This is a genomic window from Geosporobacter ferrireducens (genome assembly GCF_001750685.1).
Taxonomy (GTDB): Bacteria; Bacillota; Clostridia; order Peptostreptococcales; family Thermotaleaceae; genus Geosporobacter; species Geosporobacter ferrireducens.
Genome location: NZ_CP017269.1, coordinates 5,650,448 through 5,765,790, shown reverse-complemented (window position 1 = coordinate 5,765,790; position 115,343 = coordinate 5,650,448). Strand labels below are relative to the sequence as shown.

120 protein-coding genes, 1 tRNA gene, 1 riboswitch and 2 other annotated features (2 of these 124 running past the window's edge) are annotated in these 115,343 nt (G+C 36.9%); of the genes, 14 read left to right on the top strand and 107 right to left on the bottom strand.

Annotated elements, in window-relative coordinates; all coding sequences use genetic code 11:
* Window positions 1-388, top strand: partial view of an HD-GYP domain-containing protein gene (locus tag Gferi_RS27125; RefSeq protein WP_069981214.1) — the 3' portion only. 575 nt of this gene lie to the left of the window's left edge; 388 of the gene's 963 nt are visible here — the last part of the coding sequence; the start codon falls outside the window, past its left edge; it ends in the stop codon at window positions 386-388.
* Window positions 389-1,468: 1,080 nt separating this feature from the next.
* Here Gferi_RS27125 and Gferi_RS27120 read toward each other — a convergent pair.
* The 12 genes from Gferi_RS27120 to Gferi_RS27065 form a co-directional block, all read right to left on the bottom strand.
* The gene (locus tag Gferi_RS27120) at window positions 1,469-1,978 is read right to left on the bottom strand and encodes a YqeG family HAD IIIA-type phosphatase (RefSeq protein WP_069981213.1); all 510 of its coding nucleotides are present in this window, start codon (window positions 1,976-1,978) and stop codon (window positions 1,469-1,471) included.
* A 193-nt stretch (window positions 1,979-2,171) separates the two neighbouring features.
* Window positions 2,172-2,456 (bottom strand): hypothetical protein, encoded by a 285-nt coding sequence (locus Gferi_RS27115; RefSeq protein ID WP_069981212.1) that lies wholly within the window; start codon window positions 2,454-2,456, stop codon window positions 2,172-2,174.
* 120 nt (window positions 2,457-2,576) lie between these two features.
* Window positions 2,577-2,993, bottom strand: coding sequence for a bacteriohemerythrin (locus tag Gferi_RS27110; RefSeq protein ID WP_069981211.1), 417 nt, complete (start codon window positions 2,991-2,993; stop codon window positions 2,577-2,579).
* 123 nt (window positions 2,994-3,116) lie between these two features.
* The gene (locus Gferi_RS27105) at window positions 3,117-3,350 is read right to left on the bottom strand and encodes a sigma-70 family RNA polymerase sigma factor (protein WP_236932777.1); all 234 of its coding nucleotides are present in this window, start codon (window positions 3,348-3,350) and stop codon (window positions 3,117-3,119) included.
* A 443-nt stretch (window positions 3,351-3,793) separates the two neighbouring features.
* Window positions 3,794-4,060, bottom strand: coding sequence for a hypothetical protein (locus tag Gferi_RS27100; protein ID WP_069981210.1), 267 nt, complete (start codon window positions 4,058-4,060; stop codon window positions 3,794-3,796).
* Window positions 4,061-4,155: 95 nt separating this feature from the next.
* Window positions 4,156-5,184, bottom strand: a complete 1,029-nt coding sequence (locus tag Gferi_RS27095) for a Na+-transporting methylmalonyl-CoA/oxaloacetate decarboxylase subunit beta (protein WP_069981209.1) — start codon at window positions 5,182-5,184, stop codon at window positions 4,156-4,158.
* A gap of 137 nt (window positions 5,185-5,321) precedes the next feature.
* Window positions 5,322-5,798 carry an SAM-dependent methyltransferase gene (locus Gferi_RS27090; protein WP_069981208.1) on the bottom strand — a complete coding sequence of 159 codons (477 nt, stop codon included), beginning with the start codon at window positions 5,796-5,798 and terminating at the stop codon, window positions 5,322-5,324.
* Window positions 5,799-5,978: 180 nt separating this feature from the next.
* Window positions 5,979-7,019 (bottom strand): NAD(P)/FAD-dependent oxidoreductase, encoded by a 1,041-nt coding sequence (locus Gferi_RS27085; protein ID WP_069981207.1) that lies wholly within the window; start codon window positions 7,017-7,019, stop codon window positions 5,979-5,981.
* 358 nt (window positions 7,020-7,377) lie between these two features.
* The gene (locus Gferi_RS27080; RefSeq protein ID WP_069981206.1) at window positions 7,378-7,827 is read right to left on the bottom strand and encodes a hypothetical protein; all 450 of its coding nucleotides are present in this window, start codon (window positions 7,825-7,827) and stop codon (window positions 7,378-7,380) included.
* Window positions 7,828-7,869: 42 nt separating this feature from the next.
* Window positions 7,870-8,058, bottom strand: a complete 189-nt coding sequence (locus Gferi_RS27075; RefSeq protein ID WP_069981205.1) for a hypothetical protein — start codon at window positions 8,056-8,058, stop codon at window positions 7,870-7,872.
* Between the two features lie 220 nt (window positions 8,059-8,278).
* Entirely contained in the window at window positions 8,279-9,310 is a 1,032-nt protein-coding gene (locus Gferi_RS27070; protein WP_069981204.1) for an HD-GYP domain-containing protein, read from the bottom strand.
* A gap of 129 nt (window positions 9,311-9,439) precedes the next feature.
* Window positions 9,440-9,526: riboswitch (cyclic di-GMP riboswitch) on the bottom strand.
* A 194-nt stretch (window positions 9,527-9,720) separates the two neighbouring features.
* Window positions 9,721-10,407, bottom strand: a complete 687-nt coding sequence (locus Gferi_RS27065) for an RDD family protein (protein WP_069981203.1) — start codon at window positions 10,405-10,407, stop codon at window positions 9,721-9,723.
* A 59-nt stretch (window positions 10,408-10,466) separates the two neighbouring features.
* Between Gferi_RS27065 and Gferi_RS27060 the strand changes: the two genes are divergently transcribed.
* Window positions 10,467-11,402 carry a stage II sporulation protein M gene (locus Gferi_RS27060; protein ID WP_069981202.1) on the top strand — a complete coding sequence of 312 codons (936 nt, stop codon included), beginning with the start codon at window positions 10,467-10,469 and terminating at the stop codon, window positions 11,400-11,402.
* Between the two features lie 2 nt (window positions 11,403-11,404).
* Here Gferi_RS27060 and Gferi_RS27055 read toward each other — a convergent pair whose 3' ends face one another.
* The 14 genes from Gferi_RS27055 to Gferi_RS26985 form a co-directional block, all read right to left on the bottom strand.
* Entirely contained in the window at window positions 11,405-12,715 is a 1,311-nt protein-coding gene (locus tag Gferi_RS27055) for a DUF58 domain-containing protein (RefSeq protein WP_069981201.1), read from the bottom strand.
* A 13-nt stretch (window positions 12,716-12,728) separates the two neighbouring features.
* Complete coding sequence (locus Gferi_RS27050; RefSeq protein WP_069981200.1) at window positions 12,729-13,682, bottom strand: AAA family ATPase; 954 nt, start codon at window positions 13,680-13,682, stop codon at window positions 12,729-12,731.
* Window positions 13,652-14,665 (bottom strand): hypothetical protein, encoded by a 1,014-nt coding sequence (locus Gferi_RS27045; RefSeq protein WP_069981199.1) that lies wholly within the window; start codon window positions 14,663-14,665, stop codon window positions 13,652-13,654. The genes Gferi_RS27050 and Gferi_RS27045 overlap by 31 nt, the downstream gene beginning before the upstream one ends.
* On the bottom strand, window positions 14,652-15,296 hold the full coding sequence (locus tag Gferi_RS27040) for a hypothetical protein (protein ID WP_069981198.1): 645 nt from the start codon (window positions 15,294-15,296) through the stop codon (window positions 14,652-14,654). The genes Gferi_RS27045 and Gferi_RS27040 overlap by 14 nt, the downstream gene beginning before the upstream one ends.
* 12 nt (window positions 15,297-15,308) lie before the next feature.
* Window positions 15,309-16,280: a hypothetical protein gene (locus Gferi_RS27035; RefSeq protein WP_069981197.1), complete on the bottom strand. Its 972-nt coding sequence runs from the start codon at window positions 16,278-16,280 to the stop codon at window positions 15,309-15,311.
* Window positions 16,281-16,633: 353 nt separating this feature from the next.
* The gene (gene galU, locus Gferi_RS27025) at window positions 16,634-17,548 is read right to left on the bottom strand and encodes a UTP--glucose-1-phosphate uridylyltransferase GalU (protein ID WP_069981195.1); all 915 of its coding nucleotides are present in this window, start codon (window positions 17,546-17,548) and stop codon (window positions 16,634-16,636) included.
* Between the two features lie 152 nt (window positions 17,549-17,700).
* On the bottom strand, window positions 17,701-18,249 hold the full coding sequence (locus Gferi_RS27020; protein WP_069981194.1) for an HD domain-containing protein: 549 nt from the start codon (window positions 18,247-18,249) through the stop codon (window positions 17,701-17,703).
* A gap of 65 nt (window positions 18,250-18,314) precedes the next feature.
* On the bottom strand, window positions 18,315-19,409 hold the full coding sequence (gene glf / locus Gferi_RS27015) for a UDP-galactopyranose mutase (protein ID WP_069981193.1): 1,095 nt from the start codon (window positions 19,407-19,409) through the stop codon (window positions 18,315-18,317).
* Between the two features lie 16 nt (window positions 19,410-19,425).
* The gene (locus tag Gferi_RS27010; protein ID WP_069981192.1) at window positions 19,426-20,460 is read right to left on the bottom strand and encodes a lysylphosphatidylglycerol synthase transmembrane domain-containing protein; all 1,035 of its coding nucleotides are present in this window, start codon (window positions 20,458-20,460) and stop codon (window positions 19,426-19,428) included.
* A gap of 11 nt (window positions 20,461-20,471) precedes the next feature.
* Window positions 20,472-21,494 carry a glycosyltransferase gene (locus tag Gferi_RS27005; RefSeq protein WP_069981191.1) on the bottom strand — a complete coding sequence of 341 codons (1,023 nt, stop codon included), beginning with the start codon at window positions 21,492-21,494 and terminating at the stop codon, window positions 20,472-20,474.
* Between the two features lie 193 nt (window positions 21,495-21,687).
* Window positions 21,688-22,986: a HAMP domain-containing sensor histidine kinase gene (locus tag Gferi_RS27000; protein ID WP_169833042.1), complete on the bottom strand. Its 1,299-nt coding sequence runs from the start codon at window positions 22,984-22,986 to the stop codon at window positions 21,688-21,690.
* A gap of 26 nt (window positions 22,987-23,012) precedes the next feature.
* On the bottom strand, window positions 23,013-23,702 hold the full coding sequence (locus Gferi_RS26995) for a response regulator transcription factor (protein ID WP_069981189.1): 690 nt from the start codon (window positions 23,700-23,702) through the stop codon (window positions 23,013-23,015).
* A gap of 74 nt (window positions 23,703-23,776) precedes the next feature.
* Window positions 23,777-24,352 (bottom strand): hypothetical protein, encoded by a 576-nt coding sequence (locus Gferi_RS26990; RefSeq protein WP_069981188.1) that lies wholly within the window; start codon window positions 24,350-24,352, stop codon window positions 23,777-23,779.
* Between the two features lie 118 nt (window positions 24,353-24,470).
* Entirely contained in the window at window positions 24,471-24,656 is a 186-nt protein-coding gene (locus tag Gferi_RS26985; protein ID WP_069981187.1) for a hypothetical protein, read from the bottom strand.
* Between the two features lie 197 nt (window positions 24,657-24,853).
* Between Gferi_RS26985 and Gferi_RS29075 the strand changes: the two genes are divergently transcribed.
* Window positions 24,854-24,979 carry a hypothetical protein gene (locus Gferi_RS29075; protein WP_257785963.1) on the top strand — a complete coding sequence of 42 codons (126 nt, stop codon included), beginning with the start codon at window positions 24,854-24,856 and terminating at the stop codon, window positions 24,977-24,979.
* Between the two features lie 65 nt (window positions 24,980-25,044).
* On the opposite strand, the gene Gferi_RS26980 is transcribed toward Gferi_RS29075, so the two are convergent.
* The gene (locus Gferi_RS26980) at window positions 25,045-25,422 is read right to left on the bottom strand and encodes a sigma-70 family RNA polymerase sigma factor (RefSeq protein WP_083273796.1); all 378 of its coding nucleotides are present in this window, start codon (window positions 25,420-25,422) and stop codon (window positions 25,045-25,047) included.
* A 162-nt stretch (window positions 25,423-25,584) separates the two neighbouring features.
* Between Gferi_RS26980 and Gferi_RS26975 the strand changes: the two genes are divergently transcribed.
* Window positions 25,585-26,691: a metallophosphoesterase gene (locus Gferi_RS26975; RefSeq protein WP_069981186.1), complete on the top strand. Its 1,107-nt coding sequence runs from the start codon at window positions 25,585-25,587 to the stop codon at window positions 26,689-26,691.
* On the opposite strand, the gene Gferi_RS26970 is transcribed toward Gferi_RS26975, so the two are convergent.
* Together Gferi_RS26970 and rodA are read right to left on the bottom strand one after the other, a co-directional pair.
* Window positions 26,688-27,986: a CapA family protein gene (locus Gferi_RS26970; RefSeq protein WP_069981185.1), complete on the bottom strand. Its 1,299-nt coding sequence runs from the start codon at window positions 27,984-27,986 to the stop codon at window positions 26,688-26,690. The two genes, Gferi_RS26975 and Gferi_RS26970, sit on opposite strands and share 4 nt — an antisense overlap.
* A gap of 132 nt (window positions 27,987-28,118) precedes the next feature.
* Window positions 28,119-29,225, bottom strand: coding sequence for a rod shape-determining protein RodA (gene rodA, locus Gferi_RS26965; protein WP_069981184.1), 1,107 nt, complete (start codon window positions 29,223-29,225; stop codon window positions 28,119-28,121).
* A gap of 236 nt (window positions 29,226-29,461) precedes the next feature.
* Between rodA and Gferi_RS26960 the strand changes: the two genes are divergently transcribed.
* The gene (locus Gferi_RS26960; protein WP_069981183.1) at window positions 29,462-30,136 is read left to right on the top strand and encodes a hydrolase; all 675 of its coding nucleotides are present in this window, start codon (window positions 29,462-29,464) and stop codon (window positions 30,134-30,136) included.
* A 47-nt stretch (window positions 30,137-30,183) separates the two neighbouring features.
* Window positions 30,184-30,576 (top strand): DUF2500 domain-containing protein, encoded by a 393-nt coding sequence (locus tag Gferi_RS26955; RefSeq protein WP_330389529.1) that lies wholly within the window; start codon window positions 30,184-30,186, stop codon window positions 30,574-30,576.
* Between the two features lie 11 nt (window positions 30,577-30,587).
* Here the strand turns inward: Gferi_RS26955 and Gferi_RS26950 are convergent, their stop codons facing one another.
* Entirely contained in the window at window positions 30,588-30,821 is a 234-nt protein-coding gene (locus Gferi_RS26950) for a hypothetical protein (RefSeq protein ID WP_069981181.1), read from the bottom strand.
* 119 nt (window positions 30,822-30,940) lie between these two features.
* On the opposite strand from Gferi_RS26950, the gene Gferi_RS26945 reads away from it, so the two are divergent.
* Window positions 30,941-32,563, top strand: a complete 1,623-nt coding sequence (locus tag Gferi_RS26945; protein WP_169833041.1) for a recombinase family protein — start codon at window positions 30,941-30,943, stop codon at window positions 32,561-32,563.
* On the opposite strand, the gene Gferi_RS26940 is transcribed toward Gferi_RS26945, so the two are convergent.
* The 29 genes from Gferi_RS26940 to Gferi_RS26800 all read right to left on the bottom strand — a co-directional run bounded on the left by Gferi_RS26940 (window position 32,452) and on the right by Gferi_RS26800 (window position 60,120).
* The gene (locus tag Gferi_RS26940; RefSeq protein ID WP_069981179.1) at window positions 32,452-32,928 is read right to left on the bottom strand and encodes a sigma factor; all 477 of its coding nucleotides are present in this window, start codon (window positions 32,926-32,928) and stop codon (window positions 32,452-32,454) included. The two genes, Gferi_RS26945 and Gferi_RS26940, sit on opposite strands and share 112 nt — an antisense overlap.
* Before the next feature lie 78 nt (window positions 32,929-33,006).
* Window positions 33,007-34,725 carry a peptidoglycan D,D-transpeptidase FtsI family protein gene (locus tag Gferi_RS26935; protein ID WP_083273795.1) on the bottom strand — a complete coding sequence of 573 codons (1,719 nt, stop codon included), beginning with the start codon at window positions 34,723-34,725 and terminating at the stop codon, window positions 33,007-33,009.
* Window positions 34,726-34,787: 62 nt separating this feature from the next.
* Window positions 34,788-35,438 carry a uridine kinase gene (gene udk / locus Gferi_RS26930; RefSeq protein WP_236932668.1) on the bottom strand — a complete coding sequence of 217 codons (651 nt, stop codon included), beginning with the start codon at window positions 35,436-35,438 and terminating at the stop codon, window positions 34,788-34,790.
* The gene (locus tag Gferi_RS26925) at window positions 35,431-36,672 is read right to left on the bottom strand and encodes a peptidase U32 family protein (RefSeq protein ID WP_069981177.1); all 1,242 of its coding nucleotides are present in this window, start codon (window positions 36,670-36,672) and stop codon (window positions 35,431-35,433) included. Before Gferi_RS26925 ends, udk begins: the two co-directional genes overlap by 8 nt.
* Window positions 36,673-36,674: 2 nt before the next feature.
* Window positions 36,675-37,325, bottom strand: a complete 651-nt coding sequence (locus Gferi_RS26920; RefSeq protein WP_069981176.1) for an O-methyltransferase — start codon at window positions 37,323-37,325, stop codon at window positions 36,675-36,677.
* An 80-nt stretch (window positions 37,326-37,405) separates the two neighbouring features.
* Window positions 37,406-38,443, bottom strand: a complete 1,038-nt coding sequence (mltG, locus tag Gferi_RS26915) for an endolytic transglycosylase MltG (RefSeq protein ID WP_069981175.1) — start codon at window positions 38,441-38,443, stop codon at window positions 37,406-37,408.
* Between the two features lie 220 nt (window positions 38,444-38,663).
* A complete protein-coding gene (locus tag Gferi_RS26910) occupies window positions 38,664-39,005 on the bottom strand; it encodes a YlbF family regulator (RefSeq protein ID WP_069981174.1) in 342 nt (113 codons plus the stop codon).
* Between the two features lie 21 nt (window positions 39,006-39,026).
* Window positions 39,027-39,623, bottom strand: a complete 597-nt coding sequence (locus Gferi_RS26905) for a lysine exporter LysO family protein (RefSeq protein WP_069981173.1) — start codon at window positions 39,621-39,623, stop codon at window positions 39,027-39,029.
* Entirely contained in the window at window positions 39,613-39,915 is a 303-nt protein-coding gene (locus Gferi_RS26900; RefSeq protein ID WP_069981172.1) for a LysO family transporter, read from the bottom strand. Before Gferi_RS26900 ends, Gferi_RS26905 begins: the two co-directional genes overlap by 11 nt.
* A gap of 95 nt (window positions 39,916-40,010) precedes the next feature.
* Entirely contained in the window at window positions 40,011-41,678 is a 1,668-nt protein-coding gene (locus Gferi_RS26895; RefSeq protein WP_069981171.1) for a ribonuclease J, read from the bottom strand.
* A gap of 256 nt (window positions 41,679-41,934) precedes the next feature.
* The gene (locus Gferi_RS26890) at window positions 41,935-42,369 is read right to left on the bottom strand and encodes a Fur family transcriptional regulator (protein ID WP_069981170.1); all 435 of its coding nucleotides are present in this window, start codon (window positions 42,367-42,369) and stop codon (window positions 41,935-41,937) included.
* Window positions 42,370-42,729: 360 nt separating this feature from the next.
* Window positions 42,730-43,431 carry a DNA/RNA nuclease SfsA gene (gene sfsA / locus Gferi_RS26885; RefSeq protein ID WP_083273793.1) on the bottom strand — a complete coding sequence of 234 codons (702 nt, stop codon included), beginning with the start codon at window positions 43,429-43,431 and terminating at the stop codon, window positions 42,730-42,732.
* 73 nt (window positions 43,432-43,504) lie between these two features.
* Complete coding sequence (locus Gferi_RS26880) at window positions 43,505-43,771, bottom strand: DUF1292 domain-containing protein (protein WP_069981169.1); 267 nt, start codon at window positions 43,769-43,771, stop codon at window positions 43,505-43,507.
* A gap of 4 nt (window positions 43,772-43,775) precedes the next feature.
* Window positions 43,776-44,195, bottom strand: a complete 420-nt coding sequence (gene ruvX / locus Gferi_RS26875) for a Holliday junction resolvase RuvX (RefSeq protein ID WP_069981168.1) — start codon at window positions 44,193-44,195, stop codon at window positions 43,776-43,778.
* 15 nt (window positions 44,196-44,210) lie between these two features.
* On the bottom strand, window positions 44,211-45,170 hold the full coding sequence (locus Gferi_RS26870) for an aldo/keto reductase (RefSeq protein ID WP_069981167.1): 960 nt from the start codon (window positions 45,168-45,170) through the stop codon (window positions 44,211-44,213).
* A complete protein-coding gene (locus Gferi_RS26865; RefSeq protein ID WP_083273792.1) occupies window positions 45,163-47,331 on the bottom strand; it encodes a hypothetical protein in 2,169 nt (722 codons plus the stop codon). The genes Gferi_RS26870 and Gferi_RS26865 overlap by 8 nt, the downstream gene beginning before the upstream one ends.
* 12 nt (window positions 47,332-47,343) lie before the next feature.
* Window positions 47,344-47,577 carry an IreB family regulatory phosphoprotein gene (locus Gferi_RS26860; RefSeq protein WP_069981631.1) on the bottom strand — a complete coding sequence of 78 codons (234 nt, stop codon included), beginning with the start codon at window positions 47,575-47,577 and terminating at the stop codon, window positions 47,344-47,346.
* Between the two features lie 95 nt (window positions 47,578-47,672).
* Complete coding sequence (alaS, locus tag Gferi_RS26855) at window positions 47,673-50,312, bottom strand: alanine--tRNA ligase (protein ID WP_069981166.1); 2,640 nt, start codon at window positions 50,310-50,312, stop codon at window positions 47,673-47,675.
* Between the two features lie 66 nt (window positions 50,313-50,378).
* Window positions 50,379-50,605: a binding site (T-box leader), on the bottom strand.
* 90 nt (window positions 50,606-50,695) lie between these two features.
* The gene (locus Gferi_RS26850) at window positions 50,696-51,919 is read right to left on the bottom strand and encodes an AI-2E family transporter (RefSeq protein ID WP_083273791.1); all 1,224 of its coding nucleotides are present in this window, start codon (window positions 51,917-51,919) and stop codon (window positions 50,696-50,698) included.
* 61 nt (window positions 51,920-51,980) lie between these two features.
* The gene (locus Gferi_RS26845) at window positions 51,981-52,163 is read right to left on the bottom strand and encodes a YtxH domain-containing protein (RefSeq protein WP_069981165.1); all 183 of its coding nucleotides are present in this window, start codon (window positions 52,161-52,163) and stop codon (window positions 51,981-51,983) included.
* A 40-nt stretch (window positions 52,164-52,203) separates the two neighbouring features.
* Window positions 52,204-52,743, bottom strand: a complete 540-nt coding sequence (locus Gferi_RS26840) for a PRC-barrel domain-containing protein (RefSeq protein ID WP_069981164.1) — start codon at window positions 52,741-52,743, stop codon at window positions 52,204-52,206.
* Between the two features lie 99 nt (window positions 52,744-52,842).
* Window positions 52,843-53,940: a tRNA 2-thiouridine(34) synthase MnmA gene (gene mnmA, locus Gferi_RS26835; protein ID WP_069981163.1), complete on the bottom strand. Its 1,098-nt coding sequence runs from the start codon at window positions 53,938-53,940 to the stop codon at window positions 52,843-52,845.
* An 85-nt stretch (window positions 53,941-54,025) separates the two neighbouring features.
* Complete coding sequence (gene nifU / locus Gferi_RS26830; RefSeq protein WP_069981162.1) at window positions 54,026-54,469, bottom strand: Fe-S cluster assembly scaffold protein NifU; 444 nt, start codon at window positions 54,467-54,469, stop codon at window positions 54,026-54,028.
* The gene (gene nifS / locus Gferi_RS26825) at window positions 54,466-55,647 is read right to left on the bottom strand and encodes a cysteine desulfurase NifS (RefSeq protein WP_069981161.1); all 1,182 of its coding nucleotides are present in this window, start codon (window positions 55,645-55,647) and stop codon (window positions 54,466-54,468) included. The genes nifU and nifS overlap by 4 nt, the downstream gene beginning before the upstream one ends.
* Window positions 55,648-55,667: 20 nt before the next feature.
* Window positions 55,668-56,117 carry an RrF2 family transcriptional regulator gene (locus tag Gferi_RS26820; protein ID WP_069981160.1) on the bottom strand — a complete coding sequence of 150 codons (450 nt, stop codon included), beginning with the start codon at window positions 56,115-56,117 and terminating at the stop codon, window positions 55,668-55,670.
* Between the two features lie 197 nt (window positions 56,118-56,314).
* Window positions 56,315-57,292 (bottom strand): GDP-mannose 4,6-dehydratase, encoded by a 978-nt coding sequence (locus Gferi_RS26815; protein ID WP_069981159.1) that lies wholly within the window; start codon window positions 57,290-57,292, stop codon window positions 56,315-56,317.
* A gap of 1 nt (window position 57,293) precedes the next feature.
* Complete coding sequence (locus tag Gferi_RS26810; RefSeq protein WP_069981158.1) at window positions 57,294-58,064, bottom strand: glucose-1-phosphate cytidylyltransferase; 771 nt, start codon at window positions 58,062-58,064, stop codon at window positions 57,294-57,296.
* 187 nt (window positions 58,065-58,251) lie between these two features.
* Window positions 58,252-59,268, bottom strand: coding sequence for a glycosyltransferase family 4 protein (locus Gferi_RS26805; protein ID WP_069981157.1), 1,017 nt, complete (start codon window positions 59,266-59,268; stop codon window positions 58,252-58,254).
* Window positions 59,269-59,373: 105 nt separating this feature from the next.
* A complete protein-coding gene (locus Gferi_RS26800; RefSeq protein ID WP_083273789.1) occupies window positions 59,374-60,120 on the bottom strand; it encodes a hypothetical protein in 747 nt (248 codons plus the stop codon).
* A 189-nt stretch (window positions 60,121-60,309) separates the two neighbouring features.
* Here Gferi_RS26800 and Gferi_RS26795 point away from each other — a divergent pair, with 189 nt between their 5' ends.
* Window positions 60,310-61,689 carry a hypothetical protein gene (locus Gferi_RS26795; protein ID WP_069981156.1) on the top strand — a complete coding sequence of 460 codons (1,380 nt, stop codon included), beginning with the start codon at window positions 60,310-60,312 and terminating at the stop codon, window positions 61,687-61,689.
* A gap of 10 nt (window positions 61,690-61,699) precedes the next feature.
* On the opposite strand, the gene Gferi_RS26790 is transcribed toward Gferi_RS26795, so the two are convergent.
* Both Gferi_RS26790 and Gferi_RS26785 read right to left on the bottom strand, forming a co-directional pair.
* Window positions 61,700-62,968, bottom strand: a complete 1,269-nt coding sequence (locus Gferi_RS26790) for a replication-associated recombination protein A (RefSeq protein WP_083273893.1) — start codon at window positions 62,966-62,968, stop codon at window positions 61,700-61,702.
* Window positions 62,969-63,112: 144 nt separating this feature from the next.
* Complete coding sequence (locus tag Gferi_RS26785; protein WP_069981155.1) at window positions 63,113-63,970, bottom strand: hypothetical protein; 858 nt, start codon at window positions 63,968-63,970, stop codon at window positions 63,113-63,115.
* Window positions 63,971-64,163: 193 nt separating this feature from the next.
* Between Gferi_RS26785 and Gferi_RS26780 the strand changes: the two genes are divergently transcribed.
* Window positions 64,164-65,741, top strand: a complete 1,578-nt coding sequence (locus tag Gferi_RS26780; RefSeq protein WP_069981154.1) for a hypothetical protein — start codon at window positions 64,164-64,166, stop codon at window positions 65,739-65,741.
* A gap of 12 nt (window positions 65,742-65,753) precedes the next feature.
* Here the strand turns inward: Gferi_RS26780 and Gferi_RS26775 are convergent, their stop codons facing one another.
* The 10 genes from Gferi_RS26775 to Gferi_RS26730 all read right to left on the bottom strand — a co-directional run bounded on the left by Gferi_RS26775 (window position 65,754) and on the right by Gferi_RS26730 (window position 76,996).
* The gene (locus Gferi_RS26775) at window positions 65,754-66,029 is read right to left on the bottom strand and encodes a DUF3343 domain-containing protein (protein WP_069981153.1); all 276 of its coding nucleotides are present in this window, start codon (window positions 66,027-66,029) and stop codon (window positions 65,754-65,756) included.
* Between the two features lie 86 nt (window positions 66,030-66,115).
* Window positions 66,116-67,180 (bottom strand): ornithine racemase Orr, encoded by a 1,065-nt coding sequence (orr, locus tag Gferi_RS26770; RefSeq protein ID WP_069981152.1) that lies wholly within the window; start codon window positions 67,178-67,180, stop codon window positions 66,116-66,118.
* A gap of 58 nt (window positions 67,181-67,238) precedes the next feature.
* Window positions 67,239-68,603 (bottom strand): GlmL-related ornithine degradation protein, encoded by a 1,365-nt coding sequence (locus tag Gferi_RS26765; protein WP_069981151.1) that lies wholly within the window; start codon window positions 68,601-68,603, stop codon window positions 67,239-67,241.
* Window positions 68,593-70,803, bottom strand: a complete 2,211-nt coding sequence (gene oraE / locus Gferi_RS26760; RefSeq protein ID WP_069981150.1) for a D-ornithine 4,5-aminomutase subunit OraE — start codon at window positions 70,801-70,803, stop codon at window positions 68,593-68,595. Before oraE ends, Gferi_RS26765 begins: the two co-directional genes overlap by 11 nt.
* Window positions 70,803-71,168: an ornithine aminomutase subunit alpha gene (locus Gferi_RS26755; RefSeq protein WP_069981149.1), complete on the bottom strand. Its 366-nt coding sequence runs from the start codon at window positions 71,166-71,168 to the stop codon at window positions 70,803-70,805. The genes oraE and Gferi_RS26755 overlap by 1 nt, the downstream gene beginning before the upstream one ends.
* A 76-nt stretch (window positions 71,169-71,244) precedes the next feature.
* Entirely contained in the window at window positions 71,245-72,669 is a 1,425-nt protein-coding gene (ortB, locus tag Gferi_RS26750) for a 2-amino-4-oxopentanoate thiolase subunit OrtB (protein ID WP_069981148.1), read from the bottom strand.
* Window positions 72,662-72,970 (bottom strand): 2-amino-4-oxopentanoate thiolase subunit OrtA, encoded by a 309-nt coding sequence (gene ortA / locus Gferi_RS26745; protein WP_069981147.1) that lies wholly within the window; start codon window positions 72,968-72,970, stop codon window positions 72,662-72,664. The genes ortB and ortA overlap by 8 nt, the downstream gene beginning before the upstream one ends.
* A 9-nt stretch (window positions 72,971-72,979) precedes the next feature.
* Window positions 72,980-74,026, bottom strand: a complete 1,047-nt coding sequence (gene ord / locus Gferi_RS26740; RefSeq protein WP_069981146.1) for a 2,4-diaminopentanoate dehydrogenase — start codon at window positions 74,024-74,026, stop codon at window positions 72,980-72,982.
* A gap of 240 nt (window positions 74,027-74,266) precedes the next feature.
* Entirely contained in the window at window positions 74,267-75,664 is a 1,398-nt protein-coding gene (locus Gferi_RS26735; RefSeq protein ID WP_069981145.1) for a sigma-54 interaction domain-containing protein, read from the bottom strand.
* A gap of 99 nt (window positions 75,665-75,763) precedes the next feature.
* Complete coding sequence (locus Gferi_RS26730; RefSeq protein WP_069981144.1) at window positions 75,764-76,996, bottom strand: serine hydroxymethyltransferase; 1,233 nt, start codon at window positions 76,994-76,996, stop codon at window positions 75,764-75,766.
* A 219-nt stretch (window positions 76,997-77,215) separates the two neighbouring features.
* On the opposite strand from Gferi_RS26730, the gene Gferi_RS26725 reads away from it, so the two are divergent.
* Both Gferi_RS26725 and Gferi_RS26720 read left to right on the top strand, forming a co-directional pair.
* Window positions 77,216-78,001: a threonine/serine exporter family protein gene (locus tag Gferi_RS26725; protein ID WP_236932667.1), complete on the top strand. Its 786-nt coding sequence runs from the start codon at window positions 77,216-77,218 to the stop codon at window positions 77,999-78,001.
* Window positions 77,998-78,426, top strand: a complete 429-nt coding sequence (locus Gferi_RS26720; RefSeq protein ID WP_069981143.1) for a threonine/serine exporter family protein — start codon at window positions 77,998-78,000, stop codon at window positions 78,424-78,426. Before Gferi_RS26725 ends, Gferi_RS26720 begins: the two co-directional genes overlap by 4 nt.
* 77 nt (window positions 78,427-78,503) lie before the next feature.
* On the opposite strand, the gene Gferi_RS26715 is transcribed toward Gferi_RS26720, so the two are convergent.
* From Gferi_RS26715 to Gferi_RS26585, 27 genes are all read right to left on the bottom strand, one after another.
* Window positions 78,504-78,938: a SoxR reducing system RseC family protein gene (locus Gferi_RS26715; RefSeq protein WP_069981142.1), complete on the bottom strand. Its 435-nt coding sequence runs from the start codon at window positions 78,936-78,938 to the stop codon at window positions 78,504-78,506.
* A 115-nt stretch (window positions 78,939-79,053) separates the two neighbouring features.
* Window positions 79,054-79,356 carry a DUF2325 domain-containing protein gene (locus Gferi_RS26710; RefSeq protein ID WP_069981141.1) on the bottom strand — a complete coding sequence of 101 codons (303 nt, stop codon included), beginning with the start codon at window positions 79,354-79,356 and terminating at the stop codon, window positions 79,054-79,056.
* A 108-nt stretch (window positions 79,357-79,464) separates the two neighbouring features.
* On the bottom strand, window positions 79,465-81,246 hold the full coding sequence (gene aspS, locus Gferi_RS26705) for an aspartate--tRNA ligase (protein ID WP_069981140.1): 1,782 nt from the start codon (window positions 81,244-81,246) through the stop codon (window positions 79,465-79,467).
* 13 nt (window positions 81,247-81,259) lie between these two features.
* Window positions 81,260-82,522 (bottom strand): histidine--tRNA ligase, encoded by a 1,263-nt coding sequence (hisS, locus tag Gferi_RS26700; protein ID WP_069981139.1) that lies wholly within the window; start codon window positions 82,520-82,522, stop codon window positions 81,260-81,262.
* Window positions 82,523-82,580: 58 nt separating this feature from the next.
* Window positions 82,581-82,790, bottom strand: a binding site (T-box leader).
* Between the two features lie 54 nt (window positions 82,791-82,844).
* The gene (hemZ, locus tag Gferi_RS26695) at window positions 82,845-84,329 is read right to left on the bottom strand and encodes a coproporphyrinogen dehydrogenase HemZ (RefSeq protein ID WP_069981138.1); all 1,485 of its coding nucleotides are present in this window, start codon (window positions 84,327-84,329) and stop codon (window positions 82,845-82,847) included.
* 15 nt (window positions 84,330-84,344) lie between these two features.
* Window positions 84,345-84,527, bottom strand: coding sequence for a hypothetical protein (locus Gferi_RS26690; protein WP_069981137.1), 183 nt, complete (start codon window positions 84,525-84,527; stop codon window positions 84,345-84,347).
* 71 nt (window positions 84,528-84,598) lie between these two features.
* Window positions 84,599-85,222: an MBL fold metallo-hydrolase gene (locus Gferi_RS26685; RefSeq protein WP_069981136.1), complete on the bottom strand. Its 624-nt coding sequence runs from the start codon at window positions 85,220-85,222 to the stop codon at window positions 84,599-84,601.
* A gap of 12 nt (window positions 85,223-85,234) precedes the next feature.
* On the bottom strand, window positions 85,235-85,684 hold the full coding sequence (dtd, locus tag Gferi_RS26680; protein WP_069981135.1) for a D-aminoacyl-tRNA deacylase: 450 nt from the start codon (window positions 85,682-85,684) through the stop codon (window positions 85,235-85,237).
* 21 nt (window positions 85,685-85,705) lie between these two features.
* Window positions 85,706-87,874: a RelA/SpoT family protein gene (locus Gferi_RS26675; RefSeq protein ID WP_069981134.1), complete on the bottom strand. Its 2,169-nt coding sequence runs from the start codon at window positions 87,872-87,874 to the stop codon at window positions 85,706-85,708.
* A 148-nt stretch (window positions 87,875-88,022) separates the two neighbouring features.
* Window positions 88,023-88,535, bottom strand: coding sequence for an adenine phosphoribosyltransferase (locus Gferi_RS26670; RefSeq protein WP_069981133.1), 513 nt, complete (start codon window positions 88,533-88,535; stop codon window positions 88,023-88,025).
* A gap of 221 nt (window positions 88,536-88,756) precedes the next feature.
* Window positions 88,757-90,439, bottom strand: a complete 1,683-nt coding sequence (locus tag Gferi_RS26665) for an ABC1 kinase family protein (RefSeq protein ID WP_083273786.1) — start codon at window positions 90,437-90,439, stop codon at window positions 88,757-88,759.
* A gap of 100 nt (window positions 90,440-90,539) precedes the next feature.
* Window positions 90,540-91,421: a protein translocase subunit SecF gene (gene secF, locus Gferi_RS28575; RefSeq protein WP_069981132.1), complete on the bottom strand. Its 882-nt coding sequence runs from the start codon at window positions 91,419-91,421 to the stop codon at window positions 90,540-90,542.
* Between the two features lie 16 nt (window positions 91,422-91,437).
* The gene (gene secD / locus Gferi_RS28570; RefSeq protein ID WP_069981131.1) at window positions 91,438-92,697 is read right to left on the bottom strand and encodes a protein translocase subunit SecD; all 1,260 of its coding nucleotides are present in this window, start codon (window positions 92,695-92,697) and stop codon (window positions 91,438-91,440) included.
* Between the two features lie 114 nt (window positions 92,698-92,811).
* On the bottom strand, window positions 92,812-93,315 hold the full coding sequence (locus Gferi_RS26650; RefSeq protein WP_069981130.1) for a gamma carbonic anhydrase family protein: 504 nt from the start codon (window positions 93,313-93,315) through the stop codon (window positions 92,812-92,814).
* Window positions 93,316-94,677, bottom strand: coding sequence for a thioether cross-link-forming SCIFF peptide maturase (scfB, locus tag Gferi_RS26645; RefSeq protein WP_069981129.1), 1,362 nt, complete (start codon window positions 94,675-94,677; stop codon window positions 93,316-93,318).
* A gap of 100 nt (window positions 94,678-94,777) precedes the next feature.
* Complete coding sequence (scfA, locus tag Gferi_RS26640; protein WP_069981128.1) at window positions 94,778-94,918, bottom strand: six-cysteine ranthipeptide SCIFF; 141 nt, start codon at window positions 94,916-94,918, stop codon at window positions 94,778-94,780.
* Between the two features lie 67 nt (window positions 94,919-94,985).
* Window positions 94,986-95,381, bottom strand: coding sequence for a TIGR04086 family membrane protein (locus tag Gferi_RS26635; protein ID WP_069981127.1), 396 nt, complete (start codon window positions 95,379-95,381; stop codon window positions 94,986-94,988).
* 138 nt (window positions 95,382-95,519) lie between these two features.
* Window positions 95,520-95,801: a preprotein translocase subunit YajC gene (gene yajC / locus Gferi_RS26630; protein ID WP_069981126.1), complete on the bottom strand. Its 282-nt coding sequence runs from the start codon at window positions 95,799-95,801 to the stop codon at window positions 95,520-95,522.
* Between the two features lie 91 nt (window positions 95,802-95,892).
* The gene (gene tgt / locus Gferi_RS26625; RefSeq protein ID WP_069981125.1) at window positions 95,893-97,011 is read right to left on the bottom strand and encodes a tRNA guanosine(34) transglycosylase Tgt; all 1,119 of its coding nucleotides are present in this window, start codon (window positions 97,009-97,011) and stop codon (window positions 95,893-95,895) included.
* A gap of 22 nt (window positions 97,012-97,033) precedes the next feature.
* Entirely contained in the window at window positions 97,034-98,059 is a 1,026-nt protein-coding gene (queA, locus tag Gferi_RS26620; protein WP_069981124.1) for a tRNA preQ1(34) S-adenosylmethionine ribosyltransferase-isomerase QueA, read from the bottom strand.
* A gap of 12 nt (window positions 98,060-98,071) precedes the next feature.
* Complete coding sequence (locus Gferi_RS26615) at window positions 98,072-99,733, bottom strand: SpoIID/LytB domain-containing protein (protein ID WP_069981123.1); 1,662 nt, start codon at window positions 99,731-99,733, stop codon at window positions 98,072-98,074.
* Window positions 99,734-99,885: 152 nt separating this feature from the next.
* Window positions 99,886-100,098 (bottom strand): DUF2905 domain-containing protein, encoded by a 213-nt coding sequence (locus tag Gferi_RS26610; protein ID WP_069981122.1) that lies wholly within the window; start codon window positions 100,096-100,098, stop codon window positions 99,886-99,888.
* A gap of 15 nt (window positions 100,099-100,113) precedes the next feature.
* Entirely contained in the window at window positions 100,114-101,127 is a 1,014-nt protein-coding gene (gene ruvB / locus Gferi_RS26605) for a Holliday junction branch migration DNA helicase RuvB (protein ID WP_156782499.1), read from the bottom strand.
* Window positions 101,128-101,147: 20 nt separating this feature from the next.
* Entirely contained in the window at window positions 101,148-101,744 is a 597-nt protein-coding gene (gene ruvA, locus Gferi_RS26600; RefSeq protein WP_069981121.1) for a Holliday junction branch migration protein RuvA, read from the bottom strand.
* A 17-nt stretch (window positions 101,745-101,761) separates the two neighbouring features.
* Window positions 101,762-102,256, bottom strand: coding sequence for a crossover junction endodeoxyribonuclease RuvC (gene ruvC, locus Gferi_RS26595; RefSeq protein WP_069981625.1), 495 nt, complete (start codon window positions 102,254-102,256; stop codon window positions 101,762-101,764).
* 127 nt (window positions 102,257-102,383) lie between these two features.
* The gene (locus tag Gferi_RS26590) at window positions 102,384-103,055 is read right to left on the bottom strand and encodes a BofC C-terminal domain-containing protein (protein WP_069981120.1); all 672 of its coding nucleotides are present in this window, start codon (window positions 103,053-103,055) and stop codon (window positions 102,384-102,386) included.
* Window positions 103,056-103,150: 95 nt separating this feature from the next.
* Window positions 103,151-103,726, bottom strand: a complete 576-nt coding sequence (locus Gferi_RS26585) for a hypothetical protein (RefSeq protein ID WP_069981119.1) — start codon at window positions 103,724-103,726, stop codon at window positions 103,151-103,153.
* A 644-nt stretch (window positions 103,727-104,370) separates the two neighbouring features.
* Between Gferi_RS26585 and Gferi_RS26580 the strand changes: the two genes are divergently transcribed.
* Window positions 104,371-105,291: a DUF2935 domain-containing protein gene (locus Gferi_RS26580; protein ID WP_069981118.1), complete on the top strand. Its 921-nt coding sequence runs from the start codon at window positions 104,371-104,373 to the stop codon at window positions 105,289-105,291.
* 111 nt (window positions 105,292-105,402) lie between these two features.
* On the opposite strand, the gene Gferi_RS28395 is transcribed toward Gferi_RS26580, so the two are convergent.
* From Gferi_RS28395 to Gferi_RS26560, 5 genes are all read right to left on the bottom strand, one after another.
* Window positions 105,403-105,499: transfer RNA gene (locus tag Gferi_RS28395), tRNA-Sec, on the bottom strand.
* A gap of 255 nt (window positions 105,500-105,754) precedes the next feature.
* Window positions 105,755-106,912 carry a tyrosine-type recombinase/integrase gene (locus tag Gferi_RS26575; protein WP_069981117.1) on the bottom strand — a complete coding sequence of 386 codons (1,158 nt, stop codon included), beginning with the start codon at window positions 106,910-106,912 and terminating at the stop codon, window positions 105,755-105,757.
* Between the two features lie 115 nt (window positions 106,913-107,027).
* A complete protein-coding gene (locus Gferi_RS26570) occupies window positions 107,028-107,249 on the bottom strand; it encodes a MerR family transcriptional regulator (protein WP_069981116.1) in 222 nt (73 codons plus the stop codon).
* 120 nt (window positions 107,250-107,369) lie between these two features.
* Window positions 107,370-108,371 (bottom strand): hypothetical protein, encoded by a 1,002-nt coding sequence (locus tag Gferi_RS26565; protein ID WP_069981115.1) that lies wholly within the window; start codon window positions 108,369-108,371, stop codon window positions 107,370-107,372.
* A 126-nt stretch (window positions 108,372-108,497) separates the two neighbouring features.
* Window positions 108,498-110,195 carry a DUF927 domain-containing protein gene (locus Gferi_RS26560; RefSeq protein ID WP_069981114.1) on the bottom strand — a complete coding sequence of 566 codons (1,698 nt, stop codon included), beginning with the start codon at window positions 110,193-110,195 and terminating at the stop codon, window positions 108,498-108,500.
* Between the two features lie 426 nt (window positions 110,196-110,621).
* Here Gferi_RS26560 and Gferi_RS26555 point away from each other — a divergent pair, with 426 nt between their 5' ends.
* Complete coding sequence (locus tag Gferi_RS26555; RefSeq protein WP_069981113.1) at window positions 110,622-111,059, top strand: hypothetical protein; 438 nt, start codon at window positions 110,622-110,624, stop codon at window positions 111,057-111,059.
* A gap of 74 nt (window positions 111,060-111,133) precedes the next feature.
* Here the strand turns inward: Gferi_RS26555 and Gferi_RS26550 are convergent, their stop codons facing one another.
* Window positions 111,134-112,354 (bottom strand): hypothetical protein, encoded by a 1,221-nt coding sequence (locus tag Gferi_RS26550; RefSeq protein WP_069981112.1) that lies wholly within the window; start codon window positions 112,352-112,354, stop codon window positions 111,134-111,136.
* 233 nt (window positions 112,355-112,587) lie between these two features.
* Between Gferi_RS26550 and Gferi_RS26545 the strand changes: the two genes are divergently transcribed.
* On the top strand, window positions 112,588-113,070 hold the full coding sequence (locus tag Gferi_RS26545) for a hypothetical protein (protein ID WP_069981111.1): 483 nt from the start codon (window positions 112,588-112,590) through the stop codon (window positions 113,068-113,070).
* A 638-nt stretch (window positions 113,071-113,708) separates the two neighbouring features.
* Here the strand turns inward: Gferi_RS26545 and Gferi_RS26535 are convergent.
* The 3 genes from Gferi_RS26535 to Gferi_RS26525 form a co-directional block, all read right to left on the bottom strand.
* A complete protein-coding gene (locus tag Gferi_RS26535) occupies window positions 113,709-114,155 on the bottom strand; it encodes a JAB domain-containing protein (RefSeq protein WP_236932666.1) in 447 nt (148 codons plus the stop codon).
* A 35-nt stretch (window positions 114,156-114,190) separates the two neighbouring features.
* Window positions 114,191-114,415, bottom strand: coding sequence for a hypothetical protein (locus tag Gferi_RS26530; RefSeq protein ID WP_156782498.1), 225 nt, complete (start codon window positions 114,413-114,415; stop codon window positions 114,191-114,193).
* 171 nt (window positions 114,416-114,586) lie between these two features.
* Window positions 114,587-115,343, bottom strand: partial view of a hypothetical protein gene (locus Gferi_RS26525; RefSeq protein WP_069981107.1) — the 3' portion only. The gene runs 167 nt beyond the window's last position; only the last 757 of its 924 coding nucleotides appear in the window; its start codon lies beyond the right edge, outside the window; it ends in the stop codon at window positions 114,587-114,589.

The window sequence follows — 115,343 nt, the reverse complement described above, 5'->3', positions numbered from 1 at the left end:
TAGTCTGGTGCGTTTCCATCATGAAACTATAGATGGAGGTGGCCCCCAAAAACTGCGGAATGAACATCAAACGGATTTAATTAAAATCTTAAGTTTGTGTGACTATTATGAAAGTCTGGTAAGTATAGATGGTCTGGTACCCTCAGAGTGCTATGAAAATATCCAGGCATTAGTAAATATAAAATTTGATCATCAGGTATATGAAGCATTTAGAAAATCAGTATACCTATATCCGGTAGGACTGCCTATAAAGCTCAATAATGGAGAAGAAGGGGTCGTGATTCGGCAAAATACAGCTTTTCCTCTAAGACCATTTGTGAGAACTGATTACAAAGAATATAATTTAATCGAACATCTTTCTTTATTTATCGATAAAGTGATCTTATAATGTAAATATTTACTAAGAAGATAAGGGATATAAACTCAAGATATAATCCTAAAATAGAATATTTTATATTGATACATATAAACGATATGTATTATCATTTAAGACGATTATGAAAAAACAGTTGAAAATACAGTAATGATAACAATTATAGATAGTTGAAAAATCTTATCAATGAATTCAAAAATGAATTGACGACAAAATTTATAGCACAAATCTTTATTAATCTGTTATTAATTCATGTATCAATAATTTTATTAAATATCTAAATTCCATTTATTAGAGTATATCAAAGTAATAGTTAATCATAGTAATAAAGGCTGGAATATAGGCAGGAATTTGGTTGTTCGAGAGCCCTTTAAGTAAAAAGCAACTAGTTTTTAAATGTGTATTTAGGGAATAGTTGATTTTATTGATATTTATTCTCATTTGTTTTACCATTTAATTGTCCAAGGACATCTACTTCTGTTGTTTTGCGACACAACTATGTTTTTTGAGGATATTATTTCTGAATTTGGGGCCCAAAGTAAAGTTATGTAGTTTGATTCATAAATTTCTATTTTATGGACACAAAGTTATGTTGATTCATACATATATTTACATTTTATAGACACAAAGTTACTTCTTTTCTTGCAAATTTTCAAATGCTTTTCTGAATATAGTACTACAAAACAAAAATTTATATCATAATAATTTTTTTATGAAAACCTTAAGGTTTTATTAATATAGGCTATTATCTATTTCCCATACTAATATAAAGGACTGCCATATGAAATACAATTCTTTCATAGAAAAAGTCCGTTATCCGGCTTTCCTTAGCTCATATCAAGCAGCATGTCCAGCATGTACTTTTTCAGCACCGGGTATACATAAAAGTTGGTAATCAAGCCTATTAGCTCATTGTTATGAACAGGAACATCAAAATTCCCACCGCAGGGAGCAGTAACAGCGGCAATAGAGCCAATACGCTATATTTGTTTTTATGCTTTAAAATGAAAAAACTGTGAAATACTACAGTGTAAAATCACAAATTTGCATATTCATTCTAAATTATAGGAACGATCACTGATCGTTCCTATAATTCTATTTATTGCTATGATAATTTTCTAGAACTGCTTTTAAGACGTGGCGTTCTACCTTGCGCACCAGGGTAGTCCACCAAAATTCTCTGCCTTCAAGTGGGACGACCAGTACAGTAAAAAGTCCTAATCGATTTCCACCCAGTACATCTGTGAAAAGCTGATCTCCAATGACCGCTGTGGTTTCAGGAGTGGTGCCCATTATTTTCATAGCTTTTCGAAAGGGATCCCTGCGCGGTTTTCTTGCTCTGTGGATGGCTGGCAGTTTTAACGCTTCATTAAAAACAACCACACGATCTTCTGTGTTATTTGATACAAGACAAATGGAGAAGCCTATTTCCTGAAGTTTCTGCAGCCAAGCCTTTACAGCATCACTGGCGTATTTTTTGTCCCATTCTACAAGGGTATTGTCAATGTCGATAATTAAGCCTTGTATTTGCTTTGCTTGCAACAGCTTTACATCCACTTGGAATACGGATTCTGCATAATGTTTTGGGGTTAACCGTGACAGCATTTTTTCACCTCAATATTTTTACGATTCTATTTACCATTATAACCCAGAATCAGCATGGGAAGTATATATTTTTAAATCCTTTTAGATATTGCCGTGGAAATAGTGTTATTTCAACATCTTACGGCAATATCCAAAAAGATTTGTCGAATAATAAAGCAGGCAAACACAAGGTCTGCCCATAAAACATATATTTTTAGCTAAGTTGTTTTAGTATCTTGTCTTCTATATGATGCTCATTTACATATTCATTAATCTGCTTGATTTCTTCTTCGCTCAATTCGAAGCTATGTACGATCAGTCCTTGGTCTATCAATTCCATATAATCCATTTCGATTTGTCCCTGGGTTGTATATACGATCTGTACCGTTGGATCTACCAGGTTCCACCGGATCATGGTTTCATCATCAAAAGCAACCCCCAGGTTTACATCTATGGATTTGCCTTGATAGGATATTTCTCTGATTCCATTGATTTTCAATTGACTTACCTCCTTTTTGGGATCATTAATTGAGAATGATATCTATAGTATACCCCAATTGGAGATAGAAAAAAGCAGCAAATGAGATGTACGCCCTTCTTCATTTGCTGCTTTTTAGGCTTAGTGAACTCCTTTGTCATTTAAAAATGCTTTATACTGCATATCACTTTTTAGAATATGTTGTTCAATCCAGTTAGATATAAAAATGATGATATCCATTGTAATTTTACTCTGTTTTTCATCAATATCCTCATTTTCCAGCTCTACGATTTTGTCTATGAAGCTGTTGTGTTCCTTAAGATGATCTTGCAGGCCTTGGAATCCATGCTTTTCTAAAAGTGCTTCCTCATAGTCGAAATGATAGATGGTGTAATCTTTTAACTCTACAAGTACGTCCATGATTTCGTCATAGTGATCTGCTCCGTCCTTTAAAGATACAATACTATATAGTTTTGATCCTAATTCAAACAGTTTTTTGTGCTGTTGGTCGATTGCCTCCACATTACAGCTGTAGGCATCTTTCCATTTGAATAACATCTTTGCTTCCCCCTTTTTGAAGTATACAGCTAAATTATATCATAGTTTTGAAGGAGAAAGATATGTAAAAATCAATCTCTTTATTAGGTAAGGAGGACATCTTAGAAGATTTTTAATAAGGCTTTATTCATCATCCTCTATAATGGGTTCTGTATTGCAGTTGAAAGCTTTACTCAATTTTTTGATGGCTCTTTTTTCGATTCGGGATACGTAGGAACGCGAAATTCCCAATAGCTTTGCAATCTCTCTTTGTGTCTTACTGGCTCCGTTTGCTAAACCGTATCGTAGTTCGATAACCGTTCGCTCTCTGCTTCTCAGTACTTTAGCCATTTTTTGATAGAGCTTCTTTACTTGAATCTTTAGTTCTACTTCTTCAAGAACCTCATCTGTTTCTGTACCAAGTATATCTATTAAAGAGATTTCATTCCCTTCAATAGGTTATCAACTTATTGATTGCCTTTTTATAAAAGAATATCCCTAGCATTAGGGATATTGAGGAGGGGAATCTTTATCTATTAAAGGAAGTTCTTCTAATATTGCCGGCTAGTAGATATAAAGAAAGCTTCTCTATCGGAACTACCTTTTCAAATAACCATTTATTGAGGTATGTTTTGATTAATCTCATCTTATGACAACCTCCCAAGTTTGAGTTAAATTTATATTAGCAAATATTGTCGTTTTATGTAAAGAGAGAATCTCGCCAAATAGTGTAATTAGTTCTATCTACCTATTAATAATAGAATTATAAACAGGAAAAAAGTACCCCTTTCGAAAAATAGGGTACTTTTCTATTACGGTTATCAATGATTGGTCTTATTAATCCATTTCATAAATAAAACTGTGGAAAATAAAATTGATAATAATATTAAAGATGCTCCCATTATTACCGGAATATAGGTACAACTAAAAATAAGTTCCTGTGATGTTGTCCATCCCGTTGCACCAGCCGGCCTCGATAAACTTACTGCTATATCATGTCCTTTATAAAATCCAACAAACATGATTGTGCTGCCGCCTAAAAACAAAGAAACAATAAAGATAATTGCTTTTCCCAGTTTTTGTACCATATACTTATCCTCCCATTTGTTTATATTATAAAACAGCTTTCCAATCGCTTTTTGATAAATGATGAAAACGAGTTGAACCAAGGGCTGGCAACCGGCTACTGAAAGCTATACTCCTTGCTGTCACAGTCTTTTATATTGATACCTTCAAGAATAAAATGCAAGGTTTCTTTCTTATGAAAACCTGGAACAGAGAAACAGCTATATAAGGGTAATCCATGTAAACCCTGGGGAACCGTTGCTTCTTTATTCTTTGCTGTAGCAAAAATGGCTGTGGCGCCGCATGCTCCGCCAATGATACCAATTGAAGAGGCTTCTGTAAGGCTAAACCTATCTTCTGAAGACGCTGTGTATTGAATGCTGCTATTAAACTGCAAGGAGTCTCCCTGAGGTAAAGCAGGCTCTATTTCATACATGGCCTGCATCGTGTAAAGGCTGTGTTTTCCGTCCCTGTCCATTGACATTTCTACAAGCTCTGCATTTTGGAAGTACAATGTATGCGTAACTCCGGTTTTAGGGTGTACAAAGCAAACCTCTTTTCGCTCTCCCTTGCCGGACATTTCAAAATGAATATCTAAAGGAGAAAACCATTGTACAGGACACGTAGACAGTTTTACACTGTTTATTCTGTTAAGCCGGAAAAAACGCAGTAATTTTTGCATTTTGGAGTCTGTTTCAGAATACGGCACGCAAAAACGCTGGCAAGCAAAACAGGCCGTATCCTTTAGAATGGAGGAATATGCGTTTTGCACAAGGGCCAGCCTATCGTCCTGCCGTGCCCAGGGTATGCTGACAGCACTGCTGGAAGAATATCCGCCTTCTGTTCGTTTCCCATTTATCCATATTTCTTTGATTGACATAGCCCGATAAGGATGTTCCTGCTCTGCACAACGCTGCTGCAATGGAGTCAGTGTTTCCCCGATGGCTTCATACTTTTCAAAAAATTCACGGAGCTTTACTTCATCCAAAAAGGTGATGACATCGAAAACGATGCCCTTTGAAAAGCGATAGATCACAGGAATGCAGTGCCTGGTCCCTGCGTATTTAAATTGCCAGTTTACTCTTTGGGGTACTCCGCAAAGGCCTTTTTCTTTGGCCCATAGACTGGCATTATAGTATATTTTCATCTATATCCCTACCTCCGATTTCGCTAATATAAGTAATTGAATTGCGGATACAAACCTATGCAACGCATCAGAAAGTCCGGTTTTGGAAAATCAAACCGGACTTTTTAAATAAATTTAAGCGGATTTTACACTAAGCACTAGAAGTTAAAGACTGCACTCCAGTCAAAGTCTCCAGAATCCTCCACATTTTTAGGCCAATGGGAACACCATTCCGGTACGGATGGATGCTCTACCCTATCAAGGCTGGGTGTGTAAGGTTTGATGTCTAGAACAGGGGTTCCGTTCTCGGCATCAATATAGGCTAAGCCAATGATGCCGTTTTGAGAATCGATATAAGTGACATAGCTGCAGCTTAGAGCGATAGGGTTTGGGCGCTCAGGAGAACGTGTTGCAAAAGTTCCTAACATCTCCGGGGAATTTTTATACGGGCTTTTTTCAATTAGTTTTGAGCGAGCGTCTGATTGGTCGCATTGGTCAAACCACCAGAGAACATTGATATAGCCGAACCCTTCAAGATTAGTAAGAGCAGGGATATACTCTTTGTCTAATTCCAGGCGTGTGCCATTGTCATCTACACAGACTTTTCCGATTGGTTTTACAGTAAATTGTTCCATAAATAAATCTCCTTTTTCGTTTTATTTACGGCGCCGTTATATTCAGTATACCAATGTGTTTTTATACTACAACCCTTTTTTAAAAAAATTTCCGGAGATAATATACTCATATACAAAGTGTTGTCTTACCATTACCGCAAGGGAGAACAGTGTTCTCCCGATATATAACACTAAAGAGCGCTATTTCATATGCGAAAAAGTAGAGGCAATGCTTGCAACGAAGCGCCATTGCCTTAACATATAAGTTCTCAATTCTGCCGTATTCTCTCGATAAGCGCTGAGCAGGGCGTGTTCATCCGGCATATGACTTTTTCTAGAAGTTTGCATAATGGCCTGAGCTGCGGCATGTCCACTTTCTAGTCCACTGGAAATGCCCTCGCCCATGGGATTCAGAAAACCTGCCGTTTCACCAGCGAATAAAACTCTGCCCTTGCAAAAATCAACCGGGCATCCGGGCATGATGTGCGGCATAATCCATTGTTCGGATTTTACCTGCTTCTCAATTTTCACATTGTGCTGTGTGTACATATAGGATATAAATTCAGAATGATAGTGTTCAAGGCGGCTTGTATCCTTCACTGCAACACCGAAGATTAAATCATCGTCTTTTACGTTGAACCATGCGTCATATTCAGAAAGCCGGGGCTGTAAATACGCATAAAAGTAGTGGGGATCCAAATCTATTGTGCCCTTGTTGAATGTCTGATAGGTAGTAATATAATTTCCCGGTGTACCCAATAATTTGCGCTTGATTGTACTGACTGCTCCGTCGCAGGCAATAACAAACTTTGCGGTTTCATAATATATTTTATCATTTTTAAATTGCACTACTATGCAATCATCCTTTTCTTCGCAGGAAATTGCAGTTGTCGATTGACGTACTTCCGCACCTGCTTCCTGTGCTTTTTCAGCAAGCCAATGGTCAAAGGAACTTCTCCAGATATTTAAACCCTCTTGCTCGAAGCGAAATTCTTCGCCCTTGTCATTTATAAATATCATGCCTCTATTGTCGGTCGGTGTGCATTGAACAAATTTAGGCGTTTCTTCTCCAAAATAATGCTGCACTAAATCCATTGATTTTTTTATTAAAATTCCTGAACAAGATTTTTCTCTTGGCATTTTCATCTTTTCAACTAATAAGACAGCATATCCATTACTGGCTAATTCTTTAGCAGCACTACTTCCTGCAGGACCGGCACCTATTACAATAACATCATACATATTATTCTCTCTCCTCTTTAGGTAAACGAATATACAAATTACCTATTTATTTTCAATTGAATTGATTAAAGCCTCAATAAAATTAAACTCAACTTTCATTCTCAATCTCCTAGTATATATAAAGATATAATATCAATTATCAGCTTTTTACAAATAAGTTATATTAAGCCATAATCCAATGGTACCACAATGGAAATTTTTATACAATAATAGGAAGATAAAGAAAAAGATCTAATAGTTCACGGCTATAGATCTTTTTCTTTATTGCAATTTGTAGTATTTATCTGACTTCGCTTAGAAATTCTTTTCTAAGTAAGCTGATAACAATTCTTATTAAACATTATGGATATCTTAATCTCTATATCAGATGTTCTAAAATCTTTTGTATCTGTTTATTGTTCGTATAACCCTTCATATTCCCCATTTTCAAATCTCTTTCTGCCCTTGTTGTATATTCTGTAATCCAATCTCTCTTTTCCTCAGAATTTGCTTTTGTTAAGCAAAGATTCGGCTTAATTGATTGAAGAGATTTACTAGGATCAAAAGTTAATAGCGCATGCTCAAACAAAGATATCTCACCGGATTGGTAGAGTGTAGTAGAAATTTCACTAAGTTCATCAAATGAAGCATTCCTTATATTATACTTTTCCGCTAGTTCTTTCCAGGCATCTCTGTTCATATTGTCTGGTTGCTTTTTAGTCTTCTCATCTTCTGTTAAAGAAAATTCTTTTACATTATTATGCTTGTTCAGTGCAATTTTTCTTCCAGTATAGGTTGTCTGTATACCATATTGTGCAGTAATATCCATAAATACTCTCCTTTCCCAATATATACAATATTGTTTTCGGAATTATTTCATGAATGCTTTAGAAAAATTGCATGATTTTTTGGATTTCTCCATTAATTCCATGATAATCTCCCACCCGGCCTGATGATAATCTTTTAAAATTCTGTCAATTTCCTCTTTGGATTTAGGAGCCGGTGCCACGATATGAACTGTGGTTCCCTCGATTTTATATGTTCTTGCGTACTCTTGCATCAGACCCCCCTCCTTCTGATACAATGTATGAAATATTCGGTTTGTACTATGCCCTATTGTTATAAATCACATATCCAATATGGATAGCTGATTATCAAGCAAATATAAGTTGAATGCGTAAAACAGCACCCATATAAAAACCGCCGTTACAACGGTACGTTGAATCGTACCAAAGGCAATGGCGGTTTAAATGCATAAACCTTAAGTAAATTATTTTGATCTAAATCATCAAGTCTACAATTTCATAGTTGCTGTTTTTAGATAGATCAATAAACTTATCATCTACCTTCACTAAGGGTTTGGTTGGTAGATACTTATTGATTGTTACAATCTTTCCGACTTCATTTGAGTTTAATTTGACAGAATTACCTATATACAGTGGAAAAATATTATCTAAGAAAACATTGCAAATATGAGAATCTAGTGCATGAAAAAGGCTATTATGCAGAATCTCTATTGCTTCAAAGGGAGATTTTCTAGATTTATAAGGTCTCTTAGAGATTATGGCATCAAAGGTGTCTACAACAGCAATAACTCTCGCATATTTGTGAATTTCAAAACCTTTTAAATTCAAAGGGTACCCGCTTCCATCCATACGTTCATGATGCTGGCGAATACCATCAAGTATATCCACGGATATACCTGGAGTCTTTTTTAAATAATTGTATCCATGGATCACATGAGCTTTAACCATTTTGAATTCTTCATCTGTCAGCTTATCTGGTTTGTTTAATATTTCAAAGGGTATCATAGATTTGCCAATATCATGCAAAATTCCTGCTAATGTTAGTTCTTTTAATTCATTTAAGGGAAAACCTAACCATTTTCCAGTGATTATAGCCAATACACCTACATTTATAGAATGGCTGTAGGTATACTGATCCAAAATATTTATTTTTCTTATTTTAGATAAAATATTATTATCTTTTATGAGTTCTTTAATAAAGGGTTCTATAGCCTGTTGGATTTTATCTAATTCTAACTTATTTCCGAGGCGAGCATTATGAAATACCGACTGAACAGCTAAAAGAGCTTTATGGTATTCTTTTTCCCATTGAAAATCTTTGCTTCGAATTTGCTCTTCCCTATCCTCCTCCAAAACACAAACATAAGGAATTTTTAGTTTTCTTATATTTTTGATATGTTTTTCTGTTAAAATTGCTTTACGGGCAATAAGCAGTATTCCATTTTTTCCTAATATGTCATTTTTTAGTATCATCCCCTCTTTAAGATCGCTACTTCTTATTATCATCCCCTTAAATCTCCCTCCTCTGTCCTTATCATTAAGCAATATTAAAAAAAGTATCTATGTTGCCATAGATACTTGAGAGCTTAAAAGATAAGGTACTCTAAACAATAACCTTTTTCTTAGACAAAATGCTTCGGTAGCCTGGCAACCATAGGAGAGTTCTCCCGTAGGCCCATAGCTTTGTGTCCTTATCTTTCGATAAGTTTACTAGTATCGGCAATTTGATTTTAAATCGATATAATCTTAAATATGTAGTTCTTAAGTCCTAGACATATTATATGCAAGAAGCATTGTCGAAGTAAGGGGAATTTAGTCGATTTTTTGAAAAAATAAATAAATTTTCTCGAACTGTTATATTTATTCTATACAGACTGCAATGAAGAAGCCTTAGAATATCGATTGACTTCGCTTCCTTATCTGTTTAACTCATTTTCTATCCAACGAACACCCTCTTCGTCAATACCTTCATATTTATTTGTAAAATAGGCCTGTATTTTCTCCTTTAATTTTTCTCCTTCTACCATGACCTCATTCTTTTCTTGCATATAGGTTAACAGTAAAGTCATATCTTCCTCATCTAAATATTTTCTTACATTTTCCGGGAGCATAGCATCGGTAAAGTGCAGGTTTTCTTTTTCTTCTTCGATAACCATCGTGGAGGATAAGATATCTCCAAGTCTAGATTCATCCTCTCTAAAGAGCATCATCAGAATTCCAATCATATAGTTGTCTAGAAATATTTTAAAGAGATTTCTTATTAGCGAATGTTTAATATCTATGGGCTGGCCGTTTTTCCTGATCGTCTTAAGTCCTAATAATTTCTTTCCAAAAGTTCTTCCATCCATAGTCATTTCTAGTAGCGTGAAATATCCATAATTGATGAATGACACAATGAGCAGTGCAATGGCTACCGTATAGGAGCTCTGTGATTCCAAATACGCTACAGGATCATGCATTCCTGCTAAGAGCAGCAAAATCAACAGATATAGGAGCCCCTGGATAAAATAATCTATAAATGCTGCCACAACACGGCTTCCAGGCCCCGCAGGCCTATAGGCGACCTCTATATTTTCCGGAGTGGTAATAACGACCCTTCTCATAAAAATTCCTCCTTTTTACTAATTAGAAAATTTGTTACAATAGTTTCGAGGTGATAATATTGAAAGAAAATGCATTCATCGAAATGAACAAAGCCTATTGGATTGAACTTGAAGAACACATTAACTTATTCCATAAAAACAACATCCAGCGTATAAGTTCCGATAAAGTCGATAGATTTCTTTATTTATTCAGGACAGCCAGTCATCATTTGGGCTATGTAAGGACCTACTATCCCGGGTCAAAGCTTGAAAAGTATTTAAACAACTTAGTGGGAAACGCCCACCATCATTTATATGCCGTTAGAAAAAATCCTTGGTATGATTTTAAGAATTTTATATGCTTTGGTTTTCCTCAACAAATCTATCGGTATCGCTTTTCTATATACTTAAGCTTTTTTGTATTTCTATTGGGTGGATTCATTAGTTTTTTTATGGTCATCCAGAATTCCTCCACCAGTTTATACTTTCTCCCTAAAAGCATATTAGAAACTATTGATTACAGTTTTACTCCAAAGCAATGGGATTATCCTCTGATGTCCAGTATCATCATGATTAACAATATTGGAGTAAGTTTGAAGGCCTTTGTCTTTGGAATATTCTTAGGCATAGGAACTCTATATATTTTATTTTTTAACGGTTGTATCTTAGGTGCTTTAACAGGGTTAGTATGGGGAAATGGTGATCTTGTTGCATATGCTTCCCTTATTCTACCCCATGGCATATTGGAATTAACGGCTATTTTTATTGCAGGTGGTGCAGGTCTGCTTTTGGGTAAAGGTCTACTGATACCTGGTAAATATAAAAGGCTGGATGTTGTGGTAAAAAACGGGAAAGAGGGCATAAAGCTTTTGCTGGGAGCTGCTATTTTCCTAATCATTGCCGGATTAATCGAGGGATTCTTTACCCCACTGGATGTTTCTCCTATGATAAAATTGGCATTTTCTGCATGTACGCTGGTTAGCATTTTATTATATCTGCAAACCGGTAAACAATAATACTACATAATTTCTCGATTCTTTGCTTTCATATACTCATTGACGGCTTTATATACAATATTCTCTCTATCACATTCAATGCAGGTAACACCCTTTTTATTTAATGATTTTATGATTTTTTTTCGTTCATCCATCATTTTATACGCTGTGCCTTTTAAAAAGACATCTTTTTTATCCTTCACATTTAGGTGGATCGCTCCATCCAGCTTCTCATCCTTTACCAAGAAAATAAGAAGATGGTGCTTTTTCGTAATGTATTCAATTCCTTTTTCTATGTAATATACCTCTTGCAGTGTATGGATATCTGTAAACAGACAAATCAAGCTTCTTCTCTTCTCCTGATGACTAAGATAAAATAAGACTTCGTCAAAATTCGATGTTAGCTTCGTCCCCTCCACATGATAAAGGCTTTCTAACATCTGGTTTCTGTGGAAATCTCCCTTCGAAGGCTTAATAAACCGGTCTACTTTTGTATTAAACACCAGCAGTCCAGACCGATCCTTGTTATAGCAAACCACGTCTGACAGAAAAACACATGCATTGATGGCCAAATCCAGTTTGCTGTATTCATTGACCCGATAACTCATGGTCCGGCCTGTATCTAATAAGATATAAATATGTTTGTTGTTCTCAGGCTCATACTGATTAACCATCAGTTTATTTTCCCGGGCACTCTTCACCCAGTTTATTTTCCTTACATCGTCTCCCTTTACATATCCTCTAAGACTCTCAAATTCTTTTCCATCGGATTTCTTTTTTGTAATATGATTCTCATTGCCTAAAAAATATTCTTTTCTGAGCATCATGTGGTACTTCTTTAGATTATTTAGACTTGGATATACTTTATATTCTGCATCGCACCTTAGCAGCACATCTTTCTGGATAAGCCCTAACCTTCCTCTCTGCCGTATATAGATATCTTCCAGCATAAAGGCCCCTCTCTTATTGGGCTTTATGGTCCATATAAACGCTTTACAAGAATAGGGCAAGATTTTATCCTTCAGCACTTCTTCTTCACATGCAAAAGCACTGGGTAGTTCTTGCATGACCTCTATGAATGCTTCATAGCCGCTTTTATTATATATTCTGACCTGAAGCTTTTCCTGCTCTAGTAAAGATAGCTTTCTATCCCCGATTCTTTCTACTTCAAAAGACTTCTTTGTAGGTGTAATCGTATAATCTGCTATAGTGAGGCATAGTAAAAGGATATTATAGAAAATAAATGTTTCGATAAATAAGCGAAAAAAAATACTGATGCCTATCACCAAGATGCCTAAAAGCAATGCAATCAAAAACAGCTTCGTAATCTTCACGCTTTCACCAACCTTAACGGGGAACCTTTACATTGGATAAAATCTCATGGATTACATCATCGGTCTTAACCCCTTCTACATAAGCCTCCGGTTTAAGAATGATGCGGTGTCTTAAAATAGGACAGGCCATTTCTTTTATATCTTCAGGAATAACAAAATCCCTTTCTTTTAACAATGCATTGGCTTTAGAAGCTTGAAGCAATGCAATAGAACCTCTAGGGCTGCTGCCTATCTCAATAAATGGGAACTCCCTGGTATTATTAATAATCTGTACCATGTATTCAATCAAGGAGTTTTCTACAATAACCTTTTCCACTTCTTGCTGACAGCCCAATAGATCTTCCTTGCTGCCAACCTGCTGGATACAGACATTTTCAAGGGTTTTATCAAATCCTTCATGGTATCTTTTGACAACAGTTACTTCTGCTGCCATGGAAGGATATGCTATATAAATCTTCATAAGAAATCGGTCTAGTAGAGCTTCTGGCAGTGGATAAGTTCCTTCATATTCTATGGGGTTCTGTGTGGCAAAGGCGACAAATGGCTGTGATAATTTATAGCTCTCTCCATCAATGGTTACCCGTCCTTCTTCCATGGCCTCCAGCAATCCTGCCTGGGTTTTTGGTGGCGTTCTATTGATTTCATCTCCTAACAGTAAATTAGTAAATACAGGACCCTTAATAAATTCGAACTCTTTTTCTTTGGTATTATAAATTCGGGCACCGGTTATATCAGATGGCATCAGATCCGGAGTAAACTGTACTCTTTTAAAGTCGATTCCAATGGTCTTTGCCAATGATTTAACAAGCAGTGTTTTTCCCAGACCCGGAACCCCTTCTAAAAGACCATGTCCCTTTGTGAGTATGCATATTAGCATCTGATCCATGACCTCTTCCTGTTCAACAATGACTTTTCTCAATTCTTGCTTGATGCTGTTTATAAATTCTTTTGCTTTAACTTCACCCAAAACTCTTCTCTCCTTTTTATCATTATTTGGGTAAGCAGATCCAGATCCTTTATCACACTAAACCCAGCTTTTCTGTTTTCTTTTTGGTGATCAAATACCCTCGCTGCTTCTTCCTTATGAGGGAGACCATGTCCCGTCCAGAGGTCAACCCAATCCTGAGGCAGGACAGCACGCTTAAAGGTTTTCTTAAATTCGTTCTCAAACTCTCTATGGAAAGCATCATAGACGATATCAATGCTCTCACACTTTTCGTAAAGATTTGCCGATGCATGTAGATATTCATTTTCGTCCCGTTCAATCTCATCGATGATTCTCTTGGGCTTTCCAAATCCCTTGCCTAAATAAAAAATTACTCCTATAAGTGTCAAAATCAACTGAAACAATATGAATTTAACATGTATAGGCAAGTTTCGATATAATGAGGGTGATTGTCCCCCTAAAAACCGATAATGCTCATTAAAATAAATATCTCCACCTAGAGACTCTATGCATTTGAAAACAAAATAAGCTCCTTCTCTATTTTTCAGGAGAGTGTTATTTGTCACTAGATCAATGTCACCAATCAGCAGTTTCCCTTCGCCAACGGCATATAAAGAGGCCTTATCTTCATGGGTTTCTACTCTATCAGCATAGGTGTACTGCTCATAAGCAGGGGTTAGATAAATCAACTTTCCTCCTGCCTTGATCCAATCCTCCGCTTCTTTTAGATCAAAGCTGATAGCTGCTCTATTTTCTGTAATGATATAGATATCTCCATCATTTTTTTTCAAAAGATTCCCCGCATCTACCTTTACCGAATAGCCTAAGTGTTTGAGCGTATCATAAAAAATAGATACTCCTTCTAGAGAAGTATTAAGAGGTAAGGACTCATTGTTTTGATTTGTTTTTCCAAAACTTTTTTCTATCAGGTGGTATCGGTTATTGAGCAATAAAAAAGCAATAATCAGCATAGCAAAGATGATTATTCGTTTATTCCTGAACATAATTTTTAACCTCCATAAAAAGGTCGTTTACTTTTTCCTTGTACCAAAGGAGTCTATCTTCATTTACTTCTTTATTGCCATACCAAATGTAATAAAAATAATCACCGATACATATAAAAATTGCTACACCTTTAAATGCTTTTCTTCTTAGCTCTTTGATAATTTCCATATTTGTCTTGGATTCATTTAAAAAACATAAGGATTTTTCATTCATGTACAACAAAATACTAATAAAATATAACCTTACTGCTTCCCGATAGTTGCCATCCTTTTCAAAGCCAATCGCCTTTTCAAAGAGGTATTCAGGGCTGGTATCTTCATGAATAACCTCTCCATAAAGTATTTTGTTCTTAATGCCTGTATCTTCCCTTGTCTTAGCCATATAGTAATAGAGCAGTATCAGCAAACCAATGACTATGATGATGAACCATATATTACCTGAAATTGGAGGACTTTCAGGCATAGGCTTATAGCTTCTATTGGACGGCCTATTGAACCATTTCCCTATTGCCTCTAAAACTTTGTCCCATACATTTCCTTCTGACCTCAGATGTATATATTTGGGGCTTTCTATCACTTGATCAACCGCTTTTTTGAATGCCTCCGGTTCTATAAAAAGGATATGTCTCACGGTGCTTCTCCTCTATTCGTAATGTATATCTAAATTTTCAGGAAGTTCTTCAGATTTTTTATGTTCAAGGGACTCGATCATGTTGTTTATTTTTAAACCCTCTTTTTTATACTTCATATTTATATAATAAACCGTCCATATGATGGGGCTTATAGGGTTTAGAAGAATCCCCACTACAAAATCTATAAAGGATCTTCCTTTTTGGCTGTATAGCATCATCTGTGTTACAATGGATTCTCCACCCTGGATTTTTCCAAATAAAAAGCTAAGCAATCCTACAGCACCTGCAATGGATGCATATACTGATACATTAACACCCCAATGAAACATAGATATACTCAATACGCGAAAGGCATTTTTCAAAACCTCTCCTTTTGCAAATTGCATACTCCTTTTAATGGAAGCAAAGCCCTTTTCTTTATCAAATACAGCAATATGCAGGGAGTAAAACAGAAAACTGCCTATGATTGCTGTAATAAAAGATAGAAAAAGTACATTAAATAAAAGGTAAGTTAATATACCAGAGACCATTTGCTGATGAAAGACGGTGACTGCAGTAGTAGTAACACCTGCCAATCCTAGGATGAACAAGATAGGAACAAGGCATATTGCTAAAGCTCCCACGATCCGAAAGATATACTTGAAGCTGGAAAAGGCCCTTCCCAAAGCTTCTGAAGCAGAGATATCTTCCCCGTTGATATAGCTGTGAGTCATATGGAAAATCCCCACATTGTTTAGACTCATCAAAGTTCCTATACCCATAATCAACAGCACTATGAATAATACGAATCCAGGGATACTGCCCAGATTTATCCAAAACAGCATGGGAAGAATCAATAGCCCTCCAGCCATCATCATTACAATTATTATAATGGCAAATAAAAATTGATAACCTATTAAGCTTTTGAATTTCTTCTTATATACCTCCATCGAGAGATCCAGTACTTTTGCATCCGTTATTTTTTCTTGAAACCATTCCTGCATATTTAGCCTCCTTCATTCGCTTTTATACTATTTTAACATATTTTCTATATATTGTAATTGTTTCTGTAAAAAACTAGGAGCCGGTTTGAACTGCCTCCATCTGGCTTCCTAAAAATTTTAGAACAAAGTGGATGGAATTAAATGTTGCCTTGAGAAAATATGGCAAAATCCCGATTAGGATTTTGCCTGCCGTATCCCCTTTGAAATCCTTTAAAAACCGTATTAGGCGCAAATATTTAACAATAAGTATCACTGCCTCTTCTACTATTTCGCTTTATCAACCATGTAGCGGACAATAAAAGAAGAGGATACCAGTTTGGGCAAATTCTTTTCTTACAGAAATATTTCTATCATTACTCCACAGATACAGAAAGCTCTTCTAATTCAGCAACTCCTGTTTTCTTCTCAACTACCTTATTTAAATACTTAAAGAACTCTTCTCTTAGATCTTCACGTCTTAAAGCAAACTCAACAGTGGCTTCCAGGAAACCTTGCTTATGCCCTACATCATATCTTCTGCCTTCAAAGTTATAGGCATACATAGCTTCTCTTTCAGCTAAGACCTTAAGTGCATCTGTTAGCTGAATTTCTCCACCATTACCTGGCTCTGTCTTCTCTAAGATTTCAAATATAGCTGGGTTAATAATATATCTACCTAGAATAGCCACATTTGATGGTGCCTCTTCTACAGCCGGCTTTTCAACTAATTCCTTAACCTTATATATCCTACCTTTTAGGTGTTCACCTTCAACAATACCGTATTTATTCACATCTTCTCTAGCTACTTTCTGTACTCCTAGTATAGAGGCTTTAAATTCATCATAGGCTTTTATCATTTGTTTTAGGCATGGGTTATTAGGGTTGTGCACGATATCATCTCCCAATAAAACTGAAAATGGTTCATCACCAATAAAGCTCTTGGCGCAGTAGATAGCATGACCTAGCCCCTTAGCTTCTTTTTGTCTTATATAGTATATATTTACCATATCTGATATCTTTCTAGCTTCTTCTAATAAGTCATGCTTCCCCCTTGATTCCAGCTCCAACTCCAATTCAACAGATTTGTCAAAATGGTCCTCAATGGACTTTTTGTTGCGACCTGTAATAACTAGAATTTCTTCAATACCGGATTCTACTGCTTCTTCAATAATATATTGTAATGTAGGCTTGTCTACAATTGGTAGCATTTCCTTAGGTTGTGCCTTTGTAGCTGGCAAAAATCTAGTTCCTAGGCCTGCTGCTGGTATGATTGCCTTGCGTACCTTCATAGTTATTCCCCCTTCTTTAATACCGTAAGCTTTGTCAAACCATTGCATGATTTTTTCCATTGCTAGCGCTAGCTTTGTTTCATCCTCTTCAATTATTGGGATATTTTAGCCCCTCCCCTTTTTCTACTCCCTTAACCTCATAATCTTTCTTTTTAAACTGCTACTTTCTTTTTTTCAACACTAGGTGTCATTCTTTTTTTAATATTTATAATATTAATTCCCCTTGTAGCCTGAACTAAATTGGATAATTTCCTTGTAGTTTTAGTTTTTTTGTATAGTCCCAGGAACTCCATTGTTGCACAATACTTATCTACCAAGCTTACAATAAAAGATTCTTTATACTTTGGAAACAAAAATGGTGTAGCTGGCCACATATGTTTTTTTATGATATCCTGTTCAAGCTCGGTTAAATGAAAATGAGTGTTTGCTTCTTTCAGTGCTAATTTACTATGGGTAAAAATGCTATAAATAAAAGACTTAATATCTTTTATTCTAAAATCATGGAGCAATGCGCCTCTTGCTGCAGCATTCTCATTTAAGCCCAATCGTTTGCATACGATATAGCTTATATAAGAGGTATACACCAAATGGTCTAATAAAGTTGCACTTTTTGAATGCTGCTCAAGTTTATCCATTGATTGAACGAGTGGACTGTCTAACAGATCTGCAATAGCCTTATTAAATTCATAAATATATTTCATTCTTATCATATCCCTTCGTGTCTTAAATTTAAGCTTTATATGACTTACCTTAGAACACTTACACATTACAAATTGGCTGTTATATTTAATACTGACTCAACCACTTTATCCATATCGCAATATTTGTAACTCCCCAATCTACCTCCAAAAATTACATTAACTTCTTTTTCAGCGAGGTATCTATATTTCTCATACAAGCCATTGTTGTATGTGTCGTTTATTGGATAATAAGGCTCTTTGTTAATATTCCATTCATCGCTGTACTCATAACTGATTACTGTTTTTTCTTGTTTACCAAACTCAAAATGTTTGTGTTCGATAATGCGCGTATAGGGTATATCTCTATGGGTAAAATTAATAACTGCATTACCTTGAAAATTATCTGTATTTAAAATCTTGTTCTCAAATCTAATACTTCTGTATTGTAATGGACCATAACAGTAATCAAAATATCTGTCTATGGTTCCAGTGTATACAACAGTTTTAGCCAAACTATCAAAATGCTCTTTTTGATCGAAATAATCTACAGAAAGTATTAGTTCTGTACCTGCTAACATTTTTTTACAGATTTGAGTATATCCACCGATAGGAATGCCTTGGTAGGTATCATTGAAATAATTGTTATCATATACAAACCTAACGGGTAATCTTTTAATAATAAATGCTGGCAGCTCTTTGCAATTTCTCCCCCATTGCTTCTCGGTATATCCTTCTATCAATTTTTCATATATATCTCTGCCAACAAGGGAAATCGTCATTTCTTCAAGATTTTTGGGAGGCTCCTTAATTTGACCCGACTGCTCTCTTATTTTTTCTTTTGCTTGATCTGGAGTAATTGCTCCCCACATTTTGTTAAATGTGTTCATATTAAAAGGGAGATTGTATATTTCGCCCTTATAATTAGCAAGCGGACTATTAATGTAGTGATTAAAGTCAGCAAACTGGTTGATATAATTCCATATTTTTTTATTTGATGTATGGAAAATATGCGCACCATATTTATGGACATTGATGTTTTCAATATTTTCACTATAGATGTTTCCGCCTATATGCTTTCGTTTTTCTATCACTAAGCACTTTTTACCTCTGCTTGTCATTTCATTAGCAAATACGCAGCCGAATAATCCTGCCCCTACTATTAAATAATCGAATTTATTCATATAACAAACTCCTTTTTCATTTTTTGCTTATAAATTTCCCGTTAATCAGAACAACCATCATTCCAATAAGCAAGATGAGATAAAAGCTTACACTTCTTGTAATAATCATTGAGGTAGTCAAATATTGTTCTGTAAATATACTTCCTAAAGCACTTATATATATGAGCTCTGTTATACCTTGAGCTCCCGGTATTGGCAACATATCTACTGCCACATAAATTACAGCCTGAATACAAAGTATGGTAAGAAGACTCGTATTTTTCAAAGACAATCCAAAATAAATAAAAACGGGAATAAACAAAAGCGATGATCTTTGAATAAATGTCAATAAAGTTAAAGCTCCCATTTTAAACTTGTTTTGAAACAAAAAATCCACCGAATCTTTATATCCTGCAATAAATAAGTCAATTTTTTCGCTACGACAGTGGTTCACTTTTAACAGCTTAAATCTTATCAGTAATTGCTCCAATTTATGGATAATGAATTTAGTTTTTTCAGGTATTATCATAAAAGCAAGTATCACAAAAAGAATTAAAATATTTAAAGTCAAACCTAAATAATACACCCATACATAAACATTCAGGTACTCTATAATGCCATTTGACCAAAAAAACAATAATGCTACCCCCATAAAGACCATAATTAGTTTGTAAAAAAGTGCCATGGATAAAAGGGCTACTGTACTTATAGCAGTGCTGTTTCCATCCTTTCTCATATAATAGAGCTGAAAGGGTTGTCCACCTGTGGCAGAGGGTGTTATTCCTGAATAAAAATATCCGATAAATGCATATTTTAAGCATCTAAAGATAGATAGTTTTTTATCTTTTTGTTTTAAAAGTATCCATAATATAAAGCTTTCAACAATTATAAATAACAACGCAGCTACAATACAAAGCAGAAGCCAAAATAAAGATATATTACGCATGTTATTTAATAGATCCGCTAAGCTATATCCATTAAATATGGTATAGCCTGTAAGAATGGCTATCGTTAAAAACAGTAGCCCATTCACAAATCGTTTATGTTTTTTAAAAAAAGTAAATATTTTCATTTAAATTCCCTCTAAGCGAACTTATACTTTCTCTTAGCAAAACGGTAACAAGAAATTGCTACTTTATCACATATAGGCTCTGGCAGTATCGTAATTGCATTTAATAAAAAGTACTTAACTTGCGTATACAACGATTTATCTATAGTTCTAAGTTCCATCCACAGTTTGTTCATTTCAAATTTGTACTCATTTGTATTTGACAAAGAGCATAAAGTAGAGGTTATTGATATTAAAATGGATATTTGTCGTATCATATACCTTGCAAGTTTTGGCGACATTTGTTTTATTTCTTTTATGTTATAACTGTTTAAAATTATTTTTGTCACCGTAAATTGTTGATCGATTCTCCTTATCATGGATTTTTCATTTACCGACTGGTCTTCTCTTCCGATAAAATACTGATAAAAATCTATATCGAGATACATCAGTTTTTTTACATAAGGCAAAGGTTGATATGCAAAAATATTATCAACATAAAATGTATGTTCAGGTAGCTTTACACCTGCCAACCTAATAACTTCTGTTCTGAATGTCAGTGAATGCATTATTAAATATTGTGATATGGTAAAATATTTCATATCATCCCATGTAGAAATCTTGTTGGAATCAAACACATTTCTATAATGAACTCCATGAAAAGTACCATTATCCAAGCGATTATACACATAGTTAGAAACAAATAAATCGATTGTTATATCACTTTCCACGATCTCTTTAATCTTGTTGAGTAGTGTTAAATAGCTGCCTTCCTCCACCCAATCATCAGAATCTACAACTTTAAAATAAATGCCCTTTGCCCGCTCTATTCCTACATTTACACCGGAGCCATGCCCCCCATTCTCTTTATGTACAGCCTTCACTATATTGGGATATAGATTTGCGTACATATCTGTTATTTTTCCAGTTTTGTCTGTAGAACCATCATTTACTATAATAATTTCTACATCTTCTCCACCCGGCAAAAGAGATTCAATACATCGCTCTAAATATGCCTCTGAATTATAGCTCGGTACTACAAATGTCAAATACTTCATGATTAAAGTCCTCTCTTTTCTTGAAATTAATGCTTTCCAAACTCTTAATATCATCATAATAAAAGGGATTTAAATATCTTTTATATAGTGTATAGAAGAAATATTAAGGGGCAAGAGGAAAAAAATTATGAAAAATTATCAGCAACAAAAAAAATCGGGTGAGTCCTTTTGGGCCCGCCCGATTTCATGTTATCTATCTTGAATTATAAAAAGGCCCTGACGGAACATCAATCCATACTGGAATATGGATGATGACAGAGAAGCCGCCTTGTATATTCATAGCCTTGATGTCACCGCCATGTGACTTAATAATCTGCGAGCAAATGGAGAGCCCTAAACCTGACATCTTTCTGCTCTTATCCGACGTGAAAAAAGGTTCAAAAATATGTGCAAGCTCAGGCTCCGGCACACCTTTTCCGTTATCGGATACTGTAATTTGCACATCATCCGCTATGTTCTCAAATGCGACGCGAATCTCCAGACCTTCAATTTCATTATGTCGCATGGAATTACCGATGAGATTGGCAAACACCCGCCGCATTTTCACAACGTCGATATTGACCGATGAACCGGGCAAGCACTGATTTTGAAGTTCCAAAACAACACCTTGATTCTCACAGATTTCTGAATATTCGTCCTTTAACGATTCGCATACGAAGGAAACGCTTAATTTTTGCAACGTATTGACGCTGTTCATGGAGAAACTCAGGTACTCGTCAAACTCATCTACGATTGCTTCAATGTTTTTGCTCTGCCTGTAAATGCTTTTCAGATATGTTGCTTGCTTATCTTTGTCCAAGTCCTTTTTTATCAAGCGTTCAGAAAATCCCATGATGGACGTAAGCGGCGTTTTAATGTCGTGGGAAATGGACGCGATGATGTGGCTTTGGTTTTCTTTTTCTGCCCGAAGCTCCTCTGTCATATGAAAAAAACTTCTTTCTAAGCTGCCGATTTCATCACTTCGTTCGGAGTTTTTGAGTGTCGTATCGGTTTTATGGAAACGCTCGATTTCACCAGCCAAGTGTTTCAAGGGTTTCACATAGAAACTGTGCATGATGCAGGCGACAATCACCAATGATGCAAAAAGTACAAAGCACTCTATAATCGCCAAACGTAATATAGTTCCATCCAGACTGTAAAAAAGATCGACATCGCTTCGTAGAAAAAGTGCATAGCTGCCCTCCGCCAAATCAACCGAGCGCATGGCGGAAAAATTCATGCCACCCCATCGTGGCTCCGAAACAAGTATTTGCTCCTTCGTTATAACGTTCTCAAGTACAAAAGAAAGCTGCCTGTCTTCGATCGTTTTCCTTGTCACAAACGCAATTGCTTCATCATAGGATTTATCCTCCAGGTATGCGGCAATTTCATCCACATCACGTACGGCTTGCTCTTGATAGATAGCAATGCCTTCCTGCAAATCCGGTACGGTATAAAAGAAAACAAATAAAAAGAGCAGCACGATATTAAGCACAAATACAATCATCAACATTATGGGTATTCTGTATTTCAGACTCATCATGCTTCACCCACAGGGCTTACCAACTTATACCCAACACCCCAAACGGTTTTGATGATTTTGCTCCCGTCCTCAATTTTATCACGCAGATTCTTGATTGTGACCGTGACCGTTCCAATATCTGAATAATCGATGCCCCACACTGCGTCAAAAATTTGTTCGCGCGTTAAAACCTTGCCGATATTGTCAAGCATATACAGCAAAAGCTGAAACTCTCTGGTGGATAGCTCTATGCGGTTTCCGGCTTTAGTGACTTCGTAGTTGTCGCGGTAAATCACTAAATCGCCTATCACAACTGCGTTATTATCCGGTATTTTGATATCGCTTCGCTTGTCTCTGCGAATATGCGCCTTGACCTTCGCAACCAACTCCTCCACAACGAAAGGTTTGGCAATATAATCATCACCGCCGATTTCAAGGCCAACAATGGTATCTATCGTTCTGTTTTTTGCCGTCACGAAAAGGATGGGAGCGTTTGTTTTGTTTCTGATTTCTCGGCAAACCTCAAGTCCGTCCATTTGTGGCATCATGATATCAAGCAAAATCAGTCGGAAATTCTCGCGGCTAACCGCATCCACAGCCGACAATCCGTCGTGGACAACCGCTGTGCTCAAGCCTTCATCTGCCAAGCTGTCGGAAATTAGTTCTGTAATATTCTTATCGTCGTCAGCGATTAAAACATCTGTCATGGTTGATCACCTCCCCGTATGCTACTATAACTCTTTAGCAAGGACAATTCAAGTGTGTCCAAATAGATTGGGCACTACTTATCAAATATATATCCTATGATTACAATTAAAAGAGAAATAACCGCGACAACGAATATGGCGGCCATACTCACCCATGAGGAAAGGGGGCGCCCCAGAAAATTAACGACGGAGCGTATGGCAACAAATTCAAAGGCAAATCCGCCGACCGCTATAATACCCGCTGTTAGATACCATTTATTAATCTTAGCGAGCTTCAATAGTAGAGATGCCGCCCATAGGATAAAGATTACAGTCGTACCCACAGGGAGACCAATTGGCAGAAACCAATTACTTGAGTCTATCGCCCGCTCAAGGAAATATAAAAACGGGAGGAACACAACCGAAAAAGCCAATAGGGAGAACCAATGTTTCTTCCCTTTTGCCATAAACAGCGGAAGTGCAACTACCCAAGCAAGCGGCACTGCGCAAAATACATAAGCCGACCATGTGATATTATCGTGGTTTGCAAAGTCAACAATATAACTCGCGCCGAGACTCACGACGCAAAACAGCGAGAATAACAGAAATATAGCCGTTCTTTTTTTATTCTTTGGGACAACTAAATCATTTGTAACTTCTCTGTTTTCCATTTCTATCTCCTCCTCATATCTAGCAGATCCACTTCGATATCATAGTCAATATCCTTCACAACAACTTCCTCTGCTTTAGCCTAAATTTCGTTATTCAATAAATGCGTTTTGGCAAGATTTATTGGCTTGTCTCCCATAATAGCGTTTGTTCTGGCATAATGAAACGCTGTGTTGTAAACTGCCGCCGTAATCTTAGAACTATGGGAAAAGTGTCAATGCCGCTCTTGAAACCAGGTCTGCTCACAATAGTCTTCACAGCCACTCTCAAAGCAGCTTTTACAGAAGTATTCATGGTAGGCTTCATAATTAGTCTCCTGATTTCATGTTTGGTGATGCATGCTATTTTTCAGCGCCTGTCCTCATAATAACATTAAAAAATTAAGATGAAAGAGGAGAAAAATTAAGAAAAATTAAGACGCCGATTATTTAGCAACGTCTTAATTTTTCTTAATGGTAAATCGACAAATGGCGCACAGAGTATTCCGAGGAGGTTTAGCATGAATGATGAGGAGAATTATTTCCGAATTTTCCATATCCAAGGATAAAACGGCAAGCAGGGGGTCTGGCGCGCCAAGGCTGCATATCGCCTTTGGCGCTTATAATACACTTCTATATATTCAAAAATAGCCTGTTGAGCAATTTCCCTATCCCTTTATTTATAAGGAGAACATTCTAGGACAGCTTTGAATCTCTTACTCATCATCTTCGATGATCGGTTCGGTAGTGCAGTTAAAAGCTTTGCTAAGCTTTTTAATCGCTCTTTTCTCAATCCTAGATACATAGGAGCGAGAAATACCTAATAGCTTTGCAATCTCCCTTTGTGTCTTGCTTCCTCCGTTTGCTAAACCATATCGCAACTCTATAACCGTTCTTTCTCTGCTTCTAAGTACCTTAGCCATTTTTTGATATAGCTTTTTCACTTGAATCTTTAGTTCTACCTCTTCAAGCACTTCATCTGTTTCTGTACCGAGTATATCGATCAAAGAGATTTCGTTGCCTTCCTTATCGACGCCAATAGGGTCTTGGAGTGATACTTCACTCTTTGTTTTTTTATTGGATCGGATTGTCATAAGGATTTCATTCCCGTTCTTGATAAAACTGCGACATTTTATAAAATTTTAAAGGGAATATAAAGAAAACAAAGAATGATTATTCTATAGGGTTAGGGGTAAAAACTAAAAAAAAATGTCAAGACTATAAAAAATATCGCGTTTTACCAAGGAGGACATAAATTGAAACCGACCAATATCATATTTTTTTTAATTGTGGTTACCAGTGTTTATTTTGGGCTCCATTATTATCTGTATACGAGCTTGACAAAGGATTTGCAGCTTGGCATTGGCATACGCCGCATGATTATAATTATGCTTTTTCTAGGTGGACTGTTGTACTACGCAGGTCAAATACTGGAGCGGATGTATGGACTGCACGGCTTTTCGTATGCAGGCAGTATTTGGCTTGGTTTTATCTCTATTGGTTTTTTCATTTTTATACTGAAGGATGTGTCTCTATTTTTCCCTGTTCCCCGACATACTGCTGCTTACGGTGCTTTGCTCTTGACACTCCTGCTGGGCGGGTTTTCTCTTTATCATGCTGCTAAGCCGCCAAATTTAGTAGAACATCAAATATCAGTGAGAAATTTCCCAAAGGGTCAATCGGGTTTTACAATCCTGCAGCTGTCAGATATTCATCTGGACGGATATAAATCTGAGGCTTGGCTTTCTGGAATCGTAGAACAGGTGAATCAGCAGCACCCGGATCTGATCGTGATGACTGGTGATATCGTTGATGCCGGCTATGAACGTGTAGATCGGTTTTTACCAATTTTGCAGCAGCTTGACAGTACCCACGGGGTCTATGCAGTTTCAGGAAATCACGAGTTTTATGCCGGTATAGAAGATTTCTACAGGTTGATGGAGCAGGCCGATATACGTGTGCTAAAAAATGAAAGGATGCCCGTAGGAGATATCCTTGAATTGGTGGGCATCCATGATGATACTTCGAAACGTTTTGGAATAGAAGCTGCAGATCTTGAAAACCTTCTGAAGGATACACATCCTGAAAAAAGTATTGTTTTATTATCCCATAAACCTGTGGATTTTGAAAAAGCAGCGGCCTTAGGTGTTGATTTACAGCTGTCCGGTCATACCCATGGAGGGCAGATTCCACCGATGAATTTATTGGTTAAACTTGCTTATCAATACGCTCATGGATTATATCAAAAGGATGAATCCTATATCTATACCTCTAGTGGTACCGGTTTTTGGGGACCACCAATGCGGCTGTTCACTTCGCCTGAAGTTGTAAAGCTGACCTTAGTGGGAAAAGCCAGTGATTAATCTTCTTTGACGGGGCGCCTGTAGGGCGCTTTTTTTTCTTCCATAGTATGTATGGAAATTCTTTTATTCAACTGTTTTTCTATAAGGTCTACAGTGTTTCTAAATGACTTTTCAGCCCGCCATAAACTGTCCTTTGCAGAAAAAAGATTATACGACTCCGGGTGTTCCAGTGCAGCAGGCAATGGAAGGATCTCGTATATCAGTTTTTTCCCTTTGCTATAGCGGTGAATCCATGTGGGTATGTATGTAACCCTTTCTATGGTTATGGGTTCATTTGAGCTGTTTCTGCGAAGCTGTACATTGACGATAATGCCGTCTTCTGTGTATCGATTTTTAAGAATTTCATACCGTTGGTTTGACAGAAAGTTGCCCATAGAGTAAACCACCAGGGTTTCTTTTCCAGAGCCTCGAATGTATTCAATAGATTGCAGCACGTGAGGATGGCTTCCGAAAATTATGTCTACACCCTGCTCTGCCAGATAATGGGCAATCTGTCGTTGGAAAACATTTGGTTCCTGTTCGTATTCATTCCCCCAGTGAAGATAAAAAATAATCACCTCGGCACCGGCTGCTTTCATATGCTGAATTCTTTCCTTCATTTTCTCAAGATCTTGCGGCAATGTTTCGTAACCAAAGGTATCAATCAATGCTTCTGCTTCTTTGGGGATTTTAATCGCGTTTAAGGTTTTGAATTCGCCCCAGGGAGGCGTTTCATAGGTGTAAGCGGTTAGACCGATTTTTATGCCATTTCGCTCAATGATTTGAAATGCCTCTTCATTGAGATTTTTTCTAGTTCCGAAAGTCTGCATTCCATTTTCCCTTAATACATCGATAGTGCGAAGCATCCCTTCTATTCCCGTATCTAGGGTGTGATTGTTGGCTGTACTGGTACCATCAAAACCCGCTGACATCAGCGCATGGGTCAGTGAATCCGGCGAGTTGAACATGGGAAAACTGGTGTATCCTCTCTCTTTTCCAGCAAAAGTGGTTTCTAGATTACATAAGGCTAGGTCAGCTTGTTGTATGTAGTTTTTCACAAATTGAAAATTGTTATGAAAATCATGAGATTTTGCTTGTTCATTCCACTGGGCTCTCAATTGGGGGCCATGAACCATGATGTCTCCTACAGCAGTAATCTGTAGGGTAATTGGTTTTTCTTCCTCTTCTTCCTTGTCTGGCTCATCTGATTCAGAAAATTCTTCAAATGTTGTGGTTGTTTGTTTAAAGGGATAAATGCCTATATAAAACAGTAAAAAGAATATAAGCAGTCCGATATATATTTCTTTGTTTTTCATCCGATCACCTTCCGTCAAAGAAATAGGCCTTGGTAATATTCGCCAGTTTTTTAGACTTCTTATATTTAATCACAAAAAAAGAGACGATGCAAGTGTGGATTGTATCGTCTCTTTTGATCGTAAATAATATATCTAGAAATTTATTTTATCCCTACGCATGCTGACATTCAGGATTAAGCCGATGCAAATCATGTTGGACAGCATGAAGGTTCCTCCATAACTTACAAAGGGTAAGGGTTTACCCGTTACAGGCATCAATCCTATAGTCATGGCAATGTTTGCAATGATGTGGAAAGCTAACATAAAAGTGGCTCCTGTAACTAAGTAGGTACCGAAATCATCCTTTGCCCTGCGGGCAATATTAACGCATTTAAACAATAAAATGCTATACATAATTAATAGAAAAAGTGCGCCTAGTAATCCTAGTTCCTCTGATAAAACAGAAAAGATAAAGTCTGTATGTTTTTCAGGAAGGAAACCCAGTTGGGTTTGCACCCCTTTGAACAAGCCTCTGCCAAAAAGTCTGCCTGATCCTATGGTCAGCTTTGATTGGATAACGTGATAGCCCTTTCCCATAGGGTCCATCTCAGGATTTAAAAATACCAGTATCCTGGTCTTCTGATAATCTTTTAGTCCCATCCAGGCAAAGGGCATGCTGAGTATACCGACTAGAGCGGTTACCAAGATATGCTTATAACGGAGTCCCGCCACAAAAAGAATCCCAAAGGTAAATGCTGCAAAGGTCAACGTGGTTCCCAGATCCGGCTGCGCCAGAATCAGTACCATTGGTACAGCTGCAAACCCTACTATTTTTATAAGCGTTGACAGTTCATGGATAGAGTCCTTTTTATCAGATACCAGCTTTGCCAAACAAATAATGATACCTATTTTTACGAAATCTGAAGGCTGGAACTGGACTCCTCCGATTCGGATCCATCGATTTGCACCCCAGGTGTCTTTTCCGGCACCAAATAAAAGTACTGCCATGAGCAGCGCATTGCAAAAGATATAGATGGGAATATAAAGCTTGGCAAAAAAATTATAGTCAATTAACAGTAGGATGATGATAGCAATGAATCCCATTACTATCGATATAATCTGGGTTCTTATATATCTTGTGCTTTCAAGGCTTTGCGTCGCACTGCCAATAACGATTACACCAAAAACGCAGATAATCAATAATACTGCAATTAAACCAAAGTCTAACTTTCGTATGAGTCTATTGTCAAATTTAAACATAATTCCTCCAAGTCTAGGGTATGTGTACGCCTATATATTTCAGTATGCCCTATGATTAGTTTATCTTAAACTCATTCAGGATTCAACACTTTGTTTTAATTACCAAGCTAATTAGAGATTTTACCATCTTTTGATGATACAGGTGTATAATAATATAGTACATCAAGTAGTTTATTTTGTAGTAAATTTTTGTTAAAATGAAGTATATGTTTCCATAACCTTAGGGAGGTGAAAGGATGGAAAAATTTGTTCCTGAAATAAAAACAGAACTACGAAAAAAAATTATTGAAGTGCCTCAATCGATTTATAAAGCCAGTGGTATCAAAATTCTGGGAAAAAGGATAAAGTCATTGTTGTTTTCCACAGATGTAGCAATCATTAAAAATACAAATGCAGACGCAATCATAGCAGTTTACCCTTTTACCCCACAACCCGCTATCACGCAAGCGATTATGGAGGTTGCTCCCGTACCCGTTTTTTGTGGTGTCGGCGGCGGACTAACCACTGGACAGCGTTCTATCAATGTGGCACTTCATGCAGAGTTTCAAGGGGCTATTGGTGTGGTACTAAACGCGCCTACCGCCAATGAAGTAATCTGTGAAATGAAGCAGCGCATAGACATTCCGATTGCAGTAACAGTTGTGTCGGATAATGAAGACATAGACGGAAGAATCAAGGCCGGGGCTTCTATTTTCAATGTGTCTGGGGGTGCAAGTACTGCCAAGATCGTAAGAATGATTCGAAGCAGCTATCCTGAATTTCCAATCATTGCAACCGGAGGCCCAACAGATAGCTCTATTCAGGAAACCATCGATGCAGGCGCAAATGCAATTACTTATACGCCACCGAGTACTGCAGATATATTTAGTGAGGTTATGGATCGATATAGAATAGAACTAAGCAAAAAATAGCAATATCATCTAGTTATGATCATAGTTAAGATCTAGGGGGGATCATCTTGAATCAGTTTGGTGGTTTTGACGGTTTTGATTTTATGTTTAATTTATTTCCAATTTTTTTCATTTTCGTTTTGGGAATGGTTGTATTTACCGCTGTCCGGGGAATTAAAGAATGGCATAACAACAACCAGCAGCCGGTACTTTCCGTACCTTCTGCAGTTGTTGCTAAACGATCTCATACCTCTCACAGTACACATAATCATGGAAATCATGCGCATCATAGTACGTCCACCTCCTACTATGCTACATTTGAGGTGGAAAGCGGTGACCGTATGGAATTTCGTGTATCTGCGCAGGAATATGGCATGCTGGCAGAGGGAGATGTGGGAAAGCTTACTTTCCAAGGTACCCGTTTTCATAGTTTTGATAGGAAAAAAGGATCTGAAGAGTAAAAATTCGGGAATTAGAACAAATTGATTTTTAAATGTTCTAATTCCTGTTTTGTTTTTCCGAAGGTTTCTCTGAACGTATCTTCCTCCAGCAGTTTAAAAAGAATTGCTGGAAGTTTCCCTTTATTCAAAGCCTCTAATAACTGCCTGTATTTTTCAGTTGTCCAATCCGTCATTAAGTCTTGTATTTTCTCTATATTTTCATTTCCTTGTATGGATACTTCTATGTGCTGAACCTGTTTGGGCATCCTGCCTCACCTTTTCATTCAGAAGATATTATATTCTTATGTTCACTGGAATTTGTCTTATGATATTTAATAATATTTCTGAGTTATATAGATATATATGATTATAAGGGGGGATGGCGTTGAGTATAGCAGGTATTTATAGTCGAAAATCTTTGTTTACAGGCAAAGGTGAATCCGTTAAGAATCAAATAGATGCATGTATGGAATACGCTGCTTCGAAGGGTTGGGACACGGTAGTATATTTTGATGAGGGTTTTTCAGGCCAAAACAAAAACAGACCGGGTTTTCAAAAACTATTAAAAGACATTGACCAGGGAAAAATACAGCACGTTATTTTCTATAAATTGGATCGCATTTCAAGGAAAATGCTGGACATAATGGAGTTTATAGAGAAAACAAACGGAAAAGGTATTGATTTTATCTCGATTACGGAAAATTTTGATACTACGACACCCTTAGGAAGAGCAATGGTACATATTGCTGCTACCTTTGCCCAGTTGGAAAGAGAAATGCTGCAGCAGCGGGTTAAGGACAACATGATACAGCTAGCTAAGACTGGCAGGTGGCTTGGCGGTATTACCCCTACCGGATATGCTTCAAAGGATGTCCGATATAAGGATGACCATGGAAAAGTAAAGACAAAGTACATTTTAGAAGGTATTCCTGAAGAGTTAGAGATCATTGAAAAAATATATAGTTATTATTTAAAGGAAAAATCCTTAAGTCAGGTTGAAAAATATCTGCTGATTCAAGGAATACGAACAAAAAACGACGCACGCTTCCAAAAGCAAACCATACGGTCGATTTTAACAAATCCTGTTTATGTTAAAGCAGACAGCAGAGTTTATGTTTATTTTAAGGATCTTCATGCAGATATTGCCTCTCCTCTGGAAGCCTTTGATGGGATTCGCGGACTACTCACCTATAATAAGAATAAGAAGATTGTCAGAAAAGAAGCAGGAACCAATAATCCTGAACATTGGATTGTGGCTGTAGGAGATCACGAAGGAATTATCGCAGCTTCGGATTGGCTTACGGTGCAAGCGTTGCTAAAAGATAGCAGCAAACCGGGTATCCCTTGGAAAAAAAGCAGCACTGCCCTTCTCTCCGGTTTACTTCGGTGTAAATACTGCTTATCGCCGATGATCATCAAATACGGACAAAAAAGTAAAAAAACAGGCGTTCGCTTCTATTACTACGTTTGTCAGCAAAAGGAGCTGTCTGGAGGATTTCACTGTAATAATAAAAATATTCGCGGAGATATTTTGGATCAAATGGTATTGGATTCATTGACCCAAATTGCTCCTGCTCCGGATAAGGTCAGCAAAGTGCTGGATGTGACAGGTAAAAAGTACTTGAAAAATAGAAACACGGCAACTCCTTTAGAGGAAACGCAGGTAAAACAGATTGAAAAGAATCGAAAAAAGATTCGACAGCTGTTGTTTAAATTGGAAAAAAGCATTTCCAATGCAGCTGCAAAGCATGTCAGCGAAAGAATTGAGGAGCTGGACCGTGAAATTATTGCTTTGGAAAAAGAACTGGAAAATAGATATATACACAAACAAATAGACAAATTTGAACTCTCGCCTGCCACATTGAAAGACATTAAAGAAAGTTTTTCTGATATTCATCATGTCGTCAATAGTTTAGAAGCTTTGGATGAAAAAAGAGAATTTGCAGAAAGCGTTATTGAGAAGATATTTTGGGAAAATGGATCTATAGAAATCATATTAAAAAAATAATGCTGCAGTGGTGTGAAAATCGGATTCTCAATGCACCTTGCAGCATAGGTTGCTAACCTGGTTCCTTTGTTTCTATCAAAGGTAATGATGGCCTTAATTAACCCAATGGTTCCAATAGAAATCAAATCATCTACTTCTTTACCCGTATTATGATATTTCTTTACAATATGGGCCACGAGCCGTAAATTTCGCTCTACCAGAATATTTTTTGCTTCTTCATCACCTTGCTCATATTTTTCTAGATAATGGTTTTCTTCTTCCTGTGTTAAAGGTTTTGGAAAAGAGGTATTGCTAGATACATAGGAAACTAGAGTGAATACCGGTTTGGCCAATACTGCTGAAAGTGTAAAAAAGGTCGTCCACATGAAGCTGTCCCCCTCCTTATTATTGGTCATCTTAAATAATATGCGGCGTATGACAAAAGTGTGCATGTCATAATCTCGTTAATTGCTTTCATTTTCCAAAATATTAATTCTACGGGCTATATTTTTAAAGGTTGGTGCAGCGATTCTGCCGCCAGATCCGCCGTCTTCTACAACCACTGTGATAGCGTACCTTGGATTTTTCGATGGGAAATAACCGGTAAACCAAGCATGGACGGTATTCTTTCTATCGGAGACCGCTTCTGCAGATCCTGTTTTTCCCGCGGCATCAATAGCAGCAGTCATATCACTATTTCTTGCAGTACCCTCAGCTACAACTTTCTGCATCATATGCTGAAGCTGCGTCGCAGTATCTGGGGATAACACGCGTTGTGCATTGGTTTTGCTGTAATCTTCAAGGATATTTCCATATTCATCGACAATATGGCGGATCAGGTGTACACCATTATCAACACCATCATTGGCAATTATGGCGGTTAGTCTGGCGATTTGCAAAGGGGTAACTTCTAATGTCCCTTGACCGATAGAGATATTTCCGATTCCGGCGCCTTTGATATAATCACCATCGGGTAAGGTTCCTGCAATCTCTTCGGGAAGTTCGATACCTGTTTTATGGCCCAAACCCATTTTTTCTGCCATGGACAGTATTTCTTTTCCACCTACCAGCCGTCCCAATTGGATAAAATAGGAATTGCAGGATAGAGAAAATGCATTTTCCAGATTGATTTGTCCGTGTCCGCCTCTCTCATAGCTGGAGCATCGGATGACGACATCTCCGATTTCTTCAGCACCACTGCAAAAAAAAGTATCACTTAAGGAGATTAAATGATTCTCTAAAGCTGCTGCAGCTACTACCATTTTAAAAACAGAGCCTGGTGGATAGGGAATCTGTATTGCACGGTTAAAGAGCTCCAGATTATTACTGTTAAGCGATGCTGCTACATCATCCTGATTGTAGTTCGGTCTGCTGACCATGGCAATTACATCACCGCTTTGAATATCTAATACAACAACGCTGCCCTTGTGATGAGAACGGTCAAATTCTTCTTCGGCGATCTGCTGTATGGCGGCATCTAAAGTAGTGACAATACTCTTCCGTTTATCTGGAGTGTTTTCTTGGATAATTTTATATCCTAATCCAGGAATCATTCTTTTTTGCGCATCTACGATGGCTCCAATTTTAAAGTCTTGGTTTTCTTTTAGAACTTCATCAAAGTTTTTTTCTAATCCCTGATGCCCCGTATTATCAATCTTATTAATATAGCCGATAATATGAGATGCCAAACCGGTTTCTGCATATCGATCCTCTGCTTCTACAGGATATACGCCTCTAATTCCCACGGCTTTTTTCAATAAGGATACCTGATCGTCGAGAACTTTCAATTGAACAGGACGTAAGCCAGTGATTTTCTCGTATCTTAGCATATAAGTTTTTACCCCTGTAAGTTTGGCTATAATCTCTAAATTTTGTTCTGTTTTTTGAAAAAGTTCAGGAAATATTACAAGATATTGTGTTTTTTGCTTATTTGTTAGAGGCTTCATATTACGGTCAAAAATTTTACCACGTGCTACGCCGATTGGGATTTCTTTAAACCATTGATTGGTGGCTTTTTGATAAAAATCATCTCTTCTAAGTACTTGGATATATGCCAAACGACTGATCAGCATGCTTAATATTAGTGTAATGATAATTCCCAAAGAGAATAGTCTTTTTCTGTTTTCATCTGCAATGATGACAGCTGCTCTTTCGTTTCTTTTTCTTTCTACTCTTGTTCTCAATAAAAAACACCTTCTCAAAATGGAATATTTTCATTATCTCCTATTCTGAAAAGGTGTATACATTATAGTATTTTTAGTTCTTTTCCGTTTTGCTTTTCATAAATAATCGAGCGTACTTTTGCCACCATGATGTCGATGGCTACTTTGTTATATCCTCCCTCTGGAATAATCACATCGGCATACCGCTTATAGGGTTCAATAAATTGAAGATGGGCTGGGCGTACAGTGTTAAAGTATTGCTCAATGACAGAATCCAAGGTTCTATTTCTTTCATGAATATCTCTTTTGATTCTTCGGACGATTCGCACATCTGCATCGGTATCTACAAAAATTTTGATGTCCATTAGGTCTCTCAGCCGTTCATCCTCCAAAATCATGATCCCTTCCAGGATAATAATATCCCTTGGGTGAACCAAAATCGTTTCTTTTTCCCTGGTATGTATGGAAAAATTATATTTTGGCTTATGAATTGGCAGAAAATTCAGCAGATCTTTTAGATGGGCCAACAGTAAATCCGTATCAAAAGCCAAAGGATGATCATAGTTGGTACAAATACGTTCTTCAAAGGTTAAATGACTTTGGTCCTTATAGTATGAGTCCTGCTCTATAATGGTAATATTTTTTTCAGGGAGGCTTTCAAAAATTGACTTTGCCACGGTGCTTTTACCAGAACCGGTTCCACCGGTAATACCGATTAATATTGGTTTACTCAACAGAATCATCCTTCCTATCTTTTCTTAATATATAATATTGGCCTACTGGCTGGGCCATCTGTACCTTGATGATCTGTTGAGGGTGAGGTGCAACTTCAATTTCTTCATCTTTATTATTCCAGAGCTTGTCTACTGTCTGCGTAAACATATCAATATCCGGCCCGATCACTTCAATGACGTCTCCTTGAAAGATACGATTGCGTTGCTCTATGGTGGCAATCCTGGTTTCAGGATCGTAATCGAGAACCAGTCCAACAAAGTCATATTCTCGAATATAGGAGCTGTTTTCGTAAACCTGCTCATTTTCATCAGGCTTGTTGAAGTAGAAACCAGTGGTAAAATCACGATGACTGGCTTTTTTTATTTCTTCCAGCCACTCAGGTTTATACACATAAGCATCTCCTATTTGATAGTATGTGTCAAGCGCACGACGATAGGCACCTACAATGGTTGCTACATAGTAGACACTTTTCATTCTTCCCTCAATCTTTAAACTGGAAAGTCCAGATTGAATCAATTCAGGTATATGTTCGATCATACAGAGGTCCTTAGAGTTATAAAAATAAGTTCCCTTTTCATCTTCTACGACCGGAAAATACTCTCCTGGTCTCTTTTCCTCCACTAAATAATACTTCCAGCGGCAGGGGTGCGCACACTCGCCGCGGTTTGCATCGCGATTGGCCATGTAGTTGCTGAGAAGACATCTTCCTGAATAGGAAATGCACATGGCGCCATGAACAAAGGCCTCAAGTTCTAGATCTTGAGGAATTTTATCATGAATCTCTTTTATTTCTTCTAAGGATAATTCCCTCGCCAATATGACGCGCTTGATACCCTGCTTATGCCAGAAAACTGCACTCATGTAATTGGTATTATTTGCCTGGGTACTCAAATGTATTTCCAGGTTTGGTGCGTGTTCCTGCACGTACATCAAGGTACCCGGATCAGACAAGATGAGGGCATCGATTTTCATCGCAGATAATTTCTGCAAATATGCTGGAAGTTCTTGAAGATCTTCATTATGAGGTATGATATTTAATGTTACATAAACTTTTTTCCCCCGTTCATGGGCGAATTCAATTCCCTTTTCCATATCTTCAAAAGAAAAGTTTCGCGCACTTGCCCGCAGTCCGAATTGCTGTCCGCCAATATATACTGCATCGGCACCATAGATGATTGCCATTTTTAATCTTTCAAGATCTCCTGCTGGTGCTAATAGTTCTACTTTATCCACGGTTAAGCCTCCTTGTTTTTATAACTGATTGCCACTCCGTCTCCAATAGGCAGCAGGCACGATACAAGTTTGGGATTTTCCATAATATAATCTAAATAGGTTCGCATTCTTTTGACAATGGTTTTCTTTCTTCGTATTACGTATTCATTGGATGCGACCATCCCTTTATAGAGTACATTGTCTGATATTAGGACGCCTCCTGGCTTCAGAAGATGAATACAAGAAGCAAGAAATTCCATATATTGACCCTTTGCTGCATCTAGAAAAATTAGATCATACGTACCCTCTAAGGATGGCAGGACTTCTTCTGCACTTCCCTGTAGGATATTAATGCTGCTGCTTAGACCTGCTGTGGCAATGTATGTTTGCGCTTTTTCAATCATGTCAGCCCGTCTTTCTATGGTGGTTACCTTTCCACCATCAGAAGACTGGCAGAAAATAATTGCCGAATAACCGATGGCTGTACCGACTTCCAGGATGTCTTTTGCTCCCTGAATTTTTGTAATTACCTCTAATAGCTTAGATACTTCCGGTTGAACGATGGGCACATGATTTTCTAAAGCGTATTCTTCCATTTCTTTTAGTAAGCCTTCATTCTTACAAATCGTGTTGCGTATATATTCCTCGATCAGAGGATTAACAATATTGCTCAAGCTTTACAACTCCTTTTTTGCTATGCTCACAAAAATGAATACGTGGTATTATGCTCCCACGTATTATGTTTCCCAATCCTTTAATTTCCATTCTTCGCATTTAAATGCTCTTTATAGGTTCTGCTGAAAGTATGCTCGCCGTTTTTGCTTACTACAAAATAGAGATAGTCTGTTTTTTCCGGATAGAGTGCAGCTTCGATAGACGGCTTACCCGGTGAAGCAATGGGTTTTGGCGGCAACCCCTGATATTTATAGGTGTTATAAGGAGAATCTGTTTCAATATCTTTCAATGTCAGGTTTTCTTTTCGCTCTCCCAGTATATATTGTACAGTAGCACAAGATTGAAGCAGCATACCGCTTTTTATACGATTATGAAAAACGCTGGAAACTAACGGCCTTTCATTATCTAACTTTGCTTCCCGCTCAATAACCGATGCCAAAGTGATCACCTCATTGACGGACATATTTAATTCTTTTGCTCTTTGGTAGTAGGACTCCTGGAAGACCTGATTGAAGCGATCCAACATTTTCTTGAGAATCTCTTCTTCGCTGGAACCTTTAGCCACCTGATAGGTGTCAGGAAAAAGAAAACCCTCAAGGCGATTCTCACCTTTTGGAATTCCTTCAAGAAATTTGTAATTGAAATCCCCGAAGTTTGCCAACTGCACAAATTTTTCTCTATCGATTAATTCATTGCCCGCCAACCGATTTGCAATCTGGTTGAATTCAAATCCCTCTGGAATTGTAAATTTGACAGCATCATGGGTTACATCTCCTGCTACCAATGCTTGAATAATGGACTTGGCATCCATATCATTGCGCAGTACATATTTTCCAGCTTGCATTTTTCCATCAGATTTTGAAAGTCTGCTTAAGATACGGAAGGCGAAGTCATTCTTGATTAAATTGTTGTCCTTTAACAACCTTGCTATTTTTGCTGTAGAAGCTCCACTAGGTATCTCTATGGAAATTGTACTATTGCTATATGCTTCCACTGGTTGGATCAGTTTTCCGAAGGAATAAAACAAGCCCAAGGGTGTAGCCAATATTGCTGCGATAAACAACAGAATATAGGTTTTATATTTTTTCTTCCGATGTTTCCTTGTAGAGGAATTCATAAAAGTACCCTCCATCTATTCATTTGAAAATCATTGTTATGATACTATTATACATTTATCAACAGTTATTTACAATATTTTAACCGGATTTTAAGAAATAGTGCAAAAACAAACGCCTCTCTATAGAGAGCAGTTAACATACGTGTCGTTATTTTAAAACAAAATTGCTGCTCTTAAAAGGAAAAGGTAGACATAATATATTTATGTCTACCTTTTCCTTTTAAGAAAACATGTCTTTCATGTCTACTGCTTCACCGATAATCTTATATACGTCTCCTATCAATTGGCTAAATCGAATCTCAGCATGTAAAAACTCTGCCGCCATAGGGTCTTTTGCAATGACTTCATAGAGTTTTTGAATTTGTTCTGTTTTTGATTGATCCAGGGTTTGGCCAGACAGCTGGGCAGCCTGCAGCTCTATTTGCCGTTTGTGAAAATCATCAATCATTTGTTTTAGTTGTGGTGTTTTTTGTACTTCTGCCTGTAGTCTTTTATACTGCCTGAATTCATCAGAATTTTTTAAGGCCTTTGCCAACTGATGTGCATAATCATGGATATTCATAGAAAAACCTCCTTTTATTTTTTAATGTAATGATATTAATAGGGGAACCAGTACTGGCACCAATGCAGATAAGGTCAGCCCGGTGATAAAAGAGATTACAGCTGTGTTTCCATTGGTTGCGTTAGAAATAACGGGTAGAGATGTATCCATGGCAGTAGCCCCTGCCGGTGCAATGCTTTCCAGCTTTCCAATATATTTTGCAATAAAAGGGATGGAGATGAGTGCAATGACTTCACGGCTAATGTTGGTAATAAAGGCCAAGGCACCGGTTTCGGCACTATATTTGGAAAGTTCTATAGCAGAGAGACTATACCATCCAAATCCAGCTCCGATTGCTCCTGCTTCATAAAAAGGAATTCCTAAAAGGAAACCGCCGGCTATGCTGCCTATAATACTACCCAGAGCAATCATCAATGGGACTAAAAAGATTTTAATGCCATTGGCCATGATCTTGGGAATAATATCCTTATTCCGTCCAATATCTATCCCTACAAAGAAAAGTAATGCACATAGACCGATATCTATAATGTGGCCAATTAAGCCCAAATATTGATCAGGGAAGAAAAATAGTCCAAATAAAACACCTAATAAAACTGAAAGCATAATTCTAACGGTCATGTTCACACTCCCCTTCTTCCTGTGTTGGGAATACTCTAGATATCAGTTTCACACCTAATATGCTGAATAGAATAGAAAACAGTGCTAAAATGATTCCCTGGTAACCAAGTTTAAAAAAGGTACGAACGATTTCTTTATTGACTCCGATATTGAGTCCCATAATAAATAAAAGTATCAGTAGGCACCCTGTTTGGATTTGTGAAAGCTTACTGATGATTTTGGAGGAGAACATATCTTTCGCACCAATGACTGCTCCCATTAGTATGATTGTAACATAGAGTAATATACGCAAGCTAAAGCCCCCTTATTTTGATTAATGATTATCCACTACCATTATACAATGATTCATGAGAAAGTGAAAAAAAATATGCTGCAATGCAGCATATTTTATACCTCCATGATGATCGGAAGAATCATTGGACTTCGCTTTGTTTTAGCATAAAGGAAGTCCCTTAAACTATCCTTGATCGCAGACTTTAATACTGCCCACTCTCTTATGTTATTGCCTTGACAGTTTTGCAGCGCATTTTTAACTACAGTCCTAGCTTCATCCATAAGATCTTCAGATTCTCTAACGTAAACGAAACCTCTGGAAATAATATCAGGGCCAGCTATTACTTGACCATTTTCTTTCGTAATCGTTACAACGACTACCATTAATCCATCCTCTGATAGGTGCTTCCTGTCTCTTAATACAATATTACCAACATCTCCTACGCCTAAGCCATCTACCAAGATATTCCCAGCTGTAACATTGCCAGATATTTTTGCACTTTCTTTAGAGATTTCTACCACTTGACCATTTTCTAATGTAAAAATATTTTCAGGAGGAGTTCCCATACTTTCCGCCAACTTTGCATGCTGTTTCAGATGTCGGTGTTCCCCATGAACAGGTATAAAATATTGAGGTCTAACCAAAGAATGAATCAGCTTCAACTCTTCTTGGCAGGCATGACCGGAAACATGAACATCTGCTAAGGCCTCATAAATAACATTAGCTCCCTTTTCAAAGAGTTGGTTAACGACTTTTGCTACTGTTTTTTCGTTTCCTGGTATAGGCGTTGCTGAGATAATCACCATATCTCCCGGTTGTATTTCCAGCTTTTTATGTTCAGATGCTGCAATTCTCGATAAGGCTGACATCGGCTCACCTTGACTGCCCGTTGTTACAACCACAATTTCATGATCCAAATATCTATCGATATCATTCATGTCGATTAGCATGTCGCTAGGTACATTTAGATATCCGAGCTCCATCGCTACATTTACAACATTCACCATGCTTCTGCCGGAAAAAGAGACTTTTCGATTAAATTTATAAGCTGCATTGATAATTTGTTGTACCCTATGAACATTTGATGCGAAGGTAGCAACGATAATTCTTTTTTGAGCATTTCTAAAAATATTTTCAAAGGTTGTGCCTACAGTACGCTCAGACATGGTATAACCAGGCCGTTCTACATTGGTACTGTCCGCCATTAGCAGAAGTACACCTTTTTGCCCCAGTTCTGCTAATCTATGAAGATCGATGGGTTCTCCGTCAATCGGTGTAAAATCAACCTTAAAGTCACCGGTATGCACGATTGTCCCTACAGTGGTGTGGATAGCCAAACACACTGCATCAGCAATGCTGTGGCTGGTCCGCATAAACTCTACCTTGAACTCTCCCAGTTTAGCGATGTCACCAGGTTTTACTACCTGCATGTGGACACTTCCTGATAGTTTATGCTCTTTTAATTTGTTTTCCACCAATCCAAGTGTTAGTTTCGTTCCATAGATTGGCAGGTTCAGTTTCTTCAAGACGTAAGGCAAGGCACCGATGTGATCCTCGTGTCCATGGGTAAGGACGATGCCTCTTACTTTATCCTTGTTCTTGATTAGATAGGTTATATCGGGAATCACAATATCAATTCCCAACATTTCATCCTCTGGAAAGCTCATTCCACAGTCAATCAACATGATATCCTCTTTATATTCAATGGCCATCATATTTTTGCCGATCTCATTCAATCCACCCAAAGGAATTAGTTTTAATTTTGCTGTTTTTTTTGCCACATTATCACTCTCCTAATATATACGATGTCAATCAATCCGAACCCGTTGCAATTTCTAAATTCAAGATAACCGTTCACCTTTTGCACAATTCATTATACAGTATTTAACAGTTGTTTACAATATGTAAACTAGCCTCTAATGAAATCACCTTTATGTGTTATTATTGCTATTTTTGATTTTTTCTATAAGTATAGTGAGGATGAAATTTAGATATGTTTATATAATTAAAAAAACCTGCAACTCTAAAGTTACAGGATTATTTACACTTGCTGCAATATCCGAAAAATTTAACCTTATGGTCGCTGATTTCAAAATCATAATTCTTTTCGATTTCGTCTTCTAGCGCGTCCATTAAATCAACCTCTACTTCAATAACATTTCCGCACTTTAAACAAATCAGATGGTGATGTTGATGATCATCTTGATGGGTATTAAGTTCATAGCGGCTGCATCCGTCGTCAAAATTGATTTTGGATATTACGTCTAATTCGTCCAGTAGCTGTAAAGTTCTGTAAACTGTAGCCAATCCGATTTCAGGGCACTTCTCTTTAACCATATCATAGATTTCTTCTGTGCTTAAGTGTTTGCCTTGATTTTCGATAATTGTGTCCAGTGTAGCTCGTCTTTGAGGTGTTAGTTTATAGCCCTTCTCTTTTAACTGATCCTTCAGACTCTCCATGATTTCTGTCACATCCACACCTTCTTTTCAATTAGTAATCTCTATCATGATTAGTTTAAAATGTATAGCTAGAAAAGTCAAGGGAAAATAAGAAGATTCTTTAAAAAATTTTATTTTCAATTGAAAATATTCACTTGGATTCAGTTTTACAATCCTTATACCCTAGGGAGCATCCTTTACAATCTCCGCATTTTGGAGGTTCTTTAAGAATACTGTAACATCTTGGACATCGTTTCGTATGGGTATCTTCTATTTGATTTCCACAGGTTTTACAAAGAAACTTCATAAGCGACGCATCCTTCCTTAATGTAGAAAATAATTCAATAATGATATTTATTATCAATTACAATGTATCACCTTCTGAAAAATAAATCAAGAAAAAAATATGGGAATTTCTTTGTAAATAAGAATCTCTTCTGGTGCAACTTTGCAAGTAAAAGCGTAAAATTCAACACCAGCTTGATAGGCTGCTTCTACCGCATCTGCAAAAAGCGGATCCATGGTTCGATTCGGTGTAAAGGCGATGGCATCTTCTCTCTGTACAATAAAATATACAGCGCCGCGCATTCCTTCACGCAGAACTTCAATAAGCTCTAATACATGCTTTCTTCCACGCTCTGTAGGTGCATCAGGAAAAGATGCCACTTGATCTTCTCTTACATATGTAACACATTTTGCTTCAATAAAGGCTGCATGACGATCCCGGTGTATGAAAAGATCAAACCTACTCTTGCCAAAGGTAACTTCTTTTTTGACTGCAGTATAATCACGAAAGGCATGTATGTGATTATTGAGAAAGGCTTTTTCCAGTAGTATATTGGGCAGCTTTGAATCGATTGAAACAAGGCTGTCTCCTTTATAAACCATTAGAAGGTCGTAGGCAGTCTTTCTTTTTTCATTCTCTACATGTCTGACGATAACTCTAGCATTCTCTGTCAAGAGTTCTTTCATTCTCCCTGTATTAGCAATATGTGTTTTGTGTATTTCGCCATCTACAGAAATTTCTCCAATAAAACGATTGATACGTTTAATAAATCTGGCTTTTTTTAGATTGCCTTCTATATTTATTTTCAAATTAAGTCCTCCAAGTCTATAGTTTGTTAAAATGATAGAAAAAAACTATGGCCTATTTGCAGGCCATAGCTTCTTATTCTTCTTCATCATATTCTTCTTCTTGCAATAAATCTTCATATGCAGCAGCAACCGCATTGAATTCTTCGTCACTTTCTACGCATTCTAAAGAATAGCCGCCATTTTCCTCTATCATTTTAAAAATAAAGGCTTCTTCGCTATCTCCATCTAAAGGAAGCAGAATTGCATATTCATTTTCATTTACCTCTAGTGTTGCAATCACTTCGAAGTCTGTTTCTTTGCCTTCTTCATCAAGAAGGGTTACAATATTATCGTTTTCCATTTTTTCACCCCTTTCCTTTGCAGCTGTCTAGATATCCCTGTAGAATATATGTAGCTGCTACCATATCGATCACAGTTTTTCTCTTTTCTCTTCGAACATCTGCTTGAATCAATGTTCTTTCAGCAGCAACCGTTGTAAGTCGTTCATCCCATAATATGATTTCCACTTTAAATCGATTTTTTAATCCTTCGACAAATTCAAGTACTTTCTCGCCTTGTGGGCCAATCGTACCATTCATATTCTTCGGCAGTCCAACCACAATTTTGCTGACTTCTTTTTCTTGAATAAGTTCACCGATTCTGGCGTAATCTGCTTTTTTACTTGTTCTTCGGATTGTTTCAATTCCTTGGGCTGTAAATCCCAATAAATCGCTCACTGCAATCCCTATCGTTTTATCTCCTACATCTAATCCCATGGCCCGCATATATTATTCCTCACTTTATACAATTTTGATACAAAAATTTGGACAATAGTTACTGCAATACCCACACAAAACACAAACCTTTGAATCAACTGTAAGGATATTGTTTTTTATTGACAATGCCTGATGGCTACAATTAGGGATACAAGAACCACATTTTTCACACCAGTCATCAATATGAAGCTTTCGCGGCTTTGTATTTATTTTCTTCTGTATTTCCATAGGAATCGGAAGCCCTTTGAAACGCATGGCATTTGCTTTTACTTCTTCTATTGTCTGCATTCCAACGGCAATTGCGTCTAAAAAGGATAAATTTAGCACAAACTGAAAGCATTGATCGGCCGTATGGATAAGATTTCCACCACCAAGAGGCTTCATGCCATAAATTCCTTTTCCTCTTTGATGGGCTTCTTCAAGTGCTGTTGCCATTTCTTCCATAGAACCATCCTGTATTCCTAAACCGCTAATATTTACGATAGGGTGAATGATATCAATATCATCCATTTTTGCAGCCGCTCTAACTCCGCTAATATGATGGGTAGAAATGCCTACCGCCCTTAAAATACCAGCTTCTTTCATTTTAATAAAATATTTCAGGGCCTCTAGATGTCCCCGAATTGTATATTCACTTTCTTGTTCGTGCAGCAAAAAAATATCAATTTGATCAAGATCCAGTTCTTTTCTTGCCTTTTCTAAACTTGCTGCTGCTGTCATTCTATCATAAGCATAAGATTTTGTTGCAATTACTAACTGCTGTCGATCAATATTTTTTATTGCCTGGCGAATGTGTGGATAGGTTTGATAAAGCTCTGCCGTATCAATAAAATTTATACCCTGTCGAAAGGCTTCTTGCAGAATTTCTGCTCCTTGGTCTACTGTCCTATTAGATTGCAAAGGTCCAATTGTCAAAGCACCGAAACACAGTCTGGACACCTTTATACCAGTATTGCCTAAGATTCTATATTCTAAGCTAGACACTTGTATGATTCTCCTTTGGTATAAAAAAAGTCAAATACAGCATGCTCATTGCCAAGAAAATAATTCCCGTAGCCGAAGCTACTACCCCAGAATCATTTACAAGGAATCCAACAACACATGCAGCAACAATGCCTGCCCATCCAACAGATAGGTTTGGATAAGCTTTAAAAAGCTTATTGATTGCACCTACCGGCCGATAAAACAGCACTGCAAGAATTAAAATAGTGCTAATGAGTACCTTGCTCCAAATAGTAACGCGAATTAATCTTAGATTCATAGACAGTTTACGATTGATGATCAGAAATATTGTTCCTGGCCCTTCATTAAACAGTTGTTCCACAGCGCCTGCCAAATGTGATTTTGCGCCCAATACATTCATATCGATAAATGCCATGAATGCTACTACAAAAAGAGTCGAGAAGCCGATGATTAGTATTTGTTTCAATCGAATCTTAATATTGAATAGACGTAAAGATGAAAAAGTAAATGCTGCGACTGCAGTTATGGTTCCGCCAACATTTGCGCCTAATCCAGGGAAGCCCACTATAAGTGTTGTACAGGCAAAGATAAACAGTGCCCAGTACTTCCCTTTTTTAAACCTATCTATCAAAGCAGTTGCAAATACGAGGGTAGAGCCAATCAATACACCCATGTATTCATTGCCAATACCATAGTAACGGGCACCGATAATGGGATCATACCCCAATAGAGAGGTTTTGATCAGCCTTCCCTGCGTAGCAATATCGACCAGTAATCCGATTGTGGTTAGTGCTGACAGAATGATCAAAGGGTCTAACCGATGCCGGCTTGCCTTTTTTGCAGCATAGGTTATCAGAATGGTTATGAGTATTGTCCATAAGTAAACCCCAAATAGGCTCTTCTTAGCGATTAATGAAAGAATCAATAGCACAAAAGGTACAGCCATTGTACTTAACAATAAATTCATAAAAGCATTTACCCAGTTGCTTTTTAAGCGGTCCTTTAATAGAATCAGTAATAACGCAGAAATAGAGATAAATATCTCAAAAATAGCAAAGGCTGCTAATACTGGATATCTAAATTCTGAAGTAGCAATCGTCTCCTGATTCGTATTCAAAAGCCAGTCCAGATTGTTCTGCCTTTCTATAGATCGTAGTGGCCTTCCTGTCATATTTTCACTTTGAACCCCTAGATATTCTGCTATACTGGGTGCCAGGTCTACATTTCCTACGATGCCCTCTCTCCTAGTCGTACTGGAAGTTAATATACCTGGGTGAATTCCCGCGCCTACGACAAGAATAGGCGTTAATCTGTCTCCCACTTTCATGTTTGCAGCAGAGGGGTATGGTGTCACGAGATAAAGTCTCGTGTTCGAAAAATCAATTACTTCTAAAAGCTGAGAAACAAAGGTATCCAACTCACTTAAAATCTTCATTCTATGATTCATATAAGCTTGGTCAGTCATATTGTCTCTGTAGCGTTCTAACCGATAGATATCACCAAAATCTATAGCGACTAAGCCAGCTTTTTCATAGGCTTCCTGAAAAGCCTCAATCATTCTAGGATAGTTGTTTTTTAAACCAAATGGATAAAGATCATCCTTAATCAAGGTTCCTTGACTAACATCACCATAATCAACAAGTCCTTGCTCATTCATCACGATCAAGGGAGCCAGCCGAACCGATACATCAGATGTATCGCTATTTCCAATCGCTGCCGTTTTGATGCCTTCTATATTTAGAGCTTGTCCCAAAGCCCCAGCGATAGCACCGTATTCGCCTGTAAGATTGAGTCTTTGCAGTCTTGGCATATCTTGATTTATGATCTCCTTATCGCCTGGATTTATACCCATTCTTCGTAAGTAGATGTCTTTGCTGTCTTCGTTATTATTAACAAAATGAATGGAATCAGCAGAAGCTTCTGCACGAACACCAGAACCCAGAGTTGCATAGGCTTTAAAAACATTAGCACTTCTGGAAGTCCGGTTATTCATCAATCCAATGGCGCCCTCATCTATTAGCCGCCCGATAGCGGGCAGCATGGATAGATCTTGGAAATTAACTTCACTTACAGTGATAACTATGGCTTTTTTTTCCCCATTGGGTTCCCCATAGGAGGTCATCCCGGATAAAGCAAGAAATACAATAATGATCCAGATGGTTTTATTCAATTTTGTATACAATAGAAATCTCTCCTACTTATTTTCTAAATAGCTTCTTAGAAGCTCTTCTAAAAGCTCATCTCTTTCTAGTTGACGAATTAAGCTTCTTGCATTGTTATGGCTTGTAATGTAGGTAGGATCACCTGAAAGAATGTAGCCCACCAGCTGGTTAATTGGATTATACCCTTTTTCTCTTAGTGACTTATATACATTTTTCAGTATTTCCTCTGCTTGATTTACCTTTTCTTTATCTACATTAAATTTCATTGTGCGATTAAATTTATCATTCACTTCCAGCACACTCCTTTCTTTTATATATTACAAATATTCGCTGTGATTATGCATAATCCTGTTCTTTTCTACTATTTTAACTGGGATTTAACCAACTCTTCTACCTTGGCTAAAGCTTCCTCTAATTTGGCAGGATCCTTTGCGCCTGCTTGTGCCATGTTTGGCCTTCCGCCGCCGCCGCCGCCGGCTATTTTAGCTACCTCTTTAATAATATTGCCCGCGTGTACACCTTGCTTCACTGCCTCATCAGTAGCCATAGCTACAAAATTTACTTTTTCTTGTTCAACAGTACCTAAAACAACTACTCCTGACCCAATACGGTCTCTAACTTTGTCGGCCAGATTTCTTAAACTGTCCATATCCAATCCTTCAAGTTTGTGCGCAACAATCTTCAGTTCATTGATTTTATAAGCCTTCTCAAGTATTTCATCAATAGAACTACTGGCTAGTTTTAGCTTTAAAGTTTCGATTTCTTTTTGTATTCCCTTCAATTCTTGTATCAAAGCTTCTGTTTTATGCACAAGTTCTTTTTCGTTTGTTTTTAAAAGCTTAGAAAGCTCATTTAATTTTGCTTCTTTTTCTTTGATATATTCATAGGCTTTTAAGCCTGTTACTGCTTCAATTCTTCTAATACCAGCAGCTACACCGCCCTCACTGACGATTTTAAACAGCCCAATCTGACCGATATTTTCAATATGGGTACCGCCACACAGTTCTATGCTGTAGCCATTGATTGATACAACTCTTACAGTGTTTCCATACTTTTCACCGAAAAGGGCTGTTGCACCTAGTCTTTTAGCTTCCTCTAATGACATATTTTGAGCTTTTACATCTAAGCCCATTAGAATTTTTTCGTTGATCAGCGCTTCAATACGGTCTAATTCTTCTGTAGTCAGCGCTTGGAAATGACTAAAATCAAAGCGCAGTCTATCCGGTGTAACGTAGGAACCAGCTTGTTCAACATGTTGTCCCACAATTTCTTTTAAAGCTTTATGCAATAAATGTGTTGCGGTGTGGTTTCTCGCTGTTGACTTGCGATGTTTTTCTTCTACAATAGCCTTTATTTGTGTATTCACTGAGAGTGTTCCCTCTAGAACTTTTCCATAGTGAAGTATTCTTTCATTATTTCCTTTTTTACAATCTGTTATTTGAACTTTTACAGTTTCGTTTTCCATAAATCCTTTATCGCCGATTTGCCCGCCTCCTTCTGGGTAGAAAGGTGTCCGGTCCAGAATAAGGATCAGTTCATCATTTTGTGTGGCCGTTTCTACTACTTCTCCGTTCTTCATAATAGTCAATATATTGCCTTCTGTTTGCGTATTCCCATAGCCTTCAAAGGCAGATCGGATATCTGCGCCAAGCTTTGAAAAAATATCTTCCTTCCAGCCTTCATCTTCTGTGTTTTGTCGAGCAGACCGTGCTCTTACACGCTGCTTTTCCATTTCTTCCTTAAAGCCTGTCTCATCAATTTCGAAGCCTTCTTCTTCAAGAATTTCTTTAGTCAGCTCGAGTGGAAAGCCATATGTGTCGTAGAGTTTAAATGCATTCTCGCCTGATAGACAGATACTCTGTGTCTTTCTTAGTTCTTCAACAAAACTCTTAAGAATTTCACTGCCTTGGTCGATGGTTTCACGGAATCGATCTTCCTCAACTGCAATTACTTTTTTAATATACTCTTGTTTCTCTACCAATTCAGGATAAGCTTGCCCGGATACTCCGATGACACGATCGACCAAGGTTGTAAGGAAGGTATCTTGAATGCCTAGCTGTTTACCATGTTTTGCTGCTCTACGGAGAAGTCTGCGCAGCACGTAGCCTCTGCCCTCATTGCTGGGCATAATTCCATCACTTACCATAAAGGTTACAGAGCGAATATGGTCTGTTATAATCCGAATAGAGATATCCATTTTGGGGTTTGCACCATATTTTTGTTTTGATAGCGTGGTAACCCCCTCTAATATTTGCTGCATGGTATCTATTTCAAAAATAGAGTCCACTCCTTGCATAATACAAGCAACTCTTTCTAGTCCCATTCCTGTATCAATATTGGGCTTTGGAAGTGGGTTATAATTGCCTTGTTCATCTCTGTCAAATTGGGTAAATACATGATTCCAAAACTCTACATATCGGTCACAGTCACAGCCGGGTTTACAATCAGCATGTCCACAACCATATTTTTCCCCGCGATCAAAATAGATCTCTGAGCACGGACCACAAGGGCCCAGGCCGATCTCCCAAAAGTTATCTGCCTTCCCTAAACGGACAATCTTCTCGGAAGGTACGCCGATTTTTTTATTCCATATTTCATAGGCATCATCATCTTGTTCATAAACGCTAACCCATAATTTTTCTACAGGCATCTTTAAATGCTCTGTAACATATTCCCATCCCCATTGGATGGATTCGATTTTAAAGTAGTCACCAAAGGAAAAGTTCCCCAGCATTTCAAAAAAAGTTCCGTGGCGAGCTGTCTTTCCTACATTTTCAATATCGCCGGTTCGAATACATTTTTGACAGGTAGCCATTCTTTTTTTTGGTGGGGTATCAATACCCATAAAAAATGGTTTTAAAGGAGCCATCCCGGAGTTAATCAACAACAGACTTTTATCGTTTTCAGGAACCAAAGAATAGCTTTTACCAACATAATGCTCTTTACTGGCGAAAAAATCTAAAAAGGATCTGCGAATGTCATTTAAACTCATTTTGTCCATAACTTTACCTCCATATCATCTTATGTTCATTTTACTTTTTCAAAAAATAAACTCTCGTTCCTACAATATAGGGACGAGAGTGTTCTCGCGGTACCACCCTACTTACCGAAATGGTCTCTCCAGTACAGTTCAATACCCGACAGATAACGGCTGTCTTCCGCTGATTCTTACTACAGGTTCAGAACCAAGACTCAAAAGCTGCTTCTAATAAGGGGTGTCAGAAATCTCTCAGCCTAAGGATTTCTTCTCTGAATACACACACTCATTGTACTCCTCTTTTTCATTGCCTTTAATTTATTTACTTGACTTGATTATAAAGGAATTAGCTATTTTTGTCAATTCATGAAAGTTGATTTGAGAAATCATTTTCACTAAGTTTCTTTTTAGGATCTGACAATTCTTTCTATGATATGATGACATATAATTTTTACACTGGCTGCTATGGGTACTGCAAATAACATTCCAATAATGCCATAAAGCATATTTCCAACGATTAATACAAGGATCACCATAATCGGATGAAGCCCTACACTTTCCCCGACAATTTTAGGTGAAATAATAGCACTTTCAATCTGTTGTATAATGGTAAAGGCAATAATTACCCAAATAGCCTTGGAGGGCTCATCCAATAAAGCAATAATGACACCAGGTATAGAGCCGATAATTGGTCCAAAGTAAGGAATAACATTGGATACGCCGGCAATAAAACCGATCAGGAAAGCAAATTCAATTCTTATCAGCAGCAGTGCAGCAATACTTAAGATTCCTACTGCTGCAGCAACAATCAGTTGACCTCTGATGAAACGACTGATGAGCAAATCTATATCCTTGGCTATCTCTATGACCGAAGAACGTCCAGATTTGGGCAGCAGAAGAATTATTTTTTTCTTAAAATAGGAAGCATCTTTTAAAAAATAGAAGGTAAATACCGGAATTAGCACCAATGTAATTAAATGAGTAAACACATTAAAAATGCTGGTAGTAATATTTTTTACAAAGCTCACTAGATATACTTGAATCCGGATTAAATTTTCTGTGATGGCTTCTTCTACTCCAATAAATTCAGGTGGTAAATACTCAATTTGATCAATCTTGCTGTAAATCCTATTCATCAACTCTCCAGCCTGTCTGGAGTAAATAGGAATCAGGTCGATTAAGCGTCCCATTTCTTTCGATATCTTTGGTGTCAATGTAAATAACATAAAGAAAATTATTGCTATAAGAAATGAATAAACAATTAGTACGGACCATATTCTCGGAATATTATATTTGCTTATTTGATTAACAATTGGATTTAGCAGATAGGCAAATAGAATCGACCATAATAAGGGAGGGAGTACTTGCCAAATAATATTACGAAAATTGTACAGAAAAATAAATAAAATAACACCAATAAATCCTATAGAAAAATAATAAAAGTGCTTTTTATTTATCTTTATTTCTTTTTGCTGGCCGATATAACGATTTCCGATATTTACTAAATAATAGATGCAAAAACCCAGTAAAAGAAGCAGTAGAATATTTATACCTGCGATAATCAACAGAAAAAAGTAAAAAACTGGCTTTGCCTCTATAAAGTTTAATAAATCAAGCCCCAAATTACCCATCAAAAATTCTCCCTAAAGCTTTTTTGAAAGCAGCTAAGATTGTCTTAGCTGCTTTTGTTGTCTACCTAAACATATCCATTGATTGTGTCATTCCTATCATATTAACTGCATTTTTAAGCATTTTATTGCCTCTTTTCATCATTCTTTTTCTCTGCCTAGGGCTCATTCTTGAGTATGCATATAGTCCGGCAGTTGCCCCAATGATTCCACCCGTAAGCATTCCTGACATAAATCTATCTCGCATATTCATCCTCCTTTTTCATTATTGCTAATCTTTTCATTAATTATTCCAATGCCAGTATTTTTTTCAATCCTCCGGTATGGTATTGAACTTCATTTTTCATTTCTGTTGGTACAATTACAGACAAGTCATTAAAGGAAATTTCTTGGGCCAAGGGCAATAAGGGTCTTCCTTCAGCCAAATCATGAAACAAGCCATCCGTGAGAATCAAGGCAATGATTTTGCCCTTTTGGATATCCAATAGTAAATCTTGAACCATTCCAATATTTTGTCCTTCCTCAGTAAGCACCTCTAAATCAAGGATATTGTGTCTGGTATGAAATTGAAATGGATTCTTGTAATGCATCGGAACATGTTCTATAAAGGAGCTTTTTTGAATCATTATTGCATCTTCACCAAAACAGGATATATTCTGATAATAGATGATCCTGCTGCTGTGCAGCAGTCCTCCCTCAGCCACAAGTACTGCAGTTAAAAGCATCCTTTCACTATCAAATAAGATGTCTTTTATTTCTCCTTTTTTATTGCCATTTTCCAAGCAAATTACTGGCAAACCAATAATGTCACTCCCTCTTTTCAACATTTTTTACACCACACTTTTTCATAAAAAAAGTAAGTGAAATGCCTACTATTTATCATTCCACTTACAAAAAGAAAAGATACTATTGTGCCTTTGCTACAATTATCTTACTTTGCTAGTTATTGTACCTCCACCTAATAATAAATCATCTTGGTAAAAAACAACAGCTTGTCCTGGCGTAATTGCTCTTTGCGGATTTTTAAATACTACCTTTATGCAATTCTTTTCTAATGGATATACAATGGCATCAGAGGCAACAGCATTATAGCGAATTTGCGCTTTGACATGAATCGATTTATTAAAATCTTGAGAATATAAAAAATTCACATCTTCCGCCATCAGTTCAATTCCAAAAACATCTTCATTTTCTCCTAAGACCACCTGATTGCTCTCTGGTCGTATTTCTGTTACATAGCTGCGCTTGCCTAAGGCAATTTCTAAGCCCTTGCGCTGTCCTATTGTATAATGAACAATCCCTCTGTGTCTTCCTAATATTCTTCCTGCTGTATCAACAAAGTCTCCTGGTTCTATCGCTTCTGGCTCATTTTTTTCTATAAAATTTCCATAGTCATTATTCTTTACAAAGCAAATTTCTTGACTGTCAGGCTTATATGCATTAATAAATCCCATTTCCGATGCAATTTTACGTACATCGTCTTTTGTTTCAAAATCACCTAAAGGCATAAGTGTGTGTGCTAACTGCTCTTGGGTAAAGTGATATAGTGCATAGGTTTGGTCTTTTCCGGCTGCTTTAGATTTTTTGATTCTATATTGATGGGTTTCTATATCATATATTATTTTAGCATAATGGCCAGTAGCAACATAATAGGCGCCTAATTGGTTGGCACGACGAAGCAATTCATCAAATTTTATAAACTTGTTGCAGGCAATACATGGGTTCGGCGTTCTTCCCCGTTTATAATCGTTGATAAAGTATTGAATTACCTTTTTTTCAAAAATATCCTTAAAGTTCATGACATAAAAAGGAATCTGTAACTGATCTGCTACTCTTCTTGCGTCGTCGACTGCCGAAAGACCACAGCATCCGCCTGAATTTTCATATTCTTCTTCTATATCTGGCCATACCTGCATGGTAACACCAATGACATTGTAGCCTTGCTTTTTTAAAATACAGGCGGCTACAGAGCTGTCTACACCACCGCTCATTCCAACAACTACTTTATTTTTGTCTAAGTTCATCTTTATCTCACCTATTTTATATTATTTTTATCCCTATTCCCATAAATTATAAGAACAAAAGCCCAGGCTACTCTGGGCTTTTGTTCTATTGTTCGTCTTCATCGTGGTGATCGTGGTGGTCTTCTGTAGGATCAAAATCTTCTAAGCCGGTAAGCTGCAGGTTGTTTTTTCTAGCGTAATCTAATAATGCGGATTTTACTGCTTGTTCTGCTAGTACAGAACAGTGGATTTTTTGTGCCGGAAGGCCATCTAAAGCTTCAACTACCGCCCTGTTTGTTAAGTGCAAGGCTTCTTCCACTGTTTTTCCCTTTATCATCTCTGTAGCGATACTAGAGGTGGCAATAGCAGATCCGCAGCCAAAAGTTTTAAATTTTACATCTACGATAACATCGCCTTCTATCTTAAGATACATTTTCATGATGTCTCCACATTTAGCATTGCCTACCTCACCAATACCATCTGCATTCTCTATTTCTCCAACATTTCTAGGATTCATAAAATGATCCATTACTTTTTCTGAATACATTATTTTTGTCCTCCCTTTACCTTCTCATATAATGGTGACATTTGCCTTAATCGATCAACAACTTTTGGTAATTCCTGTAGTACATAATCAATATCTTCTTCGGTTGTGAAATCCCCAATGGTTAGTCGCAATGAGCCATGAGCGATCTCGTGGGTCAAACCTAGAGACATTAAAACGTGGGAAGGATCTAGAGAACCAGATGTGCAGGCTGATCCACTGGACCCGGCAATCCCCAGCATGTCTAAGCTAAGCAATAAGGATTCGCCCTCAATAAATTCAAATGCAAAATTAACATTGCCAGGGAGTCTATATTCTGAATGTCCATTTAAACGTACATAGTTAACTTGTTCCATAATGCCTTTAATTAGCTTATCTCTCAAGGTTTTTACATGTTGAATATGTACCTCAAGATTTTCAGATGCGAGAGAAGCGGCTTTACCAAATCCAACAATTCCAGGTAAGTTTTCAGTACCAGCTCTTCTTCTTCTCTCTTGTGCACCACCATGAATCAAAGAATGAAGCTTAACACCTTTTCGAATATAAAGAGCACCAATTCCCTTTGGTCCATAAACCTTATGGGCAGATAATGACATTAAATCAATGTTTAAATCATTTACATCAATTTTTACGTTTCCAAAGGCTTGCACTGCATCTACATGAAAAATAATCTTTTTTTCTTTTGTAATTTGTCCAATTTCTTGTATTGGTTGTATTGTACCAATTTCATTATTGGCAAACATGATTGTAATTAAAATTGTTTGATCAGTAATTGCGTTTTTTAGATCATCTATTTTGATGTGACCAAAAGCATCCACATCCAAATAAGTAACTTCAAAACCATTCTTTTCTAAATATTCACAAGTATGCAGCACAGCATGATGTTCGATCTTGGTAGTAATAATGTGATTTCCTTTATCCCGATTGGCATAGGCAATTCCTTTAATTGCCCAATTATCTGCTTCCGAACCTCCACCTGTAAAAAATATCTCCTCGGCTTTAGCGCCAATTGCCTTTGCCAGGCGTTCCCTTGATAGATCGATAGCTTGTTTTGCTTCTCTGCCGAAGGAATGGATACTAGATGGATTACCAAACTTTTCTGTAAAGTAAGGCATCATTTCATCAAGCACTTCCTGCTTCATAGGTGTTGTTGCGGAATAATCTAAATAAATTCTCTTCTTCATGCAATCATCTCCCAAAAAGTTTAAATATAATACATATAGGTATCTTTGTTATTCATTCGTTTATAATCATCAATCATATTCTGTAGAGTTATTGAGTCGACAACTTCATTGATACTATCCCGAATTTTCTCCCATATAACTCTCGTCACACAGCAATCAGCTCGATCACACTCATTGTTATCATCATCAATAACACATTCAGCAGGAGCCAACGGTCCTTCAAGGGTTCTAATAATGTCACCTACTGTAATATCTTGAGGTTTTTCTGCTAGGGTATAACCACCCTGTGCACCACGAACACTTTTTACAAGCCCTGCTTTTCTTAAACTGGAAAATAACTGCTCCAAATAATGTACAGATATATTTTGTCGCTCCGCAATACTGTTTAAAGCGATTGGTCCCTCACCGTAACTTAATGCTAAGTCAAACATAGCTTTTACACCATATCTGCCCTTTGTTGACAGCCTCATTTCATCACTCCCTTCGAATCCCAAGTAATTTACTTGAAATTCAATCTTAGTATATTATACCCAACTAATTTTGTCAACATTCAATGATATAATTTTTTTTATTTGATTCTGTTAAAATTTCATATAAAACAAAGGAGGCATATATTAGGCATGCCCCCTTTACGTTACGGAACAACAGAATAATCGTCCCCTTATATTCAATTTTGAAAAAAATCCATATACCATTCGATAGTCTTTCTTAAGCCTTCTTCCATACTGTATTTAGGCTCCCAATTCAAGAGATTTCTTGCTTTTGCTGCTGAAAGATATTGATGCTTGATTTCGTGCTGTCCTTGATTCAATATAACTGGCTGAAGATTACTATCCATTAATGCCAAAATTCTATTGACAAGTTCTAAGACTGTTAATTGAATCTCATTACTAAAATTAAATGCCTCTCCGTAAATATTCCCTTCCTCCATCTTCTCTGCTAATAGGAGATAAGCAAGCACTGCATCTTCAACATAGAAATAATCTCGAATAAATGTGCCGTCACTGCGAATTTCTGGAGCTTTTCCGTGGATTATGGACTGAATCGTCTGGGGGATAATCCTGTTGAAGTTTAAATCTCCTCCTCCGTATAAATTGCCGCATCTCGTTATGCAAACCGGTAGATTATAGGTTTGATAATATGCCTGTGCCAATAGGTCTGTGCAGCTTTTTGATACATCATAGGGATGTTTTCCTTGTAGGGGCATCTTTTCATCATAAGGTAGTCTTTCCTGATCTCCATAGGCTTTGTCACTGGATGCTACAATAACTTGTTTGATCGTTGGACTTCTACGGCAAGCTTCCATTACATTCCAAGTTCCTTCGATATTTGCCTTAAAGGTCGAAATAGGGTTTCTGTTCGCAATACCGACAATCGCCTGGGCTGCAATATGAAAGACCGTTTCTATTTCGTATTCGCCTAGTACACGTTCCAACAGCTGCAGGTCTTCTATGGAGCCTCTGACTACATTGATTCTTTTATCATTGCCATCAGCAAATAGCTTTGAATCTGTAACGAAATCCCTTACTAAACCAGTTATATTGGCTCCTCTCTGTAACAGTTCTCGAACCAAATAGCTGCCTAAAAAGCCGGTACAACCAGTTACGAACACATTCCTATTTAACCAGTAATCTTTATTTATCATCTTACCACACCTTCCATGAGTTATTCTGCTGGTGCCATATTTGATTGGCTTCTTGAAGATCCTTATAGGTGTCCATTGCAATCCAGAGACCTCGATGCTGGTATACCGCCAATTCTCGATCTGCTACCAAATTTCGCATGGGCTCTTGTTCTAAAATGCAATGATCCTCTTCCCGAAGATAATGGAATACTCCTGGATTAAACACAAAAAAGCCACCATTGATTACCCCTTCAGTTTGTTCCTTTTCCTGAAAGGACTGTGCTACATCTTCTTGAATCGTTAAGGTCCCATACTGACTTTTTTTCGATATTCCTGTAACCGTTCCGATTTTTCCTTTCTCTTTGTGAAAAGTCAACAACGCATGTAAATCAATATCAGCCAGACCATCTCCATAGGTAAGCATAAAGGGGGCATCCCCAATGTATTGCTGAGCACGTTTAATTCTAGCACCTGTCATGGTGTTTAGGCCTGTATCTATAAAAGTGATTTTCCAATTTTCTACTTTTTGCAGTAGCTGAATGTCGTCAGCCCCACTGTCCATATCTAATATAAAATCATGATTTTTCCATGAATAATCCATAAAATATTCTTTAATCTTTTCACCCTTATATCCAAGCAGCAATACGAAATCATTGAACCCGTAATGTTGATAGATTTTCATAATATGCCAAAGGATAGGTTTTTCTCCTATTCGTACAAGGGGTTTAGGGAGATTTTCCGCTGCATCTCGCATCCTCGTACCTTTTCCTCCACATAGAATCACCACTTTCATTAAAATCTCCTCCTTGATGTGCTCCTATTAATGATTCTCTTATAATTCAAATTATGCAAACATGTCCAATTTGGTGAATAAAATTCATATATTAAAGAATACAGTTCTCCCTTATAAGACTAAATGTGATTGAGAATCTTGATTAATAAATTGCTGTATAAAAACTAAAAAAGCGATAGATAAACTATCACTTTTCTATTGATCTTTTTTTAAGTTGTAAAAGATGATTGTATTGTGTTAGAAGCTTTGTGACATAATTTTCCCAAGTGTAATGTTCTAGAATATAGTTTTTTAATAAGTCCGATTTTGGCATCTCTAAGGCTCTAAAAATACCGCTGCGAATACTTTCAAGATTATTTGGATGGCAGTAGTAAATCATATCTTTAAAGATTTCTTTAACAGAACCAATCTCTGTAGATACAATATTGCAACCCGCAACACCTGCCTCTAGACTGCTTAAGCCAGGATATTCCAACCAACTTGGCTGTACATAGGCATGGGCATTCTGATAAAGGCTGGCAAGCTGATGGTGATGCATATCGTGAATAAAGATCATATTCTCTTTTGCTTCAGCACGACAGCGCTTATAGTAGTCCTCATCATTAACCTTTCCAACAAAAACAACAGGAATAGAATTGTCCTTTAGTGCCCTTATCAAACTTAATTGGTTTTTCTGCCTGCAGATTCTTCCGACACACAATACGTAGTCCTTAAAGCCATAACGGTTATTTATATAGCTCGATGATTCTTTTTGAATAGGTGCTACACCATAAGGTATAATTTCAAAATCCTTTCTATAGTTAAAGTTACGCTTGATCAGATCAATTTCTCCCTGACAGTGGGGAATAGACAAATCAATGTGTTCGAAAATATATTTGCGTTTTCTTTCTCCGCTGTTCCATGCATTCAGCTTTATCGCTTGGTTGGTTTCTTTTAAATAATCGCTGAGGTCCCAATAAATAGGCGTCAAAACAACAGCCTTCTTTTCCAAAGGCAAAAGCTTTATCAGGTTATATAACTCAGTGGCACGAGATATATTAAACAAGTGAATTAAATCATAGCTGTGAATATTTACCCTATGATCTGTGCATAAATCTACTTTGATTCCATGTTTTCGAAAATGTTTTTTCAAAGCTTGAATAATGGTAGTATCTCCAGCAGGATTTTCTTGCAAATCCTTTCTTGTAAAGAATAATATTTTCATGGGATTCCCCTTTGCAGTTCTATAATATTTAGGGATGACTTTATAAAGAAACTTACTATTACACAATATTCGCTGACCTTGTAGATGATACAAAAAAGTTATATGCTACTTCAATGACTTTAGATCAGGATCCTCTATTGCCGGGGGAAAAAAGTCTTCCGGGAAAATTCTTTTTTCGAATTCCTCACATAACTCTAATTCTATTGCTTCATAAGGTTCTCCAGGGAGAGGCTCTTGGAGTGTTTTATATGCCGGCAGCTGCAGCTGCACCCTTCCGACAACACTAATAACCATAAAAATCCCTATAGGAATTATCATCTTTTCTCCTTCAGATTCAGGAAAATGAAGAAGTTCCGTTCGGGTTTCAGCTATAATTCTGTAATTGAACTCATTTCTTGATTCTGGAATGTACATTACCGTATCTTTTTTAATTTCCGGCAATACCCCATTCATATGTAACAGCTCACCACTAATTTTATCACGCAGTACTAATTGATAAGGAATTTGAATTTCAAATTGTACCCGTGAATGTCCTGGCCGTTTTGGCCCCAGTGGTGTGATTTTTAAGCTTTCTGCTATTAATTTGCCTTCTTGAAAAGTTATGTTAACAAAGTTCAATAAATCGCTAGTCTTTGGCACATTGACAGTAAACTTAGGAAAACAGCTCCGGATTTGATAACTGGAGTACACTTGATCTGTAATAATGCTTACCGGCTCCAGCATATCAACAAGATATTTGTTAAGGCTCTGTTTCTCCTGTTCTTGTGTACTTTTTCTAAGGCCTGCATAGGGCTCCGGCTCACTTAGCTTTCGATTAATCGGTTTTCCATATCCAGAATTGTCTTTCATCATGAAACTCCCCTCCTATTCTATCAACTGACTGCTATTAGATTCATCCGAATTAGACGTTACTATATTGTACTTTCTTTTGTTGCTTTTCAGCACCTTTTATTTTCAAAAATTATTCTATAAAGTGTCATAATTTTAAAAGACCAATGATAAATATATATTGGACAAAGTCTATCAAAAGGAGGTGTGTAAATGGCATATCACAATCAGAAACAATATATACATTATGATTCTCCTGGTTTTATATACCACTTTTCTCTATTAGAAAAAAATTTATGGGTACGTATGCTAAAAGAAAATATCGAATTTCATTCTATGAAATTGGAGGAAAAGGTTTTGGAGTTCTCCATTGGGATAGATTCTGCAGGAAAGTTCCATGTGGCTTCAATTTTAGAAACTGGACATTTAAAATATGGGATATATTTTAATGAGACCTGGGAATCTAAAAGTTTGATGACCTTTAATAGGAATCACAGCCGGTTGAAAAATATTACACTATTTGTTTTTGAAGAAAAGATTCATATATTGATGGCACAATCCTATGCAGAAAATAATGAGTTTTGGACAATTAAGCACTATTACTGGAATAAGCAGAATTGGGAAAACCAAAAAGTGTGTGAAATTTGTACCGGTCAATATGATATACCTTTTTATGCAGATATTGATGAAAAGAATAATATCCATCTGGTGTATAAATCCCGGATTGGAAGATATCATCAGATTTATTATGAAAAATTTCTTTTGCCTTATCGCTCTTGGGGTATACCAATAAAAATTAGCGAAGGACCCTGTGATCATACGACTCCTTTTATATTATGTGATAGGGAGGATACCTTGCATATAGCATGGTCAACCTTTGCGAACGGGCATTATCAAATAAACTATTTTGGAACAAAACTTCCCTTGTCCTATAAAAGTAATTTAAGAAAAGAAATCAATGTTTTTGCGAAAAACGGTACAGATTACACGCAGCCACATCTTATGCATTTTGATCGGAATATGATCATTCTTTGGAAGGAAGGAAGCCATTTTATTATACAAAAAAAATTGGAGAATGCTAAGCAGTGGTCAGATCCCAAAAGACTTGCCAATGCAGCTGAAAAGGAGCTCATAAAAGTCGGCATTATTGGACCTGCTTATAAAGATATGACACCCGTAAAAATTATAGATGCCTATGGGTATATTGACGATAAAATTACAATACTTGGAATCGATCCTTTAGAGTCTCCTATATTATTCAATGCCCTTCCAACATTGAAGGCAGATGATCATGAAAGCACATTGTCTGCTGAATCGATGCCTCAAATTTTTATAGGGGATCATGAACTGGTGGAATCCCAGGAAGATTTTCATGAGGGAGATGCTTTACTAGAAAAGCTTGAAGAAATTACTTTACAAAATCAAATACTTCAAAAAGATCTGCAATTTTTTATGGAACAGCACCAAGCATTTCAAACCAAAATATACGTACAGATTGACGAAGTGCAAAAAAAAATAGAAGATGTGGCTTCAAGCAAAAAAGGATTCTTCGATAAAGTACAGGCATTTTTTCAAAAAGATAATCCTTCATAGGGATGAGGGATTATCTTTTGCGCAGTATTTCCAGGCGTTCTTTGATACTTTTTTCACTGCCGTTTTCTGATGGATTATAATAGCTTCTTTTTTCCTTGTATAGGTTATCCGGCAAATACTGCTGTTTTACATAACCGCCAAAATCATGGGGGTACAGGTAATTATCTCCAATCCCCCTCTTTTTTGCCCCACTATAATGGGCATCCATGATATGGGCAGGAGGCGGATCGATACTTCGTGATCTGATATCCGCTGCTGCTTTTTCAATGGCTACAATGCTGCTATTGGATTTTGGCGAACAAGCCAATAAGAGAACAGCCTCCGCAAGGATAATCCTCGCTTCAGGAAAGCCAACCATTTGAGCCGCCTGAATGCAGGAAAGAACAATGGAAATAGCATTCGGTGAAGCCAATCCGATGTCTTCACTGGCGATTACCAGCAATCGCCTGCCGATTGTCTGGATATCTGCACCCCCTTCAATCAAATAAGCTAAATATAAAATAGATGCATCAGGATCACTGCCTCTAATGCTTTTTTGCAGTGCAGATAAATAATTGTATTTATCCTCTTCCCGGTCATAATAATTCACGCGTTGCTGCATTGCTTCAATAATTGTATCTTTTTCAATTTTTGCATCTTTTCCTAAGGATTTTACGATAAATTCCAAAGTGTTTAAAGCAATTCTTCCATCTCCATTACATAGATTGGCTATCAGATTTATGTTTTCCTGTGACATGCTAATATGATAATTTCCCAATCCATGGGGATCATTGATGGCACGGATTAAGACTTTGCTTAATTCTTCAATGCTTAGGCGTTTTAGTTCATATATTGCCCGAACACGGCTAAGCACGGCAGGATTCATTGCAAAATATGGGTTTTCAGTTGTACTGCCAATAAACTTTATGGTTCCTTCTTCTAAAGCTTTTAACAGTGCATCTTGCTGACTTTTATTCCAACGATGGCACTCATCGACATAAACATATGTAGGCTTATATCCAAGGGTATATTTTGTTTTCTTTGCGTAATCGATAATTTCTTTTAACTCTTTCGTTCCTGTGGTTGTAGCATTCAATTCATGAAAATTTGCATCAAGCTCTCCTACGATGATTCTAGCTAAAGTCGTTTTACCTGTTCCTGGTGGCCCAAAGAATATGGCGGAGTCAAAGGTCTGGTTTTTGATGGATTGATATAATAGAGATTTTTTATGTAAAATGTGAGCTTGTCCAATAAAATCATCTAGCGTGTTTGGTCTCATTCTGACTGATAATGGTTCCATAATTCCGCTCCTTTCTTTATCGATGTGTATCTTATTCATGATCAAATAAACCCTTCTTTACTATTATATAGCATTGGAGGAACTTATGGAAAACAGAATAAAGAAAAAAGAGGATGTGGTAATACACACCCCCCCTCCTTTTTCTTAACAGTCAATTCCAGGTCCGGAAATGAAATCATCCAACTGTGGTGGGAAGAACGCAGGTGGTAATTGCGCATTAAATACTTCACAAGGCTCTCCAAGCGGTGCACAAGGTGCAGGCGGCGGACAGAAGCCAAATGCAGGGATTACTAATTGAACGATGAGTTCGCACTTCACAACATTAAAAACTCCAACTGTGAAAACTGCGAAGCATACATCATCATATGGATCTAAAGTTTTTCCTTCGTTTCGCTCAATTTGAACGTCTAAAATCTCTGCTATAATCTCAAGTTTGATGATGTGGTCATCTTCGTCAGTTGATGGATGAATTGTACCGGATTGATCTACTCGGCTCTCACGGATAATTGTATCCGTATCTGGACAATACAATGGCCCTACTGTTTCAGTTCTGCGGAGTATTAATTCATTATCCTTTGAAATCGTACAATCATCAAATACAACGTCATATAGAATTCTCAACTGATATTTATAAGTGATTATCTTTCGATCTGGATCTCCTGGCACTGGCCGCTTCAAGATTACTTTAAATGATCCTGGTACAAGACCTACTACTCTGACATTAATGATACTCTCAACACTGCAGTCTACGCGTACACGCAAATCTGGATCAAAGACAATACCTTCATCTTCTTTATCATCATCGCAATAACCTTTTTTTCTCTTCTTATGTTTTTTTTGCTCTCCCACTAAACAAATTCTTAGCAGGCATGAATCATAAACCTTTGGAACCTGGACGCATACTAATTCAGCTGCATTTCCAAATTGCTCTCTCAGCTCTTCCGGGATAAATCCGGGTGTATATAAACTAATTCCATTTGCTGAGTTTGAATGTCTGTACATATCGTGTACCCCCTTCTTTATTGATCAATTAGATTGTAATCAATCTTAAGTATATTAACTGACTGTTCTAATTGTATATTATGATACTTATTAAAAATTGGTGAATAAATTGTTCGTTTCAAGTTATATAAATTATTAAACATATTGCAGAATCACTGTTAATATATTTCTAATAAGGTAGGTGATTAAATTGATGAATACAAATAAACTCGATACAAATTTGACTATTGGTGATATACACTATAGATTTTATTTAGATGATTCTCAATATCTTTACTGTATTGGCGGCGAAGATGCGGTTGATGAAGGACCCGTATACAGTCACCCGGTTAAGGAATATGCTGTTGATTATGATGTGAACGGAAAGATCGGTGCTGTACTTCTAGACTTTGAAGGACGATTTTATTATTATTTCTTCAATGGACAATCGTGGGATGCACAACTGCTATATCATTCTGCCATAGATGCAGAAATGATTGATTTTATTGATATTAAGTTTTCTGATCAAACCCCCTATATTGTTTTCTGCTGGCGTGATTTATCGGCACCTTATCTCATTTCTATTGTCAGCTATTTTGAGGAAGCTGACAGTTGGAAAAAGGAAATCATATGCCGGACTCATCTAAAAGATCCCTGTAAACCCTATTGTCTGACTAGGGATCATCAATATAATCTCTTTTTATCTTTTCTTACAAATAATAACTTGATTTATGATCTCAAATTATCTGTTTATAGAGTAGAATCTTCTCAGTGGGATGAGGATATTTATTTAGCAAGCTGTATTTATATTAAATACTTTTCTGTTGACATATTGCCTGATACAAATGGAGATTTGTACATCAGTTGGATCGATAAGAATAAGAATAATTACTGTATTAAATACCTTCGTCTTACTCTAGAAAATATGAAAAAAAATACTGGGATCGCAATAGAAAAAAAGTTTCCAATTACTTGGTTTTTTCAAAATATACATAAAAATATTCTCACAATAATCCATTGTATTGGTGAAGCAACCTATTTTTCCTATGCCCTATTAACACAAAAAGGAAGAACAATCTGGTCTAAGAAAGAAAAACCGTTTATGCTGGATTTGCAGCCTGTATTTACAAGAATACGAGAGGAAAATATTCACCAGTCCAATTATAGTGTATATTCTCCTCAAGCAAAAAACTCTCTTCTTGATCTCAGTGAACTTGTTTCCCATGAAGAAGCGCAACAGTTTTTAGAAGAAGATAAAATGAAAGACGCAAATTTGGAACCTATAAATGAAAATATTCTTTCCAGCAGGATGGCACATCAGCGATCAAATCCAACAGGAATGCTTCGAAAACACAATCTTAGTGGAAATAATACAACAGATGAAGTTAGTAGAAAGCAAATAGAATTAGCAGGAGCAGAAGAAAAAAATGTTATAAATTCATTAGCAGCTGAAATCCGCTATTTAAAAGAGGAAGTTAAAAAGCTAACAGAGTTGAACCGAAAGTACTTAAATCTCATTAATGAGGGAGGAGAAAAAATTACTCAATACAAAGAGAATATCCGCCTGCTAGAGACAGAAAAGGATACACTTCATCATAAAATAGCCGTTTTAGAAAAAAAATGTACAGAATTCGAAAGAGAGCGGAAAAAGCTTCACACTGATTTGCAATTGCTTCAGCAGCAAAAACAAGAACTTAATGAAGCTTTAGCGGAAAAAGATAATATGATTATACAAAGTCGAATCAATGAAAATGAAAAGGACATCGGGTTTTTTAAAAAGATATTTAAATGAAAAGTTCTCCTGTTATAGGAGAACTTTTTGATATTCTATCTTTTTATCATATCGATGGATTTCAAATACGGATTGGAATGGAACTTTTCCTTGCTTTATTAACTCCAGCGCTTTATGAAGATCCTTCTCTTTTGAAAGATAAATTGCCGAATTACAGGATCGCGCTATTGCCCTGGGAGCTTTTTTATAAATACTGTCAATATTGTGTCTTCTTAAAAGCTCCTCGATATAATAGGCATGATAGTTCGATGTAAAAACAATTATAAATTTACCTTCTCCATACTGCACAAGTATCATCTCCTGTCTAACTGTTTCATTACAGTATATTCAGGTAATGGATTTTGTGAGACAGATAAATGTAAACTTATTGCTGATTATATTATCCTTTTATAGACATACTCAGAAGTCATCAGTTGCAACAGTGCGCCGTATTCTATATTAAAGGATACCTCATCTCCAACAGCATATTCCTTTGATGAATCCGTAACGTCAATAATTAGGTGATCACTGCTGGCACCTAAGATCGATATTTTTTCATCCTTTGGGATAAGATTATTTACAGATACATCTTGTCTGCCTACCGCTAAAATTGCTCTTTTTCGAATGCCTCGATCCTCAAAAACCGGTTTGTTTCCAAAAGCATCCATACCGATTTCGCCAATAGGAACGGAAGGCTTTTCTTTTAGCTCGATAATTTCTGCAACCAAACGAAATGCATCTTGATAGGTTCCAGGTATTGCTTCACCGAAAGCAGTTTCTCTTCCAAGTACAATAGATTCTCCTAATCGCAAGTGGTTGATACTTTTTGGCATTTCCTCACGATCTAGCAAATATAGACTGCTAGAATTCCCACCAGATATGATTTCAAGTTGAATTTGGAATTTTTCTAGAATTTCCTTTGCAAAATCTGCGAGCAGTCCAAGATTATTTTTCGTAGGAATTACGCCTCCGTAGCAGGTTAAATTGGTGCCGACACCTATTAGTTTAATCCCATCTAGATTGACGATTTCTTCAATGGTTTCAATAACTTGATTATTCCAGATGCCCTCACGTAAATCTCCCAAATCAATCATTAAAATGATTTTGTGTATTTTTTTCTGTTTTAAAGATTCCTCAGAAAGCTTTTTTATGGTTGATAACTCAGAATTTAGGCTGATATCTACAAGAGAAACAACCTTTTCAACCTGGCTTATCATAGGCAGTCTTAAAAGAATTTTAGGAAGAGGAATATGTGCAATCTTATCGAAATTTTCCAGTCTGGAGTCTGCAAGCATTGCTATACCACCCTCTACGAGTGCTTCTGCAATTTGTGGTACGGCACAGAATCCTTTGGTAACGCCTGCCACTTGAATGCCTGCTTTCTTGCAGCGATCTGTTAATATTTTTGTGTTGGTTCGAATTTTGGAAAGATCTATTTCAATTCGCGGACAATTATTCATAATTTTTACCTCCTGTCCATTTCTATTGAAGGATAGCCGGGAATATTCTCCCGGCTATTTATTCTTCTTCAAGCTTTAGACTTTGCTTCATTAAATTCAACGCAGCTTCAGGATATCGCTTTGATAAAACCCCTAATGAGGCCATAATATAGTGGTTATCGATCAAAATCTGTGCTTCTGGTGTGGGCAACAAATAATCTCCTTTATTGCGCAGCGCAATTTCCTTTAGTATCTCTATCCTTTTTGGCAGGCGCGTCAATGCGCCGCCCGTTCCAATGATCCATTGTATATTGGTAAGATCTTTTCCCTCTGCGAGGGTTTTTTTACCGGTAGGACCATATAGATGGCGAAGTTTTCCGGAATGCCTGTTCATAGCTGTAAGAACTGCTTCTAAGGTTAATGTCTCAACAAATTGGATCGCCATGGGTGTATCCGGTATAGGTTTATGCGTCTCTATAAGCATTTCTAGGTCACCATCTAATTGTTTTTGCAAATCTTCTTTACCAATACGCTCTACGATGTTTTTCATGTTTACGTATACGCCAAGATCACCTTCAACAGTACGTTTAGCTAAGGGCTCAGGACTGATTAAGATCCGGTTAATCTCATCGCTGCCTTCTGTGACGGAATGTACATCCGTAGTGGCACCGCCTACATCTAGCGTAATAAGGTCTCCAATACTATCTCTCAGCAGCTTTGATGCTTCCATTACTGCCCCGGGTGTTGGAATGATCGGCCCAGTAACCAGTTCTCTAACCCTTGCCATCCCCGGTGCATGAATGATGTGCTCTTCAAAGGCTTCCTGAATTACGAACCGGGTAGGCTCAATATTTAGTTGGTCGATCTTTGGATAAACATTTTCTACGATATAGAGTTTATTGGCTTTATCTTTGAATATTTCTCGAATTTCTTCCTGATTTTCAACATTACCGGCATAGATAATGGGTACATCTATATCTAAATCTGCAATCAATTCTGCATTAAAAAGTGCAGTTTCTCTTTCACCATAATCAACACCTCCAGCGATGAGGATGAGATTCGGCTTAATATCTATAATACTTTTTAGATCTGTTTTTCTCAGCTTCCCGCCAGTCACTTTATGGATGATCGCACCTGCGCCTAAAGCAGCTTCTTTAGCAGCCCGTACAGTCATATCATAAACCAATCCGTGTACCGTCATTTTTAAGCCACCTGCAGCACTGCTGGTAGCTAACATCTCATCATAGGTAAAATCATCAACTTGTAGATTCTTTTTTAGATCTGCAATGGCACCCTGTAATCCAATATTCACATCTCCCTCTAGTACAGTGGTAGGGGCCTGACCTTGCCCCAGAAATCTGGGGCAGTCAGAATGGATATCGGCAAAGGCATTCACAACCGTTGTTGTACTACCTATTTCAGCAACAAGAATATTAATTTTCATCTTTCATTTCACTTCTTCTCTTCACTAAGAAAGTGGCTACATGAATTCCTTTTGTTCCTCTTCCAAATCCTGCATCAATTCCCTGTTTTACAGCCAACTCAGGGGTTACCTGAGTACCACCGCAGAGGATCATAATTTTATCACGAACACCTTTCTCAATACATAGTTCATGAATACGTTTCATGTTTCTATAGTGAATGTCATCATGGCTAATAATGGTGGATGCCAAAATTGCATCTGCATTTAATTCAATTGCAGCATCTACTAGTTTCTCAAGTGTAACGGATGTTCCAAGATAATGACACTCAATACCATATTTTTCGATACCGCCATGCTTAATATCAATGATTTCTCTTAGTCCAACAGAGTGCTCATCTTCTCCTACAGTACCTGCTACAATTTTCATAGGCTGCGCTTCAATTGCTTCTCGAACTTCCTGTTCAGACATAATTTCAGGCTCCGGAGGAATCACTAGATCTTTTGTGTCTATTGCAAAGGCTACTCTTCCCTTAAGCTGGATTCTTGTTCCCTCTGATGGATGCATGATTTCTTTATGAATCACTTCTACATCCTCAAGCCCCATTTTCTTGCCCATTTCTAGTGCTGCAAATTCTGCTACACGTTTGCTGGCTGGAAGGAATAAATCAAGCTGTACAATTCCATCCCCCATCCATTCAACTTCTGGAAGGATTTTTGAGGACTCACGCAGTTCCTTTGTTTCTTCCATTCTTACATTTACATTATCTGTATCGTCCAATTCATCGATATAAATAATCTTTTCAGGTGCCTCGAGGGTAGATCCGTTGATCAATTTTGAAGGCTGGTCTTCTGCCGTTTCATCATATTGTTTTACATTATTATAACCAAAGTGTGCGGTTACTGGTGCAAGGTAATCTGTATCTCTTTCATAAATTGCTCCTACCCCAATTCCGCCATCAATTTTTCTGGCAATGCCATCCCCGTTTCTTTCCGGATAGTGGCCTGAATCAACAAAGAAGCCTTGTTCAACAGCTTTGAAATATCCACCAGCTTCAATGATTTCTTCCATGAATAGTACAGCTCTTTCTTTTAATTCCCGTACTTTTTCAGGTAAATATCCTTCTTTTTTCAGCTCGATCATTTCCATTAAGCTGTCCATGCCTACAAGTGCTTGTTTTGCAGTGTCGCAGGCTTCCATATTGTAAATGTGCCAAGGTACATTTCTACCTTCATCCGGTGTAATGGTTGATTGGATATCCGCACTGGTCAATCTGGAAATCATAAGATTCAATACATGGGTTACAGTCGCTTCTCTTGTAGAAGACTCCATATACTTTGTGTTCATTTGTGCGCGCATGCGATACTCGGAGAATAGATCTCTTAAAGCAACCGCATAAGGAAGATCTAAATGCATAGATGGTGCTGGAGGTGCTGTTGGGGGAACTGTCGATAGACAAATATTCGTCTTCTTCATACCTACTTTTACAGAATATATGGAATTTAGCGCATGCTGAACCATCAACTCCGGCATAACCTTCCAAGCTTCTCTTGCAGTGGCATTTGCATTATGTGCACCATCGATCTGTGCCATATCTGCCCATGACATGATTTTTTTAGATTCGGCAGCGTCAACAAAAGAACGAATCATGTTGATGTTTCTATATAATACGTTATACTGCGGATCTTGATGGGCGCCATTAACACCTTCTTCTGCAAACATGACAGCGATATCCGGGCCAGCCACACCACTAACATAGGAATGATAATTAATCGGTCTGCCTACTTCTTCCTCAATTAGGTCCAATGCTTTTCTTTGTGCTCTTACTTGTTTCCTCGTAATTGGAATTCCACCAATACCTTGAGGGGTACCTTCAATTAAACCATCAAAGTGGGATTGGCCAGCCGTACGGATAACCATGATATGATCTGCACCATGCCATGCAGCCATTCTCATACGACGAATGTCATCTTCAAATCTGCCGGAAGCGATTTCCGTAGTAATCGTATAATCCGGTTGTGGATCAATATCTCCAAAATACTTGGCAGATGGAAGCGGTACACTGTTTTTAAGAGGTTTAGAGCAGTTTTTGTACGTAAAAGGCCCCATTTGAAGATTTTCCTCATTTTCTCTCCACGTCCAGCCTCTTCTCTTTGGTCTGTAGCTTTCTAAATCCTTCAAAATTTCTTTTACGTCAATTTTCTCATTGATTTTTAGCTCCATTATTTTGCACCTCCTTGAAACATAGCTGCAATTTCATCCCAGTACTTACCCTCTACTAGAGCTAATCCAGCTTCTCGGATTTGTAGATTCTTTTCCTTTGCTAACCTATATACAACGTGACCAGCACCTTTTCCCATTAAACCACGATCCATTACGCCTTCTACGATCGCCTTTGCTTCGAGACTGGAGAATCCCATTCGAAGCAGTACGGATCTCTCAATAGATGGGGTAGTATTCTTATAGGCCAGATCAATCATCGGATCAACAATTTTTTCTGCCAGCTGCCAAAATCTTTCCTTTAGCTGTTCATCGGTAAGATTGGCCAAATGGGTTCTACGCTGTTGAAAATCATCTGCTCTTTTCATTCTTTCTCCCTCCATTTTCATTTATTAAATAAAATGGGGATGGGGCATCATTGTTGATGCCGAGTCCCATTGTCACTTATTCTTCTATCTGAACATTTTTTTCCCGTAGCACTTGTTTTACAAAATCAACTGATACTTTAGCATCTTGTGACAAGAATTCTATATCTGTTTTAGATACGTATGCTATACCTGTTGTCTCGATACTATTGTGAATATAGGATCTTCTTATTTTATCCATATCGATATCCTTGGCTTGTATCAAGCCAGGATTCTCCGGTAAAATAATATTTGTTCCCGGGATTTCTTCCTTAGGATTTCCAAATTTGATTTCGATACCATTTTGCCGGGCAAAGGACAATTGTGCTTGAATATGTTTGCCCGCTCCTGTATATTCCGTTTCCTGAACTACAATGATTTGATCCTGATCTAATTCTTGTGCAATACTAAAGGCTGCCGCTAAAGAAGTATTTCCTGCTGGACCTCTTTCAAGGCCTTGCAGCTGTGCCAGAGCCTCTGTCATGTAGAATACTTCTCCTTGTGATACGGTTACATAGCGATCCATATATCTTAAAGGACGTGCTGCCGATCTCGGTACATCAGACCGGTCCGGCCATGTAGAAAAAGGAATTCCAAAGCCTGTATGCCCTGTAGTAAATGACTTCCGGTTAAATTGCTTGTCGCTGGCCATATGAAGCCCTTGGAGATTTACACTGGCACCTACCACCTGTACGCCTTCTGCCCCGGATTTTATAAGTCCTCTGGCAGTACCAGTCAAGTTGCCGCCTCCAGCATTGGTACAAACGACTACATCTGGATCTCGCCCCTCTTTTTCCCTAAATTGCACGGCCAGTTCGTAGCCTAAAGTCTCTACACCTGCAATACCAAAAGGGGTATAAAGAGATGCATTAAAATACTGTGTTTCTTCTAAAAGCTTTAGAAAAGTATAGAACAACTCAGGGCCAACTGATAACTGAACAACTTCAGCGCCATAAGCTTCACATTTTCTTGCCTTTTCAATGATTTCTGGCTGACCTACTCCTTTACTATCATAACATTCTTGAACGATGATGCATTTCAATCCCTGCATGGCTGCTTGGCTGGCTACTGCAGCACCATAGTTTCCACTTGTAGCAGCAATTACCCCTTTATAGCCTAATTTTTTAGCATGGTAAACGGCGTTGGCAGCCCGTCGTGCTTTAAAACTTCCCGATGGATTGGATGCCTCATCCTTTATAAAAATCCGAGCCCCCTTACCTTTTGGAGCGAACTTTCTTGCAAGCGCTGTAAGATTACGAAGCTCTAGCAAAGGCGTATTCCCTACACCCGTGGAACCTTGAATGCTTTGCATTTCTTCCAGTGTATACCCTGTTTCCCGCATCATGCGCTCATAATCAAATGCGATCGTTCCCGATTCAAATACACTGTAGTCTATACCAATTGCCTGTTTCATGATTTCATTTTTACGCGCCATGACTGCTTGATAGCTCATATCCTTATGCATTGTTTTCACCTCCCGCAAGCATTTCTTTAAGCTGAATGCCAATTTGCAGAAGCTCAGGTACAAATTCTCCAAAATTATGTCTATAAGAAGGATTAATCTCCACAAGTTTTCCGCTGACTTTTCTGCCTGTTATGGTTGTAATTATAACTTCCTCACCAATTACTGCATTTTTTTCAAGAAAACCTTTTACCCAAGATTCCAAAGGCACACATCTTGTATCTTCAGGTACCTGAGGAGCTCTTTCATCTGATGTTAGTACTGTATTGTGAATGATTACCCAATCGCCTTTTCTTGCTTCCATATTGATCGCCTACCTTTGAATTAAGTCTCTCATATCTCCCATAATCGCTCTTGGTACAGGTAAATCTAACATTGTCTTTAAGCCAGGTGCTGCATTGATTACATGTGGAATCATATTTACACACATTGCTATCGTTCCAAGACCGCCTTCAACTTCTGGCTTGTTTGCCATATTGATTTCAGGTGTTCCTTTTATGGTAATATAATCTCCTGTTTCTGTTCCTTCCATTTCTGGTTCAATTTGCTGAGGATGGATCATATCAATTTTTACTTCACCATCTACCCATGCTTGAGCCGTCATGTTTACTCCTGCAACATTTCCAGCAGCTGCAAATCCGTGAGGTGATTTTCTATCTACAGATGTCACAATCGGTTTCATTTGCTGTTCAACTTTTTCAACTTTCCATCCAATAGCATCTGCGATCATTCCAACAGATTCTGCAAATCCAACATGTCCTGCCAAGGTTCCTTCTTTAACACCCTTTTCAAACTCATCCACTGTAATTCCAACACCTTGTTCTTCCATAACTGCATGCCCAAATGGTGATAAACTGTTGACTCTCTTTGCTTCGATATGCTCTACGTCCACCATGCAGCCAGTTAAACATACAACCAATAGGTCCATCATAAGTCCTGGATTAATACCCGTTCCTAAGATAGATACCCCATTTTCTTTTGCAATTTTATCAAGTTCAGCGGCTAGCTCTGGATTTTGCGCTTGCGGATATGCCATCTCCTCTGCTGTTGAAACCACATTAATTTTTCTTTCAAGAACAAATTTTAATCGTGGGAAAGCACTTTTTGTAAAGGAATCTGTAGCACAAAGGCAAACATCGCAACTTCCCTCAGTTAATACTTCTTCAATATTTGGATTTATGACTACTTCAGGTCTCTCTCCTCTATCAACGCCAAGTATCTCATACATGCTCTTACCAACTCTTGATGCATTTCTATCGCATACCCCTACGATATCTACTCCCTTTTTCTTTAGAAGCATTTTAGCCATACCACTTCCCATTGCACCAAATCCCCAAATCGCAACCTTTACATTTTCCATATATAAGCACCTCCATGATATTTTTCATATTCAGAGTTATTATTTGCAATTTTCTTGCCAAAATCATTCTGTTTATTTAATTAATCTTTCAATAAATATGCATGTTTCCTTTATACTTTTAATAAATACTGCAACTTTATTCAATATTTCCTTCAATTTCAGCAAAATATCAAGATGGAAAAGCTCCAAAAAAATAAAGTGCAAATATATTTGCACTCCCATATGCAAATATATTTGCACCTATATCCTCGCTATATTATACTTCTTCATTTTGTGTTGGAGGGTTTGCCGCTTAATGCCCAACTGCTCTGCTGCTTTCGAAATGTTATCATCGCTTTCTCTCAGCGCTTTGATAATTAAATCCGATTCTATTTCTAACAGTGTATCTGTTAGATTTTTACGAAAAGTCAACTTTCTGGTTGGTATAGGTGCAAATAATTTTGCACTTATTTGGGGTGGAAAATGCTCCATTTTTAAAATAGTTTCATTTTCAATAATATTCATTGCAGCTTCTATGGTATTTTCTAATTCTCTTACATTACCCGGCCATCTGTAACTTTTAAATGCCTTTAAAACTTTTTCTTCAGCACCAATAATTTTTTTGTTCATTTTATGATTAATTTTCTCTATAAATCCATTCATCAGTACTTCAATATCGTCTTTTCGTTCACGTAAGGGTGGAAGATTAATGGGAATTACATTAATTCTGTAAAACAAGTCTTTTCTCAGAATACCCTTTTCAACAGCCTCATAGGGTTCCTCATTCGTACTTGCGATAATCCGCACATCTATGGGGATGTCTTTTATTCCACCGATTCTTCTTACGTAGCCTTCCTGTAAAACACGTAAAAGCTTTGATTGTAACAATAAACCCATGGAGTTTAACTCATCTAAAAAGATTGTTCCACCATTAGCCTGCTCAAACAATCCGGGACGATCTACAGCACCGGTAAAACCGCCCTTAACCGTACCAAATAATATTCCTTCTAATAAAGCCTCTGGAAGCGCCGCACAGTTTTGTGCTACAAATGCCTTGTTTTTCCTCATGCCGGCATAATGTATACTTTGAGCCACTAATTCTTTTCCGGTTCCTGTTTCTCCATAAATCAAGACACTAGAAGAAGAAAATGCAGCTTTTTTTGCAAATTCGATTGCCTTCAAAAAACCTTCATCTTTTCCAATAATGCTATCGAAGGTAAATTTTTTTTCTTTTGCTGCAACTCTATTTTGCGGCTTTGCCAACTGCAGCTGCAAGGTCATAATCTGATCAGAAAGTGCTTTTATTTTTGTAATGTTTTTTGCGATTTCTAGTGCTCCCACTTTTTCTTTGTCAAAATAGACTGGAACAGTGGTACTAATGGTAGTGATTTCTTTATGCTTGTTATTAAGATAAGTCTGAGGATGATCAATAAGGCTTTTTTCTGTTGATAATACCTTCAGCAAAGTACTATTATTCCAATCTAAACTCGGAAAAAGATCTAACAAAGGCTTATCCAAAACATCTTCCGGATTCATCCCTTCTAGCTCAGCCATAGCTTTATTGTAAATAATCGTTCTTCCTTCATTATCGATTACATGAACACCTTCATCGATTGATTGTAATACGATTTCCAAAATCTCATAAAAATAGGGTTTCAATTTATTCCTCCTTTCTCAACCTTCATAATTAATCAATTCGATGTGAAGATTTTATCTCCTTCTTTTAAAAAGCATGGTCCAAGGACCATGCTTTTCAGTTTATTCGTATAATGGATATTTGCGGTATAGCTTTTCTACCATTTCTTTTGCATCTTCATGATCTGTTGGATTTTCAACAACGATTTTAATAATTTCTGCAATGGTAACCATGTCTTCTTCTTTCATTCCCCTGGTCGTAACAGCTGGAGTTCCAATCCGTATACCACTGGTTACAAATGGGCTTTCTGGATCATAAGGAATTGTATTTTTATTTACGGTTACACCCATTTCATCCAACAATAGTTCTGCATCTTTGCCTGTTATATTTTTATTGCGCAAATCAACTAGCAATAGGTGATTATCAGTTCCGCCGGATACGATGCGGAAATCTCTTTTTATTAACTCTTCAGCTAATTTTGCAGCATTTTTTATGACTTGTTTCTGATATGTTTTAAACTCATCTGACAGCGCCTCTTTGAAGCTTACAGCCTTTGCTGCAATAACATGCATCAAAGGTCCGCCTTGAATGCCTGGAAAAATGGATTTATCAATGGCCTTACCGAATTCCTCTTTACATAAAATGGCACCACCTCTGGGGCCACGTAAGGTTTTGTGGGTTGTTGTGGTCACAAAATGAGCGTGTTCACATGGATTTGGATGAAGCCCTGCAGCTACCAATCCGGCGATATGAGCCATATCTACCATGAGATAAGCGTCTACTTCATCTGCTATTGTCCTAAAGGTTTTAAAATCTATAATTCTGGAATACGCACTAGCCCCTGCTACAATAAGCTTAGGTTTTACTTCTTTTGCGATACGCCGTACTTCTTCGTAATCTATTTTTTCATCTTCTTTAGATACACCATATTCTACAAAATTATAATATTTACCGGAAATATTTACGGGACTTCCATGAGTTAAATGTCCTCCGTGGGATAGATTCATACCCAAAACCGTGTCCCCAGGCTCTAGAATGGTAAAATAGACTCCCAGATTGGCATTGGCCCCGGAATGTGGTTGAACATTGACATACTCGGCGTTAAATAATTGCTTAAGTCGCTCTCTTGCTAAGTCTTCCACAATATCAACATATTCGCAGCCGCCATAATAACGTTTTCCCGGATAACCCTCTGCATACTTGTTTGTCAAGTGACTCCCCATGGCTTCCATAACAGCTTTACTGACAAAGTTCTCTGATGCAATCAGTTCAATTTTTGTCTGCTGCCTATCGATTTCTTTTTCAATAGCGTTGAATACATCGATATCAACCTGCATTAGATTGTCAAAATTCATTGTTCCGTTCTCCCTTCATATGTATTATGAATTGCTTAGATCTTCCATAAACTATTATAGATATAAACAATACAATTTACAAGTTTACTTTTATATATAATATATTTTTTATTATTTCTTATTTCCATTGAAAATAGACATGAATTGGCGTAATATATTACAAGGTAGTGCTACAATGATAAATTATTTTAACATAATTTCTTTAGAGGGGTGAAGTTCTTGAAAGATACACAGAAAAAAATACTTATTCTTGCCCTCTTTGCTGGCCAGATCATGTTAGAAAATGGTGCTGAAACCTATCGGGTGGAAGATACAATTATTAGAATTTGCAAAGCATATGGTGTTTCTCATGTAGAATCCTTTGTTACTCCCACTGGGATATTTGTTTCTATTTCTTCCGATCAAAAAGAAGCAGATGTCATTACTATGGTTAAGCGGATTCGTACACGATCTATTGATTTAAATAAAGTATCTAAAGTAAATGACTTTTCTAGAAAAGTAACCTTGGATAAAATATCTTTTCAAAAAGGTATGTCAAAACTGAAAGAAATAAACATGCTGCCTAAATATCCTCTGGTACTGCGCACTGTTTGTGCTGGAATGGCTTCAGCTTTCTTTGGCGTTTTACTGGGGGCAAATGCCAAAGATTTTATTAGCTCTTTTCTTATTGCCATATTCGTTTATAGCGGTGTTATAATGATTGGTAAAAAGAACGCTAATCTCTTTCTTGAAAACGCTGTAGGAGGAATCTTGGCATCTGCCTTAGCCATTTTGGCTGTTAACCTGAATATCGGCACGAACATTGATAAAATAATAATTAGTTCTATTATGATTCTTTTACCCGGGGTATCTATCACCAATGCAGTAAGAGACTCCATTGCCGGAGATTTGCTTTCAGGTCTGTCTCGGGCAGCAGAAGCCGTCATTATCGCAATATCCATTGCTGTAGGCGTTGGAATTGTAATTCATTTATGGTTTTATGAGATAGGGGTGAATTTTCTATGATTCAACACTTGCTCTTTGCTGCACTATCTATTATTGGTTTTAGTGTCTTGTTTAACATACCTAAAAATGCGATTTATAAGACTGCTTTTTCTGGAGCATTAGGATGGACCACCTATGTTTATTTTAGTAATCATTTGGGGCAATCTACAGTAATGGCATCTTTTTTTGCTGCTTCTGTAGTGGCACTATTTAGTGAATTTTTTGCGAGGCGATTCAAGGAAACGGTGACTGTTTTTGTGATCCCTGGTATCCTTCCCTTAGTTCCTGGCTCTGGCATGTACTATACAATGTTAGCCATTATTGAAAAAGATTTTAGCAAGGCTGCTCTGATTAGTACTGAAACCATGTTTATTGCAGGCAGTATTGCTGCTGCTATTTTTATTGTCTCTTCTGTCACACGATTGTTTTTTATAAAGAAAATATAACCTACTATAAAACTGAGAAGGCCCTACAAGTATACATAATATTATTATGTATACTTGTAGGGCCTTCTCAGTCAAAATTACTGTCTGCCTATGATTTTTGTTATTTCTGGAATATACTTTCGATTGGCTTTAAATTTCTTTTCAAACATACGAATGGTGATAAAGGATAACGTCATCAGTATAAACCCGATTACTGCTGAGTAAACCTCTATATTACCAATAAAACCGATCTTATTTAGCAGGAAGTTTCCACCAACAACACCTATAATCATAAAAAAGAGTGGGATAACATAAATAATAAATGCCGCTCCTAATACATCTTGAGTTTCCATATTTACTTCTACCATGTCTCCGACCTCTGCACCTACTTCATTGATTGCCGTAATGGTTAAGCTCATGTTTTCTTTTCCATGTTGACATGCGCCACAATCACCACAAGCAGCATGCTTGTTCATAAGAATTCCGGCTTTGTTCCCCTTTAAAATTTCTAATACTTTTCCTACTTGATGCATTCTATTCACCCCTACTATTAACATTGTTGTCAAAAATGAATATATTTTAATTATACCATTTTTTTATAGTCAATAATACGCTCATAAAAAAAGACTCCTACCCAGGGAGCCTCTTTTAGCTTATTTTACATAATTTACAATTTTTACAGTTGTCCAGCTTCATTGCTAAATCACTACATGCTCTTTTAGAAAAAACACAAGGGATATTCATGGTTTTTGATTGTTCTTTAATAATTTCAGTTAAATTGTGCTCTATATAATCTACTAATACAATGACCATGTCTATATTTGTAGGAATAGACTTTTTACGCATTCCTTTCTTTCTGCCAGGCCAGTGTATGTATTCCTGAATTCCCCTCTCTGTTAATACATCAGGTATGTTTCCTAATTTATCTCCGCCAACGATTAATGCAGTCATAGTTTTCCCCTCCTTAATTGATATTGATTATCATTATTATATAATAGTTTGACTTTTTTGTCAAATAAAAATAGAGTGTATGCACACTCTATTTTTGCATTATCCTCTTTATTCTTCCAGCGAGACTCTTATATGCAATTCTTTTAATTGTTTCTCATCTACTTCTGTGGGATCTTCCGTCATTGGTGAAGAAGCATTCTGTGTTTTCGGAAAAGCAATAACTTCTCGAATACTGTCATTACCAGTCAACAGCATAACAAAACGATCTAGGCCGTAAGCGATGCCTCCATGAGGCGGTGTTCCATATTTAAAGGCTTCTAGAAGGAATCCAAATTTATCCCATGCTTCTTCTTCACTAAATCCTAGTGCCTTAAACATTTTCTGCTGCAGCTCACTGCGATGAATTCGTATACTTCCTCCTCCGATTTCAATGCCATTTAATACGATATCATAAGCTTTGGCACGGGCCTTATCCGGTGCAGTTTCCAATAAATCTACATCTTCATCCATTGGGGATGTAAATGGATGATGCTTTGCTACATATCTATTTTCCTCTTCGTCATATTCGAACAATGGGAATTCAGTAACCCATAACAGCTTATATTCATTCTTATCCAAAAGCTTCAGTTGTTTTGCAACTTCTACACGGAGATGACCTAAAGCGTCGAATACAATACCTGATTTGTCGGCAACAAATAGCAGTAAATCCCCTTCAACTGCTTCAAATCTCGCTAAAATCATCTGTATTTCCACTTCAGTAAGGAATTTGGCAATAGGAGATTGGATTCCTTCACTGGTTAATTTTATCCAGGCCAAACCTTTTGCTCCATAAATCTTCGCGTAGTCTTCAATCTTTGTGATATCTTTTCTGCTAAATTGCTCGCCATATCCATTGATGTTTATTCCCCGTACATCACCTCCATTGGCAATAGCATCCTTAAACACCTTGAATCCGCAATCTTTAGCTATATCACTGATAGATTTTAACTCGAAGCCAAATCTTAAATCCGGCTTGTCAGAGCCGTAACGGTCCATGGCTTCAGCATAAGGCAGTCGCTGCAGTGGAAGTTGAATATCTATGTTCATCATTTCCTTAAAAATTCGCTGCAATAGTTTTTCATTCATTGAGAGTACATCATCAACCTCTACAAAAGACATTTCAATATCAATTTGCGTAAATTCCGGCTGTCTATCGGCTCTTAAATCTTCATCTCGGAAGCATTTTACAATCTGAAAATACCGATCCATTCCAGATACCATAAGTAGCTGCTTAAATAGCTGTGGTGACTGTGGAAGTGCATAGAATTTTCCTGGATTGACCCTGCTCGGGACAAGATAGTCTCTTGCACCCTCCGGTGTTGGCTTGCCTAATATGGGTGTCTCTATTTCTGCAAATGCATTTTCATCCAAATAATCTCTTACAACCTTTGCCATCTTATGCCGGAACATCATGTTCTTCTGCATTTTCGGTTTTCTCAAATCTAAGTATCTGTATTTTAATCGCAGATTCTCAGATACTTCATCATTATCATCAATATATATAGGGGGTGTTTGTGCTTCTGATAATATTTTTAGCTCTTCAGCAAAAATTTCGATTTCACCGGTTGGGAGGTTGTTATTAACAGCCTGTCTTCTTTTCACAATCCCACGAACCGCCAGTACATATTCTCCCCTGATCTTTTCAGCCTTCGTGAAGGCTTCTTCTGATATATCCTTATCAAAGATGATTTGCACAATGCCTGCACGGTCTCTCAGATCAGCAAAAATTAATCCGCCTAAATCACGTCTTTTTTGTACCCATCCCATAAGTGTTACTTCTTCGCTGACGTTAGTTAACCGCAGATCCCCGCACATATGGGTTCTTTTCATTTTTCCCAAAACTTCTGCCATAATAATTCCTCCCTTATTTTAATCTGTTTTTAAGCTCCTGTACAATATTGCTTAGTTTAATTTCTTCTTGATCTCCTGTATCCATGTTTTTCAGCCGGACGATATCTTTCTCCAATTCATGGTCTCCGATAACTATGGTATAGGCAGCCTGCTGCTTATCTGCATACTTAAATTGGGCTTTTAAGCTTCTATTCATGTGGTCCTTATCCGCTGAAACGCCTTCCAAACGAAGCTTATGGAGTAATTTTACAGCTTCTTTAGAAGGATTTTCTCCAATAGCAGCAATAAATATATCCAATCCCCGAGGTCTTGGTATCTCGATTTGATTATTTTGGAGTGTTAGCAGCAATCTCTCGATTCCCATGCCGAAGCCTACGCCTGGAGTGGAAGGTCCTCCCAGACATCCAATTAATCCATCATAACGTCCCCCACCGCAAACAGTTCCCTGTGCACCAATCTCTTTTGATACGATTTCAAAGGCAGTTTTTGTATAATAATCAAGGCCGCGAACAATAGTAGGATCTACCGTATAAGGGATTTCCATCAATGTCAAATTTTCTTTCAGTTCTTCAAAGTCTATTCTGCAGTCTTCGCATATATGGTCAAGCATATAAGGAACATCCTTTATTTCTTCCTTACATGTATCAGTTTTACAATCGATAATACGCATAGGATTTCGATCAAAACGGTCTTGACAGGTTTTGCATAGCTTATCTAATTTACTGCGTAAGTATTCTTTCAGCGTTTTGTTATATTTCTTTCTGCAATCAGGACAGCCTACACTGTTGATCCGCAGTTCTAGGTTGGTAATAGCTAGCTTTTTATAAAAAGCCATAGCTATGCCAATGACTTCTGCATCAACAGAAGGATTTGAGGTTCCAAAGGCTTCAACTCCAAATTGATGAAAAGCTCTTAGTCTTCCAGCCTGAGGTCGTTCGTATCGAAAACAAGGTGTTATGTAAAATAGCTTCATGGGCTGCGGCTCGGCATATAACTTATTCTCAATAAAGGATCTTACAACCGGTGCTGTTCCTTCTGGCTTTAAAGTAATTTCTCTGCCACCATTATCTTTGAAAGAATACATTTCTTTTTGTACAATATCCGTTGTCTCTCCCACACCTCTATGAAATAGCTCAGTATGTTCAAAAATAGGCGTTCTAATTTCCTTATATCCGAATTTTTCACAGATTTCCCTGAATAAACTTTCTACATAATTCCATTTGTACGTTTCTGATGGCAATACATCTCTTGTCCCTCTTGGGGCTTGAATGCTCATAATAACCCTCCCTAATCCTAAAATTGATAAAACAAAAAACCTCAACATCCCTATTGTTGACAGGGACGAGAAGTTTTATATCCCGCGGTACCACCCTAATTGGAAAATCCCACTTTTACCGTTAACGCCGGTATGCGTGCCGTCCTACTGTACATTCAGACAGCCTGCTTAAAGGTGTCTTCGAAATAGCCATCATTATCGGGCTCTCACCATTTCCCGAATCGCTGAAAATTGAACTATTCCTACTCTTCCTTCTCATTGCATTTCTTTACCTAATTTTCTTATATTATAATGTAGCCTATGTTATCTGTCAATATATGGCTTATGAATTCATCAATTCTTTTCTCTTTCTTTCGACCATTTCCTTCACTCTTTGTATATATTGATCAACATTTGTTAGATTCGGTACTCTTTCTAGCCGGTTTTCTTCAGGATATACAATTTTAGAAATTGCTCCCGCTCCCATCGCCAGTATGCTTTGTCTTTCTTCCATGATCTGAATATTGTAGATGCATTCATGGCCTGGTTTGCAATAACCTGTATTCTCTAAATTTCCCACCATGAATTTTTGTCTATATAAATAATAGGGGATCATTCCCATTTTATAGGTATACTCTTTTGTTATTTTTAACATATCTTTCGCTTGTTTTTCCATAGCCAACTGATAGTCATTCAGCTTCTCTCTTAGGTTAGATGCCCGCTTTATTGCAAGGGTATGGACAGTAATGTTTTCAGGAGATAATTCCTCTAAGGCCTTCATAGTATCTGCAACCTCTGTACAGCCTTCTCCCGGTAAACCAACAATAACGTCCATGTTTATTGTTTTGAAGCCTATTTCTTTTGCCAGCCAAAAAGCTTCAGTAATTTCTTTTGGTGAATGATCGCGGCCAATTTGCTGGAGTGTTTGCGTATTCATTGTTTGTGGATTGATGCTTATTCGGTTTACGCCATAGGATTTCAAAATCTCCAGCTTTTCTCGATCAATGGTATCAGGTCTGCCGGCTTCTACTGTAAACTCTTTTAATGTTGTAAGGTCTATGTTTTTACTGATGGTTGACATAATTTTATTTATGTTAACTGCATTCAGAGAGGTTGGTGTTCCGCCTCCAATGTATAGTGTTTCTATTTTCTTACCAAAGTCTTTTAATAATGCTGTTACTTCTACAATCTCATAGAGCAAAGCCTCCATGTACCGGGCGATAGGTTTATGCCCTTGGTTTAAAGGGTTAGATGGAAATGAGCAGTATACACATCGCGTTGGGCAAAAAGGAATGCTGATATATAGACTGACTTGATCACTTTTATTGTTAACAATAAAAGGTCTTTCAACAACTGCAACATCCAATAACAATTTACGCTTTTCTTCATTTATTTTATATCTATCTTTAAGGATATGATCAATCTCTATAGTTGTATGATTATGATCCATAAGCTCATGTACAATTTTCGTAGGTCTGATGCCTGTTAGGATTCCCCATTCCGAGAATTTTCCATATGTATAACTAATCACTTCATAAATGCTCAATTTTATAGATTTTTTAATCTCTCTATTTAGATTTATTGCATCGAGGTCTTTCTTTTCTATGCTTCTGATGTCTTGGCGCAGTATTTCATTATTTTTTCTTATGGTTGAGTGAATTTGGATTTGCCTTTCTTTTTCATACAGTTCATTTACTAACAAAAAGCTTTGGTAGTCTACCAAAGCTTCACAGTCAATAAAATCAATATCCGTAGGTTTCATAAAAATTTTCAGCAATTCCAATACCTCATATTGATAATCATGGCCCTGTAATAAAACTTTTATCATTTTAATCACCCTATACTAATAACGGATTGTCATTTCATTTTTTAGCTTCTTTACATAGTTTCCGCTGATTCCTAATTCTCTAGCAATTTCTTCATCTGCTAATCCCGATTGAACCATGTCGATAAAATCATGAAAGTCAATGTCCACAAATTGATTCATGTTTTTTCTGCCTAAATAGTATCCAATCTTTTTATCCATATGAAAATCAGCCCTCCTAAAGATATATCTTTTGTTATTTTGACCCGTTACAGAGAGGGCTATGCATTTTCCTACTGATTTACAAATGGATTTGTCAGTTTTTCGATACTTATCGTTGAAGCAGGTCCATGTCCGGGCATAACCTTTGTTTCATCAGGCAACACAAACAATTTTAATAGAATGGATTGGATAATACTCTTAAAAGAACCACCTTCCAAGTCTGTTCTGCCGATAGAGTTTGCAAACAAGGTGTCCCCGGTGAATACTACATCTTCAACAAAAACACATGTACTTCCAAGCGTATGTCCAGGTGTGTGAAGTACTTTTAATTTAAGATTCCCTAATTCGATAATCTCTTGATCCTCTAATAAACGATCTGCTTCTATTTCAATTTTTGGCCCGCTCATGAAACTAGATAGGTTTTTTTCTGCATCCTTTAAAAGATATGCATCTTCTCTATGAATCAAAACAGGTACCTTCTTTGCTGTAAGGATATCTGCAATCCCTCCGATATGATCCCCGTGCCCATGGGTAAGCAATATAAAAGAAAGTTCCAGTTGCTGCTCCTCAATAAATTTTAAAATATCTTTTGCATCCCCGCCCGGATCGATAATAGCGGCTTTGCCAGTTTCCTCACAGGTTATAACGTAACAATTTGCAGCATATATTCCTGCCGGTATCCGCTCAATCAACAATGATATCTCCTCCTAAAAATTTCTCTGGCTATCAACAAGCATAGTGACAGGACCATCATTACATAGGCTTACTTCCATATGGGCTTGAAAAACTCCAGTTTCTACCTTTATTCCCTTTGCCCTACACTGTTCAACAAAAAGCAGGTATAGCTGATTTGCCTGTTCAGGTCTAGCTGCGCTGCTAAAGCTTGGTCTTCTGCCCTTGCGACAATCCCCTAGCAATGTGAACTGGGAGACTACCAATAGCTCTCCCTGAATATCTATTAATGATAAATTCATCTTATCATTTTCATCCTCAAAAACTCTTAAATTTGTAATTTTATCTGTCATATACTCTACATCCTTGAGGTCGTCAGATTCTTCTACCCCAAGCAATACTAAAAAACCTTTTTGTATTTCTCCAACCCGTTTCCCATCCACTACAACAGCGGCTTGGGTAACTCTCTGCACAACTGCCCGCATCTTATTCCTCCTCGTGCTTGCTTAGGAAGTGACTCGATACACATCCATAACGCCCTGCATGGTTTTAATTTTATTCATTAGTCTATCTAACTGCGCTATATTCGTAATCTCAATGGTTAAATTGATAATAGCGATTCTCTCTTTGTTGGTTCTTGCATTGATCGCTGTAACCGTCAGCTTTGTTTCCGATAATACATTTGTTATTTCTGATAATAAACCCTTTCGGTCCGATGCGATGATCTGTATTTCAGTTTGATAAGAAATTTGACGGCCCTCATCCCACTCTACTTCAATGAAACGGTCTAAGGATTCGTAATCATCAGCCATATTGGGGCAGTCTTTTCTATGAATAGAAACACCACGGCCTCTTGTAATAAAACCAATAATTTCATCTCCAGGAACAGGATTGCAACATTTTGAAAAACGTACCAATATATTGTCAATTCCCTTAACCTTTACTCCCTGATTTCCTTTGTTTTCTTGTCGGGGTTTATACTGCTTTGAATGGGAACTGATGAGATCTTCCCCGGATTTCTCCTCTTTTTGAGCCAATTTATACATTTCTTTGAGCTTTGGTATAACTTGGTTCATCATAATGCCGCCATAACCAATGGCAGCATAAAGATCATCAATCGTATTTAAATTGAATTTTTTCGTTAATTGACTTAACCACTGAGGTTTTAGCAATGCTTGAACATCATAACCACTTCTCCGTGCCTCTTTCTCAAGCATTTCTTTTCCCTTTTCAGTATTTTCTTCTTTTCTTTCCTTTTTAAACCACTGACGAATCCTATTTTTAGCTTGTGTACTCTTTACGAACTTCAGCCAATCTCTGCTTGGACCATTACTATGACTTGAAGTTAAAACTTCGACGATATTGCCATTTTTAAGTTTATAATCTAAGGGTACAATTCGGCCGTCTACTTTGGCACCTATACAGCTATTTCCGATGGCAGAGTGAATTTTATAAGCAAAATCTACAGGTGTAGAGCCTGCAGGCAGGTCCACCACATCGCCCTTAGGTGTGAATACAAAAACCTCATTCGTAAATAAATCTATTTTTAAAGATTCCATAAACTCTCTAGGATCGCTAAGGTCTCTTTGCCACTCCAATAGCTGACGGAGCCAGTTAAGTTTGTCATCCATATCCTCTTCGGCACTGCGGCCTTCTTTGTATTTCCAATGGGCAGCAATACCATATTCTGCAATCCGATGCATTTCTCTTGTTCGAATCTGTATCTCAAAAGGTTCACCCTTAGGGCCGATTACTGTAGTATGAAGGGATTGATACATATTGGGTTTTGGCATTGCAATATAGTCTTTAAATCTTCCGGGAATCGGCTTCCACATAGTATGAACGATACCCAATACACCATAACAGTCCTTTATGCTATCTACAATAATCCGTATAGCTGTTAGGTCAAATATCTCTTCAAAGGATTTATGCTGGTAAACCATTTTTCGATAAATACTGTAAAAATGCTTAGGACGACCGCTAAGTTCAAATTCAATATTTACACTGTATAATGCTTCTTTTAATTGTTTTATTACTTGATTAATATAATCTTCCCGCTCACGTCTTTTTTTGGCTACTTTTTCTACTAATTCATAGTAGCCGTCAGGATCAATGTATCGAAGGGACAAGTCTTCCAATTCCCATTTTATTTTTGATATTCCCAAACGATGGGCAATAGGAGCATAAATCTCAATGGTTTCCATGGCTTTTTCTTTTTTCTTATTCTCGTTCATATATTTTAGGGTTCTCATGTTATGGAGACGGTCTGCAAGCTTTATGATAATTACACGTATATCCTTAGCCATGGCAATAAACATTTTTCGCAGGCTCTCAGCCTGCCTTTCTTCTTTTGTCTCATAGGTGAAGTTCCCCAGTTTGGTAACACCTTCTACAAGAACTGCTACTTCCTCACTAAATTCTTTTTTAATTTGGTCATAGCTGTATTTTGTATCTTCAATCACATCATGCAGCAGTCCTGCTACAATTGTAGAATCATCCATTTCCAGCTCAGTAAGAATCCTTGCCACCTCAACAGGGTGAACAAAGTATTTTTCACCTGATTTTCTAATCTGGCCTTCATGAGCACTTTCAGCGAAGTTGTATGCCTTTATTATCAGGCTCAAATCACTGTTTGGATTATATTGTTGTATTTGCGCCAGCAAGTTCTCTAACATATTATCACCCTATTATTACTACTTGATGTAAAATTATATAGTCTTAAAAATATTAAATATATTATATAACAAAAGAATTAAAAAAAACAGTATACAATACACATATTTGTCAAAATAGAAAGAATAAGTGGTTGGGTAACCAACCACTTTAATACTTTACCAATGACCTTACATCGTATCCTTCAAGGCGTTGTCTGCCTTCTAAGTATGTTAGCTCTATTAAAAAAAGAACACCTACGATAATTCCACCAAGTTCTTCAATTAATTTTATTGTTGAATAAATTGTTCCGCCAGTTGCCAATAGATCGTCTGCAATAATAACCTTTTGTCCGGGTTTTATCGCATCCCTATGTATTTCTAAAGAATCACTTCCGTACTCCAACTTATATTCATAACGTATGGTCTCACCAGGCAGCTTATTCGGTTTTCTCACGGGTACAAATCCTTTTTTCAATGCATAAGCTAACGGAGTCCCTACGATAAAACCTCTTGATTCTGGTCCAATAACCAGATCAAAATCCTTATCTTCAACTTCCTTTACAAACTGATCTATTGTATAATGAAAAGCTTCGCCATCATTTAATAAAGTCGTTATATCCTTAAATCGTATACCTTTCTCAGGAAAATCAGGTATCACTCTAATTTTATCTTTTAAATCCATTTATATTCCCTCCGTTTTCTACAAGTACCAAAAAAATCTCAGTACTTGACAAAATTATATTTTTTACTTATCCTTACCACAATGATTTTAAAATTATACAAAGCTTTTCTAAATATTATATATATGTCGAAATAGATACAATTCATTATATGACATATTTTCCATGTATTCAATAGTATGTATTAATTCTTCAAATTTTCTAATTATCCTGCAAGCTGGCTTTATTTATTCTTATTGATTTTACTGCGGTGTACATAGATGAAAAAGAGAATTACTAGCGTTAATGCTGCACTATATCCGATCAATCCAATTTGATTCATCTGTAAAATATAACGAAAACTTGAAGTGCTTGTAATGAGATGAGATGAAGAAAGCATTAACGCTGCGATTAATAGACTGATAGAGAGGCGATTTCCCGCTTCCTGCAGTGAGCATGCTAGTTTTTGTACACCAATCTGATCTACAATAATTTTAATTTCATTCCGCTCTAATTTGTGTAAAAGACTTTTTAAATATCTGGGAAAATTCTTCAAGGATGAAAATAAGTCATCAGCATAATCAATTCCCTCATAGAGAATCTTCTTTGGATTGAAGCGGTAAGCAGAAATCTCCCCAATAAATTGGCTTGCAATATTTGAAACACTAAAATCTGGATTTAGCATTTTAACGCAGCCCTCTAAGGTAATCACTGCTTTTGCCAGTATTGTAAACTGCAGCGGCAATTTCACCCTATTATGATATGCAATCTGCATAAGGGCCGAAACTGCTTCACTCATATTTAATCGTTTTAGCGGAGTGTTGTAATATAGATTTAGAACAAAAGAGATATCTTCCTTCAATCTTCTGATATTTGTGTCCTCAGTAAGTGCATCGATCTCTACTAATAGGGTAACAATTTTATCGATATCTTTTTTTGCTCCTGCAATGAACAAATCTGCTATAAAATTCATCGTCTCTTTATCTAGATAACCTACGATTCCAAAATCTATAAAAGCAATCTTCTTCTCATTTACTACAAATATATTTCCGGGATGTGGATCGCCATGGAACAATCCGTGAATAAAAACCTGTTTCATAAAGGAAGTAGCAATCAAATCTCCGATTTCTTTTATATCCCAGCCTTTCATTTTTAAGGTTTCAGTATCCGCCACTTTCACCCCATCGATCCTTTCAAGGGTAAGAATTGTTTTTGAAGTATATTCCCAATATACTTTAGGGATTAATACATTGGCATGACCTTGAAAGTTTTCTCTGAATTTTTCTGTATTTCTTGCTTCTATCGTGTAGTCAAGCTCACGATTGATGGAGTTGGAGAATTCATGAACGACTTCTACTACTTTGAAAGGCATTTCACCCGGATAAAATTCATCAAATAAAGTAGCCATCTGCAGTAAAATATCAATATCTTTAGCAATTACTCCTTTAATATTGGGTCTTTGAATTTTCAATACAACATCTTCCCCGGAATACAGCTTTGCACAGTGAACTTGTCCTATGGAAGCAGCTGCAGTTGGTTCAGAGGAAAAGTAGTGAAAATCCGCCGTTATATTCATTCCCAATCCGCTGCTTATAGACTTCTCAACTAGAGAAAAGGGGATTTTTGATGCGTGGTCTTGCAGCTTGGAAAGTTCAGAAATAACTTCTTCAGATACAATATCCGGCCGCGTACTTAGAATCTGTCCCAGCTTAACAAATGTAGGCCCTAATTCCTCTAAGGCCATTCGAAGCCGTTGTCCTGCAGTAAGCGAAGTATTAACACGCTTCATCTCTACGATCCAATTGGGCACCAGCCCTTTATGATATAGTCTTTCCACAAAGTAACCGAACCCATATTTAACCATAATGTCTGCTATTTTTTTATATCGTTTTAAATGTCGATAACCCGGTAAAATTTTTCTTTTCAATATAAACACCAACTCTGCAAAAAATAAAAGAAAATGGTAATACACTATTTAATAGTATTACCATTTTCTTACATGAAATATAAGCTTTAAAACATGTTACTTAAACAGCGTTATAGCGATTTCTTTTTTTCTCCCAATTCTTCCATAGTGTCCATACTGGACTAGCAATAAAAATAGATGAATAGGTACCTGTAGCGATACCCGCAATCAGGGGAAGAGCAAATTGGCGGATTGCATCTACACCCAGAATATAAAGCATGATAATTGATAATAAAGTAGTAAAAGAAGTGTTGATAGAACGTACAATCGTCTGATTAATACTTAAATCTGCAATTTCTTCAAAAGTAGCCTTTTTCATAAATTTTACATTTTCTCGGATTCTATCGAATACAACAATCGTATCATTGATGGAATATCCTACAATTGTTAGAATTGCTGCTACAAAAGAACTGTTTACAGGAATTCTAAAGATGGCATATACAGATAACACAATAAATATATCATGAAGCAATGCAATAATGGCAGCAACCCCGAATTTGAATTCGAAACGGAATGTGATATAAGCCAACATTCCTAAAGCAGCAATAGCAATAGATAATAGTGCTCTATTTCGAATCTCTTCCCCAATCGCCGGACCAAATTGCTCCGCTTGTAAAAAATCCTCATCCTCCAAATTATACCTTTCTTTAAAGGCATTGAAAATTTCTTGTCTTTGATCGTTATTAAGATCTGCTTTTGTCTTGATGATAATTTCATTTTTTGCCTGACCTGCATGGATGATATCTGCATCTAGGGCAAAATCTGCGATAACATCTTTGATTTCATCAACCTTTACTTCCTGTCCTAAATTGAACTGCATCATTGTTCCGCCAGTAAAGTCAATTCCCATATTAAGGCCGTTCATCATTCCCATTATTAAGCCAATTGCAATAATGGCAATAGAAAGGCCGAACCATAGCTTGGTTTTATTCATAATCATCATATACTATCGCTCCTTTCTATGCCCCATACAATTTCGTATTTTTAAAGATATTAATATTAATGAACAGCTTTAATAACATTTTTGTAATGACTACCGCTGTAAACATACTCACGCCTATACCGATCATCAAGGTTACTGCAAATCCTTTGATAGGACCGGAACCGAACTGAAACAATACAATACCTGCTATCATTGTGGTAATGTTGGCGTCGAGAATTGTTGTTAACGCTCTTGCGAAGCCTGAATCTACTGCGGCTCTCAAAGACTTCCCATTTCTAAGCTCTTCTTTCAGCCTTTCAAATATGATTACATTTGCATCTACTGCCATACCAATGGATAATATCAGACCTGCTACACCCGGCAATGTAAGGGTTGCACCAAATCCTATAAATACATATAAAACAATTAATATATACAACAATAACGCAATGCTTGCGATTAAACCAGGTACTCTATAATAGATCAACATGAATAGTAGCACCAAAGCAATACCAATTTTGGCTGCGTCAATACTCTTGTTTAGTGAATCCAGTCCTAACGTAGGACCTATCGCTGAGGTTTGCACCTCTGTGAGATTAACAGGCAGTGCTCCCCCTCTAATCAAAGCAGCCAGGTTAGATGCTTCGTCAATTGTAAAATTACCGGTGATGACAGCCCTGCCGTTTGGAATCTCTTCTCTAACCTCAGGGGCGGAAATGATTTGCTCATCTAAAATAATGGCTATAATTCTGTCATTGATATCTGTAGCAGCTGAAACTTCTTTTGTTGCAGCTTGAAATGCTCTCGCACCTTCACTATTAAATTCTAGAGATACTGAAGGAACATTTCCTTTATTGCTTTCAAATACAACTTCAGCATTTTTAACCTGATCTCCACTTAGAATAACATCTCCATTTGTTTTAACAAATTGAAGCTGAGCAGTTTTTCCAATCATATCAATAGCTTCTTGTGCATTCTTTGCTCCAGGAAGCTCTACTCTAATTCTTTTATCCCCTTCACGAACGATGTTGGGCTCAGTAAGACCCATGGCATTTACTCTTCTTTCGATTACTCCGAGAGTTTGTACCATGATTCTGTTTAATTCATCTCCTGTTGCATCAGTTTCTGCTTCCAATACAACAAATACACCGCCCTTTAGATCAAGACCCAGTTTCATCATATCGCGTACAGGACTGATTTGAGTGTCACCTATTTGAATTCCATTGATGCCGATAAAGGCTCCAGCACCTATTATTGCTACAATGAGTAAAAGAATGATTGCATTTTTTATCTTCATTGTTTCTGAACCTCCTTATTCTTTTCATAAAGCTATTATACCGTTAGCTGTAAAGTGCGTCAATCAAATATATATTCCAATATATATAAATACCTAGTCTAATTCACATATATCCTACCGCTTATGATTATTAGCCATTTCTACATAATTTAATGCTGAAGCCTTAAGCTTCTCTCGGTCTTCCTCAGTAAGCTCTCTAACGATCTTAGCAGGGGAACCCATAACAAGAGAGTTGGATGGAATTTTTTTGCCAGGAGGGACTAGGGAACCTGAGCCAATGATTACATGATCGCCAATTTCCGCACCATCCAGTACAATGGCCCCCATTCCTACTAAGACATAATTGCCGATATTGCAGGCATGGATAATTGCATTATGACCAACCGTTACATGGTCCCCAATATTCGTAGGCATGTTTGAATTAATGTGAACTGTACAGTTATCCTGGATGTTTGTATTTTCACCGATGGTTATATGGTTGCCATCACCGCGAACAACTGTTCCATACCAGACGCTGGCATTTTTTTTCATCGTTACACGGCCAATCACCGTCGCATTTTCTGATATATAACAACTTTCATCTATATTTGGCTTTATTCCCTGGTATTCAATAATCATTTAATTATCCTCCTCTGATAGTAATTTAGCTTGAATCATTAATGCACATTCTATTCTTTTCTTTTCCATTTCACAGCCGATTTCATAGGGGCGATTCACATCTTGATAGAAATTGTATGCATTGGCATGGCATCCGCCGCTACAATAAAATTTAGCCCAGCATTCTCTGCACTGTGGTTTATTATAAATGTGAGCATTTCCAAATTCTGTTTGCACTTCGCGGTTAAATTGCTCATCCAGTATGTTCCCCATTTTAAAATGCTCATTTCCAACAAACTGATGACAGGGGTAAATATCGCCCTCCGGTGTTATGGCTAAGTATTCAGAACCTGCACCACATCCAGATACGCGTTTAATAACACATGGACCTTGATTTAGGTCGATCATGAAGTGAAAAAAGTTAAATCCTCTATTGTTTTTCTTCCTTTCTACATATTCTTTAGCAAGTATTTCATATTGTCTAAAGATTTCCGGCAGATCTTCATGTCGAATCGCATAGGGTTTATCTGCTTCTGTTACTACGGGTTCTACAGAAGTGTTTTGAAAACCCAGTTCAGCCAAATGAAGCACATCTTTTGCAAAATCCAGGTGCTCTCTTGTAAATGTGCCTCTTACATAATAGTTCTTGTTTTTTCTCATCTCTGCCATCTTTTGAAGCTTGGGGAGTATGATATCGTAAGTACCGTCCCCCTTTAGGGTTTTTCTCATATTATCATTTACTTCTTTTCTTCCGTCTATGCTCAAAACCACATTTTCCATATGTTCATTGATGTAAGCCATATTCTCCTCATTCAATAGAATTCCGTTTGTGGTGAGGGTAAACCGGAAACGTTTATTGGCAGACTGTTCTTTGCTTCTTCCATAGTCAACAATCCGCTTTACAACCTCCAAATTCATCAAAGGTTCTCCACCGAAAAAATCTATTTCCAAATTTCTTCTGTTTCCAGAATGCTCTATGAGAAAGTCAATTGCCTTCATCCCTACAGTCTCATTCATAAGACTTCTAGTACCCTTGAAATCCCCTTGGGAAGCAAAACAATATTTACAGCTTATATTACAGTCATGGGCTATATGCAAACATAAAGCTTTTACTACCGGCCTTCTATTCTGAAAGGAAGGGTGTGCCTCATAGGAATCCTGTGTAAAGAGTAATCCGGCGGTCTCTAAAGCCTTTATTTCATCCAATGCATCTATTATTTCTTGCTGCTCATATTGATTTTTAAAAATTTGCAGCAGCGTATCCTTATCTTCTTTCTGATAAAAATCTAAAAGATTATATACAATCTCATCAATAATATGAACTGCACCACTATTTACATCTATTAAGATTCTCGTGCCATCCATTTCAAATTTATGAATCATTTAGTACCTCCTTTTTCTTATCTACAGCTATCTTTCTTCAAATTATGAATAAATACGCTAAAAAGCAGTAATATATTCATATTACTGCTTTTGGTATGTATTATTTATTTTCGCATTCTTGATTTGCTACCGTACATGAAGTCTTGCAAGCGGATTGACAGGAAGTTTGGCACTCTCCACATCCACCCTTTGCAGCACTATCTTTTAGTGTTGCATTCGTTAGCGTTTTTATATGTTTCATATAATACTACCTCCTCTAAGATTCGTTCAATGTAAATTATACCATAAACATTTTTTTTGTAAAAGCTTTATTTCATATTTACACCGATCATTCCGCCAATTCCACCGGAGACCAATGCGGTTATTGTTCTGTAAATAGTCCAACGATCCAATGAAAAACCTTCTACAAAAATCCAGCTCATTATAAAAAGAAGTAAAATATAAATTAATCCAGTGAGTGCACCATTTAGCCATCCTTTTCTTTTTAGCTTGATTCCAGTATAGGTGCCGCTAATAATAATGCTAATGACTAATACAATTGAAGTAAAAATCGGTAATATAGACTCAGAAATATTGGTATAGGTTATCATGAGTGCCATAATTAAAAATATAAGGATTGAAAAAAGATATGCAGCAATAATACCTTTTAGATATACCCATATTGGATTCAACCAACCTGTCTCAGGCGTTTTATTTGATTTCATTTTCTTCACCTCGCACAAACATTCTTTATAGCATATTTATGCGGCGGTTAAGGATTTATTACTGTATCCTGTATTTATTTCAATTGTTCCAAAGCAGCATAATGGGGATGTATGATTACATCCCCATGTGTTAATTGTTTATTCAATCGTTTCGTTCTTATTCAGGTTACCTACTGCCCATCTTGAAATTTGAAGTTTTGTCTTATCTGCGCCAACTTCAATTGTCAATACATCTTCCTTAATCTTTATAATCTTTCCGTGGATTCCACCAATTGTAACAATATGATCTCCAACTTTTATATTACTTCTCATTTCTTTAACCTGTTTATCCCGTTTTTGCTGCGGTCGGATAATTAAGAAATAAAATATACCAATAAATATGGCTGTCATGATAATTGGTGAATAAGCACCTGCATTCATTTATTCTCCCCCTCTCTATTGTTCTTGGTATATATTCAACATAAAATTCATAACTCCTTTTAAACCTTTAAAGAATTTGTTCAATAAACAATTAAACCTCGTATCCATACTTTTGGAAGAATTCCTTACGGAAATCTAATAGACGATCCTCCATTATCGCTTTTCTGATTTGTTTCATAAGATCTATTAAAAAATGAAGATTATGATAGGTTACCAGTCTTGCTGAGAGGATCTCTTGCGCTTTATACAAATGTCGCAAATAGGCTCTGGAATAATTTTTACAGGTATAGCATTCACAATTTGGATCCAGCGGAAGAAAATCTTCTGTGTATTGCGCATTTTTTATGACTACTTTGCCTACAGATGTCATAGCTGTACCATTTCTTGCAATTCTAGTAGGCAAAACACAATCAAACATATCTATACCGCGAATCACACCTTCAATAAGGCAGTCCGGTGTTCCTACACCCATGAGGTATCGTGGTTTATTTGCAGGCATCCAGGGTGTTGTGTATTCAAGGACTTCATACATCAAATGCTTAGGCTCTCCCACACTAAGTCCCCCTACTGCATAACCGGGAAAATCCAGTTCTATGATTTCATTTGCACTTTGTTCTCTCAGGTCTTTATACATTCCACCTTGAATAATACCAAATAGTGCCTGTTGATCTGGCTTTTGATGCGCTTCTTTACAGCGCTTGGCCCACCGGGTGGTTCTCTCTAAGGAATTTTTAACATAGGTATGTTCAGCGGGATAGGGTGCACATTCGTCAAAAGCCATAATGATATCAGAACCCAAAGCGTTCTGAATTTCAATGGCTTTTTCCGGGCTGATAAAATGTTTAGACCCATCCAAATGAGAACGGAATTCTACCCCTTCCTCTGTAATTTTTCTTAGATCTCCAAGACTAAAAACTTGAAATCCTCCACTATCTGTTAGAATTGCTCTATCCCAGTTCATAAACTTATGCAAGCCTCCAGCCTTCTCTATCAGTTTATGACCGGGTCTTAGATATAGATGATAGGTATTGCTGAGTATAATCTGAGCTTCTATTTCTTTTAATTCTTCTGTTGTCATTGCCTTTACTGTAGCCTGGGTACCAACAGGCATAAAAACAGGGGTATCAATCGTTCCATGGGGTGTATGCACTCGGCCTAACCTTGCACCGCTTTGCTTACACACTTTAATGTTTTCATATGTAACCGTCATTGGGGTTCAATCCTCCTAAAAACTAATAAATAAACATTGCATCTCCAAAGCTGAAAAATCTATATTGTTGTTGAACAGCTTCATTGTATGCATTTAAAATGATTTCTCTTGTACTAAGCGCGCTGACCAACATAATCAACGTAGATTCAGGCAAATGAAAATTCGTTATTAAACAGTCAACAACTTTAAAAGAATAACCAGGGTAAATGAAAATTTCCGTCCAGCCAGAGCAAGGCCTAATCGAACCATAATCATTGGCAATACTCTCTAATGTTCTTATAGAGGTTGTACCAACAGCGATGACTCTCCCGCCATTTTCCTTTGTTTTATTAATCTTCTCTGCAGTTTCTTCCGTCATGACATAATACTCTCCGTGCATCTTGTGATCTAAAATATTATCCGCCTTTACCGGGCGAAATGTTCCTAGTCCCACGTGCAGGGTAACAAAAGCAATCTCAACACCTTTTTCTTGAATAGCCTGCAATAGCTCCTGAGTAAAATGAAGGCCAGCTGTAGGTGCTGCCGCCGACCCCTCGTGCTTCGCATAAACGGTTTGATAACGTTCCTTATCCGCCAAACTTTCTTTTATATAGTGAGGCAACGGCATCGTACCCAATTGATCTAAAATTTCTTCAAAGATACCTGAATATTCGAATTCGACAACCCGTGCTCCTTCTTCCGCCAATGCGATGATCTTTGCCTTTAAAAGACCTTCACCGAAAATGATTGTGTCGCCAATTTTGGCTCTTTTTCCTGGTTTGACTAAGGTTTCCCATTGATTATCATGAATCCGTTTCAATAAAAGAAATTCAATTTGTGCTCCGCTATTTTCACGAACCCCGAAAAGTCTTGCAGGAATAACCCGTGTATTGTTTAATACAAGGCAATCCCCTGGATTTAAAAACTTTATAATCTCTTTAAAATGTCTATGTTCTATCTCCCCTGTACGTTTATTCAAGAGCATTAGCCTAGACGCATCCCTATTTTGAAGTGGTGTTTGTGCAATTAGTTCTGGGGGCAAATCAAAATAAAAATCTTTTTTCTGCATGTATATTACTCCTTATTCAACCTTTACACCAGTATAGTAGTAGGTTAAGATTTGTTCGTAGGTATATCCTTCTTCAGCCATTTTTTTCGCGCCATATTGACTCATCCCCAAGCCATGTCCCCAACCTTTCCCAGTAATCATAATGTCGTCAGATATTCCTGATTGGGCAGTTTTATACTCAGACCCATCAAAAATATAGGGTGTTTGGAGGGTACTGCTTTCTTTCAAGCCCTCGCCAGTCATCAAATAACTGTTCTTAATATTTACTTTCTGGGGTGGTAATGACAGATCCGCCAGTATATATGTCTCACCACCGCCTGCATTGATTGTAAAATAGGTACTTTTGATATTATTATAACCAAATATGGCTCGAATCTTATCCTTCTCTAAAATTTTCTTTCCTGAAGTTCCATTGATCTCTAACTTTATAGCCCTTCCATTTCTCGAGTATTCTGTAACACGCATATCTAAAAGGCCACCAACATCTAACCCTGCTGCCACCAATATGTCCTGGACTTGTTTTTTGGACATGGTATAAGTCCAACTATCGTTTGGCGCGCCAATGGAAAACGGATCCTCTATGCCGCGGATGTAGGCGATAGGATTGGTCCATATATTTTCACTGTCCTCCGTTCGGCCGCCACTATTGGAGTGATAATAGGCTTCAATCGGTTTTCCGTTAAAGGTAATCAATTTTCCTTTTGTATCATTTACTGCTTTTGTGCTGGTTGGATGTTCAATACTATAACCCCCATAGACTTGACAGTGGGTTCCAGCACATAGATCAAAACCATATTGTCCATGGACATTGATACGATTCACTGTATAATTTCTTGCTGCAACAGCTTGCGCTTTTTGTGCCTCTATAGGCCAAGAACCAGACACTTCTCTTGGGACTACTCCATAAAGATATTCCTCTAATCCCAAATTGTTGATAACTGTAAGATCACTGCCTGAAAGTCTCTTTATTATTATACTGCCTCTAAAGGTTTTCCCATCTAAACGTACGATATCTGCAACACCTTTATCCGGCACAGGGCGAAAATGAAATTCTGTGCTGCCAGGATTGTACATCGAAAGTACTTTTCCCGCTTTCGTTAACACTTGAATACGTCCACTATTTTGCTGTATTATTGAAAAATCTGTTTGTGGCACCTGATTCTTTAAAATTTCTATTCCATTCTGTGCGTTTGCTGTGGTTGTATATAAACCCTGCCAGACTTTCCATCCATTCTCATAGACAATATATAGATTTGCAATTTTCCCACTTAAGCTATTCAGAAACGTTTGTGCATCCTGCCTAGTGTTAAAATTCCCCCCCACTTGTATATGTATTGGACCTTGTATGTTGGCATTGCTCCCATCACGCTGTTCCTCAAAGCTATACTCAATAAAAGAACCATTCATATTCATAAAATAGCTGTCTTTTCGAACGATAATATCATCATTTTCTATAAAGCTGTCGATGGCATTAAATTGATTGCCTGTATAGAATCCTAATTCTAATCCACTCTGTGAATATAATAAAACCAAGGGGGCAGCCGTATCTTGAAAACGAATTCCGACTTTTATATCCTGTGGCAGCTTTGAGGAATCGGCTGCATCTACAGATAATGGTAGTACCAAGAGTATAATACAGAGGGCGGCAGATATTAAATGGCGGAACCTATTCATTTTCTTCTCTCCTTCTACATGAATATCTTTATATCATTTACTTTCGACAAGATTATGGAATATCCTGCATTTTATCCCCTGCTGTAATAAACTTGAAATATTCTTGAAATTATACTAATTCACACATAAAAAAACTGCCTCATCGGAGACAGCTATCTTCTAAATAACAAATTCAACAAAATGGTTAATACAATACTGGCAATAATACTTGTCATAACAGGAAAATAGAAGGTGAAATTTTCTTTTTTATAATAGATATCTCCAGGTAATCTTCCTAAGCCCAATTTAGATCCTAAAAACAGGATCGTCCCTGTCACTATAAGTAAAATTCCAATCATAATAATTGTTTTTCCCAAAGATTCCATAAAAAACTCCCCTCTCTATTCTTGGATGGTCAATCCCAAATGTTCATATCCAAGCTTCGTTACAACACGCCCTTTTGGTGTTCTCTGCAAAAATCCCATCTGCAGCAGAAAAGGTTCATACACATCTTCAATGGTGTTTCTCTCTTCTCCAGTTGATGCAGCAAGGGTATCTAATCCTACAGGGCCGCCATTAAATTTTTCTATGATCGTTAATAGAATGTTCCGGTCGACACTATCTAATCCCAATTCATCGATCTCCAATAATGCTAATGCATCTCGTGCAATATTGAGTGTAATAATGCCATTCCCTTTTACCTGGGCAAAATCTCTAACTCGCTTTAACAGCCGGTTGGCAATTCGCGGTGTTCCCCTTGACCGCCTGCCTATTTCTATTGCTGCTGGTTCCTCGATTTTTGCTCCTAAAATAGTTGCAGAGCGCATAACGATTTTGTTTAAATCTTCCGTATTATATAAATTTAGTTTGCAAATAACACCAAAACGATCTCTCAAGGGAGATGTTAAAAGTCCAGCTCTTGTAGTAGCTCCAATTAATGTAAATCGTGATAAATCTAATCGAATGGAGCGGGCACTAGGTCCCTTCCCGATAATAATATCCAGCGCATAATCCTCCATTGCGGGATACAATATTTCTTCAACGGTTCTGTTTAAGCGGTGGATTTCATCAATAAACAACACGTCGTTTTCCCCTAGGTTTGTAAGTATTGCTGCTAAATCTCCAGGTCTTTCGATGGCTGGTCCAGAGGTGATCCGGATTTGTACTCCCAATTCATTAGCGATAATGCTGGATAGTGTAGTTTTCCCTAAACCAGGAGGTCCATACAGCAGCACATGATCTAAGGATTCTTTTCTCATTTTAGCAGCATCAATAAAAATTTTTAGCTTTTCCTTTGCTTTATCCTGACCGACATATTCATCTAGTGTCTTTGGCCGAAGGGTTGTTTCCAGTTCAAAGTCTTCAGTTTTTACAGCATTTGTCATAAACCTGCTATCTTCAATTTCGTTAATCATTTTGTACCCCTCTTTCTACTTTACCTTGCCAAAATTCGTAGAGCATTTTTTATGAATTGCTCTAAACTGCTGCTGGATTCGGATACTTCTGCTATGGCTGCTATCGCTTCGTTTTTTCCATAGCCTAAAGAAACCAAAGCGTCAACTGCCTCATGCAGTAGGTCTCCACCTGATTTAGGCATAACAACAGACTTTCCTTCCATTGTTAAATCCTGTGCATGAATCTTTTCTTTTAACTCTAAAATAATCCGTTGCGCAGTCTTTTTACCAACGCCATGGGCTTTGGTAAGTCCAGTCACATCTTCAGAGAATATCATTTCTGCAAGTTTTTGATGTTGAATAGATGATAGAATACCTAACCCTACTTTCGCACCTACGCCTGAAACCGTCGTCAATAATTGAAACATTTTTAATTCTTCCCTTGAAGAAAAGCCGTATAGACTAATGTCATCCTCCCGTACTACCATTTGGGTATAAATGGTAACTTGCTCTTTATCTCCATTAATGTCAGACACCGTTGCCAAAGAAGTAAATATCTTATAGCCTATATCACGGTTTTCGAGTACGATAAAATCTTCACCAACATAATCCAATCTACCTTTTATAAAATGAAACAAATAGACCCCTCCAAATATTACTTTATTTTAAACATACTTCCAAAAACACCGGAATGGGCATGACATACCGCAACGGCCAGTGCATCTGCTACATCATCGGGTTTTGGAACCTTCTCTAAATTCAAAATTGTCTTCACCATAGTTTGCATCTGCTTTTTATCAGCACGTCCATAGCCAACAACTCCCTGTTTCACTTGTAATGGTGTATATTCATAAATATCTAATTTTGCTAAGGATGCTGCCAGAATTGCAACTCCTCTTGCCTGTGCCACCATAAAAGCTGTTTTCGTATTCTTATTAAAGAATAATTCCTCAATTGCCATGGCATCCGGCCGATATTTCTCTAATAGCTCTGTTAACGAATTATAGATGATTTCTAAACGGGTTGGCAAACTTTCACCAGCACTCGTAGTAACCGCTCCATGACTTATCACACGAAAATGATTGCCTTTATATTCTATGACTCCAAACCCAACGATCGCAATTCCTGGATCAATGCCAATAATTATCATAACATGCGCTCCTTTTATCATTTCCAAACATATATTCGATATGTACATAACGAAATCCTTCTTTATTCTATCACATCCTCCGTTCAATAAATATGCAAATAAAAAAAAGTGCAATTTTACATGCACTTTAACTGCTATAGTCTTCAATTATTTGATTTACACCATCCATGCCTTTTACCACAATGCCTTGCTTTAGTTTTTCCCTATCCACTTCTGTTAAAGCAGAGACAGGTATATTTGTCTGTTCTAATAAAATTGGATTCCCCTCTTCATCTACATTAAAAATAGCGATGAAGCCATTACTCTGCTTTACAATATAATGATTAGGTGAAATTGCATCCTTTATGCGGTAAAGTTCTACTAAATCCTTATTTAATTCACGAATATCCCATTCACTATAAGCATTTTGCAGATAGATACTGAATTCCTCTAAACTTTTCCCTATCATTTCACTTGGAATTTTGTTTTCTCTCGTGATGGTATCCCGTGTTTTTTCAAAATATGTTCTTAAAAGAAATCTTGTATTATTGGTGATAATATTGTCTTGATTTGCTACAGGTTCTTCTATCTCATAGGGCATTTCTACTTCTTCAGGTGGATAATCCGGCTCTTGTTTCTCTGTATTTTCTTTTGTGTCATTCGGAACTTCTGCTGACAAATTTAGTGGATCTACGTTTTCTTTACTTGGTTTATTGAGAATTTTTGTTTCATTACTGATATAGCCATATATGAAGCTTGCCAAGAGCAGAACAACGCAAGCCAAAACATATTTTCTTCTACGTCTTCTTCTTCTTAACATATGTATCCCTCCAATCTATCTAGCTGTTTATTATAACCATTTTCTAACAGCTTATACAGATCAGAAAAAAAACTCCCTAAAAAGGGAGCATTTGTCTACATTTGTAGTAAAACCTCATAATATACGGTATGGGTATAAGACTGTATTAAATCCACAAAGTTTTTGCTGTTAAAGGACACTTGTAGAAGATTATCAGCTAATAATTTTCTAGTCAATAAGCAATACTGCACCTGTTTTCCATTCGTCTGAAAAGTGCATTTCACCATATTATAATTTTGTATATCCGCTTCATTAAATTCATAAAGATCAAATAAAGCCTGCTCTATTATATGATGCTCTATTGAACTAACCACTGTTTCATCATGAAAGTACTTGCATAGCAGAAAGCCGCTAAATAATTTTAACAAATTTTTTTGATGGACTTCAGTGATATTTTTCTCATACTTTCGCAGCAAATTTCCATGGCTGCATAGGGCTTGGTTGTGCGCATCATAAAGAAACTCGATACACAGCATCCCTGCACTATGTAAAATATTTGACAGCAGCGCTCTTGTGCTGTTTTGTATTACAGCACTTTGTATTTTGTCTTCAATGCCATCAAACCAAGGCAGCTGACGATTGTATATACGGTTTTTTGTCGGTCCAATGCTAGGAGTAATCGGTGTACACATAGGATCACCTCAAAGATTTTATATAAATCATTATACTACATGTTTTGCATTCTTTCAAAAATTTTTCGAATATTGGAAATTATGGCCTTGTAAAATACGCTCAAATGTTTATCCTATTCCATAGGCAGGCATAATTCATTCGACATTTTCCGTATTTCTATCCAAAAATATTGACATGTTTTGTCATTTATAATAGAATGAACATGAAAACAATTCACTAATTACCCATATTATTTGTTTTTTTATTGTATTAGTCCTTTGGACTATTTTTTTTTGCTTTGATTTCTAATTAAAAATCAAAGGAACTTTTTTAATGTAATCCAGGTTCTAAGTTTACCTTCCCATTTTCCGCCATAATATTGCCTAAGGTAATATTAGCCGGGTGTTTAAAATGGATTTTGAAAAAAAGATCTGTTTTAAGAAACACTCCAAATAATCCTCCCATATGAATGAAGAGAATATTTTTGTGCTCTTTCATGTTTCCCTTCCGAATTTCATTTACAAGGACTATACATAGCCTTTCTTGTGTACAGAGGATCTAATATAATCCCTTCACATTTATCCTAAAAGAAAAGAGTAACTATTTATGCAACGTAAACATAATATATATTGTAGTTAAAATATTTTTCAAGGAGGAATATGCTTTGCTTTCAAGTATAGATTTCGTTCGTCAGTCATTAGAGGTACATCTTTTTTTTGCAAGAATTATGAAAGAACACTCATTTTTTCTTGAGGTGGGGTTTACACCAAGAGATGCAAATTTTACTCAACAAGCAGATGATTTTCGAAGAGAGTTTGACAGTCTTTTAGGAGAAGTTGTTTCACTTTCAAATGGTATTGTAAGTCCTAGTGTACTTCAATCAGGTGAAGTGATAACACCTTATACCCTTAATGCTGAAATGGCTTCATCATACTATACGGGAGTGCGTATAGCAACTGAATTGACTCAAGCGGAAGCTTTATTAATGGGTGGATGCTTAATGATAGCCAACCCAATGCTTGATCAAAGAGTATTTTTAATTAACCAAAGGGCTATGTGTTTGATCGCCGCATTAATACAGTTTAAGGCTACAATTTTATCCAATGTTCTATCCTGCAAAATGTTTACAGTCAATTATCCATTATTAATAGACCATATAATGCGAGAAGCCAAATTTTATTTGGGAATAGTTAAAAGACTTCAAAATAGGGAAAACATAAATATCGAAAAAGAAGCTATGGAGCAGGAATTATTCTGGAATAGAATTATGGCAGAACATTCAAAGTTTATTCGTGGATTACTTGATCCTACTGAGAATGAGTTGATTAATACAGCCAACAATTTTAGTAATGAGTTTGACCAATTGACAGCAGAAGCAATGGCAGCTATAGACATGACAATACCCTTGATGAAGGTCACGGAGGATAGCCTAAACGCTACGCAAAGAATTCGTGATTTTAAGGAACAAGGAACGCAAGGACTGGTAGAATGTAAAATTAAATCGATCATTATTCCGTTATTGGGCGATCATACATTACGTGAAGCAAATCACTATTTGAGACTTTTGAAGATATTTGAGAAATAGTTACTGCAAATGTAAGCATAAGTTTACTACAATAAAAAAAGCATGAGGCTACCACTACGGCAAGCTTATGCTTCACTTTACAAATATTTATATCCTTTTTGCATAGTCTATTGGCGGGAGTATGTGGGAATCGAACCCACCTGAGAAGCTCCTAACCCCTCAAACTGGTTTTGAAGACCAGAGGGCACACCAGCACCCATCTACTCCCATATGTTACTGATTGTTGACACTTGACCATTATAGCATACCTATTTTTATTGTTCAACTGAAATTATCTTGAAATTGTCGTCTTGTGTCGCCCTTCCGCCGCCGTAATAGGAATAGCTGACGAAATCTAACTAAAACTAATTAAAACTCTGACTCATCTCTATTGTTATAAAATCAATGTATTTATAGTAATTTCAACTATGGAAATTCCTTTGATTTTAAGTTGCATACATTTAGCATATCATCAGTCCTCCTTCTAACCTATTTGAAATATTCCTGTTTCTATTCTATTAGCTGCCTCTTCTTCAACCTCATTATAAACATGGGAATATAAGTCTAAAGTAATTCCAATAGATGAATGTCCTAATCTTGTGGATGCTACTTTGGCTGCTACACCATACTTTAGCAGTAAAGAAGCATGGGTGTGTCTTAGGTCATGAAATCGTATTTCTTTAAAGTCATGTTCTTGTAAGAAAATATTAAACCTATGTGACAGGGTGCCTGGTATGGTTGGACGTCCATCTTCTTCGCAGCATACTAAATCATTGTTTTCATAGGTAGCTCCTAGCATTAATCTATACAAGCCTTGCTCCTTTTTATGTTTCTTTAGGGTTTCTAAAATTGAATCCGAAACAACTAATGTCCTTTCACCAGCCGTACTTTTGGGAGACTTAAATATAAACTTTTTATCTACATATGCTAAGCTGGTTTGTACTTTTATTTTCTTGCCTTCAAAATCGATCGCTGACCACTTTAGCCCTAGTACTTCACCCCTTCTCAATCCTAATCCAACACCTAACACTACTGGTATTTCCAATTTAGTTCCCTTCACATATTTCAATAATTTCTTAACTTCCTCTTCATCATAAACAGTGGCTTTATAATCTTTTGCTTTAGGAATTGTTACTGCTTCGGCTGGGTTCCTCTCAATTACACCTAGCTTTACTGCCTGTTTTAAAGCTGACTTTAAATTTGCATGAATGTGTTCTATGGTTCTAGCTGAAAGAGGTTTGTTTGTTTTAGAATGATTTTCTTGAGAGAGTTTGTTATAGAATTTCTGTATGTCTAGAGCATTTAAGCTCTGAAGCGGTATATGCCCTAGATTTGGCACTATATGACCAAAAACATTTGCTTTATATCCTACTATTGTTGTAGGAGACAAGTTTGGCTCAACATATGTTTCCATCCATTCTTTTAAGAAATCTCCAAAACTGGTTTTGGTAGGCTCAATGTAAGTTCCATTGTTTAACTCATTTAAAATTTTCGTCATAATCTTTTGAGCCTCTTTCTTAGTTCCCTTAACTGACTTGTAAATTCTTTTTCTTTCCCCTTTTTCGTCCACTCCGTTTTCAATCACAATTTGCCAGGATACTCCACTTTTGTATTCTCGCTTTCTAATATGACCACTCGCCATTTTTGTACCTCCTTTTAATATTTCTAACTTGAATAGTTGCTGTTAGCAAGCCAGTATTGCTTTGCTGAAAACTAAAAAAGGTACAAAGACTAAATAGTCCCTGTACCTTTATTTTCTAAGCCTCTAAATTGATTACTTTACTCTCATCACTATGGAGCCATTCTACAAAACATTTTTTAGGCACTCTATAGACGTTGCCTATTTTAATATACTTCATATCACTATATTTGATAAGCTTTAGCGATTTTATATAGCCAATTCCTAAAATTTCAGCAATCATTTTAGCGTTTAATATCTCTGGATAATTTGAAAAAGCTTCTGCATAGTTAATATTCATACTAAGCACTCCTCTCGTATTAACATAATAATAATATATATTTCAAGCCTTAACGTTTACAAAAAGATAAGGGCTGGTATCCTTTAATAGCAGCCCTCATTATGGTACTTATGATTAATTTTATATCTCACCATCATTAATAATTTTAATTATTGCATAGGGGAAACCTTCAAATTCTCCGTAGGTTACATCATGGAAAGTAATGGAGGTTCTATTACTGTAATCTAAATTGAACTTTTTAGTGATCTCCATTACTAGTGGACCAGAATAGATTATGCTCTTTCCACCAGTTTTGCTGATTTTGAAATCATTGCATTTAAAAGGTAGCTTTACACCAATTATTATAGAATTGCTATTAGTGCCAATTTGTACTCTTTCAGGAAGTTTTAATTTAAGCATAAGATCTCTACAAAAAGATAATCTTTTGCCATTTTTCAATGAATTTATAATGGACATAATACCTGCACTACCAATGACTCTACTTATACTCTGACTATCAACAGAACTATATTCATCAAAGATTGGTATAGCATTTTCAAAAGCCTGATTTATAAGTGATACATCATCGTGATTCTGTTTAGTAATATCACCCGTAGTTAGGTAATTTCTCAACATTGGTTCTGCTATTTTATTTTGACTTAAATCAACTGTATCTTTATCATTTATAGCTTCTGTAGCCTCAACTTCATGCTCATCAAATATATCTATAATTGTATCATCCTCCTGATTGTCTACAGCATCTATCTCTAAATTCTCAATTACCTCCATACCTGCCTCAGCCTCCTTATCCTCAGTAATCTCAACTTCTAACTCTTCAAATATATCTGTGCTTGAATCATCCTCCTGATTATCTACAGCATCTATCTCTAAATTCTCAATTACCTCCATACCTGCCTCAGCCTCCTTATCCTCAGTAATCTCAACTTCTAACTCTTCAAATATATCTGTGCTTGAATCATCCTCCTGATTGTCTACTGTATCTGCCTCTAGATTCTCAATTGCCATCATATCTACCTCATCCCCCTTATCCTCACAAACCTCAACTTCTAACTCTTCGATTACCATGTCGATGTCCTCCTCAAATTTCACCACAGATTTTTTGTCACTTAATTTTTTTCTCATTATAATTGCTCCCCTCGTCTAAAGTTTGATATTGCCTCATTTAAATTGGTTTCGCCGTCTACATTGCCTCCAACAGTGTTAAAAGAATTGCTTAGCATATTAAAACCTCCTAATTATTACAATGTTTTAATCCTCTAATTCAAGCTTATTATCTAGATTAACAACTACAACTCGCTGCTCCACCCCCTTTTTAAACAGTTTTCGCTTCCTCGTAAATTTACCCTTATCAGCATCAATAACCTGATTCTCCCTCCACTCATAAAGAATTCCTTCTACATCAGTAAAGCCTCCACTTTGGAGAATTTTGTTTAGCTGTTCCCTTGGAATTAACACCTGTGACATCTTATCCCTCAACATTTCAATCCTACCCATTAGCTCACCAGCAGGAAGTAGTTTATCTTGATATGACCGTTTACTCATATCATAGGTTTCGACATCATCCTTAAAGACAAACTTATTGATATTCCTAGTAACTTCCGACTTGAAAAATTCATATGCTTTTAAATGCAGCTTCCTATCCTCAGATTGCTGCTTATCAGCCTCTATTAACAAATCCAGAATTTTTGAGTGGTCAAAATTAATATTAAGAGCCTTCCTAGCAACTTTAGCTGTCAAATAAACAACGGCAATTTTGTCTGCAATTCTGTCAGTGAAAGCATCTTTAGCTGTTATTCGCTCCAAAACTTGTTGCTTGCACTCCTTAAACAGCTTAATCAGAGATTCATCATCAATCTTGTTAAGATAACTAATGAAATTGACACCCACATGACTGTAATTTTCTAGTAAACCAGCTTTAAGCTTTTCTGCATTTTCAGCAGACTTGGTCCATTGGATGTGTCCAAGCTCTAAAAGCCTTACTCTTAAACCATTATTATGATTACTATTACCCAGAAGCGAATTCTCTGCTGTAGAAGCTACAGTACCTGACCACTCATCATTAGAATTACGTTTCTTCACAACACCGTTTTTATCCGCTCTAGCCTTCTCAATTCCATCAACTATCTGATAAATCATCTTTGTATATTCTGAGTTAACTTTTGAAGAAGCTTCATCAATTGCCAATGGCATACCATGTAGCCCCTTCATGAGACCAAGTAGAGCATTGTCTGTGGCTAGCCAAGTCCTAATAAGACCGTTATTATATTTACTCGGGTAACCAAAGGGTGCTGTAGCTAACATTAAAGCTGTAGTCTTACCAGTAGTTGAGTTGCCGTAAATATGAAAGAATAATACATCTAGTCCCAGTAATTTTCTGAGCCTTGACGCAACAGGTGAGGATAGCCCTAGTGCTAATGCTAGTTCTAAAGGGGGATGTCCTAAAACCTCTTGCTCAATAAGCTGGTTAAAGTTCTCCCTATTACCCTTCGGAGCTATGTTGAGTTGTCCTTTATAGGAGGAATTAAAGCCTCCTCCAATGACATTATGATGTAAATACACTAATTTACCATTAATATCAGTCCAGCCTAGATTTTCATGAATATTAAAATGCTCTGCCTCTTCTTCAGTACACAGTAGATACTCTAAAACTTTTGTCACATTAAAATCCGTTACGTCTAGCCCTTTGGCTGGAAGCACATTTAGCAGTTTACTTTTTACAAAAACCTCCCTTGGTAAGGTCATTGTCTTAATCTCTTGGTTGTGAACATATTCTAATTCAACCTGAACATCACCAGTTACGATGTTAGTTTCAACTCTTATGACCTTTAAGTAGCGACATAGATAGAGGTACTTCTTTGCTTCTTGATTGTAGAGAAATACTCCATTGTCCTTAATTTGATAATTCACATACCTATGGCAATTATGACCTTCAATTGACAGGCTCATCGTATCACCCCCTCTCTCTAAGATAATATTGAACTGAATACTAAGCCCTAATTAATTGGTCCATCAATATTTTTTCACTAATTCTGTGACACCTGTAGGCTATCAACTCTCCTTTCAATGTACTGACTACTATTTACTGGCTAGCAGCTTTACCTCCTTTCCCTAAGATGCTATTGAAGATAATCATATCTATACACTATAATTGTTTAATAGCTAACTTTTTCACTAATCTTGTGACACTTCATGACTATTACCTACTCTATAGCGGTTCTAACCACTCTTTACAGACTAACAGCCTTACCTTCTTACTTCAGATTGGTATTGGAATTAATGATATCTTCAATACTATATTGGTTACTAATTATTTTTTCACTAATTTTGTGACATGTATGATATGATTATCTTAGGAGAAAGGGGTGTTATACCTTGATTGAAAAGGAAATCATTGTTAATATCTTTGAATTGAGATTTATCGAGGGGTTATCTGTTCGAAAAATATCGAGTAAGTTAGGCAATGTTCACTACAACTCGGTTAATAAATATATTAAATTAATGGAAAATAATCTGAATGGGCTTAAGTCAAGCCTAATCCTTGAGGGAAAGTGTACCATTGAAGAATCAGATGAGTTTATTATATTAAACTGGCAAGATTACATTGACGAAATCACAGCTAATAACTCTACCAGAAAGAAAAGAGTTCTTACCGATGAAGTAATAGGTTATATTTTAGAAATCTCTAGATTGCTAAATACAACAAGCTCGACTGAAATCTATAACTATATACACAAAACCCCTCAATTGCGGAATTCTCCGCTAGGTGAGCTTAGTGCTTCATCTATTGGAAGGGCTTTAAAAAATAAATAACCTACAATCCCTATTATGGAGATTGTAGGTTATACTGTAGTTTAATTACACCGAAACTCTTAATCCAAGCAATTTTACTTGGTGATTTGATAGCCTAATACATTTAATATATGAAATAAATCATTTACTTTATATGGCTCACTATTCACTCTTTTGTTCTTCCTATAAGAGCAATCTTGATACGTTATATCATAATACATCAACTTTATGTTACCTGCTTTTTCAATGTATTTAGCCCATTGATCAATAATCGAAGCAATACTCACACCCTTAAGTATGTTGGTATTCTTAGGCAAGTTAAACTTGGATATAACGGTGAATTCCCCTATATGACCCACAGTTTCCTCTTCAATATCAAGATATCCTATGCCCTCTATATCTTTAACTTTATATCCAGCCTCTCTCATTTCATTTAAGTATTCTTCATCGCTTAAATGACTATAATGAAAGAATTCCTTAGCATCTACTCTAGCGCAGATAGCCTCAAAATATAAGTATTCCTGTCTCCCATCAATTTCATATGAATTATCAAAGTAAGCTTCTAATTCTTCATTTTTTTTAAAATGGAAGTTTCTTTGTATCTCATTATGATAACTTCTACGCTCTTCTAAATAGTCATTCAAAAACTGGTCTTCTTCTCTACATATGAATTTGTCTAAGTGAATCTTGTAAGGCTTGTTTTCGACCTTATATCCTAACACACTTAATAGATTAAATAAATCATTTACGTTATCATACAGTACGTTCTTAAGAGTAATTCTTCGAATATACTCTATAGAATAATCCTTCAGTATTAAATTGCAAGTATCTGCAATATATATCACCCATTGATTAACAATTTGATCAATATTTAGACCCTCCATTATCCCTATATCTTTTGGAATTAAAAATTCAGATATGACTGTATAATCAAATTTCTCTGCATCATCCTCAACAGATTCATCTTCAAAAAAAACATCTTTAAAAAAATCATCTTTAAGCACTTCCACAAAATCAATTTGCTGCAATCTTGCAATGGCTTCTTTATTTTTTTTGATAACCTCGACATTACTACTATATACTTCATTATCATCATCTTTAAAATACTCATAATATTCCACAAATCGCTTAGAATCAATGCCACAAAATGTAGCTTTTAAACATATATACTCTCTTTCTTCTAAATTTCCACTATTATCTCGCCAAAAGTTAAAATCATCATCTAAATACAATTCGTCATACTTCTTTCGTTCTTCAATAATATAATTTTTAAAATCAATATTTTTTTCTCTCCATGGAAATTCATACTTTGTCATTAAAAACTCCTCCTTAGATATTTAAGTTAATTTTAATTCATCAACTCCCTGCCTTTAAGACAGGCTACGCTCCTTTCTCCTAAGATTTCCTTGGTCTATCTTTATGAGCTTAGACTTGGTAGCCAAGAATTTTTATCTAGTTATGTGTTCGAACCTCAACTTTTCAACTAAATTGTGTACCACTTTATTTTTTGATATAATTTGATAAAACAGGTTTAAGGAGGTTTCTTGACATGCTATCTTATGAAGAAAGGAAACTGCTTTTTCATTTATGGTTTGGGAAGAATTCATCTCACCGAGAAATTTCAAAAAAAAGTGGATTCCATAGAAATACAGTAAAAAGATACCTTACCAGCTTTACTGAAAATTTATCTGTATTGGAAAGTAAAGGTATTCATGTGGATGACACAAATGTTGATTTGTATTTAGATGAGATTATCCTTTCTGATGACTACTCAGTAGTTAATCGAGGCAAGAGAAAACTATCGGACGTGGTCTTAAAGAGAATTAAGCACTATATACTTTCCAATGAACCATTAAATTCTAAGTTGTCTTACACAGATATGTACTATCAGTTTATAGAAGAATGTGACGAAGAGTTAGAAATTGATGGAGTTGTTAACCGCTTACCAGATGACTTTGACATTTGCTATACAACTTTTTGGTATGGTATCCAATTAATAAAATCAGGTTATACAACAAATCAAAATACTTAATCTATTGGCATTAGATTATGATAGTCTAATTTTGTTTTAAGCACTCCCTCCCCTTTCTCCGCCAAACTTCCCCTTGAGTGGGAGATTTTTCTTCTTTGTTTTCCGACATTTTGGACATGTTTCCCCCTTCCCCCCTTAGTTTTTCCTTTTGTTTTTTTATTTTTAGGACAAAAGAAGGGTATTCTATTATAGTTTTCTTTCTAAGGAAGGTGGGAGAAGGGAGGGCAAAGCTTTTTTGTTGGTTTACCAAGGGTTTCCCCTTCCCCCAAAAGGGGGTTCTTGTGGTTTTATGGTGGTCTGGTGGGAGAGTTTTTCTCCTTGCGATGCCCAAAAAAATCACCCCCAAAGAGGTGATTCCGTTAAGTCTTAAATTAGTATTAACTAATAATAATTAATACTAATTTATCTTTTGACCTTCCTAGACTTCCTAGAAGTCGAATAAATACTTACTCCAAGTGTAGCCCCTAGGGTAAAATATTCAATGGCTTTTACTGTTGCAATTGTTGCAAGAAAACTTATCACTGTCCTTCACCCTTTCTAATTTATGACTACTTCTTCAATCACTATTAAAACTGTTAAAGTGCATACAAATCCTAATACAAACCATTGCATTCCGTCTTCTCTCCTTTCGATACTAGCTAAATTAGATTATTTTCCTTAAAGCTGTAAAACTTACTGTTATCTCCTAGAATACAGTGGTCTAATATCTTAATCCCCATTATATTCCCTGCCTCAACTAATCTTTTGGTTATGCTTATATCCTCCTGACTTGGTGTTGGGTCACCACTGGGATGATTATGGAATAATAATATGCCTGAACTATTAGCATTTATCGCCACTTTAAACAATTCCCTTGGGTGGATTAAAGAGGCATTTAATGTACCTATACTTACAGTATGGATTGCAGTCGGTTCATTTTTTGTGTTAACAAAAACTGCCAGAAAACACTCCCGATCTTCTCCTTCTAAAAAATCCTTAACCAAGTCGACCCCATCAGATGGCGAATTGATTCTTCGCTTGGCATATAGTATGGAGCTTTCCTTAACCATTTTTATTTTAACGATATCCACTCTTTTAGCTTGCATTTGTTTTTTCATTTTTAGGAGGTTTGATGTACTCCTTACACCTCCCTTTTACCCTGCTGGTTATTGATGATACTGTCAATGATTCCTGATGTAATGGAATTAGCAACATTACTTAATTCCTTAACCTTTTTTAAAGCCTCAACAACTTCATTACTTTGGGGCTTTGATTGACTATTAATGGTATTTATTATGATTTTTATGATTGCTTCACTGGTTATCATGGAATGAATGATAGTATCAATTTGGTTTGCAAATTTCATATTTTTAAACTCTTCCTCAATGTAATTACTGTTTCTATCTGGTGTTCTCATTATCATGGAAAAACTTATGTCTTTCCCCTACACCTGCCTTCCTACTATGTTTTGGGTAAAATAATAACCCCAATCTATTTAAAGATTGAGGTTATTATCAGTTCATTATTTCTTTAAGTGTTATCTTACAATATTTTCAATGTCTTCGGGTTTTTGAATTAGGTTCCCTTCCTTATCAAAAACAAATTCTCCAGTTACATTGACGATAGCCCCTTTATTAGCATCTAATTTGGTGGCTATAGCGGTTACTACTATCTTACCTTCCTCTGTATGGGTGATGTAATGAGGGTAGTAATTATCAATTTCTTTATACTGCCATTTTACATTGTTTTGGGAATCTATGGCTGTGATAAAGTTTTTTCCGTCTTTTATGTAATATACTATATTAGCTTCAAAGTCTTTAATTGCTGGGGTGGTCTTTATAACTGAACTTCCTGTATTTATCATGGTATTTACCGATGCCATGGGCAAATTCATCGTCTGTCCATTTCCATTTATAAATTCTCCTAATCCAGATGAGTATCCCCAGAACACCATCCTATCCCCTGGAAGTATTCTTGAATCTTCCGTTCCTTTTGTGTACTGAATAATAATTGGGTTGGGATTTATTTGATTATTCCATCTCGTATTCATTTGAAGAACATAGTAATTGCCTTCTTCTTCAAGGATATGTCCCACTTCTGCTTTAAATGTAATGGGTTTATACTGCCATTGTTGGGGATTTCTTACTATGTCATCATAGGTGGGAGGTGTTTCCCCTTCATCAAAGTATCGTTCAACAAAATAGACCCTGTTATCATCTCTACCTAATCCCTCAAAGTAGATTAATTCCCCTTCTACAACTAAAGCATATTCTCCTATTTCATAGTCATCTGCT

Coding starts and splice junctions, on each gene's coding strand:
- Gferi_RS26905 (WP_069981173.1), bottom strand. CDS start 39,623: ATGACCGTTAGAATTATGCTTTCAGTTTTATTAGGTGTTTTATTTGGA.
- ord (WP_069981146.1), bottom strand. CDS start 74,026: ATGGAAAATGTAAAGGTTGCGATTTGGGGATTTGGTGCAATGGGAAGT.
- Gferi_RS26810 (WP_069981158.1), bottom strand. CDS start 58,064: ATGAAAGTGGTGATTCTATGTGGAGGAAAAGGTACGAGGATGCGAGAT.
- aspS (WP_069981140.1), bottom strand. CDS start 81,246: ATGGCAGAAGTTTTGGGAAAAATGAAAAGAACCCATATGTGCGGGGAT.
- Gferi_RS26800 (WP_083273789.1), bottom strand. CDS start 60,120: ATGATGAAAGACAATTCTGGATATGGAAAACCGATTAATCGAAAGCTA.
- Gferi_RS26730 (WP_069981144.1), bottom strand. CDS start 76,996: ATGAATTTTGACAATCTAATGCAGGTTGATATCGATGTATTCAACGCT.
- Gferi_RS26615 (WP_069981123.1), bottom strand. CDS start 99,733: ATGAATAGGTTCCGCCATTTAATATCTGCCGCCCTCTGTATTATACTC.
- Gferi_RS26970 (WP_069981185.1), bottom strand. CDS start 27,986: ATGAAAAACAAAGAAATATATATCGGACTGCTTATATTCTTTTTACTG.
- dtd (WP_069981135.1), bottom strand. CDS start 85,684: ATGCGGGCAGTTGTGCAGAGAGTTACCCAAGCCGCTGTTGTAGTGGAT.
- galU (WP_069981195.1), bottom strand. CDS start 17,548: ATGAAGGTACGCAAGGCAATCATACCAGCAGCAGGCCTAGGAACTAGA.
- Gferi_RS27100 (WP_069981210.1), bottom strand. CDS start 4,060: ATGGTACAAAAACTGGGAAAAGCAATTATCTTTATTGTTTCTTTGTTT.
- Gferi_RS26590 (WP_069981120.1), bottom strand. CDS start 103,055: ATGTTAAGAAGAAGAAGACGTAGAAGAAAATATGTTTTGGCTTGCGTT.
- Gferi_RS27020 (WP_069981194.1), bottom strand. CDS start 18,249: ATGAAATATATTTATGAATTTAATAAGGCTATTGCAGATCTGTTAGAC.
- Gferi_RS26940 (WP_069981179.1), bottom strand. CDS start 32,928: ATGTGGACGACCTTTTTTACACTTTCAGCAGTATTGGCCAAACCGGTA.
- hisS (WP_069981139.1), bottom strand. CDS start 82,522: ATGAGCATTCAAGCCCCAAGAGGGACAAGAGATGTATTGCCATCAGAA.
- Gferi_RS26545 (WP_069981111.1), top strand. CDS start 112,588: ATGCTATCTTATGAAGAAAGGAAACTGCTTTTTCATTTATGGTTTGGG.
- Gferi_RS26710 (WP_069981141.1), bottom strand. CDS start 79,356: ATGACTGCATTAATCGTTGGCGGAGATAAATTAGGAAACATACCTGAT.
- hemZ (WP_069981138.1), bottom strand. CDS start 84,329: ATGATAAAAGTTTTATTACAGGGCCATGATTATCAATATGAGGTATTG.
- Gferi_RS26960 (WP_069981183.1), top strand. CDS start 29,462: ATGGAAAAATTTGTTCCTGAAATAAAAACAGAACTACGAAAAAAAATT.
- Gferi_RS26860 (WP_069981631.1), bottom strand. CDS start 47,577: ATGAAATTTAATGTAGATAAAGAAAAGGTAAATCAAGCAGAGGAAATA.
- mltG (WP_069981175.1), bottom strand. CDS start 38,443: ATGAATTCCTCTACAAGGAAACATCGGAAGAAAAAATATAAAACCTAT.
- Gferi_RS26550 (WP_069981112.1), bottom strand. CDS start 112,354: ATGACAAAGTATGAATTTCCATGGAGAGAAAAAAATATTGATTTTAAA.
- Gferi_RS26980 (WP_083273796.1), bottom strand. CDS start 25,422: ATGACAATCCGATCCAATAAAAAAACAAAGAGTGAAGTATCACTCCAA.
- Gferi_RS27090 (WP_069981208.1), bottom strand. CDS start 5,798: ATGGAACAATTTACTGTAAAACCAATCGGAAAAGTCTGTGTAGATGAC.
- tgt (WP_069981125.1), bottom strand. CDS start 97,011: ATGACGGTTACATATGAAAACATTAAAGTGTGTAAGCAAAGCGGTGCA.
- Gferi_RS26815 (WP_069981159.1), bottom strand. CDS start 57,292: ATGATAAATAAAGATTACTGGTTAAATAGGAATGTGTTCGTAACTGGT.
- Gferi_RS26650 (WP_069981130.1), bottom strand. CDS start 93,315: ATGATTATTGAATACCAGGGAATAAAGCCAAATATAGATGAAAGTTGT.
- Gferi_RS26570 (WP_069981116.1), bottom strand. CDS start 107,249: ATGAATATTAACTATGCAGAAGCTTTTTCAAATTATCCAGAGATATTA.
- Gferi_RS27005 (WP_069981191.1), bottom strand. CDS start 21,494: ATGAAGTATTTGACATTTGTAGTACCGAGCTATAATTCAGAGGCATAT.
- Gferi_RS26535 (WP_236932666.1), bottom strand. CDS start 114,155: ATGCAAGCTAAAAGAGTGGATATCGTTAAAATAAAAATGGTTAAGGAA.
- Gferi_RS26720 (WP_069981143.1), top strand. CDS start 77,998: ATGATTCAACACTTGCTCTTTGCTGCACTATCTATTATTGGTTTTAGT.
- Gferi_RS27045 (WP_069981199.1), bottom strand. CDS start 14,665: ATGTTCAGGAATAAACGAATAATCATCTTTGCTATGCTGATTATTGCT.
- Gferi_RS27065 (WP_069981203.1), bottom strand. CDS start 10,407: ATGAGAAGGGTCGTTATTACCACTCCGGAAAATATAGAGGTCGCCTAT.
- Gferi_RS27000 (WP_169833042.1), bottom strand. CDS start 22,986: ATGTTGATGATTGTATTTGTGCTTAATATCGTGCTGCTCTTTTTATTT.
- Gferi_RS26765 (WP_069981151.1), bottom strand. CDS start 68,603: ATGAAAATTAATATTCTTGTTGCTGAAATAGGTAGTACAACAACGGTT.
- Gferi_RS26845 (WP_069981165.1), bottom strand. CDS start 52,163: ATGCGAGATAGATTTATGTCAGGAATGCTTACGGGTGGAATCATTGGG.
- Gferi_RS26635 (WP_069981127.1), bottom strand. CDS start 95,381: ATGAAATCAAATAAAACGCCTGAGACAGGTTGGTTGAATCCAATATGG.
- ortA (WP_069981147.1), bottom strand. CDS start 72,970: ATGGAAGCAAGAAAAGGCGATTGGGTAATCATTCACAATACAGTACTA.
- ortB (WP_069981148.1), bottom strand. CDS start 72,669: ATGCATAAGGATATGAGCTATCAAGCAGTCATGGCGCGTAAAAATGAA.
- Gferi_RS26995 (WP_069981189.1), bottom strand. CDS start 23,702: ATGACAGATGTTTTAATCGCTGACGACGATAAGAATATTACAGAACTA.
- yajC (WP_069981126.1), bottom strand. CDS start 95,801: ATGAATGCAGGTGCTTATTCACCAATTATCATGACAGCCATATTTATT.
- Gferi_RS26565 (WP_069981115.1), bottom strand. CDS start 108,371: ATGAGAAAAAAATTAAGTGACAAAAAATCTGTGGTGAAATTTGAGGAG.
- Gferi_RS27095 (WP_069981209.1), bottom strand. CDS start 5,184: ATGAAAATATACTATAATGCCAGTCTATGGGCCAAAGAAAAAGGCCTT.
- secD (WP_069981131.1), bottom strand. CDS start 92,697: ATGAAGATAAAAAATGCAATCATTCTTTTACTCATTGTAGCAATAATA.
- Gferi_RS26790 (WP_083273893.1), bottom strand. CDS start 62,968: ATGGAACCATTATCAGTCAGAATGAGACCAAACACGCTAGATGATTTT.
- Gferi_RS26820 (WP_069981160.1), bottom strand. CDS start 56,117: ATGAGGCTGTCAACAAAGGGCAGATATGGTGTAAAAGCTATGTTTGAC.
- Gferi_RS27110 (WP_069981211.1), bottom strand. CDS start 2,993: ATGTTATTCAAATGGAAAGATGCCTACAGCTGTAATGTGGAGGCAATC.
- queA (WP_069981124.1), bottom strand. CDS start 98,059: ATGCAGAAAAAAGATTTTTATTTTGATTTGCCCCCAGAACTAATTGCA.
- Gferi_RS27085 (WP_069981207.1), bottom strand. CDS start 7,019: ATGTATGATGTTATTGTAATAGGTGCCGGTCCTGCAGGAAGTAGTGCT.
- Gferi_RS26575 (WP_069981117.1), bottom strand. CDS start 106,912: ATGGCGAGTGGTCATATTAGAAAGCGAGAATACAAAAGTGGAGTATCC.
- Gferi_RS26990 (WP_069981188.1), bottom strand. CDS start 24,352: ATGGAAAACAGAGAAGTTACAAATGATTTAGTTGTCCCAAAGAATAAA.
- Gferi_RS27010 (WP_069981192.1), bottom strand. CDS start 20,460: ATGAAAATATTTACTTTTTTTAAAAAACATAAACGATTTGTGAATGGG.
- Gferi_RS26755 (WP_069981149.1), bottom strand. CDS start 71,168: ATGAAAAGAGCAGATGATTTTCAACAGCGTAGAACCCATTTGGCCAAT.
- Gferi_RS26985 (WP_069981187.1), bottom strand. CDS start 24,656: ATGAAGCCTACCATGAATACTTCTGTAAAAGCTGCTTTGAGAGTGGCT.
- nifS (WP_069981161.1), bottom strand. CDS start 55,647: ATGAAGAAGAGAATTTATTTAGATTATTCCGCAACAACACCTATGAAG.
- ruvX (WP_069981168.1), bottom strand. CDS start 44,195: ATGCGGGCCATGGGATTAGATGTAGGAGATAAAACGATAGGGATTGCA.
- Gferi_RS26560 (WP_069981114.1), bottom strand. CDS start 110,195: ATGAGCCTGTCAATTGAAGGTCATAATTGCCATAGGTATGTGAATTAT.
- Gferi_RS26530 (WP_156782498.1), bottom strand. CDS start 114,415: ATGAAATTTGCAAACCAAATTGATACTATCATTCATTCCATGATAACC.
- Gferi_RS26715 (WP_069981142.1), bottom strand. CDS start 78,938: ATGCATCAAGTAGGAAAAGTATTAGAAATTTTAAAGGGGAACAAAGCC.
- Gferi_RS26840 (WP_069981164.1), bottom strand. CDS start 52,743: ATGTTGAAAAGAGGGAGTGACATTATTGGTTTGCCAGTAATTTGCTTG.
- scfB (WP_069981129.1), bottom strand. CDS start 94,677: ATGATTCATAAATTTGAAATGGATGGCACGAGAATCTTAATAGATGTA.
- Gferi_RS27075 (WP_069981205.1), bottom strand. CDS start 8,058: ATGCAAGAGTACGCAAGAACATATAAAATCGAGGGAACCACAGTTCAT.
- scfA (WP_069981128.1), bottom strand. CDS start 94,918: ATGAAACATATAAAAACGCTAACGAATGCAACACTAAAAGATAGTGCT.
- Gferi_RS26780 (WP_069981154.1), top strand. CDS start 64,164: ATGAATACAAATAAACTCGATACAAATTTGACTATTGGTGATATACAC.
- Gferi_RS27070 (WP_069981204.1), bottom strand. CDS start 9,310: ATGATAATAAGAAGTAGCGATCTTAAAGAGGGGATGATACTAAAAAAT.
- Gferi_RS26850 (WP_083273791.1), bottom strand. CDS start 51,919: ATGGGTAATTTGGGGCTTGATTTATTAAACTTTATAGAGGCAAAGCCA.
- mnmA (WP_069981163.1), bottom strand. CDS start 53,940: ATGAACTTAGACAAAAATAAAGTAGTTGTTGGAATGAGCGGTGGTGTA.
- orr (WP_069981152.1), bottom strand. CDS start 67,180: ATGAATAATTGTCCGCGAATTGAAATAGATCTTTCCAAAATTCGAACC.
- Gferi_RS26805 (WP_069981157.1), bottom strand. CDS start 59,268: ATGAAAATATTATTCTTTACAAGAAAGGATTTGCAAGAAAATCCTGCT.
- Gferi_RS26610 (WP_069981122.1), bottom strand. CDS start 100,098: ATGGAATCTTTGGGAAAAACAATTATTATGATTGGAATTTTACTTATA.
- secF (WP_069981132.1), bottom strand. CDS start 91,421: ATGATGATTATGAATAAAACCAAGCTATGGTTCGGCCTTTCTATTGCC.
- Gferi_RS26675 (WP_069981134.1), bottom strand. CDS start 87,874: ATGTTAGAGAACTTGCTGGCGCAAATACAACAATATAATCCAAACAGT.
- Gferi_RS26690 (WP_069981137.1), bottom strand. CDS start 84,527: ATGGATAAAAAGATTGGATACTATTTAGGCAGAAAAAACATGAATCAA.
- ruvC (WP_069981625.1), bottom strand. CDS start 102,256: ATGATAATTATTGGCATTGATCCAGGAATTGCGATCGTTGGGTTTGGA.
- Gferi_RS29075 (WP_257785963.1), top strand. CDS start 24,854: ATGATGAGGAGAATTATTTCCGAATTTTCCATATCCAAGGATAAAACG.
- Gferi_RS27035 (WP_069981197.1), bottom strand. CDS start 16,280: ATGCAGGAATGGTTTCAAGAAAAAATAACGGATGCAAAAGTACTGGAT.
- Gferi_RS27120 (WP_069981213.1), bottom strand. CDS start 1,978: ATGCTGTCACGGTTAACCCCAAAACATTATGCAGAATCCGTATTCCAA.
- Gferi_RS26795 (WP_069981156.1), top strand. CDS start 60,310: ATGGCATATCACAATCAGAAACAATATATACATTATGATTCTCCTGGT.
- Gferi_RS26585 (WP_069981119.1), bottom strand. CDS start 103,726: ATGTGTACACCGATTACTCCTAGCATTGGACCGACAAAAAACCGTATA.
- Gferi_RS26910 (WP_069981174.1), bottom strand. CDS start 39,005: ATGAATATCCATGATTATGCACATCAGTTGGCAAAGGCCTTAAAAAAT.
- ruvB (WP_156782499.1), bottom strand. CDS start 101,127: ATGATTAACGAAATTGAAGATAGCAGGTTTATGACAAATGCTGTAAAA.
- rodA (WP_069981184.1), bottom strand. CDS start 29,225: ATGTTTAAATTTGACAATAGACTCATACGAAAGTTAGACTTTGGTTTA.
- Gferi_RS26785 (WP_069981155.1), bottom strand. CDS start 63,970: ATGTACAGACATTCAAACTCAGCAAATGGAATTAGTTTATATACACCC.
- alaS (WP_069981166.1), bottom strand. CDS start 50,312: ATGGACAAAATGAGTTTAAATGACATTCGCAGATCCTTTTTAGATTTT.
- glf (WP_069981193.1), bottom strand. CDS start 19,409: ATGAATAAATTCGATTATTTAATAGTAGGGGCAGGATTATTCGGCTGC.
- Gferi_RS26950 (WP_069981181.1), bottom strand. CDS start 30,821: ATGCCCAAACAGGTTCAGCACATAGAAGTATCCATACAAGGAAATGAA.
- Gferi_RS26670 (WP_069981133.1), bottom strand. CDS start 88,535: ATGGATTTAAAAGATAAAATTAGAGTGATACCTGATTTTCCTGAGAAA.
- oraE (WP_069981150.1), bottom strand. CDS start 70,803: ATGGAGCTAAAAATCAATGAGAAAATTGACGTAAAAGAAATTTTGAAG.
- Gferi_RS26880 (WP_069981169.1), bottom strand. CDS start 43,771: ATGGAAAACGATAATATTGTAACCCTTCTTGATGAAGAAGGCAAAGAA.
- Gferi_RS27080 (WP_069981206.1), bottom strand. CDS start 7,827: ATGGATATTACTGCACAATATGGTATACAGACAACCTATACTGGAAGA.